Annotated in this window: 102 protein-coding genes, 1 tRNA gene, 1 other RNA gene and 1 pseudogene (2 of these 105 cut by a window edge); 43 read left to right on the top strand and 62 right to left on the bottom strand. The window is 57.8% G+C overall.

The window, feature by feature from the left end; all coding sequences use genetic code 11:
* Positions 1-346, bottom strand: partial view of a PTS sugar transporter subunit IIC gene (locus tag ACL2XG_RS20875; protein ID WP_413721353.1) — the 5' end (the start) only. The gene continues 1,007 nt to the left of window position 1, outside the view; the window shows 346 of its 1,353 coding nt (coding positions 1-346); its start codon is at positions 344-346; its stop codon lies off the left edge, out of view.
* A gap of 195 nt (positions 347-541) precedes the next feature.
* On the opposite strand from ACL2XG_RS20875, the gene ACL2XG_RS20870 reads away from it, so the two are divergent.
* Positions 542-865 (top strand): PTS lactose/cellobiose transporter subunit IIA, encoded by a 324-nt coding sequence (locus ACL2XG_RS20870; RefSeq protein ID WP_413721354.1) that lies wholly within the window; start codon positions 542-544, stop codon positions 863-865.
* Between the two features lie 178 nt (positions 866-1,043).
* Positions 1,044-1,862 carry a formate/nitrite transporter family protein gene (locus ACL2XG_RS20865; protein ID WP_410013662.1) on the top strand — a complete coding sequence of 273 codons (819 nt, stop codon included), beginning with the start codon at positions 1,044-1,046 and terminating at the stop codon, positions 1,860-1,862.
* 47 nt (positions 1,863-1,909) lie between these two features.
* Here ACL2XG_RS20865 and lysA read toward each other — a convergent pair whose 3' ends face one another.
* Positions 1,910-3,172, bottom strand: coding sequence for a diaminopimelate decarboxylase (gene lysA / locus ACL2XG_RS20860; protein ID WP_413721355.1), 1,263 nt, complete (start codon positions 3,170-3,172; stop codon positions 1,910-1,912).
* Between the two features lie 122 nt (positions 3,173-3,294).
* Between lysA and ACL2XG_RS20855 the strand changes: the two genes are divergently transcribed.
* Positions 3,295-4,221 (top strand): LysR family transcriptional regulator, encoded by a 927-nt coding sequence (locus ACL2XG_RS20855; protein ID WP_413721356.1) that lies wholly within the window; start codon positions 3,295-3,297, stop codon positions 4,219-4,221.
* Between the two features lie 42 nt (positions 4,222-4,263).
* Here ACL2XG_RS20855 and ACL2XG_RS20850 read toward each other — a convergent pair whose 3' ends face one another.
* The 6 genes from ACL2XG_RS20850 to ACL2XG_RS20825 form a co-directional block, all read right to left on the bottom strand.
* Entirely contained in the window at positions 4,264-5,421 is a 1,158-nt protein-coding gene (locus ACL2XG_RS20850) for an MFS transporter (protein WP_413721357.1), read from the bottom strand.
* 179 nt (positions 5,422-5,600) lie between these two features.
* Positions 5,601-6,323, bottom strand: a complete 723-nt coding sequence (locus ACL2XG_RS20845) for a tetratricopeptide repeat protein (protein WP_413721358.1) — start codon at positions 6,321-6,323, stop codon at positions 5,601-5,603.
* 115 nt (positions 6,324-6,438) lie between these two features.
* Positions 6,439-7,476 carry an NAD(P)H-quinone oxidoreductase gene (locus tag ACL2XG_RS20840; protein WP_413721359.1) on the bottom strand — a complete coding sequence of 346 codons (1,038 nt, stop codon included), beginning with the start codon at positions 7,474-7,476 and terminating at the stop codon, positions 6,439-6,441.
* A 93-nt stretch (positions 7,477-7,569) separates the two neighbouring features.
* Positions 7,570-8,517: a dihydrodipicolinate synthase family protein gene (locus ACL2XG_RS20835; RefSeq protein WP_413721360.1), complete on the bottom strand. Its 948-nt coding sequence runs from the start codon at positions 8,515-8,517 to the stop codon at positions 7,570-7,572.
* A 66-nt stretch (positions 8,518-8,583) separates the two neighbouring features.
* Entirely contained in the window at positions 8,584-9,591 is a 1,008-nt protein-coding gene (locus ACL2XG_RS20830) for an ABC transporter ATP-binding protein (RefSeq protein ID WP_413721361.1), read from the bottom strand.
* Positions 9,572-11,275: an ABC transporter permease subunit gene (locus ACL2XG_RS20825; RefSeq protein ID WP_413721362.1), complete on the bottom strand. Its 1,704-nt coding sequence runs from the start codon at positions 11,273-11,275 to the stop codon at positions 9,572-9,574. The genes ACL2XG_RS20830 and ACL2XG_RS20825 overlap by 20 nt, the downstream gene beginning before the upstream one ends.
* Before the next feature lie 494 nt (positions 11,276-11,769).
* Here ACL2XG_RS20825 and ACL2XG_RS20820 point away from each other — a divergent pair, with 494 nt between their 5' ends.
* A complete protein-coding gene (locus tag ACL2XG_RS20820) occupies positions 11,770-12,978 on the top strand; it encodes a pyridoxal phosphate-dependent aminotransferase (RefSeq protein ID WP_413721363.1) in 1,209 nt (402 codons plus the stop codon).
* Here ACL2XG_RS20820 and ACL2XG_RS20815 read toward each other — a convergent pair.
* From ACL2XG_RS20815 to ACL2XG_RS20800, 4 genes are all read right to left on the bottom strand, one after another.
* Complete coding sequence (locus tag ACL2XG_RS20815) at positions 12,975-14,108, bottom strand: M24 family metallopeptidase (RefSeq protein WP_413721364.1); 1,134 nt, start codon at positions 14,106-14,108, stop codon at positions 12,975-12,977. The genes ACL2XG_RS20820 and ACL2XG_RS20815 overlap by 4 nt on opposite strands.
* An 18-nt stretch (positions 14,109-14,126) precedes the next feature.
* On the bottom strand, positions 14,127-15,185 hold the full coding sequence (locus ACL2XG_RS20810; RefSeq protein ID WP_413721365.1) for an ABC transporter substrate-binding protein: 1,059 nt from the start codon (positions 15,183-15,185) through the stop codon (positions 14,127-14,129).
* Positions 15,186-15,257: 72 nt separating this feature from the next.
* Entirely contained in the window at positions 15,258-15,959 is a 702-nt protein-coding gene (locus ACL2XG_RS20805) for a type 1 glutamine amidotransferase (protein ID WP_413721366.1), read from the bottom strand.
* Between the two features lie 47 nt (positions 15,960-16,006).
* The gene (locus ACL2XG_RS20800) at positions 16,007-16,672 is read right to left on the bottom strand and encodes a GntR family transcriptional regulator (RefSeq protein WP_413721367.1); all 666 of its coding nucleotides are present in this window, start codon (positions 16,670-16,672) and stop codon (positions 16,007-16,009) included.
* A gap of 576 nt (positions 16,673-17,248) precedes the next feature.
* Here ACL2XG_RS20800 and umuD point away from each other — a divergent pair.
* The 4 genes from umuD (at position 17,249) to ACL2XG_RS20780 (ending at position 22,314) form a co-directional block, all read left to right on the top strand.
* On the top strand, positions 17,249-17,680 hold the full coding sequence (umuD, locus tag ACL2XG_RS20795) for a translesion error-prone DNA polymerase V autoproteolytic subunit (protein WP_413721368.1): 432 nt from the start codon (positions 17,249-17,251) through the stop codon (positions 17,678-17,680).
* 2 nt (positions 17,681-17,682) lie between these two features.
* The gene (gene umuC / locus ACL2XG_RS20790; RefSeq protein ID WP_413721369.1) at positions 17,683-18,951 is read left to right on the top strand and encodes a translesion error-prone DNA polymerase V subunit UmuC; all 1,269 of its coding nucleotides are present in this window, start codon (positions 17,683-17,685) and stop codon (positions 18,949-18,951) included.
* 189 nt (positions 18,952-19,140) lie between these two features.
* Entirely contained in the window at positions 19,141-20,067 is a 927-nt protein-coding gene (gene panS / locus ACL2XG_RS20785; protein WP_413721370.1) for a ketopantoate/pantoate/pantothenate transporter PanS, read from the top strand.
* A gap of 396 nt (positions 20,068-20,463) precedes the next feature.
* Entirely contained in the window at positions 20,464-22,314 is a 1,851-nt protein-coding gene (locus tag ACL2XG_RS20780) for a DUF3413 domain-containing protein (RefSeq protein ID WP_413721371.1), read from the top strand.
* A 210-nt stretch (positions 22,315-22,524) separates the two neighbouring features.
* Here the strand turns inward: ACL2XG_RS20780 and ACL2XG_RS20775 are convergent, their stop codons facing one another.
* The 3 genes from ACL2XG_RS20775 to ACL2XG_RS20765 form a co-directional block, all read right to left on the bottom strand.
* Positions 22,525-23,070, bottom strand: a complete 546-nt coding sequence (locus ACL2XG_RS20775) for a YfaZ family outer membrane protein (RefSeq protein WP_410013644.1) — start codon at positions 23,068-23,070, stop codon at positions 22,525-22,527.
* A gap of 145 nt (positions 23,071-23,215) precedes the next feature.
* Positions 23,216-23,392 (bottom strand): DUF3606 domain-containing protein, encoded by a 177-nt coding sequence (locus ACL2XG_RS20770; RefSeq protein WP_410013643.1) that lies wholly within the window; start codon positions 23,390-23,392, stop codon positions 23,216-23,218.
* A 262-nt stretch (positions 23,393-23,654) separates the two neighbouring features.
* Positions 23,655-24,485 carry an SDR family oxidoreductase gene (locus ACL2XG_RS20765; protein WP_413721372.1) on the bottom strand — a complete coding sequence of 277 codons (831 nt, stop codon included), beginning with the start codon at positions 24,483-24,485 and terminating at the stop codon, positions 23,655-23,657.
* A gap of 117 nt (positions 24,486-24,602) precedes the next feature.
* Between ACL2XG_RS20765 and ACL2XG_RS20760 the strand changes: the two genes are divergently transcribed.
* From ACL2XG_RS20760 to ACL2XG_RS20735, 6 genes are all read left to right on the top strand, one after another.
* Complete coding sequence (locus ACL2XG_RS20760; protein ID WP_413721373.1) at positions 24,603-25,493, top strand: LysR family transcriptional regulator; 891 nt, start codon at positions 24,603-24,605, stop codon at positions 25,491-25,493.
* A 75-nt stretch (positions 25,494-25,568) separates the two neighbouring features.
* The gene (locus ACL2XG_RS20755) at positions 25,569-26,741 is read left to right on the top strand and encodes a hypothetical protein (protein WP_413721374.1); all 1,173 of its coding nucleotides are present in this window, start codon (positions 25,569-25,571) and stop codon (positions 26,739-26,741) included.
* 205 nt (positions 26,742-26,946) lie between these two features.
* Positions 26,947-27,798, top strand: coding sequence for an ABC transporter ATP-binding protein (locus ACL2XG_RS20750; protein WP_413721375.1), 852 nt, complete (start codon positions 26,947-26,949; stop codon positions 27,796-27,798).
* Positions 27,795-28,577 (top strand): ABC transporter permease, encoded by a 783-nt coding sequence (locus ACL2XG_RS20745; RefSeq protein WP_410013638.1) that lies wholly within the window; start codon positions 27,795-27,797, stop codon positions 28,575-28,577. Before ACL2XG_RS20750 ends, ACL2XG_RS20745 begins: the two co-directional genes overlap by 4 nt.
* 37 nt (positions 28,578-28,614) lie before the next feature.
* The gene (locus ACL2XG_RS20740) at positions 28,615-29,700 is read left to right on the top strand and encodes an ABC transporter substrate-binding protein (protein WP_413721376.1); all 1,086 of its coding nucleotides are present in this window, start codon (positions 28,615-28,617) and stop codon (positions 29,698-29,700) included.
* Positions 29,700-31,016 (top strand): acyl-CoA thioester hydrolase/BAAT C-terminal domain-containing protein, encoded by a 1,317-nt coding sequence (locus ACL2XG_RS20735; protein WP_413721377.1) that lies wholly within the window; start codon positions 29,700-29,702, stop codon positions 31,014-31,016. The genes ACL2XG_RS20740 and ACL2XG_RS20735 overlap by 1 nt, the downstream gene beginning before the upstream one ends.
* Before the next feature lie 24 nt (positions 31,017-31,040).
* Here ACL2XG_RS20735 and ACL2XG_RS20730 read toward each other — a convergent pair whose 3' ends face one another.
* Positions 31,041-31,682: an HD domain-containing protein gene (locus ACL2XG_RS20730; protein ID WP_410013635.1), complete on the bottom strand. Its 642-nt coding sequence runs from the start codon at positions 31,680-31,682 to the stop codon at positions 31,041-31,043.
* Positions 31,683-31,817: 135 nt separating this feature from the next.
* On the opposite strand from ACL2XG_RS20730, the gene ACL2XG_RS20725 reads away from it, so the two are divergent.
* Together ACL2XG_RS20725 and ACL2XG_RS20720 are read left to right on the top strand one after the other, a co-directional pair.
* Positions 31,818-32,786, top strand: coding sequence for a GlxA family transcriptional regulator (locus ACL2XG_RS20725; RefSeq protein WP_413721378.1), 969 nt, complete (start codon positions 31,818-31,820; stop codon positions 32,784-32,786).
* 204 nt (positions 32,787-32,990) lie between these two features.
* Positions 32,991-33,839, top strand: a complete 849-nt coding sequence (locus ACL2XG_RS20720; protein ID WP_413721379.1) for a hypothetical protein — start codon at positions 32,991-32,993, stop codon at positions 33,837-33,839.
* Positions 33,840-33,999: 160 nt separating this feature from the next.
* Here the strand turns inward: ACL2XG_RS20720 and psiE are convergent, their stop codons facing one another.
* Both psiE and ACL2XG_RS20710 read right to left on the bottom strand, forming a co-directional pair.
* On the bottom strand, positions 34,000-34,398 hold the full coding sequence (psiE, locus tag ACL2XG_RS20715) for a phosphate-starvation-inducible protein PsiE (RefSeq protein ID WP_410013632.1): 399 nt from the start codon (positions 34,396-34,398) through the stop codon (positions 34,000-34,002).
* A 248-nt stretch (positions 34,399-34,646) separates the two neighbouring features.
* Positions 34,647-35,078: an OsmC family protein gene (locus tag ACL2XG_RS20710; protein ID WP_413721380.1), complete on the bottom strand. Its 432-nt coding sequence runs from the start codon at positions 35,076-35,078 to the stop codon at positions 34,647-34,649.
* Positions 35,079-35,646: 568 nt separating this feature from the next.
* Between ACL2XG_RS20710 and ACL2XG_RS20705 the strand changes: the two genes are divergently transcribed.
* A complete protein-coding gene (locus tag ACL2XG_RS20705; protein WP_413721381.1) occupies positions 35,647-37,473 on the top strand; it encodes a methyl-accepting chemotaxis protein in 1,827 nt (608 codons plus the stop codon).
* A gap of 15 nt (positions 37,474-37,488) precedes the next feature.
* Here the strand turns inward: ACL2XG_RS20705 and ACL2XG_RS20700 are convergent, their stop codons facing one another.
* Complete coding sequence (locus tag ACL2XG_RS20700; protein WP_410016736.1) at positions 37,489-38,226, bottom strand: SDR family oxidoreductase; 738 nt, start codon at positions 38,224-38,226, stop codon at positions 37,489-37,491.
* Positions 38,227-38,367: 141 nt separating this feature from the next.
* Here ACL2XG_RS20700 and ACL2XG_RS20695 point away from each other — a divergent pair, with 141 nt between their 5' ends.
* Complete coding sequence (locus ACL2XG_RS20695) at positions 38,368-39,276, top strand: cupin domain-containing protein (protein ID WP_413721382.1); 909 nt, start codon at positions 38,368-38,370, stop codon at positions 39,274-39,276.
* On the opposite strand, the gene ACL2XG_RS20690 is transcribed toward ACL2XG_RS20695, so the two are convergent.
* Positions 39,277-39,762, bottom strand: coding sequence for an RcnB family protein (locus ACL2XG_RS20690; protein WP_413721383.1), 486 nt, complete (start codon positions 39,760-39,762; stop codon positions 39,277-39,279).
* Positions 39,763-39,996: 234 nt separating this feature from the next.
* Here ACL2XG_RS20690 and ACL2XG_RS20685 point away from each other — a divergent pair, with 234 nt between their 5' ends.
* From ACL2XG_RS20685 to ACL2XG_RS20645, 9 genes and pseudogenes are all read left to right on the top strand, one after another.
* Positions 39,997-40,860: a hypothetical protein gene (locus ACL2XG_RS20685; RefSeq protein WP_413721384.1), complete on the top strand. Its 864-nt coding sequence runs from the start codon at positions 39,997-39,999 to the stop codon at positions 40,858-40,860.
* 113 nt (positions 40,861-40,973) lie between these two features.
* Positions 40,974-41,339, top strand: a complete 366-nt coding sequence (locus tag ACL2XG_RS20680) for a hypothetical protein (protein ID WP_413721385.1) — start codon at positions 40,974-40,976, stop codon at positions 41,337-41,339.
* Entirely contained in the window at positions 41,339-41,899 is a 561-nt protein-coding gene (locus tag ACL2XG_RS20675) for an RNA polymerase sigma factor (RefSeq protein WP_413721386.1), read from the top strand. The genes ACL2XG_RS20680 and ACL2XG_RS20675 overlap by 1 nt, the downstream gene beginning before the upstream one ends.
* Positions 41,900-42,023: 124 nt before the next feature.
* Entirely contained in the window at positions 42,024-42,656 is a 633-nt protein-coding gene (locus ACL2XG_RS20670) for a TetR/AcrR family transcriptional regulator (RefSeq protein ID WP_413721387.1), read from the top strand.
* Positions 42,657-42,887: 231 nt separating this feature from the next.
* Positions 42,888-43,529: a TetR/AcrR family transcriptional regulator gene (locus tag ACL2XG_RS20665; RefSeq protein ID WP_413721388.1), complete on the top strand. Its 642-nt coding sequence runs from the start codon at positions 42,888-42,890 to the stop codon at positions 43,527-43,529.
* A 39-nt stretch (positions 43,530-43,568) separates the two neighbouring features.
* Positions 43,569-44,741: a TCR/Tet family MFS transporter gene (locus ACL2XG_RS20660; RefSeq protein ID WP_413721389.1), complete on the top strand. Its 1,173-nt coding sequence runs from the start codon at positions 43,569-43,571 to the stop codon at positions 44,739-44,741.
* A gap of 234 nt (positions 44,742-44,975) precedes the next feature.
* On the top strand, positions 44,976-45,491 hold the full coding sequence (locus ACL2XG_RS20655) for a ClbS/DfsB family four-helix bundle protein (RefSeq protein ID WP_413721390.1): 516 nt from the start codon (positions 44,976-44,978) through the stop codon (positions 45,489-45,491).
* A 313-nt stretch (positions 45,492-45,804) separates the two neighbouring features.
* Positions 45,805-45,914, top strand: a pseudogene (locus tag ACL2XG_RS20650) (recombinase XerC); the annotation flags it as partial.
* Positions 45,904-46,155, top strand: a complete 252-nt coding sequence (locus ACL2XG_RS20645) for a type II toxin-antitoxin system ParD family antitoxin (RefSeq protein ID WP_413723564.1) — start codon at positions 45,904-45,906, stop codon at positions 46,153-46,155. The pseudogene ACL2XG_RS20650 and the gene ACL2XG_RS20645, both read left to right, overlap by 11 nt.
* A gap of 3 nt (positions 46,156-46,158) precedes the next feature.
* Here the strand turns inward: ACL2XG_RS20645 and tnpC are convergent, their stop codons facing one another.
* Complete coding sequence (tnpC, locus tag ACL2XG_RS20640; protein WP_413721392.1) at positions 46,159-47,727, bottom strand: IS66 family transposase; 1,569 nt, start codon at positions 47,725-47,727, stop codon at positions 46,159-46,161.
* Positions 47,728-47,818: 91 nt separating this feature from the next.
* On the opposite strand from tnpC, the gene ACL2XG_RS20635 reads away from it, so the two are divergent.
* A complete protein-coding gene (locus tag ACL2XG_RS20635; protein ID WP_413721393.1) occupies positions 47,819-48,046 on the top strand; it encodes a SymE family type I addiction module toxin in 228 nt (75 codons plus the stop codon).
* Between the two features lie 38 nt (positions 48,047-48,084).
* Here the strand turns inward: ACL2XG_RS20635 and ACL2XG_RS20630 are convergent, their stop codons facing one another.
* The 3 genes from ACL2XG_RS20630 to ACL2XG_RS20620 all read right to left on the bottom strand — a co-directional run bounded on the left by ACL2XG_RS20630 (position 48,085) and on the right by ACL2XG_RS20620 (position 50,118).
* Positions 48,085-48,333, bottom strand: coding sequence for a hypothetical protein (locus ACL2XG_RS20630; protein ID WP_413721394.1), 249 nt, complete (start codon positions 48,331-48,333; stop codon positions 48,085-48,087).
* On the bottom strand, positions 48,320-49,225 hold the full coding sequence (locus tag ACL2XG_RS20625) for a hypothetical protein (RefSeq protein WP_413721395.1): 906 nt from the start codon (positions 49,223-49,225) through the stop codon (positions 48,320-48,322). The genes ACL2XG_RS20630 and ACL2XG_RS20625 overlap by 14 nt, the downstream gene beginning before the upstream one ends.
* Before the next feature lie 224 nt (positions 49,226-49,449).
* Entirely contained in the window at positions 49,450-50,118 is a 669-nt protein-coding gene (locus ACL2XG_RS20620) for an adhesin (protein WP_413723563.1), read from the bottom strand.
* 16 nt (positions 50,119-50,134) lie between these two features.
* Between ACL2XG_RS20620 and ACL2XG_RS20615 the strand changes: the two genes are divergently transcribed.
* Positions 50,135-50,443, top strand: a complete 309-nt coding sequence (locus ACL2XG_RS20615; protein ID WP_413721397.1) for a hypothetical protein — start codon at positions 50,135-50,137, stop codon at positions 50,441-50,443.
* A 154-nt stretch (positions 50,444-50,597) separates the two neighbouring features.
* Here ACL2XG_RS20615 and ACL2XG_RS20610 read toward each other — a convergent pair whose 3' ends face one another.
* The gene (locus ACL2XG_RS20610) at positions 50,598-51,566 is read right to left on the bottom strand and encodes a VENN motif pre-toxin domain-containing protein (RefSeq protein ID WP_413721398.1); all 969 of its coding nucleotides are present in this window, start codon (positions 51,564-51,566) and stop codon (positions 50,598-50,600) included.
* On the opposite strand from ACL2XG_RS20610, the gene ACL2XG_RS20605 reads away from it, so the two are divergent.
* Positions 51,506-51,898, top strand: coding sequence for a SymE family type I addiction module toxin (locus tag ACL2XG_RS20605; RefSeq protein ID WP_413723562.1), 393 nt, complete (start codon positions 51,506-51,508; stop codon positions 51,896-51,898). The genes ACL2XG_RS20610 and ACL2XG_RS20605 overlap by 61 nt on opposite strands.
* A 290-nt stretch (positions 51,899-52,188) precedes the next feature.
* Here the strand turns inward: ACL2XG_RS20605 and ACL2XG_RS20600 are convergent, their stop codons facing one another.
* The 11 genes from ACL2XG_RS20600 to xerD all read right to left on the bottom strand — a co-directional run bounded on the left by ACL2XG_RS20600 (position 52,189) and on the right by xerD (position 73,306).
* Positions 52,189-52,713 carry an adhesin gene (locus ACL2XG_RS20600; RefSeq protein WP_413721400.1) on the bottom strand — a complete coding sequence of 175 codons (525 nt, stop codon included), beginning with the start codon at positions 52,711-52,713 and terminating at the stop codon, positions 52,189-52,191.
* Between the two features lie 167 nt (positions 52,714-52,880).
* Complete coding sequence (locus ACL2XG_RS20595) at positions 52,881-53,147, bottom strand: hypothetical protein (RefSeq protein WP_413721401.1); 267 nt, start codon at positions 53,145-53,147, stop codon at positions 52,881-52,883.
* Positions 53,144-64,888, bottom strand: coding sequence for a hemagglutinin repeat-containing protein (locus ACL2XG_RS20590; RefSeq protein WP_413721402.1), 11,745 nt, complete (start codon positions 64,886-64,888; stop codon positions 53,144-53,146). Before ACL2XG_RS20590 ends, ACL2XG_RS20595 begins: the two co-directional genes overlap by 4 nt.
* Before the next feature lie 421 nt (positions 64,889-65,309).
* Positions 65,310-65,420, bottom strand: coding sequence for a POTRA domain-containing protein (locus ACL2XG_RS20585; RefSeq protein ID WP_413721403.1), 111 nt, complete (start codon positions 65,418-65,420; stop codon positions 65,310-65,312).
* Positions 65,421-65,562: 142 nt separating this feature from the next.
* The gene (locus tag ACL2XG_RS20580) at positions 65,563-65,970 is read right to left on the bottom strand and encodes a hypothetical protein (protein WP_413721404.1); all 408 of its coding nucleotides are present in this window, start codon (positions 65,968-65,970) and stop codon (positions 65,563-65,565) included.
* Between the two features lie 884 nt (positions 65,971-66,854).
* A tRNA-Gly gene (locus tag ACL2XG_RS20575) sits at positions 66,855-66,928 on the bottom strand.
* A gap of 223 nt (positions 66,929-67,151) precedes the next feature.
* Positions 67,152-68,672 carry a lysine--tRNA ligase gene (lysS, locus tag ACL2XG_RS20570; RefSeq protein WP_413721405.1) on the bottom strand — a complete coding sequence of 507 codons (1,521 nt, stop codon included), beginning with the start codon at positions 68,670-68,672 and terminating at the stop codon, positions 67,152-67,154.
* A gap of 9 nt (positions 68,673-68,681) precedes the next feature.
* Positions 68,682-69,780 (bottom strand): peptide chain release factor 2 gene (prfB, locus tag ACL2XG_RS20565; RefSeq protein WP_410013617.1). Its coding sequence is split into 2 segments (ribosomal slippage): positions 68,682-69,704 and positions 69,706-69,780, totalling 1,098 coding nucleotides; the frame shifts between segments, so codons are not numbered across the junction.
* Between the two features lie 85 nt (positions 69,781-69,865).
* Positions 69,866-71,602: a single-stranded-DNA-specific exonuclease RecJ gene (gene recJ, locus ACL2XG_RS20560; RefSeq protein ID WP_413721406.1), complete on the bottom strand. Its 1,737-nt coding sequence runs from the start codon at positions 71,600-71,602 to the stop codon at positions 69,866-69,868.
* 5 nt (positions 71,603-71,607) lie between these two features.
* Positions 71,608-72,312: a bifunctional protein-disulfide isomerase/oxidoreductase DsbC gene (gene dsbC, locus ACL2XG_RS20555; RefSeq protein ID WP_410013615.1), complete on the bottom strand. Its 705-nt coding sequence runs from the start codon at positions 72,310-72,312 to the stop codon at positions 71,608-71,610.
* A 79-nt stretch (positions 72,313-72,391) separates the two neighbouring features.
* The gene (gene xerD / locus ACL2XG_RS20550; RefSeq protein WP_410013614.1) at positions 72,392-73,306 is read right to left on the bottom strand and encodes a site-specific tyrosine recombinase XerD; all 915 of its coding nucleotides are present in this window, start codon (positions 73,304-73,306) and stop codon (positions 72,392-72,394) included.
* Positions 73,307-73,405: 99 nt separating this feature from the next.
* On the opposite strand from xerD, the gene fldB reads away from it, so the two are divergent.
* A complete protein-coding gene (gene fldB, locus ACL2XG_RS20545; protein WP_413721407.1) occupies positions 73,406-73,924 on the top strand; it encodes a flavodoxin FldB in 519 nt (172 codons plus the stop codon).
* A 31-nt stretch (positions 73,925-73,955) separates the two neighbouring features.
* Here the strand turns inward: fldB and ACL2XG_RS20540 are convergent, their stop codons facing one another.
* From ACL2XG_RS20540 to ACL2XG_RS20530, 3 genes are all read right to left on the bottom strand, one after another.
* Positions 73,956-74,375, bottom strand: a complete 420-nt coding sequence (locus ACL2XG_RS20540) for a protein YgfX (protein ID WP_410013612.1) — start codon at positions 74,373-74,375, stop codon at positions 73,956-73,958.
* Positions 74,356-74,622, bottom strand: coding sequence for an FAD assembly factor SdhE (gene sdhE, locus ACL2XG_RS20535; RefSeq protein ID WP_410013611.1), 267 nt, complete (start codon positions 74,620-74,622; stop codon positions 74,356-74,358). Before sdhE ends, ACL2XG_RS20540 begins: the two co-directional genes overlap by 20 nt.
* Before the next feature lie 63 nt (positions 74,623-74,685).
* Positions 74,686-74,841: a hypothetical protein gene (locus ACL2XG_RS20530; protein WP_410013610.1), complete on the bottom strand. Its 156-nt coding sequence runs from the start codon at positions 74,839-74,841 to the stop codon at positions 74,686-74,688.
* Between ACL2XG_RS20530 and ygfZ the strand changes: the two genes are divergently transcribed.
* The gene (gene ygfZ, locus ACL2XG_RS20525; protein WP_413721408.1) at positions 74,840-75,823 is read left to right on the top strand and encodes a tRNA-modifying protein YgfZ; all 984 of its coding nucleotides are present in this window, start codon (positions 74,840-74,842) and stop codon (positions 75,821-75,823) included. The genes ACL2XG_RS20530 and ygfZ overlap by 2 nt on opposite strands.
* 123 nt (positions 75,824-75,946) lie before the next feature.
* Here ygfZ and trhA read toward each other — a convergent pair whose 3' ends face one another.
* Entirely contained in the window at positions 75,947-76,594 is a 648-nt protein-coding gene (trhA, locus tag ACL2XG_RS20520; protein ID WP_413721409.1) for a PAQR family membrane homeostasis protein TrhA, read from the bottom strand.
* A 246-nt stretch (positions 76,595-76,840) separates the two neighbouring features.
* On the opposite strand from trhA, the gene ACL2XG_RS20515 reads away from it, so the two are divergent.
* Entirely contained in the window at positions 76,841-77,449 is a 609-nt protein-coding gene (locus ACL2XG_RS20515; RefSeq protein ID WP_413721410.1) for an HD domain-containing protein, read from the top strand.
* Here the strand turns inward: ACL2XG_RS20515 and ACL2XG_RS20510 are convergent.
* The 3 genes from ACL2XG_RS20510 to mntR all read right to left on the bottom strand — a co-directional run bounded on the left by ACL2XG_RS20510 (position 77,367) and on the right by mntR (position 81,565).
* On the bottom strand, positions 77,367-79,583 hold the full coding sequence (locus ACL2XG_RS20510; RefSeq protein ID WP_413721411.1) for a YgiQ family radical SAM protein: 2,217 nt from the start codon (positions 79,581-79,583) through the stop codon (positions 77,367-77,369). The genes ACL2XG_RS20515 and ACL2XG_RS20510 overlap by 83 nt on opposite strands.
* Before the next feature lie 118 nt (positions 79,584-79,701).
* Positions 79,702-80,907, bottom strand: coding sequence for a zinc metallochaperone GTPase ZigA (zigA, locus tag ACL2XG_RS20505; RefSeq protein ID WP_413723491.1), 1,206 nt, complete (start codon positions 80,905-80,907; stop codon positions 79,702-79,704).
* Positions 80,908-81,094: 187 nt separating this feature from the next.
* Positions 81,095-81,565 (bottom strand): manganese-binding transcriptional regulator MntR, encoded by a 471-nt coding sequence (gene mntR / locus ACL2XG_RS20500; protein ID WP_413721412.1) that lies wholly within the window; start codon positions 81,563-81,565, stop codon positions 81,095-81,097.
* 379 nt (positions 81,566-81,944) lie between these two features.
* Between mntR and ACL2XG_RS20495 the strand changes: the two genes are divergently transcribed.
* Genes ACL2XG_RS20495 through ACL2XG_RS20480 form a run of 4 tightly spaced genes read left to right on the top strand, consistent with a single transcriptional unit; the run spans position 81,945 to position 85,331 of the window.
* Positions 81,945-82,802 (top strand): metal ABC transporter substrate-binding protein, encoded by an 858-nt coding sequence (locus tag ACL2XG_RS20495; RefSeq protein ID WP_413723492.1) that lies wholly within the window; start codon positions 81,945-81,947, stop codon positions 82,800-82,802.
* Positions 82,799-83,611 carry an ATP-binding cassette domain-containing protein gene (locus tag ACL2XG_RS20490; protein ID WP_410013604.1) on the top strand — a complete coding sequence of 271 codons (813 nt, stop codon included), beginning with the start codon at positions 82,799-82,801 and terminating at the stop codon, positions 83,609-83,611. Before ACL2XG_RS20495 ends, ACL2XG_RS20490 begins: the two co-directional genes overlap by 4 nt.
* Positions 83,611-84,480, top strand: coding sequence for a metal ABC transporter permease (locus tag ACL2XG_RS20485; RefSeq protein ID WP_413721413.1), 870 nt, complete (start codon positions 83,611-83,613; stop codon positions 84,478-84,480). Before ACL2XG_RS20490 ends, ACL2XG_RS20485 begins: the two co-directional genes overlap by 1 nt.
* On the top strand, positions 84,477-85,331 hold the full coding sequence (locus ACL2XG_RS20480) for a metal ABC transporter permease (RefSeq protein ID WP_413721414.1): 855 nt from the start codon (positions 84,477-84,479) through the stop codon (positions 85,329-85,331). The genes ACL2XG_RS20485 and ACL2XG_RS20480 overlap by 4 nt, the downstream gene beginning before the upstream one ends.
* A gap of 122 nt (positions 85,332-85,453) precedes the next feature.
* Here ACL2XG_RS20480 and ACL2XG_RS20475 read toward each other — a convergent pair whose 3' ends face one another.
* The 9 genes from ACL2XG_RS20475 to ACL2XG_RS20435 form a co-directional block, all read right to left on the bottom strand.
* On the bottom strand, positions 85,454-85,702 hold the full coding sequence (locus tag ACL2XG_RS20475) for a transcriptional regulator (RefSeq protein WP_413721415.1): 249 nt from the start codon (positions 85,700-85,702) through the stop codon (positions 85,454-85,456).
* A gap of 187 nt (positions 85,703-85,889) precedes the next feature.
* Entirely contained in the window at positions 85,890-87,542 is a 1,653-nt protein-coding gene (eptB, locus tag ACL2XG_RS20470; protein WP_410013600.1) for a kdo(2)-lipid A phosphoethanolamine 7''-transferase, read from the bottom strand.
* 368 nt (positions 87,543-87,910) lie between these two features.
* A complete protein-coding gene (gene gcvP, locus ACL2XG_RS20465; protein WP_413721416.1) occupies positions 87,911-90,775 on the bottom strand; it encodes an aminomethyl-transferring glycine dehydrogenase in 2,865 nt (954 codons plus the stop codon).
* A gap of 141 nt (positions 90,776-90,916) precedes the next feature.
* On the bottom strand, positions 90,917-91,309 hold the full coding sequence (gcvH, locus tag ACL2XG_RS20460; protein WP_410013598.1) for a glycine cleavage system protein GcvH: 393 nt from the start codon (positions 91,307-91,309) through the stop codon (positions 90,917-90,919).
* Between the two features lie 26 nt (positions 91,310-91,335).
* The gene (gcvT, locus tag ACL2XG_RS20455; protein WP_413721417.1) at positions 91,336-92,433 is read right to left on the bottom strand and encodes a glycine cleavage system aminomethyltransferase GcvT; all 1,098 of its coding nucleotides are present in this window, start codon (positions 92,431-92,433) and stop codon (positions 91,336-91,338) included.
* Between the two features lie 355 nt (positions 92,434-92,788).
* Positions 92,789-94,003: an FAD-dependent 2-octaprenylphenol hydroxylase gene (gene ubiI, locus ACL2XG_RS20450; RefSeq protein ID WP_413721418.1), complete on the bottom strand. Its 1,215-nt coding sequence runs from the start codon at positions 94,001-94,003 to the stop codon at positions 92,789-92,791.
* Positions 94,004-94,046: 43 nt separating this feature from the next.
* Entirely contained in the window at positions 94,047-95,225 is a 1,179-nt protein-coding gene (gene ubiH, locus ACL2XG_RS20445) for a 2-octaprenyl-6-methoxyphenyl hydroxylase (RefSeq protein ID WP_413721419.1), read from the bottom strand.
* 3 nt (positions 95,226-95,228) lie between these two features.
* Entirely contained in the window at positions 95,229-96,542 is a 1,314-nt protein-coding gene (gene pepP / locus ACL2XG_RS20440; protein ID WP_410013594.1) for a Xaa-Pro aminopeptidase, read from the bottom strand.
* A 62-nt stretch (positions 96,543-96,604) separates the two neighbouring features.
* Positions 96,605-97,186, bottom strand: coding sequence for a YecA family protein (locus ACL2XG_RS20435; RefSeq protein ID WP_410013593.1), 582 nt, complete (start codon positions 97,184-97,186; stop codon positions 96,605-96,607).
* A gap of 213 nt (positions 97,187-97,399) precedes the next feature.
* Here ACL2XG_RS20435 and zapA point away from each other — a divergent pair, with 213 nt between their 5' ends.
* The 3 genes from zapA (at position 97,400) to ACL2XG_RS20420 (ending at position 98,782) form a co-directional block, all read left to right on the top strand.
* The gene (gene zapA, locus ACL2XG_RS20430; protein WP_410013592.1) at positions 97,400-97,729 is read left to right on the top strand and encodes a cell division protein ZapA; all 330 of its coding nucleotides are present in this window, start codon (positions 97,400-97,402) and stop codon (positions 97,727-97,729) included.
* Positions 97,730-97,769: 40 nt separating this feature from the next.
* A non-coding RNA gene (ssrS, locus tag ACL2XG_RS20425) (6S RNA) lies at positions 97,770-97,953 on the top strand.
* A 229-nt stretch (positions 97,954-98,182) separates the two neighbouring features.
* A complete protein-coding gene (locus ACL2XG_RS20420) occupies positions 98,183-98,782 on the top strand; it encodes a 5-formyltetrahydrofolate cyclo-ligase (RefSeq protein WP_413721420.1) in 600 nt (199 codons plus the stop codon).
* 130 nt (positions 98,783-98,912) lie between these two features.
* Here ACL2XG_RS20420 and serA read toward each other — a convergent pair whose 3' ends face one another.
* Together serA and rpiA are read right to left on the bottom strand one after the other, a co-directional pair.
* Positions 98,913-100,145, bottom strand: coding sequence for a phosphoglycerate dehydrogenase (serA, locus tag ACL2XG_RS20415; RefSeq protein WP_413721421.1), 1,233 nt, complete (start codon positions 100,143-100,145; stop codon positions 98,913-98,915).
* A gap of 315 nt (positions 100,146-100,460) precedes the next feature.
* Complete coding sequence (gene rpiA, locus ACL2XG_RS20410; protein WP_410013589.1) at positions 100,461-101,117, bottom strand: ribose-5-phosphate isomerase RpiA; 657 nt, start codon at positions 101,115-101,117, stop codon at positions 100,461-100,463.
* A gap of 217 nt (positions 101,118-101,334) precedes the next feature.
* Between rpiA and ACL2XG_RS20405 the strand changes: the two genes are divergently transcribed.
* Positions 101,335-102,228 (top strand): LysR family transcriptional regulator ArgP, encoded by an 894-nt coding sequence (locus ACL2XG_RS20405; RefSeq protein ID WP_410013588.1) that lies wholly within the window; start codon positions 101,335-101,337, stop codon positions 102,226-102,228.
* Between the two features lie 55 nt (positions 102,229-102,283).
* Here ACL2XG_RS20405 and ACL2XG_RS20400 read toward each other — a convergent pair whose 3' ends face one another.
* From ACL2XG_RS20400 to pgk, 5 genes are all read right to left on the bottom strand, one after another.
* Entirely contained in the window at positions 102,284-103,009 is a 726-nt protein-coding gene (locus ACL2XG_RS20400; protein ID WP_410013587.1) for an oxidative stress defense protein, read from the bottom strand.
* A gap of 191 nt (positions 103,010-103,200) precedes the next feature.
* The gene (locus tag ACL2XG_RS20395; RefSeq protein WP_413723493.1) at positions 103,201-103,830 is read right to left on the bottom strand and encodes a LysE family transporter; all 630 of its coding nucleotides are present in this window, start codon (positions 103,828-103,830) and stop codon (positions 103,201-103,203) included.
* 204 nt (positions 103,831-104,034) lie between these two features.
* On the bottom strand, positions 104,035-104,952 hold the full coding sequence (mscS, locus tag ACL2XG_RS20390) for a small-conductance mechanosensitive channel MscS (protein ID WP_410013586.1): 918 nt from the start codon (positions 104,950-104,952) through the stop codon (positions 104,035-104,037).
* Between the two features lie 203 nt (positions 104,953-105,155).
* Positions 105,156-106,232 carry a class II fructose-bisphosphate aldolase gene (fbaA, locus tag ACL2XG_RS20385; protein WP_410013585.1) on the bottom strand — a complete coding sequence of 359 codons (1,077 nt, stop codon included), beginning with the start codon at positions 106,230-106,232 and terminating at the stop codon, positions 105,156-105,158.
* 116 nt (positions 106,233-106,348) lie between these two features.
* Positions 106,349-107,512 (bottom strand): phosphoglycerate kinase, encoded by a 1,164-nt coding sequence (gene pgk / locus ACL2XG_RS20380; RefSeq protein ID WP_410013584.1) that lies wholly within the window; start codon positions 107,510-107,512, stop codon positions 106,349-106,351.
* A 1,055-nt stretch (positions 107,513-108,567) separates the two neighbouring features.
* Here pgk and ACL2XG_RS20375 point away from each other — a divergent pair.
* Positions 108,568-109,326 carry an SDR family oxidoreductase gene (locus ACL2XG_RS20375; RefSeq protein ID WP_413721422.1) on the top strand — a complete coding sequence of 253 codons (759 nt, stop codon included), beginning with the start codon at positions 108,568-108,570 and terminating at the stop codon, positions 109,324-109,326.
* 109 nt (positions 109,327-109,435) lie between these two features.
* Here ACL2XG_RS20375 and tkt read toward each other — a convergent pair whose 3' ends face one another.
* Complete coding sequence (gene tkt, locus ACL2XG_RS20370) at positions 109,436-111,430, bottom strand: transketolase (protein WP_413721423.1); 1,995 nt, start codon at positions 111,428-111,430, stop codon at positions 109,436-109,438.
* 261 nt (positions 111,431-111,691) lie between these two features.
* Between tkt and ACL2XG_RS20365 the strand changes: the two genes are divergently transcribed.
* Positions 111,692-112,453, top strand: a complete 762-nt coding sequence (locus ACL2XG_RS20365) for a M48 family metallopeptidase (protein WP_413721424.1) — start codon at positions 111,692-111,694, stop codon at positions 112,451-112,453.
* Between the two features lie 60 nt (positions 112,454-112,513).
* On the opposite strand, the gene speB is transcribed toward ACL2XG_RS20365, so the two are convergent.
* A complete protein-coding gene (speB, locus tag ACL2XG_RS20360) occupies positions 112,514-113,434 on the bottom strand; it encodes an agmatinase (protein ID WP_410013580.1) in 921 nt (306 codons plus the stop codon).
* A gap of 13 nt (positions 113,435-113,447) precedes the next feature.
* Positions 113,448-114,602, bottom strand: the 3' portion of a protein-coding gene (gene speA, locus ACL2XG_RS20355; RefSeq protein ID WP_410013579.1) for a biosynthetic arginine decarboxylase. Its footprint extends 822 nt past the window's final position; 1,155 of the gene's 1,977 nt are visible here — the last part of the coding sequence; the start codon falls outside the window, past its right edge — the gene reads right to left on this strand; it ends in the stop codon at positions 113,448-113,450.

The following is a 114,602-nucleotide window of genomic DNA, read 5'->3' as shown; positions in this document are numbered from 1 at the left end:
AACAAATTACCGCCAGCAGCCCGGGAAATAAGGTGCGTGACCCATTAAGCCGGCCCAGCTCAATACCGATTAGGAATACCGCGCCGATGGTTAAAAAATTCAGGGTGGCGTAGTTAATACTGCTCATAATAGGCTTGAGCGTCGCCAGCGGCGCGAAGAAACTAAAACTGGCGAGGCCGTTAACCGGATCGAGCACCATATTGGAGATCAACACCGAAAACGCGCCGACAATGATGACCGGCATTAAGGTAATAAATGCCGCCTTGATCGCCATAATATAGCGAAAGCTATTAAATTTAGTGGCAAACGATCCCAGAGAATCGATCATACGATCCTTAAATGACATGACACCACCTCATCATCAGTGAGTTAAGCCTATTGATATGCACGTTTGCCGGTAGCCGGCAGGTTTTATTGTGGGTTTGGCATACCAAAAACTAGCGTAACTGAATTTATTTTCTGTGATCATGCTCTCACAAGCCAACATTGGAATTCCAATATGATGAAATTACCAAATTTGGTATACCAATAGAGGTGGCGAATGGAAGATTTTGAACAAACCGTGATGGAATTGCTGATTAACGCCGGCGAAGCCCGTTCCGAGAGCATGAGCGCCATCCAGTCGGCGCGGGAACGCAACTGGGACGAGGCGCGGGAGAGGATGGAAGCGGCGCGCCAGGCCTCGCGCCGCGCCCACGCCATCCAGACGCGGCTTATCGGGCTGGATGAAGGGACGGGCAAGGTGCCGGTCAATTTAATCATGGTCCACGCGCAGGATCATTTGATGACCGCCATGCTGTGCCAGGATCTGGCGCAGGAATTTATCCTGCTGCGCCGCGAGCTGGCGGACCTCGCCGCGCGCTGATCCGCACGGGCCTTAAGCCGCGCCGGCGGCGAATGGCCGGCGCGGCCTGAAGCCCGCGGCCATGTCGGTGCAGAACGGTGTTTTAATTTTTAACACTCTTTTAGCGGCCAACCGTTGGCTTCGCTGCGGGGGGAGGATATGATGCGAATCACCACTTTCTTTTAACATATAAACTACCATGTCGTTTCATTCTCCTAAAGAAGTCGCAGCAATCGCTGTGCAAACGGGCGCCACCAAAAGCCGCGCGCCGCTCCCCTATTTACTGGTGCTCGGCTGTCTGGCCGGTGCGTATATCGCGATAGGTTTTATGCTGGATATCCATGTGACCGCCAGCCTGCCCGCCGACTGGGGGTCGTTCGGCGTCTTTTTAGGGGCGGCGGTGTTCCCGGTGGGGCTGGTGCTGACGCTTATCGCCGGAGGAGAACTCCTGACCGGCAATATGATGACGCTGCCTATTGCCTGGCTGGCGCGGCAAATCTCTTTTATGTCGCTGATACGCAACTGGTTCTGGATTACCGTCGCCAACTTTGCCGGCAGCATTTTGATTGCGTGGTTTTTCGGCCACGTGCTCGGCCTGACCGAAGGCGCGTTCCTGGCCAAAACCGCGGCCACCGCCCAGGCAAAGATTTCCGCCGATTTCCTGCACGCCTTTATTTCCGGCATCGGCTGCAACTGGCTGGTGAGCCTGGCGGTATGGCTGGCATACAGCGGCAAGGATGTGGCTAGTAAGATCCTGGGTATCTGGTTTCCGATCATGGCGTTTGTCGATCTCGGCTTCCAGCACGTGGTGGCCAATATGTTCGTGATTCCGGCGGCGATTTTTGCCGGGCAGGCGACCTGGGCGCAGTACTGGGGCAACTTCCCCGGCGTGTTCCTGGGCAACGCCGCCGGCGGCGCCATCTTTGTCGCGCTGGTCTATTATATTGCCTATCGCCCCATGGCGTCCGACACCGCGGCCGCGGCGCCGTTGCCGGCGGCCGGGCGCAGCAAAGCCTGAGTTCCCGGGTACCGCCGCGCCGCCGGCGAAGACCCCGCCGTTTTGGGTTACAAGCGTTCCAGCGCCAGCAGCTCATCCAGCGTCTGGCGGCGGCGGATCAGGCGCGGGCGGCCCTGCGTGAACAAGACTTCGGGCAGCAGCGGGCGGGTATTGTAATTGGATGACATTGAGGCGCCGTAGGCGCCGGTATCATGGAACACCAGGTAATCGCCCACCCGGGCGGCGGGCAATGGCCGCGGCTCGATGCCGCCGCCGGCCAACTGGGTAAACACATCCCCCGATTCGCACAGCGGGCCGCCCACCACCGTCGCTATTTCCGCCCGGCCGTCCGGCTCGCCGCCGTCGGCCGGGATCAGCGAAATATGGTGATAGCTGCCGTACATCGCCGGGCGCATCAGATCGTTGAAACCGGCGTCCACCAGCACGAAATGGCGACTGCCCATCTCCTTGACCGCCTGCACCTGCGCCACCAGCGCGCCGGATTCCGCCACCAGGAAACGCCCCGGCTCGATTTCCAGCGTCACCGGATGGCCCAGATGGTCGCTGATTTCACGGCGCGCGGCATCCCACAGGCCAAAGTAATGCCCGGTGTTGATCGCCTCCTCGCCAAACCGGTACGGCACCGACAGCCCGCCGCCGGCGGAAATGGCGTGGACATCCTGGCCGGAGGCGATAACTTCCCGCACCATCGCCGCGCAGACCTGGCGCAAATGGTCATAATCTACGCCAGATCCGATATGCATATGCAGGCCGACGAGCTTTAAGCCGTAGCGCCGGATTTGCGCGATGGCCAGCGGCAGGTCGGCATACCAGATCCCGTGCTTGCTGTTTTCGCCGCCGGTATTGGTTTTCTGGCTATGGCCGTGGCCGAAGCCGGGGTTAATGCGCAGCCATACCGCATGCCCGGGCGAATGCCGCCCCAGTTGTTCCAGCATATCCACCGAACCGGCGTTGACCGGGATGGCGAGCTCCACCACCCGCTGCAGGGTCGGGCGGTCAAAGACATCGGCGGTGAACACCATATCAGCCGGCTGTTGTCCCGGGCGGTAGCCCGCCGCCAGCGCCCGCTCGATTTCACCCAGGGACACGGCATCGACCTTTACCCCCTGCTCGCGCATCAGGCTCAGGATATGGATGTTGGAGCAGGCCTTCTGGGCAAAACGAATCACGTCGAACTGCCGCAGCTGGCGGATGCGCTCGTTAATCACTTCGGCTTCATAGGCCCACACCGGGCCGCCGTATTGCCGGGCCAGTTGCCGCAAATTGACCGCGTTAAGCGCGCTTTGGGTGTGAAAAAGGTTATGTGGCATGGGGTTCCCGTCGGTGTTACCGCTTTGAGCCTATTTTTATCTATTACTGGCTATCGATAAAATATCTATTTTAGCGTCAGCTATTCACCTATGATATGGGTTTAGGGGCCGGGAGCGGTATTATGGCGGCAATTTCGTTGCGACATATCGATATCTTTCACGCGGTGATGACCACCGGCAATCTTACCGAGGCGGCGGCGCTGCTCCATACCTCGCAACCCACGGTCAGCCGGGAGCTGGCGCGCTTCGAGCATTTGCTGCGCATGACGCTGTTCGAGCGGATTAAAGGCCGGCTGAAACCCACCGGCGAAGGGTTGCGCCTATTTGAAGAGGTGCAGCGCTCCTATTACGGGCTGGATCGTATTGTCAGCGCCGCGCAGGCCATTCGCGAGTTCCGCCAGGCGCAGCTGTCGGTGGCCTGCCTGCCGGTGTTTTCCCAATCGCTGCTGCCGCTGGTATGCCGGGATTTTTTCGACCGTCATCCGGCGGTCAGCCTGAGCGTGGTGCCGCAGGAGTCGCCGCTGCTGGAGGAATGGCTCTCCGCCCAGCGCCACGATATCGGCCTGACGGAAAATACCTTTACCCCCGCGGGCACCGGGCGCGAGACCCTGATGACCCTTAACGAGGTGTGCGTGCTGCCCGCCGGCCACCCGTTGACCCGGCGGGAGCGCCTGACCCCGCGGGATTTTCACCGTCTGTCGTATATCAGCCTGTCGGCCACCGACAGCTACCGCCAGCTGCTGGATCGGCTGTTCAGCCAGGAAGGCGTGGAGCGCGGCATGGTGGTGGAGACCCATAGCGCCGCGTCGGTGTGCGCGATGGTACGCGCCGGGGTCGGCATTTCCATTGTCAATCCGCTGACCGCGCTGGATTACGCCGCCGGCGGCGTGGTATTACGCCCCTTCAGTCATCAGGTGCCGTTCACGGTCAGCCTGATCCGGCCGCTGCACCGTCCGGCATCGGCCCTGGTCAGCCATTTTATCGATTACCTGCATACGTTTGCCGCCGCCGTTCCCGCCCGGCTGGACGCCGCGCTGGCACAGTCGTAACCCGGTCCCCGTTCATTCGCCGGGGGGCCGCCGCCGGCCACGTTATGCGGCCACCGGCCGGCCGGGAGAACGAGCGAAGGTCAGCAGGCACACCAGCAGCCCGCACAGCGCCATCGCCGCCGCGGCCAGCGGCACCGCGGTCAGTCCCAGGCCGGTGGCGATCACCTTGCCGCCGGCCCAGGCGCCAAACGCATTGCCGATATTGAACGCGGAGATATTCAGCGTCGATACCAGGTTGGGCGCGTCGTCGCCGTGCGCCACCACGTTAATCTGCAGCGCCGGGATGGTGCTGAAGGTGGCCAGCGCCCAAAAGAACAGGGTGATTTCCGCCGGCAGCAGCGCGCGGCTGGTCCAGTAAAACATCACCGAGAACACCGCGATCAGGGCAAAACTCAGTATCAGGCTGAAGGAGACCCGCCAGTCGGCCAGACGGCCGCCAATCAGGTTGCCCAGCGTTAAACCCGCGCCGATTAAAAACAGCGTCCAGCTGACCCCTCGATCGCTGACCCCGGTCACCTGCAGCAACAGCGGCGCAATATAGCTGAACAAAGTAAACATGGCGGCGGCGAAACACACCGTCATCAGCAGCGACAGCAGCAGGCGGCCATTGCGCAGCGCGGCGAATTCCCGGGCCAGGTCGGCGGGCGCCGCGTCGCGCTGCGGCGGCAGGCTGGCCAGCAGGGCGACAAATCCCACGATGCCCAGGAGCGAGACGCCCCAGAACGTCGCGCGCCAGCCGTACAGCTGCCCAAGCCAGGTGCCGGCGGGCACCCCCAGCACATTGGCAAGGGTCAAACCGGTAAACATCAGCGCCACCGCCGACGCCCGCCGGTGCGGCGGCACCAGCCCGGCGGCCACCACCGCGCCGATGCCAAAAAAGGCGCCGTGGCTCAGCGCCGTGATCACCCTGGCCAGCATCAGCAGACCGTAATCGTAGGACCAGGCGCACAGGGCATTGCCGATAATAAATATCACCATCAGCAGCGCCAGGCAGGTTTTGCGTGGCAGCCGGGCGGTCAGGATCGCCATGATGGGCGCCCCCGCCGCCACGCCGATGGCGTAACCGCTGATAAGCCAGCCGGCGTCCGGCAGCGATACCGCCAGGCTTTCCGCCACTTGCGGCAACAGGCCCATAATGACGAATTCAGTCGTCCCGATGGCGAACGCGCTCAGCGCCAGGGCCAGAAGAGCAACAGGCATAACAGACTCCTATACATCATCCCGCCCGCGGGCCGGAAAGGTTATGTAGCGATAATGAGGACGGTACGGTAGGGAAAAGAGGGGCGCGGCCAAGGGAGCCGCAATGCGATTGCCGGACTAATCGTTATAATATTGTTAAAATAACACGCGCCGCGGCCGGCGCCAATACCGCTGTGTGCTCAGTAGAGCGAGACCCGCTGAAAATCGCCGTCCGCCCGCACGTTCATGCCGAACCCGCAGTCGCCCGAGACGGTCTCCAGGTGCGCCGCATTAGCCGTAAAGGTCATGTTGACCTGACAGGACGACCCGTCCGCCTGCGCGTCCTGGCGATAAACGCCATGGCCGCCGTCAAGTGATTGCACCACCGAAAACTCGCCCATATTCGGGCCGTAGTACATCCCCATCACCGGCATATAAAAGCCGTTAAAGCTGATTTTCCACGCCTCGCCCTCGGGCTGTACCGAAACGGTGCTCCATACCCCTTTACCGGCGTAGCGCCAGTAGGTGCCCATGGGGGTGGCGGCCAGTGCCGGGCGCAGGCGGTCAAGCACCGGCTGGATCAGCGCCAGGTTGGTGCGGGTTTTGTCGTCATCCGGCGCCAGGGAAAGCCACGCCGCGGCCTTTAACGGCTCGCCGGCGTGGATCAGCGCCAGCGCCACGTTGTTATAGGCGGTCGCGATGGCCGCGGCGGGCAAACGGCAAAATTCACTCCAGGCGGCCTGGGCGGTAAACTCATCCGCCGCGCGCGCCATATGACCCTGCTGATAAGCCGTATTGCCCGCCTGGGCATAGTCGTCAAGGCGCGCGCAATCGGTTTTGATCTGCTCGTCTTTTGGCGTCGCATAGCTCAACGCGCTATACAATCCCAGGGCGAACGCCCCGGTTTTCAGTATCCTGTCCATCCCCTGCCCATATCGCTGCCGCCCCGTATCTCCCGCGATAATGAAGCGCCGGCGGCGATAAGTAAAGATGAAGCCGGCAAGGTGAATCCCGCCGGGCGAAAAAAACGGCCGCCGGTCAGCCGTTGCCGTCCAGTAAATCCGCATAGGCGTCGGTTACCAGCATGATTTTACCGATATGGGTGCTCCCTTCCATCAGCGCATGGGCCTCGGCGGCCTGGCGCAACGGAAAAGCCCGTTCGATCAGCGGCCGGATCTTACCCGCCGCCAGCAGCGGCCAAACCTGCTGCTGCAAGTCGGCGGCGATGGCGGCCTTGTCCGCCACCGGACGCGGACGCAGCGTCGAGCCGGTATGGATCAGGCGCTTGGCCAGCATCTTCATCAGATTGAGCTCTTTTGCCGGGCCATCCTGTACGCCGATTTGCACAATGCGCCCGTCCATCGCCGCCGCCGCATAGTTACGCGCCACATAGTCGCCGGCAATCAGATCGACAATCACATCCGCGCCATGCCCGCCGGTTAGTCGTTCCGTCTGTGCGACAAAATCCTCGGTACGGTAGTTAATGGCATGATCGGCGCCCAGCTTGCGCGCCGCCGCGCATTTCTCTTCGGAGCCGACGGTGGTCAGCACCGTGGCGCCAAAGGCCTTCGCCAGCATAATGGCGACGGTGCCGATACCGGAGGTGCCGCCGTGCACCAACAGGATCTCCCCCGCTTTGAGCTTACCGCGCTGGAAAACGTTAACCCAGACGGTGAAAAAGGTCTCCGGCAGCGCCGCGGCCTCCAGGAGCGACAGGCCCTGCGGCACCGGCAGCGCGTTGCTTTCATGCACCACGCAATATTCGGCGTAACCGCCGCCGGCCACCAGGCCGCACACCTCGTCGCCGACGGCAAAACGCCCGGCGCCGTCGCCCAGCGCCGCCACGACCCCCGCGAACTCAAGCCCCGGCAGCTCGGAGGCGCCCGCGGGCGGCGGATAACTGCCTTTACGCTGCAACACGTCGGGACGGTTAACGCCCGCCGCGGCAACCTTGACCAGCAGGTAGCCGGGACCGGGACGGGGTACCGGCAGCTCGGCCGCAATCAGTTGTTCGGGGCCGCCGGGTTGTTTAATCCTGACGGCTTGCATGGTGGCGGGAACGGTGGATAAAGTCATAGCTAGCGTCCTGTAACAAAGTCTTCAATCCCGGGTCGGGATAAAGAATTAACGATCCGATGCAAGATAGCCTAGCCTATTTTGCGCCGCGGCTCAGCTATCCGCCGTGCTATGTTCGCGTAATCGCGTTTCAAGTCGTGCGATTAACTGCCCCAGTTCGCGCATATCGTCGCCGTCCAGCACCGGGCCGGGTTGCCGCACCGCCGCACTGCGGATCACCCCCCGGCGGCGCAGTGTTTCCTTGCGCAGCGCCAGGCCGATGCCGTACTGGAATTCGTGGCGCAGCAGCGGCAGATAGACATCAAATACATCCTCGGCCTGCTCGGCCTTGCCTGCCTGGAACAGCGCGCAGACCCGCACCAGCATTTCCGGATAGGCGAATCCGGTCATCGCCCCGTCCGCGCCGCGCCGCATTTCCTGCGGTAAAAACAGACCGCCGTTGCCGGCCAGGATACTGATGCGCCGCAGGCCGCGCGCCGCGCTTTGTCCCCGTACCTGGCTCAGCTTGCGCAGTCCCGGCAAATCTTCATGTTTCAGCATCACCAACTGCGGCAGCGCCTCAATCAAGCGCAGGATCACCGCCACCGACGTATGCACGCCGGTGGACTGGGGAAAATCCTGCAGGCAGATGGGCACATCGCCCCCCAGCAATCCCGCCACCGTCAAATAATATTGGCTTATTTGATCGTCGGTTTTAAGATTGGCCACCGGCGCCAGCATCACGCCGGCGGCGCCCAGCTCCATGGCGGTATGGCTTAGCCGCTGTACGTGACGGTGGGACGCGTGGCTGACGCCGACCACCACCGGCACCCGCCCATTGACACGCGTCAGCACCCGGCGCATAAACAGCAGCGATTCGTCGTCCGTCAGCTTGGGCGCCTCCCCCATCATGCCGAGAATGGTGATACCGCTGACGCCCTGCTGCAAATAAAAATCGGTCAGGCGATCGGCGCTGTCCAAATCCAGCCCGCCGTCATCGGTAAAGGGGGTGGCTGAAATGATATAGACGCCGCGCGCCTGTTCATTGAGTTTATCGGTCATATCTACCCTACCTTGCTGAATAAAATGTGTCTCGTCCGCCAGGACGCGGCGGCGGAGGGCGGTCCCTCAGGCACGCGGGTCCTGGTGAAATACCATGGCGTCCCCCGGCTGGAACCCCCAGTCGACGATGTGACCGGGCGTACGCTCAAGGGTTGGGATATCCGGCGGCGCATAGGCGATAATGGTTTGTCCCAGCGAGGCGATAAACAGCTTCCAGTGCATGCCGCAAAAGGTCGCCGCCTGAATTTCGCCCCGGTGGCGCACCGCCGCCCGGCGGCCCGGGTCGCCCACCAGCAGATGTTCCGGGCGGATGCCAAGTCGGGCGCCGCCGTCCTGTTGGATAAAATTACATTCCCCCAGAAATCCGGCGACAAAAGGACTGCCCGGCCGGCGGTACAAGGTTTCCGGCGCGCCGGACTCCACAATGCCGCCGTTTTCCATGATCACGATGGTATCGGAGAGATTCATCGCCTCCTCCTGATCGTGGGTGACAAACACCACGGTCAGGCCCAGTTCCCGGTGCAGTTGTTTAATCTGCAGCTGTATGGTCTGGCGCAGGTTTTTATCCAGCGCCCCCAGCGGCTCATCCATCAGCAGGATATCCGGATTGAATACCAGCGCCCGCGCCAGCGCGGTGCGCTGCTGCTGGCCGCCGGACAGTTCCCCCGGCATGCGCGCGCGGTACTCGTCAAGGCTGACCAGCGCCAGGGCCTCCGCCACCTTGCGTTCTATATCCGCTTTGGCCATGCGCCGCATGCGCAGCGGAAAGGCGACATTTTCAAACACCGACATATGCGGAAACAGCGCGTAGTTCTGGAATACCATGCCGATATTGCGATCGGCAATCGGCGTGCTGCTGACATTTTTTCCGGCGATGTGCACGCTGCCGCGATCCGGCATTTCAAACCCGGCGATAATTTTCAGTAAGGTGGTCTTGCCGGAGCCTGAGGCGCCCAGTAAGGTGCAAAACTCGCCGCGCCGCACCGCAAGGTCCACGTTCGGCAGGGCAATGACGCCACCGTAGGTTTTGCGGATCCCCTTGAGTGCGACGTCTTTACCTTGTAGCTGTTGCATGCTTTTCTCCATGGCGACCGAACAGGCTGTGGGCGATTAAAATCAGCGCGGTGGCGGCGATCAGCACGCAGGACGCGGAAATGACCGTCGGGTCGAAGTCAAATGACAAGCCCTCATACATCAGTTTTGGCAGCGTGCGGTTGCGCAGGGTTGTCAGGAACAGCGCCATCACCACATCGTCGAACGAGGTAATAAACGCAAACACCGCCCCGCCGATGATGCCCGGCAGCAGGGCCGGCAGCATCACCCGCCGGAACATCCGCGGCCAACTCGCGCCCAGGCTGAGCGCCGCCAGCTCCAGGTTGGGATCAAAGCTTTGCAGCGCCGCGCGCAGGGTAATATAGACATAGGGGGTGGCCAGCACCGTATGGCCGATAACCAGCGCCACCGAGTTACTGATCAAGCCGCGCGGACCACACAGATAATACAGCGCCACGGCGGTGATAATCGCCGGCACCGACATCGGGATAATAAACAACGTTTCCAGCAAGCCTTTACGGCCCGGGCGCATCTTATAGACGCCCAGCGCGGCGGCGGCCCCCAGCGCCATCGAGGCGGCGGTGACCATCGCGCCGACCTTGACGCTTTGCCATAGCGCGGCCATCCATTTGGGATCCTGGAAGAAATTGCGATACCAGCGGACGCCGTATTCCGGCGGCGGAAAGGTCGGAAAGCTGCCGGTGCCGAAGCTCATCGGGATCACCACCAGGATCGGCAACAGCAGGAACGCCGCGCACAATACGCCCGCCAGCGCGCCGATACGTCCGCCGCCCGTCCGCCGGGCGCTGCTCATCTGGCTGCCCTTGCCCGCCTGGCCGCTCATGAGTTTATCCAGTCCGAACAGGCGATTGAACAGCCACAGCGCGAACAGCGTGGTCACCAGCAATACTCCCGCCAGCGCGGCGGCGATGCCCCAGTTCAGCTCATCGCTGATATTGTGCGAGATAAGCTCGGCAATCATGCGCTGCGCCGGGCCGCCCATCAGCGAAGGCGTGATGTAGTACCCCACCGCGTTCATAAACACGATAATGGCTCCCGCCACCATGCCGGGGCGCGTCAGCGGCAAAATCACCCGGGTGAATATGCCGATAGAATCGGCGCCCATGCCTTGGGCCGCCAGGATAAGCGAGTTATCCAGCGCCCGGAACGAAGCGTACAGCGGTAATACCACGAACGGCATCAGTACATGGGTCATGCCGATCAGCACACCGGTAAAGTTATAGAGAAAGGCGATCGGATGATCGATAAGGCTGGTGGTGATAAGCAGCGTATTCAGCGGCCCGTTTTGCTGCAACAGCGCGATCCAGGCCGATGTGCGCACCAGCGCGCTGGACCAGAATGGCAGCAGCACGGCAAAAAACAGCAGTTTCGACAGCGCCGGCCTGACCGATGCCATCAGGTAAGCCAGCGGATAACTCATGATCACGCAGCTGCCGGTCACCACGGTGGCGATGACAAAGGTGTTTTGCAGCACGATGCGGTAGATCGGCACCTGCAGCAGGCGCAGATAATTATCCGCCGACAGCGCGCCCTGGCTGTACAAGCCCTGTTTAAGCAGGCCCAGAATCGGCCAGATAAAAAACAGCGCCAGGAAAACCAGCAGCGGCAGGGCCAGCAGGCACAGGCGGGAAAAACGCCGCGTCTCCTTGTCCCGGCCTGCCGCGCTCAGTGTTATGGTCGACATAGATTCTCCATGGGGCCGAACTTACGCAGACCGCCGCCAGCCTGGGGCTGACTGCGGTTTTGACGATAAGCGTCGGCCGCGTTGATCCATGATAGGAATGATGTTTTCACTTTGCCTCCGCGGCTTGCACGCAACCTTGACCGCGCCGGCGCATGCTTGCCGGGGAAGGCCTCGTCCGGCATTCTTTTTGCATACTTCTGGTATACCAAGAGTAACGCTGAAATCTTATGCAAGAAGCAGACCCGAAATGCAGCGTCGGGAAAATTTCATTCTTCCCCGGCCCCGTCGGCGCGCGCAGAGCGAACATCGCCCCGCATATCATGGCGGTACGGGTATTTCTAAGCTGCATAGATATCGGTACAGACGGGGCCTGCGCCAGCCGGCGGCGTTCGTTTATGGGGCATCAGGCCCCAGGCGGGTGCAACGGGGCAAAGGATAAGGCCTTTATCGCCGCCCAGAAACCTTAATGGCACCACATTATTCAAGGGGATGACATGTCAGAAAAATTTATTGCCCGGCGTATGAAACGCGTACGCCCCTCGCCGACCGGGGCCATAGCCGATACCGTGCGCGCCATGGAGGCGGCGGGCCTCGATGTGATAAACCTGGGCCTGGGTGAACTGGATTTCGCCACGCCGCCGGCCATCGGCCAAGCCGGGATCGACGCCATAGTGCGCGGCGACACCAAATATACCGCCGTGGCCGGCACACTGGCACTCAGGCAGGCGATCGCCGATAAGTTCCAACGAGATAACGGGCTATCCTACCAGCCGGCTGAGATCATCGCCGGCACCGGCGCCAAGCAGCTTATTTTCAACGCCTTTATGGCCACCCTGTCGCCGGGAGATGAAGTGATTATCCCGGCGCCCTATTGGGTCTCCTATCCGGATATGGTGGCGCTGGCCGAGGGCGAGACGCGAATAGTGGCCTGTAGCGAAGCGTCGGGCTGGAAGCTACAGCCCGAGGATCTGAGGGCGGCCATTACCCCGCGCACCCGCTGGCTGGTGCTCAACTCCCCCAACAACCCCACCGGGGCGGTCTATTGCCATCGGGAACTGGCGGCGCTGGCCGCCGTGCTGGTCGATGCGCCGCAGGTACTGGTGCTATCTGATGATATCTACGAACGCCTGCGCCACCAGGACGAGCCGTTTGCCACGCTGGCGGCGGTTGAGCCGCGCCTGCGGGATCGGACGCTGACGGTTAACGGGTTATCAAAAGGGTTCTCCATGACCGGCTGGCGGCTGGGCTATGCAGGCGGGCCGGGCTGGCTGATTGCCGCCATGCAGGTGTTGCAATCGCAGAGCACCTCCAATCCCAGTTCGGTATCCCAGGCGGCGGCGCTGACCGCGCTGACCACGCCGGACGATTTTACCGCCGGCTGGCTGGCCCGGCTAGCGGCGCGGCGGGCGATAGTCATGGCGATGATTGACCAGGTGGAGGGACTCAGCGCCCAAACTCCCCCCGGCGCCTTCTATGTCTTTGCCTGCTGCGGCGGACTGCTGGGTAAACGCGCGCCCGACGGCGCTTTGCTGGCAACCGATGGCGACGTGGCCGACTATCTGGCGCGCAGCGCCCGGGTGGCGACGCTGCAAGGCGCCGCGTTCGGCATGTCGCCCTATATCCGCATCGCCTATGCCCTCGACGACCAACGCCTGTCTGAAGCCTGCGAACGCATTAAACAGGCCTGCGCCCGGCTGCGCTAACTGATAAACAACTGGCGTGGGAACTGGGTTAACCGCTCATAGCCGCTGTCGGTAATCGCGATGGTTTCGGACATGCCGAAACCTCGCGCCAGTACATAGGTATGAAACGTCATGCCCGGGACAAAATGCCAGGCGCAGCCCGGCGCCGCTTCCAGCGGCTCGCCGCCGCTCGGCGCCAGCAGCAGGCCGACCGAATAGAAGGTTTTATTGGTATAGTCCGCGCGCAATCCCGCCGCCAGCACGCCCTCGCGATAGACCGCGTCCGGCACGGCGGCCGCCACGCCGGGCCGCACTTCCGCCAGCGCCGCATCCTGTATGGCAATCAACTGTTCCACCGTGCGGCGGTCCTCATCGCTGGCCTGGCCGACGCGGATTGGGCGCATAAAGCGCGCATGGTAATGCCGCACGTTGGGCGTGGTTTCAATCTGCACGATATCGCCGTGCGCCAGCACCCGATCGCTGTAACCGCCGTGCAAATGGTAAGCACGCTCCCCCGACGACATGACCCCCGGCCCCGGCAAATCACTGCCGGCGCGGATCATGGCGCTACAGATTTCCGCCGCCATGTCCCGTTCACTGACGCCGGGCCTGGCCGCCCCGATCGCCGCCGCCATGCCGGCCTCGGCCGCCCGCGCCGCCCGGCGCTGATAGCTGATTTCCGCCGGAGACTTAATAAAGCGCATCTCCGTAACCAATTGGCTTTCATCGAGCATCAGCGCATCCGGCAGGCCGGCCCGGAGGCCGTTAAACCGCGCCACCGACAGCGGCCAGGCCCCCATTTCCACCGCCAGCCGGGGCGAACTGCCGAGCCGCGAGCGGATCGCCTGCACCGCGACGGCGGTTTTATCGTCGCTGTCGCTCCACATCTCCCGATCGGGGAACAGGCAGGTGCTGTCGAGATAATATGCTTCCACGTCACGGCAAATCACCGTCGGATCGCCGTTCGCCGGAATAATGGCAAACTGAAACGACGAGTAGGCGCGGGTAAAGAATCCCGTCAGCCAAGTTACGCTTTCCGGCATAAACGCCAGCAGGGCATCATAGCCTTTTGCCACCAGTTGTTGCCGCACCCGCGCCAGACGTTGGTCATATTCCGCTTTTTCAAACCAGTAATTGGTTTCCACCATCATTGATACCCTATTTGTGAATTACTGTTGCATGGCGGTGTTGTAGGCTTCACCCGCCGCCAGGGAATGGGCCGCCCACCAGTCGATATTCATAAACAACGCGTTGGCCAGGCGTTCAGGCGTCGAGGGCAGCCGCCCCAAGCGCGATTTATCAATCAGCGGGATTGACTTAGGCGTTACCGGACCGTAGGCCACATATTGACTGAAACGCGCCTGCACCTCCGGGCGAATGATGTAGTTGAGGAATTTAACCGCCTGCGCCTTGTTGGGCGCGTCTTTGACAATCATAAAATAGCCTACCTGGGCCACCGATTGATCCCAGGCCATGGCAATCGGCAGACCGTCGTCAATGCCGGCCTGGAAACGGCCGTTCCAGCCCAGCGCCATGACCACTTCGCCGCTGCCCAGCGCCTGTACCGGCTGCGCGCCCGATGACCACCACATGGCGACATAGGGCTTGATCTGGCGGATCTTATTCAACGCGCGCTCCATGCCGGCGGGCGTATCAAGGGTTTTATACACATCGGCGGGCGCGACGCCGTCGGCCAGCAGCGCCGCTTCCAGCACGGTGTCCGGCTTATCCGGCAGCGTGCGCTTACCGGGGAATTTCTTCACGTCCCAGAAGTCGGAGAACGTTTTCGGTCCGCCGTTGGGAAAAGCCTTGGTCGAATAGCCGATTACCGTGGAAAAGATTTCCGACGGTACGCCGTAGTCGTTGCGGGCCTGGGGCAGCACATTGCTTTCATCGACCATATCCGGCGTGATTTTTTCAAACAGGCCGCTTTTCGCCCCCTGCATCAGGCTGGCGCCGCCGGCGGTCACCACGTCCCACTCGACTTTATGGGTATCCACCATCGCCTTGATACGCGCGATAACCGGATTGGTATCCTCGATAACCTCAATGCCGGTTTCCTGGGTAAAAGGTTTCATCCAGGCCGCGCGAATGCCATCCTGGTATGCGCCGCCCCAACTGGCAAACGTCATTTCATCGGCTGCGGCGGCGTTTAACGGCAGCGCCGACGCGGCAACGACAGTAACGGCGGCAAACGCGCCGAGCAGTTTTATGCGCAATCTTGTCATCACTTCTCTCCCTTCATCACTGGAAACATCGTTCCCGGCACGAAACCCTGCCCCGCGCCGGGCGATAAGCCGTTAGCTTGCGATAAACGCCGCAAAGCGGGTCAGCATGGATTTGGCCGCCGCGGCTTCGTCGGCGGTAGCGATAAGATGCCCGATATCCGCCCCGTCGCGCTCCATGGTGGCGCGGTTTTGCTCAAACCACAGCGGCGCCTGCCGCAGCGTAATTTCCGGATGGCCCTGGATACCCCAGATTGGCTGATCTTTATAACGCCAAATTTGGTTGGGGCATTGATCGCTGGCCGCGAGGATGGTCATGTCGGGATGGGTGGCGCGCACTTCATCGTTGTGCCAGACAAACATATACACCTGCGGCACGATGCCGGAGGCGATGGCATCGCCGGCGGCCGCGGGTGTCGCCTGCAGCCATTTATTGCCGATTTCGCACGTGGGGCGCCGGAACACCTGATCCCGCCCGCACAACGCCGAGGCGAGGATCTGGCTACCGAAACAGATCCCCAGCATGGGGATGCCCAGGCCGGCGGCTTGCGTGATCAGCTGGTGTTCACGGTGGATAAAGGGAATATCTTCATAAGCGCCGTGCGGACTGCCTGAAAGAAAAATGCCGTCATAACCGGTCAGGTCGGCCGGAAACTGGTTCTGATAAGCCCAGTGGCGGTCAACCTCCAGCCCCCATGACTCAAAACGATCGTCCAGGCGGGCGATCGTCTGTTGCGATTGACCGTTGTGAAGATACAGCAGACGCTTGCGACCCATTGGGCCCTCCTGATATTCGTTAACGGACCGCTGTCGGCGGCCGGTAGTTAGCGCGAACCGCCGCCGGTGACCGACTGGAATATGGCGTTGCGCGCGCCCTCGATATGCCGCACCATCGCCTGCGCCGCCCGCTCGCCGTCGCCCGCCTCAATGGCGTCGACGATCGCCAGGTGCTCGTTGCGCCCCGGTTCAAAACGCGAGGGCACGGTCTCTTTGCCAAACATCCGGGTGCGGGTGCGCAGCTCGCCTATCAGGCGCAGCAAGAGCTTATTGCCGCTGGTCTCGGCGATACTGAGATGCAGGAAGTCGTCGACTTCCCAATGATGGCCGGCCGTAACCTGATCGGGACCGGCCATCGCCATCAGCCGCTGGCGGATGGCGCCCAGCTTCGCCGCCGACATCTTGCCGGCGGCGCTGCGGGCGGCGTCGGCTTCCAGCAGCATGCGCACCGACATGATTTCTAAAATTTCGCTTAATTCCACGCCGTTAACCAGCAGCGTCCGCCCCGATCGGCGCAGATAATGGCTGCCTTCCAACCGGCCGAGCGCCTCGCGCACGGGCGTACGCGACAGGCCCAGCTGTTCCGCCAGCCGGCGTTCGTTTACCACGTCGCCATTGGCCAGGGCGCCGGCCTGGATCATGCGCAGCACGGCGTCAAAGGCATTTTGCGTTAACGATTGATCGTGCGGTGGGGTTAATTCCGTTGCTTTCATTATTGCCTCCGTACTGCATGATTTTTACCCTGCCCTCTTTTTGTATTCTATTTGTATACCATTTGTCTACCGCAACATCCGCCGCTTAAATGCCCTGAACGTCTGATAACAGGCGGCGAATTGCAGTAAAATAAGCAAATCTTATTTCTTGACCGACTGCGGACGCGTCCGGCGCCGGGCGAACGTATACCGCCAAGGCCCGTAGCAGGCATTGCGCGGGCTGAGCAGGGGCAGAAGAAAGAGCGGCGGGGCGGCAAGCGAAATAGTAATGCAGTCATTTTTGATCTGGCTGGCGCGCAGAGATAGGTTATCCGTATGGCGGTGTTTTTCCCGCGCCCGCGCCCTGGGGCAACATAAGGTTGCCGCATGAAACCAATAACATATCCTAACTAATAATTAGCTATATAAATTATATACATGAGCGAGATAACGCCCATGCACTGCCGGTTAAATTTTTTGATCCTTATTTATCAGCCAGCTAATCGCTTTTTAGGCCGCTGTCCCGCTTCGGCGTCTTTTCAAACCGCCTGATTTATTTATACTGGACACATAAACAGTATTAATGGATTTATCAGCATGAAGATTATCACGACATTTTTTGCGCCCGCCGACCTGTTGCCGGTGCTGTCCCTGCCGCTGTTCGCCGACCGGTGCCGGGCGGGTTTTCCCTCGCCGGCCCAGGATTATGTCGAAAAGACCCTCGACCTGAACGAATACTGTATCCGCCATCCCAGCGCCACCTATTTTGTCCGCGCCAGCGGCGATTCCATGACCGACGCGGGTATCGGCGACGGCGATCTGCTGGTGGTGGACCGGGCGGAAAAAGCCGGCCACGGCGATATCGTCATTGCCGCCGTCGACGGCGAATTTACCGTCAAACGGCTCTGCCTGCGGCCGCGCCTGGCGCTGCAGCCGATGAATCCGGCGTTCCCCGAACTGTTTCCCGACCCCGACACGCTGGAAATCTTCGGCGTGGTGCTGTTCGCCGTTCACGACACCCGCAATTGATCATGTTTGCCCTGGCCGACGTCAACAGCTTCTACGCCTCATGCGAAGGCCTGTTCCGTCCGGATCTGCGCGGCGTGCCGATCGTGGTGCTGAGCAATAACGACGGCTGCGTGATTGCCCGATCGGCGGAGGCGAAAAAACTCGGGGTGAAAATGGGCCTGCCCTATTTTCAACTGGAAGCGTTATTGCGCCGGCAGCGCATCGCCGTGTTTTCCTCGAACTACGCCCTGTACGCCGATATGTCGGCGCGGGTGATGGCGACGCTTGAAGCCCTGGCGCCCCGTACCGAGGTGTACTCCATCGACGAAGCCTGGATGGATGTCGCCGGCATAAATGCCAGCGTGCCCTACGATCGGTTCGGCCGGCAGGTGCGCGCGGCGGTACGGGAGGTGACCGGATTGACGGTGGGGGTAGGCATTGCCCGCACCAAAACCCTGGCCAAACTGTGCAATCATGCGGCCAAGCGGTGGCCGGCCACCGGCGGCGTGGTGGCGCTTGACGATCCGATCCGGCTGCGCAGGCTGATGGCGTTGACGCCGGTTGAGGATGTGTGGGGCGTTGGGCGGCGTATCGGCAAAAAACTCACCGCCATGGGCATGCAGACCACGCTGCAGCTGGCCGACGCCAATATCCATTTTATCCGCAAAACCTTCGGCGTGGTGCTTGAGCGCACGGTACGGGAGCTGCGCGGCGAATCCTGCCTCAGTCTGGAACAGCAGCCGCCGGCCAAGCAGCAGATCGTCTGCAGCCGCTCGTTTGGCGGCCGGGTCACCGATCTTGCCGCCATGCGCCAGGCGGTCTGCCGCTACGCCGGGCGCGCGGCGGAAAAACTGCGCCAGGAAAAACAGTATTGCCGCCAGATAGCGGTATTTATCCGCTCATCCCCCTACGCCATCAATGAGCCTTATTATGCCAACGGCGCCAGCGAAACGCTGCTCACCGCCACCCAGGATACCCGGGATATTATGGCGGCCGCCGTGCGCGGCCTGGAGCGCATCTGGCGCGACGGCCCCCGTTACGCCAAGGCGGGGGTAATGCTGAATGATTTTTCTCCCACCCGCCAGGCCCAGTTCCAGCTGTTTGACGACCATCCTCCCCGTCCGTCCAGCCGTGAGCTGATGGCGGTGCTCGACCGCATCAACCAGACCGGTATCGGCCATATCGGGTTTGCGGGCCAGGGCATCGCCCCCGCCTGGGCGATGAAGCGCGAGATGCTATCGCCGGCTTATACCACGCGCTGGGGGCAATTGCCCGTCGCCAGGATAATCTGAAGACGCGGGGTTAAAAAAGCCGCGCGGGCAAGGCCGGCACAGCCGGCAACGCGCTTTATTGACGGTAATATATTGCCACCCATCCGGATTGACGGTACAAATAAAGCCGCTATGGCAAGCGCGGGGGCCGTATCAGCTCCCGGCAACACAATTTACCTATTAAAATAAGATAATAAGGACACACCTCACATGTTAGCCAAGATTACCCGCCTGTTCCCGCTGTGGGCTGTTTTGCTGTCCATCGCCGCCTACTATTCCCCGACCACCTTTACCCGCATCGGGCCCTATGTGAGCATCCTGCTGATGCTGATTATGTTCGCCATGGGCGTCACGCTCCGGGTGGCTGATTTTAAACGCGTCCTCTCCCGCCCGGCGCCGGTTATCGCCGCCACCTTCCTGCACTACCTGGTGATGCCGCTGGCCGCCTGGATACTGGCCAAGCTGTTCCAGATGCCGCCCGATCTGTCGGCGGGCATGATCCTGGTGGGCAGCGTCGCCAGCGGCACGGCCTCCAATGTGATGATTTACCTGGCGAAAGGCGATGTGGCGCTGTCGGTGACCATTTCCGCCGTGTCCACCCTGGTGGGGGTTTTCGCCACGCCGCTGCTGACCCGGCTGTATGTGGATGCGCAGATCAAGGTCGATGTGGCGGGCATGCTGCTGAGCATTTTGCAGATTGTGGTTATCCCGATCTTTGCCGGCCTGGTTATCCATCATTTGTTTACCCGCGCCGTTAAGCGCGTGGAGCCTTGGCTGCCGGCGTTCTCAATGATCTGCATCCTGGCGATTATCAGCGCGGTGGTGGGCGGCAGCCAGGGATTTATCGGCTCGGTGGGGCTGGTGGTGATCGCGGCGGTGATCCTGCATAACGGCATCGGCCTGCTGAGCGGCTACTGGGGCGGAAAACTGTTCGGCTTTGACGAAACCACCTGCCGCACGCTGGCCATGGAGGTCGGCATGCAAAACTCCGGTCTGGCGGCCACCCTGGGCAAGATTTATTTCTCCCCCCTGGCCGCGCTGCCCGGCGCGCTGTTCTCGGTATGGCACAACCTGTCCGGTTCGGTGCTGGCCGGCTACTGGTCCGGCCGTCCGATCAAGAACGGGAAGCCAAAATAACGGCGCTACGCTATCAATGACGCCATGCCGTCCGGCGCAGAGGTTGCGCCGGCGGTTAACGTATCAGAAAGCTTAACGGAATACGTCCGCGCGGCTCGCCCATTTGATAAATAAAACCGCGGTGATTCCACCGTCGCCTATCGCCGGATTTACGCGTTGATGTGGTCATGGCCGCCTCTGGCGCCGTTGACGGCGGCGCCTGTCGTTTTCCCCATTTTCTCATCCGCCCGCTATGCTTAAGCCAAGTTAATCGATAAAGCCATCCGGTGACCGGCTGATAATGAGCGGCGCGTTACAGTTGTTTACTAAAATAGATAGCCGGTTAAACACAATTTGGGTGTTAAATCTCACCGCCTCTCAGCTCGCCGCTCTATTTGCCATACAGGATTACTGAAGATGACGCTTAGATTGAATGCCTTTAGTTCAATTAAACCCAATGTAAAATGGGCAACGGTGTTCTGGTTATTAAACGCTGTGTTACTGACGGCGGTAAGTTTCCGCTATTGGCAATGGATTACCATTCCGGCGGGGGATTACCGTTCGGTTATCTATTTGCTTACCGCCCAATACGCCCTGTTCGGCACCATTTGCCTGCTGGGCCTGGCGCTGAATTGCCTGTTGTGCCTGTTGCCCGGCCGGTTGTTCCGGGGCATCGGCATCCTGCTGGGGTTCTGCGCCGTTGCGGTGCTGGTTGTCGATACCCTGGTGTTCGCCCAATACCGCTTTCACCTTAACGGCGTCGTGCTCGAAATGCTGTTCGAGGGGCGCGACGTGGTCGACCTCTCCTGGTACACCTGGCTGGTGGGCGCGGGCATGGGGCTGGCGCTGCTGGCGCTGCAACTGCTGTTTAACCGCCTGGCGCGCGCCGTACGCCGTCTAAGCACGCTCAGGACGCCCGGCTACAGCCTGATGGCGCTCAGTATCCTGGTCAGCCAGGGTATGCACGCCTGGGATGACGCCAACTATAGAACCCAGATTCCAAGCTATACCCACGATTTCCCGCTTTATTATCCGCTGACGGCCAAGTCCAGGCTGGTCGCCTGGGGACTGGTGGATCCCTCCCTGGCATTGAATAAAGAGAACAATCTACAGGCCGCGCCGGAAGGGACATTGCATTACCCCCTGCACCCTATCGCCTATGCCAAGCCGGCCCAGCAGCCCAATGTGCTGTTTATCCTGATCGACGCCTGGCGCTACGACGACGCCAATGACCGGGTGACCCCCAACGTCAGCCGGTTCGCGCAGCAGGCGCTGCGTTTCCATCAGCATCGCAGCGGCGGCAACTCTACCGAGCCGGGCATATTCAGTTTGTTCTACAGCCTGCCGGATACCTACTGGCTGGCGGTGCGTAACAGCGGCCAGCGCCCGGTGCTGATGCAAACCCTGGCCGACGAGGGATATCAATTTTCCATTCACGGGTCGGCGGATCTCAACCATCCGCCGTTTGACCGCACGGTATTTTCCCATATTCCCGATTTGACCATCAGCAACAGCGAACCGTCTCCCGCCCGGCGCGACCGGCAGATCACCGATGCCTTTAAGCAGTTTATCGATAAGCGGGACGCTAAAAAGCCGTTTTTCGGTTTTCTGTTTTATGACGCGGCCCACGGCTACGACCTGCCGCCCGACGCGGCGACGCCGTTCAAGCCCTATTGGGAACGCGTGGATCACATTAAGCTCAACAACGATTTTGACCCGACCGAATACCATAACCGCTACCGGGACGCGCTGTATTATGACGATAGCCTGATAGGCGAGGTGTTGGCCAAACTGGCGCAGGCGGGGCTGGACAACAATACCCTGGTGGTGATTACCTCCGATCACGGCGAAGAGTTTAACGATCATAAAAAGAACTACTGGGGTCACGGCAGCAACTTTAGCGACGTGCAAATCCATGTGCCGATGTTTATGAAGCTGCCGGGCGGCGAAAGCGGCGATATCAACCGGCGCACCAGCCATTTCGATGTGGTGCCGACGCTGATGCAAACCATTGCGGGCGTCACGACCCCGGTGGGCGACTACAGCGTGGGACGCAATTTATTGCAGCCCGACGCGCCGCGTTCCGACGATATCATTGTCGGCAGTTATTACAATTACGCGGTGGTGTCCCCCGATCAGATTGACGTCGTCTACCCGGGCGGGATCTTCGAGACCTTTACGCCGGACCTGCAGCCCAGCAAGCAGCATCTGCTGCAGGGCGAGCGCCTGCGTAATATTATCGGGCTGATGTCGCGGTTTAATAAATAAAACGCCACCGCCCGGCGGCGGTCTTGTTCAGACTGCTGACAAGCGTGCACATGAGCTAGCGGTGGGTATGATGGGTAGGCTCAGTAAAGCGTAGCGCACCAGGGATGGCGCGCACGACGTTGCCATCAAACTCAACAAGACCGCCGCCGGGCGGTCTTGTTTCGATCAAATGAAATCGCAGGCATGATGACGGGAGGACGAGGACGCCCCTCAGAAGTTAAACGCGCCGCCGATATACGGGCCGTCGGCCAGGATATTGTCGCGGTCGCCGTCCTTGCCGTCCATCGCCATATAGCGGTAACCGACGCTGACGGTTACCAGCGGGATGGCGGTCAACCTGACGCCGGCATTGGCTTCGGTATAGTTTTCCACGCCGCTGGAAAGGGAATCCGGCGAGTAGTAATAATCGCCATACAGGCTGAACAGGCTGCCCACCGGCAACTGCAGGCCTCCGCCCACGGCAATGGCATAACCTTCATCGCCGTCTTTTGGCCCCACATACAGTCCCTTGCCGCCCACGGTGCCCATAAACGGGCCGAGGGGAATATTGTAACCGAGGCCGAGACCGGCGACATCGCCGTTGTCATCGTTATGCGCCCAATTGCCGCTGACGGCAATGCCCGGCGTAGTGGTCCCGAAACCAACGCCTACGTTGGTATAATGTTCGCCGACTTCACCGGTTACGCTTACGGCATTGGCGGATGCGGCGGCCAGTAACAGGCTGGCGGCGGCGCCAGCAATAAAAAACGTCTTCATTGTTTTCTTCCTGAATCATCAAAATGGTCGGGAAACATTCCACCGCAGGAAGTTTAACGCAAAGAGTTGAAAGTGTAATGAGGTTAATTATATAAATTTCAGATACAAGCATTCACCCTGATTGGCGCGCCCCGCCGCCGGCGCATTATTTACCACAATGCTCCTTCACGTCTTTCGTGCCATTGCCGACCGCCCTGATGGCGGCGGAGAGTTTTTGTTTGGTGATTCCTAAGGTTTGCGTCCAGTACTCCACTTCCCACGGTTCCCGCAGGCTGATAAAATTTTTATCTTTCGGCTCTTGAAGATGAATTTGTTCACTCATTTCGTCGTGTCCCTGCTGATGGGAATAGCCCCATACCAGTTATAAGTTTATATAACTGAATAGCAACAGGGATTATTTAACTTTTGGGGCTGGATCATGACCCTGACCGAATAAAGCCGTTTATCTGCAAAACGTGAAAAGGATCGCAGTAACTTTTATTGTCTGCGGGAAATGTCGCCGCCCGGTAAATTACTAAATTAATCATCGCGCAGAGGATCGGCACCCGGAATCATTCCCGCCGCCCTGCGCGATATCTTGTCTTTCACTGGTCAATATCGGTCGATAAAGCAATGTCTTTTTGCGCTTCCAGCGCGGCCAGCCGCTGCGTCAGCGTCGCGTGGAGATGATCATAAGCCTGGCTGCCCAGCGTCAGCCGCCGGGGAGCGGGGCTGCGCTCCACGCTGGCCATGATTTCCCAGACCATCTTTACCGGGTCCCCCAGGATCGGGAAAGCCTCAGCGGCCAGCGCGCGACGCATATCCCCCGCCGGGGTGGCGTCATACTCCGCCATCGGCGGCGGGGTGATCAGCGCGCCGCCGAAGCCTGTTTTCGCCGGTCCCGGTTCCACCAGGGTAAACTCGATATTGAACGGCGCCACTTCCTGGGCCACCGCCTCGACGAATCCCTCGATACCCCATTTAGTGGCATGATACAGGCTGAAATTGGGATAGGCGGTTTGGCCGCCCTCCGAGGATATCTGCAGGATCCGCCCGCCGCCCTGGCGGCGCAGGTGCGGCAAGGCGACGCGGATAAGCTGGATCGAGCCGATGAGATTGGTATCGATCTGATGACGGATCTGCTCATCGCTCGCCTCCTCGCCCGCGCCGAACACCGCATAACCGGCATTGCTCACCACGATGTCGATACGGCCCCAATGCGCGACGGCCTGATCGAAAACACGATGCACCTGCTGCGTATCGGTAACGTCCAACGACGCCACCCACAGACGGTCGCCATACCGCGCCAGCAGATCGTCAAGCGCGCCGGTCTTGCGCAAGGTTGCCGCGACGCGATCGCCGCGCGCCAGGAGTTTTTCCGTCAGTTCCCGGCCAAGTCCCGAGGACGTGCCGGTAATAAACCACGTTCTAGACATACGCTGTCTCCTTATTGTTAAGGCGCCGCTATGATGGCGCGTTAACTGAGTATAAGGCCCGCAGATCCATGCTACTATCCGTACAATATCGCATGAAGAAGTGAAATAAACCCAGCAATGAAAAAACCCGATTTAGCGGATTTAACCGCTTTCGCCGCGATAGTCGCCCATCGCAGCTTTCGCAAGGCGGCGGACGAGCTAGGCCTGTCCCCCTCCACCCTCAGCCATATGATGCGGGTGCTGGAGCAGAATATGGGGGTGCGGCTGCTGCACCGGACCACCCGCAGCGTGGCGCCCACCGAGGCCGGCGAGCGGCTGGTGTCCCGTCTGCGCCCGTTGCTCAGGGATCTGGATTCGGCGCTGGAGGATGTCAACGAATTCCGCGACCGGCCCAGCGGCATATTACGCATTAACGCCAGCGAGCCGGCGGCCCGGCAACTGCTGGCGCGGGTGGTGCCGGCGTTTCTGGCGCGCTACCCGGAAATGTCCCTCGATCTGGTGACGGAGAACCGGCTGGTGGATATCGTCGCCGGCGGTTTTGACGCCGGCGTTCGCCTGGGCGAGGCGCTGCCGCAGGATATGATTGCCGTGCGTTTCGGCGGCGAGGTACGTTTTGTGACGGTGGCCGCTCCCGCCTATCTGGCGGGCCGCAGGCCGCCGCAGACGCCGGACGACTTGAAAGGACATGAATGCATCCGCCTGCGCCTGCCCAGCGGCAAGATTTTCCGCTGGGAATTTGCCCGCAACGGCCAGGAAATCGCCCTCGACGTGCCCGGCGCCCTGACCCTGGACCACCTGGGCCTGATGGCGGAATCCGCCGCCGCCGGACTGGGCATCGCTTACTTACCCGCGCCGGTGGCCCAGCCCTATATCGACCAGGGTAAACTTATCCGGGTGCTTGAGGAGTGGTGCCCGCCGATACCCGGGTTATTTTTATATTATCCCGGCAATCGCCATGTGCCGTTGGGGCTGAGGGCATTTATTGCCGTATTGAAAGAAGTTGATTAGTTTATTCGTAGATATTATTTTTTCAAATAAATTAATATCTGGCATTAATTAAATTCAATAGCACCGCGCATTGCAATGCTATTACCTGTTCGCGTAAACTGCGCAGCGCATTACTTATTGCGCACTATGCTTCGGCACTTATGCCATCAATATAATGCTCACTCCCATCGACATCATTATCCATTAGGTTTCTACTATATGCCTTTAAATGTTACACTCGCCTCGGCACCGCAAAATCAGCCATCCCTAACCGCCGGCCCTGGCAGCACCGCGCACGACCACCATCTTGCCGGTGACCTTTTAATTGCATTGTTAAAAAAAACCGGCTACGCCGCAACGCCGCTTCCCGCAGAAATAGGGGATGTGACTATAGATAGCAATAATATCGATTTTTTTAATGAGATTTTCGTTAAAACGTATACCGCTACCCGTGATAAAAAAAACGTTCAGGACATCCGATTCGACAACGCATTCACCCTTTCGCTGCTCGACTGCGATGGCGGATTGGTAATAGCCTATGGCGAGAAAGTCTTTGAGCTGTCTAATATTACTATCGAATTATTAACGAATTTAATCATAAGCGATTACCATGATCATCCCGCCGCGTACGATAATACGCTGCTGGCGGATTTTATCCTGATGCAGACAGCGCTGGACGATAATACCGATAAACCCGATGTCCATAAAAAAATCGATATCCTGCATAATATATACCACGACATTCCCCAGCCCTGTTTTATTGCCGCCGCGTATATGATGGCGCACAGATCCATCAGTCCTTTCGACTTTTCCGTACCGGCGTCGATCCTGGCGCAGCTCAGGCAAGGCGGGCAGTTCGACATCGGCTTATGCATGCTGGACGGTAACGATATCAGCCAGGAGCGCCATGGCGTCGATTTTACCCTCACGCGCCATGATAATCAGAAAACCAGCCTGCAGGCGAATGTCCGCCCCCGGGATTTATTTAACCACGCGGCGGAGATACGGCATTTTCTTGCCGCCAATTTAGGCGACCACTGTATTTTTCTGACCAGCAGCTACAGCGTCGGCCACTTTTGCTATTATGATATTAAAAATGATATTGTTTATTCCGGTGGGACAAAGGCGCTTTCCGCGGTAGCCTCCGGAATACATTTTCTCGAGTATATGGCAACAAAATATAATAAAGATAATGAAAAGCAGCAAATCACTTTGTTTTGCACGAATAATAGCGCGGTTGAAGTAGCGAAAATCATCGACAGCTTCTGATCAACCCCGCGTCATCAGCACCGCCAATACGCCGTCAGCATCTGGCCGGCGCTGATCCTTAAGCAGCTCAGCCGATGCATTTAACTCATATTTAATCCCGGTTTATTTATTAGAGCTTCCATTATTTTCCTCACATACTGAGCCATGTCAAATCACCCCAGACACCCGCGGTGAGCTGCTCACAATATGCATTAAGGATCATTTTATGGTTGCCGTTTCACCCCGCTTTACGGGGGCTATTGTCCGGGGCGCGCCGGGCGATACGCTTTCTTCGCCGCCGGGCATTGCCCCGGCTGACGCGATGCTTAACGCCGAAGGTATTTCGGTCACCTACCGTACCCGTCGTGGGATAATAGAAGCGCTGAAACAGGTCAGCCTGCGCATCGGCACGGGCGAGTTCGTCACGCTGCTGGGGCCGTCCGGCTGCGGAAAATCGACGCTGCTGAAAATTGCCGCCGGCCTGCTGCGTCCCTCCGCGGGGCAAATTGCCATTGCCGGCAAGCCGTCCCACGGCCCTAACCGCAATATCGGCGTGGCGTTCCAGAAACCCACCCTGATGCCCTGGAAAACCGTGCTGGAAAATATCCTCATGCCGGCGCATACGCTTAAGCTGGATTTAACCCGGGCGCATGCCCGCGCCCTGGAGCTGCTCGCGCTGGTGGGACTGAGCGAATTCAGCCACAACTACCCTAATGAACTGTCCGGGGGCATGCAGCAGAGAGTCGGGCTGGCGCGCATGCTGCTGGGGGATCCCAAACTGTTATTGATGGATGAGCCCTTCGCGGCGCTGGATGCCATGACCCGGGAAACCCTGACCCTGGAACTGCAGCGCGTCTGGCTGCAAGACCGGAAATCCGTGCTGTTTATTACCCATAGCATCCCGGAGGCGGTGTTCCTGTCGGACCGGGTCCTGGTCATGTCCGCCCGCCCGGGAACCCTTATCGAAGACTACCGGATAACCCTGCCGCGGCCCCGATCGCCTGAGACCCTCTCCTCGCCCCCGTTCAGCGAGGCATGCCGGCACCTGCGCCGGCATTTTATGGAGCACGCGCAATGAACCGGATCCTATCGGTGATTTATCCGCTGATAACGCTTACGGTATTGTTGCTGGCATGGCAACTGGCCGTCAGCCTGCTGAATATTCCGGAATATATTTTACCCGCCCCCACCGCGGTGTGGACCACCTTGCTGGATCTGTTCCGCCAGGGCGTTATCTGGAAGCATATCGGCTATACCCTGTCGGCCACGCTTATCGGGTATGCGCTGGGCAGCGGCTTTGCCCTGATCGCCGGCGCCGCGCTGGCGGAATCCGCCACCTTCGAAAAATTCGTTTACCCGCTGCTGGTGGCTATCCAATCCACGCCTAAAGTGGCCCTGGCGCCGCTGATCCTGGTCTGGTTTGGTTTCGGCATCGCCTCCAAGGTGGTGCTGGTGGTGCTGTTATGCTTTTTCCCGCTGTTTATCAATACTCTGGTGGGATTTAAGCGGGTAGATGCCGACCTGATTGACGCCTGCCGGGCCTTTTCCGCCTCCCGCTGGTATATCTTCCGCCACGTTAAGCTGCCGTCGGTGGCCGGGGATATTTTTGCCGGTCTGCAGATAGGCATTGCGCTGGCGCTGATTGGCGCCGTGGTGGGCGAACTGGTGTCGTCGGAAGCCGGGCTCGGTTACATGATTGGCGCCGCCGCGGCGAATTTAAACGTCAGCACGATGTTTGCCGGCGTATTCCTGCTGGCGGTGATAGGGCTTATCGGGGCGCAAAGCGTGCGCTGGCTGCACCGGCGCCTGGTTTTTTGGGAAACACCCCGGGCCGATGATACCCGCACGGTGCGCTAACCCCAGGTTTGATGACATTAACGAGGCTCGCTATTTCATGACACAACGTGGTTATTTATTCAGCACTTTTTTTTGCCTGGCGCTAAGTGCGGCGGCCAAGGCTGAAGAACAGATTATCGTGGGATTGAATATTCCCCAAACCGTGGTCGACGGCAGTATTTATAGCGCCGCCGATAAGCTGGGTTACTTCCGCGCGGAAAACCTGGCGGTGAAAACCATCGTTTTCCAGGGCGCCGGCGCCCTGCTGCCGCAGGTTAACAGCAAAAAAATCGATATCGGCTTTCCGATGCCGGAGCCGGTGCTGGCGTCCTATGCCCCCGGCAAACAACCCTTGCCGGTACAGTTTTTCTATAACGCCCGGCCTTCCGGCGGCATGGAGCTGGCGGTATTGGACAGTTCGCCCATCAAGACCCTGGCCGACCTGAAAGGGAAAAAAATCGGCGTCGGCGCGCTGACCTGGGCTTCGATTCCGCAAACCCGCGCCGTGCTGGCCAACCAGGGACTGAATCCGGATAAAGACGTGCAGATCGTGGCCACCGGCGCGCTCGGCGCCGGCTTCCTGGCGTTAAAGGAAGGCCGCGTCGACGCGCTGAACTTTAACCAGAGCTGGCACGACATGCTGGAGCAAAGCGGCACTAAAATCCGCCGGTTGTCCTATCCGGCCGAATTTTCCGCGATGGTGGGCAATGGCTTTATCGCCCATAACGATACCCTGCGCGATCGCCGCGCCATGCTGGTGGGTTTTGGCCGCGCCATCACCAAGGCCACACTGGCGTGTGAGGCCAATCCCGGCTTCTGCGTCCAGACATTCTGGCAGGCGCAGCCGGAATTAAAACCGGGCGCCGAGGTCTACCAGGCCAGGCTGAAAGACGCGGTATTCCTGTTGGAACGCCGGTTAAAACGCACCCTTTACACACCTGAGGGTCAGCCGGTGGTGCCGGGACGATACGATATCGACGCCATTGCCCGCTATGTCGCCTTGATGCATGACGCCGGTGAACTGGACGTGGCCAGCGTACCGCTGGATAAGATTTTCACCAACGCGCTGGTCGGCGATATTAATCATTTCGATAAACAGGCCGTACAGCAACAGGCCCGCGTGGCCAAAATGGAGGAGAATTGATGATGCCGCTGACACTGACCGTTACCCCGGCCATCGCCTTGGTGGATGAACCGCGCCGCATCCGTCTCCATAGCCTGCGCCCCGGCGCCACGGTTGAGATTGAAGCCACATCCCGCACCGGCGATGGCGCGGCCTGGCGCAGTTACGCGCAATTTATCGCGGCGGATGACGGCACGGTGGATTTGCAGCGTGATGCGCCGGTTGCCGGTGATTACCGGGGCGTCGACGGCCAGGGATTACTGTGGTCGCAGCGGCAGGTTTCCCCGCCGACCGGCGCCGCCGGTCATCCGGCGGTTATCGCGCCGGTCACCGTGCATCTGCGCGCAACGGGACGCTGCGCCGGGGTGGATGCCGCGCCTGTCCATGCCGACGCGCAAATGGTGCAACAGTTTAGCGCCGATAACGTCGCCTATCGGCCGATTGAAGAGCAGGGCCTGGTGGGCGCGCTCTATACGCCTGGCACGCCGGGGCCGCATCCGGTGGTTATCTACCTCAATGGATCCGGCGGCGGCATCAATCATCAGCGCGCCGCGTTATGGGCTTCCCGCGGCTATGCGGCGCTGGCATTGGGGTACTTTGGCGCGCCGGGCCTGCCGTCGCATATCTCCGCCACGCCGCTGGAATATTTCGCCGACGCCCTGGCCTGGGTACACGAGCGGCTGCGGCCGCGCAAGGGTTTTGTCGCGGTCAGCGGGCAGTCGCGCGGCGGGGAATTATCCCTGCTGCTGGCCGCCACCTTTCCCGAACGGGTGTCCGCCGTGATCGCCTATGTTCCCAGTTCGGTAACGCACGGCGTACTGGCGGCGGGACGCCCGGGTGAAAGCCGCTTCGCGCCCTGCTGGGTTTACCAGGGCAAGCCGCTGCCGATTGTCTGGCATGGAAACGACGCGCAGGCATGCTGGCGCGAAATTGACAACGCCCCGCAGCCGCGGCGCCAGGCGGCGGCGTTTGTCCACGCCCAGCGGAATACCGCCGCGGTGGAAGCCGCGCGCATCCGGGTGGAAAATATGCGCTGCCCGGTGCTGTTGATTTCCGGCGGCGACGATGGATTCTGGCCGTCCACCGACTACTGCCGCCATGTGACCAGGACGCTTAACGATCACGCCTATCCTTACCCCGTTCAGCACCTGGATTATCCCGACGCCGGCCACGCCATCGCCACGCCGTATGTGCCGGCCACGGTTATCGATAAGCCCCATGCGGTATCGGGCATTATCATGGCCGCCGGCGGCACGCCCGCCGCCAATGCCCACGCCTCGGCGGATTCGTGGCGCCAGAGCCTGGCGTTTATGGCAAAACTGACGCAAAGCCGCTGATCAACTCGCCGCCTTGCGCGGCGGTTACCCTTTCCAGCGCGACGCGCGGATAAGCGCGCAAAAGTCGCCGGGCATAAAACCCGGTTCCTTATCGGCAATCACATCGGCTTTAACATTGCCGAAGGTGGTGTCCGGCTTATGCTTAATGCCGTCATAAAACGCCTGGATAATGTCTTCTTTAAACGCCGGCGTGCGCGGATGCTCGGCCACCACCTGTTCCCGCACGTCTTCCGGGTAGGACGCATAGTTAATGCCCAGTACATCCATCTCCACGCCGGCGGTGACCAGGGCGATTTCCGGCGCCATAAACTCCGGCACCCCCGGCGTGGTATGCAGGGCGATGGCGGTCCAGACCTTATCGATATCCGCCTGGCCGACACCGTACCGGCGCAGGAAATCGCGCGCCGCATCGGCGCCATCCACCTCAAAACGCTTATCGCAGCTGCAGTGTTCCCGGGTCAGCCCCATGTCGTGGAACAGGCAGCCGATATACAACAATTCTTGATCGACGCGAAGGCCGCGCTGCCGCCCGGCCAGCGCCCCCCAATAATAGGTGCGGCTGGAATGATGAAACAGCAGATCGGATTCGGTGTCGCGCACCAGCTCCGTTGCTTCGCGCGCCATTTTGCTGTCGGGCACGCTGATACCGTTGATGCTGAAAGCCATGGTGATTACCTCCGGTTAATTGACCTGACCAGGGTAATGGCTCATGCTCGGTGTCTTCAATCACCGTATTACGACGATTTGAGACAAAACGCTGACCGGTGCCATGCAATAACCCATTGAGGTACGGAATAGGATATGCGTAAAGAAATAGTCTGCCTCGCGCTGCCCGGCGCGCAACTGCTGGATATTTCCGGGCCGCTGGACGTGTTTGCCGAGGCGAACGCCATCCTGGGGCGCGTGGTTTACCGTATGCGGGTCATGGGGCTGGATCAGCAGATCATTACCTCATCCTCGGGGGTAAAAATCGTCCCCGACCTGTCGTTGCGGGAGACGCTTACCGGGCCGCTGGATAGCTTCCTGGTGGCGGGCGCGCCGGCGGTGGCGGCGGGCGTTAATCTGGATGCGCACAGCCTGGCGGCGCTGGCGGCCTGCTGCCGGCAAAGCCAGCGTTATGGCTCGGTATGCACCGGCGCGCTGGTGCTGGCGGCTACCGGATTAATGGATGGCTTCCGGGTCACCACCCATTGGGCGGTATGCGGGGAACTGGCGCGCCGCTACCCCGGCGTGCGGGTCAATGGCGATGAAATCTATATCTGCGACGGCCCGCTGCGCACGGCGGCGGGCGTAACGTCCGGTCTGGATCTGGCGTTGCGGATGGTGGAAGAGGATCTGGGCCGCGAGGTGGCGATGGCGATCGCCGCCAACCTGGTGATGTTTTTCACCCGCCCGGTCGGCCAAGGGCATTTCAGCCGCAGCGGCCGCGCCTCGCTGGCCGGCAGATCGTCCTTGCAGGATATGCAGCGCTGGGCCGTCGCCCATCTCGATGAGGTGAAAAGTGTGAAAACCCTGGCCAATCATATGCAGCTCAGTACCCGGCATTTTACGCGTCTCTTCCAGGAGGCGCTGGGAGTGGCGCCGGCGCGCTGGCTGGAGCAGGAGCGGGTGGCCAAAGCGCGCGACCTGCTTGAATCCAGCCGTTTGGCGCCGAAGGAAATCGCCGCCGCCTGCGGTTTTTCCAGCGTGGATATTCTGCGGCGCGCCTTTTTACGGCGGCTGAAAACCACGCCCACGCAATATCGCCGCTATTATATCGGCCTTGATTGAGCGCAAGGGCAAACCCGCCTGCGCGCGGCCACACCAACGTCGCTACCGCCTAATCAACACGCCTGGCAAGTCCTCCGGGGCAATCTCCTACAAAATTTCAAAGAATAGCGTTCAATCTCTGTACTGATTAAGCGCTTTATCAAAGACACCGGTGATTTATTATACCCACACTCTTTTTATCAGGTGAAACTCAACGGCGGGCGCATGAACAATATCAATTCAACATCCTCTTCCTCCGATACCGCCATAAATGATGTCGCCGCCGCTCGGCAAGCCGGGCCGTTCAATCCGGCATTCGGCTTAAGCGTAACCAATGTCCCGCGGCCCTTTACCGCAATGCGCAGCCCCATACTCCGCCACCAGGAAGGCCCCCCGGCAAAAATCCATAAACCAAACTTTGCCGATGGCGATAATACCCCCGGCAAGGGAAACCCAAGTTTCGCCTGTCGTTCATATGAATGTTTAAAACAAGAACTGCATAAAAAATATTATGATATAAGCGTTTTGCTGCCGCATGAAAAACACCTTTATCTGCCGATTTTGCTCGACGGCGATAGCGGGACGATAGAACTGCTCAAAAATACCAACCTTATCGATGATAGTGATAACCCTGCTTTAAACTTTCACGCGGCATCCGGCAGGCTGTCCATCACCACTGTCACAGATAAAGATGATAATGAATTTAACGATATCCCGTTAAAACTGATGGACCAAATAAATATGCATTATCCTATATTAGGTAATAATTTCTATGCATCTTATTATTGTGAGCCAAATAAAAAGCAAAAAATGTATAAACTGATATTCCCTAAGAAAAATTTTACGGGGGAAAATTTTTATCTGACGTTGGAATGCGCAAATACGGTATTTAATGCCGCATCGATCAATAAAAAATTTTATATTTCATTGGTTATAATGCATTTAAGTAACTATCTAAAGCACGCCGGCTTGCCTGAGCTTAATCATGATGTTATTGACAAATTATTGCAGGGATATCCGTCATTGGCCAATAGCGGCAAGGGGATTTTGCAATGCTTAGCGGCCTATTACTGAAGGCTCCTTGCCCTACCCTCGCCCACCAATGCGCCATGGCGCGTTTTTATCATGTAAAAGCAGGCCGGATGATGTCCGGCGCCGGCACGTTTTCATCCAGGCGACGATCGCCAGGCTTGGGGGAAGCGCTAATCATGGGCAGTCCGCATCACTGACGGGGCTATTCGCGCTTAAGCCGGTTACTGTTGACCAGCCACAGCGTTACCACCAGGATTAATATGGCGGCCGAATAATACAGCGTGTCCTGCGGATCTTTATGATCGACGATAATCAGGCGGATAATCGCCGTGATGCCGATATAGACAAAGTAGCGCAGCGGAAAGTGATACCCGGACTGGAAATACTTCACAATCAGGGCGATAAACTCAAAATACAGAAAATAAATGACGATGCCTTCAATCATCTGGTAGTAAGACGCCAGTTCGCCGTTTACCAGCAACACCCTGGCCAGAAGAACGGTTTCCTTACCCATAAAAACGATCAGGATCGCCGCCAGGAACAGCAGGCCGATATTCAGGATCATTTGCAGCACGGTCGCTATACGCATACCGGTAATCATACCCATACCTCGTCGTGATAGTTTCCTTACGGAAAGACCGGTAAGCATAGCATGATTTTTGTGATGAATATCACATTAAACCAGCGCATCCGGGTACTTGCCTTCAGGCGGGTAAAGGAAGAGCAAGGGCTTTGGCGGCGCGGCGAAACGCGGTATGCGGCGTAGGGCGGGGAAACCCGCAGCGTGGTAAAGGGGTGGCGCAAGCCCCGCCCTGATAGACGGGGTGCGGATCAGGTCGTGCTGCCAATTCAGTTTTTTAACTGGTAGGTCAGTGTAATCTCAGCCTTAAGCACCTTGGACACCGGGCAGTTTTCTTTTGCCTGCTGGATAATGGCGTCAAATTCCTGTTTATCGATCCCGGGCACTACCACGCTGCTGTCCAGGGCGATTTTAGTGATGCCGTAGCCGCCGCCCACCTTATCAAGGGAAACATCGGCTTTAGTATCAATACTCTGCGGGGTATATCCCTTCTCACCCAGCATCAAGGATAGCGCCATGGAAAAACAGGCCGAGTGGGCGGCGCCGATAAGCTCTTCGGGATTGGTGCCGGGTTTGCCTTCAAAGCGGGTATTGAAGCCATAGGGCTGCTGGCTTAAGGCGCCGCTTTCCGTGGAGATGGTGCCCTTACCCTGCTTGATATCGCCTTCCCAATGTGCCTGTCCGTGTTTATGAATAGTCATCTGCATCCTCCTGTTTGTTACCCATAGGCTTTTAGTATAGCTACTCTTGCCGGAGGTGGGGAAATCCCAGGCCAATGCGGCCGGGTAAGCGACGTGACAGTCATCCGGTTTATTTTTTCGCTCTTTTGTGAAAGCGGCTATTCTATTTCCGCCATGCGGCAGGCGAAAATATATGTTCTGCTTCTTTATTAACAAAATAGCGGTAATTATTTCCCAACGTTCATTTGCAATCGGTAAGCCGAGGCATTACCCGTCACGATTGAGTCATCATCATCTCTTGGACAGTTGCACTATTTTTTTCAGGCATCCGCATATCAGCGCGGGCAAAAGACAAAAATTGGGCTTAACGCCATCACGCAAAGCACAGGGTGGCATGAGCGAATCCCCATAATTCCCACAACAACCGCCCTACCGCCGCCGCACCACTCTGCATCGATATTTTTACTGTCCATTCTCTCATTCCGCGGAAAATAACCTAAAGAAGCGGAAAAATTTGCCGATAGCTAGGCAGGACATTTATCTCAGGTATTACACAGTTTGATTTGTGACATTTATATGGGAAACAGAAATGACAAGTTTAATAAGTAAAATAAATAGCATTAAAGTGTCACATAAACTTTTTCTAGGCTTCGGCATTGTCTTATTACTGGTCGTTATTGCATCAGGCCTTAGTGTTCAACGCTTCAAGGAAATTCGCGATATTTATGAAAAGACCAATCTGGTTTATAATATAAATATTGATGTTTTCCAGGTTAAAGTCAACCGCGTTAAATACCTTTACTCGTCCGACGACGCGGTGCGTAAAGTCATGGCCGGCTTTATCGATGACGCCGCCGCGCTCACCCACCAAGCCCAGGCACTGTCATGGGATAAAGAATCGATGGCAAGCCTGGATAGCATTGCCCGCTATCTGGGAGATTTTAATAAATCTCTGGAAAACATGGGTGTTTTTTCCAAAAAAATGGTCGCTATCCGCGCCCAACTGGACGAACTCCATAACCAGGACGCCATAGGCCCCTTTAAAACCGCCTTGCTAAACCAGACGTTTGGCACCGATAGGGATAATCAACTCAATGATTTTGTATTGGCCTATATTTTAATTAAAGACAATTCCTTTAATTTGCAATTAAAAGGCACCGATGAGGCATTAGCCTTGCTGCAAAAGAATTATGCGGATGCAGAGAAAAAATATAACGATTTGGCGGTCAGCCTCGCACCAGAAAACAAGCCAGCCCTTGATGCTTTTTGGAGCTACTTTGGCAAATATAAGGATATAAGCCAGAACTACTATGCCGATTATAAGGATTTAAATGCGGCGGAAAACGGCGTAAAACTTGCCGGCGATAAGAGCAGCGCCGCGGTCAAAGTCATTATTAATATCGTGAAAGAAAAAAATGACGCGCTGGCGTATGGTTCTTCAAGCATTACCATTATCATCGGCCTGATTGCGGTGGTCTTCGGTATTCTCGTCTCCTGGTATATCACCCGGCAGATTACCCGGCCGGTGCTGAAAAATCTCGCGGTTGCCGAGCGCATTGCCGACGGCGATCTCACCGCGTCGATAACGCCTGAAAGTCATGATGAACTGGGCCAGCTTACCGCCGCCATGGCGCGCATGAACGCCAAACTGCGCACCATCATTTCCGATGTGCGCGACAGCGTCGGCACCGTGGCCTCGTCGGCGGCCAAAATCGCCACGGGCAATACCGACCTGTCTTCCCGCACCGAGCAACAGGCCGCCGCCGTGGTCGAGACCGCCGCCAGCATGGAAGAGCTTACCTCAACGGTGAAAAACAACGCCGACAACGCCAGACATGCCAGCCAGATCGCCGGCGAAGCCACCCACAATGCCCATCAAGGCGGCGAAGTGATGAAAAATGTCGTCAGGACCATGGACGACATCTCCCTGAGTTCGAAAAAAATCACCGATATTACCGCCGTCATCAACAGCATCGCTTTCCAGACCAATATCCTGGCGCTTAACGCGGCGGTGGAAGCGGCGCGCGCCGGCGAGCAGGGCCGTGGGTTCGCGGTGGTGGCCAGCGAAGTACGCAATTTGTCGCAACGCAGTTCGCAGGCGGCGAAAGAGATCGCCACCTTAATAGGCGAGTCCGTCTCGCGCATTGACGTGGGCACCAAACTGGTGGCCCAGGCCGGCGATACCATGGAGCAAATCGTCGCCTCGGTTTCGCGCGTCAACGACATCATGGGCGAGATTTCCTCGGCCTCGGAAGAGCAAAGCCACGGCATCGAACAAATCGCCCGGGCGATCAGCGAGCTGGATACCACGACCCAGCAGAACGCCGCGCTGGTCACCGAGTCCTCCCTTGCCGCCAACACGCTCGAAGATCAGTCGGCGGTGCTGGAGGAACTGGTTGCCAGCTTCCGTTTATAGCGGCCGCCTTGCGGGTTAACCCTGCGCGGTGGGACGCACGATAATCTCGCCCACATCCACATCGGCGGGCTGTTCAATGGCAAAGGCGATGGCGCGCGCTATCGCCTCAGGCGCAATGCCGAACGTGTTCATGGACTCTTCGATCCGGGCCTTGACGGCCGGATCGGTGATGGTCTGCGCAAAGTCGGTACGCGTCATACCAGGAGAGATGACCGTGACCCGCAGCGTTTCCCCCGCCTCTTGCCGCAGCCCTTCGGAGATGGCGCGCACCGCCATTTTCGTGCCGGCATAGACCGCCATGGTCGGTACGATACGATGCGCGGCGGTGGACGCGGTGTGGACAAAATGGCCGAAACCCTGGGCGCGGAACACCGGCAGCGCGGCGGCAATACCATACAACACGCCCTTGATATTAATATCGATCATCGCCTCCCAGTCGTCTACCTTCAGTTCGTCGAGAGGTGAAATCGGGCCCACGCCGGCGTTGCCGATCAAAACATCCAGCTTGCCATACCGTTCGCACGCCAGGTCGACAATACGCGCCACATCGTCGCGCCGGGTGACATCGGTTTGCAAACAGGCCGCGTCGCCCCCCTCGGTTCGTATACGGGTTGCCAGCGCCGCCAGCCGCTCCGGCCTGCGCGCGCCCAGCACCACTTTAGCGCCGCGCGACGCCAGCAGCAGCGCGGTCGCCGCGCCGATACCGCTGCCCGCGCCGGTAATAATCACCACTTTACCGTTGATTTGCGACATGAATACGCCTCCACCTAATTCGCCATCAAAATCGGCGCGGCCTTGCCGGGCCACGCCGGGGACAGATGGCATCATGGCGCCCGCCGGCCGATTAATCTATAATCAATTCCCCGCTATTTATCATCGATCGTACGGAATGTTATGGACCCGTTGTCGGATGTGTTTTCCCTGTTGAAAGCTAAAAGCTTGTTGTCGGCGCGCATTGAGGTGCACGGTCCCTGGGCGATGCGTTTCTCCGGCCTGAGCCATATCAAATTCGCCGGCGTGTTGGAAGGATCATTCTGGCTGTGGAGTGAAGACGGCATGCCGCCCGTGCATATCATGACCGGTGATTTTTATTTGCTGACGCGCGGCCAGGACTATTGCACCGGCAGCGATCCCACGCTGGCGCCGGTTGATGGCCGGGAGGCCCTGGCGAAAAACCTTGGCGCAGACGGTATTGCGCGTTATGGCGACAGCGGCGAGAAGGTGAGCGCGGCGGGCGGACGTTTTATTTTTGCGCACGACTCCGGCACCCTGTTATTGAAGCTACTGCCGCCGGTGGTTCATGTGCCGGCGGCGTCAGCCAGCGCCGCGCCGCTGCGCGCGGTGCTGGAACTGCTGCGCATCGAGACCGAAGCCTCACGCCCGGGGGCCGCGGTGGTGGCTACCAATCTCGCCAATATGGTGCTCATCCAGATCCTGCGGGCGCACCTGGGGTCGGGTATGCAAGCGCCCGGCTGGCTGGGCGCCCTGGCCGATCCGCAGATCGGCGCGGCGCTGGGCCTGATGCACGCCGATATCGCCCGCCGCTGGACCGTGGGGGAACTGGCGGCCAGGGTCGCCATGTCGCGCACCACGTTCTCGCAGCATTTCAGGCGGCTGGTCGGGGTGCCGCCGCTGCAATATCTTATCGAGTGGCGCATGGCGGTGGCGGGCGACGCCCTGCGGGCCGGCAAAAGTCTGGCGGCGGTGGCGGACAGCGTCGGTTACGGTTCCGATACGGCATTTAGTGCGGCGTTTACGCGCACCACCGGCCAAAGGCCGGGGCGTTACCGGGCACAAAGGTAGTCAGTTATTACTGAAAAAGATATCGCCCGATTCGGCTTTGAGAATTTTGCCGGTGTCATTGGTGATCAGAAGGTAATTGCCGCTGGCATAGGTCCAATGGCTATTCTCTACCGGGGCGGGCAAATGGCGCTTTTGCCATTCGACAATTTCATACTGCTTGGTGAGGTATTTAGCCGGTACCGTATCGCCGATTTGATGCTCTTTATCATCGATAATGATTTTATTGAGCTCGTAGGACGGGGGCGCGGCGGGCTGGGGCTGCGTAAGCTCCGGTTGGGGTTGCGTAAGCTGCGGCTGCGCCGAATCCGGTTGCGCGGGTGCCGGCGCCTGTTCAGGCTGCGCCGGCTCCTGCTGCGGTTGTACCTGTTCCTGCTGCGGCGCAACGGCATCCTGCTCGCCTTCCGCCCGTACGGGGGAAACCAGGCTGAGGCTGCCGGCCAGTAATCCCGCCGTAAAGAGTAAAACTTGAGTCCTGCTGCGCATCATGTCTCCCGCTGTAAATGCTGTTTTATCAAAATACTTACACTACAGACAATACGGAAGGTAGTGTTGTTCCGTACATGGGTGGCACGCAGCAAAATTTAATCGCCCCATGGCAATACCCAAATCCGGGGTAAAGCGGCGGGGAGTAGAGTAAAATGGAATGCGCCACGGTAGATTATTATTCACAATAGTCTTGGTAACCAGATCGCCCCGGGCCCAAAGAGGGATAGGCCGCGCATGACCATGAGCCACGCCCATATTATAACCAAACTTATGCGCCTGGAGGTCAGTATTGCAACCCATTTGCTCAGCAGCAAACATGTCAAAAGAATGGGGAACGGTGTTTATCCAGGCGTTAATATAGAATTGCAGGATGTTATGAATAAAATCAAAGGACTTTTGAAATTAGTCGCCATTTTTATCATCATTAAGGTCATCTTTTTTTTTAGCGCTGAATTTAGTAAAAACCAGGCCATGTCGGCGAATACAGCGCCCCGGCCAATCCCTGCGACAGCACCGATTGTTTCTTCTGCTCACGCGGTGGTGCCAAAAGATGGATTCCGTCGCTATGTGGCCGGCTATGGCGTAAGCGTTGAGTTGCCTGAAAAATGGTTTATTCTTGCACACAGCCAGGTAAAAGACATCGCGGACATTGGCAGTAAGGCGATGAATAGCCAGGATAAAAGTAAACAAACGCCCCTGGCCGCCAATTCCAGCGCCGATCAAAAACAGAATCAGGCGGTATTCAGAGTTTCCTTCAGCGATAATCTGTTAACCGAAAGCGAGATACAAACAGCGACGGCGGCGGAAATAAAGGAGGCTTGCGACGCGCTTAATAACGGCCTGAATCCTGGCTTAGAAAAGATGGGCACTCACCTAGTGAGAATACCCTACTGTTCAGTGGGCAAAATAGCCGGTAAGACGGCGTTTATTGCGGACTATCAGCGCAGCGGCGCCTATGGCCCCGATCCGTGGAGAGTGCTGATTTATCAAATTCCGCTGAGTGCAAAAACGGCGATGATAACCGTATCCTACCAACTTGTTTCCGACGCGGCAAAAAACCAGATTGAGGAGATATTGAGCTCTCTGTTGTTTGAGTAACAGCTAACCTGGGTGAAAATATTTGCGCGTGGGTTTTTTTAACCCGTGCCGGCGCAAATATTTTCGCCGCTGATTCGTCTACCTCTGTATCTGAACAATGTGGAGTAGACAACATGAGAGATCGTAAGTTAAAGATATTGGTTATGGCCGTTGTGGCTATCCTCGCGGTTACCACGCTGGTCATGCTGCTGTGGAACGCGCTGCTGCCGGTAATATTCGGCGTAAAGAGCATTGGCTTTTTCCAGGCGCTGGGGCTGCTTATCCTCTGCAAAATCCTGTTTGGTGGTTTTGGCGGCCGGGGCATGTTCGGCCGCCGGGGCCAGGAAATGCGTGCGCGCTGGATGGCGATGAGCCCCGAGGAACGCGAGGCGTTTATTAAACAGCGCGGCATGGGCCACCGGCAGGGTCCCTGGCATGGCCACTGCCATCCTAGGGATCGAGGCAATGAACCGCGCGCCGACGAAAACGGCCAGGCATAATGACTAACGCCGCGGACCGGCGCCACGATCTGCTGGCCGCGCTGCGCGGCTGCCAGCAGCGGCTGCGGGCGTTTATTGCCGGGCGCACCGTTAATGTCGCCGATGCGGAAGATGTGTTCCAGGAGATAAGCTATCAGCTGATCAAGGCCGATAGCTATCTTCATCCCATCGAGCAGGTCGCCGCCTGGCTGTATCGCGCCGCGCGCAATGAGCTTATCGACCGGTCGCGTAAAAAGCGCGAATTATTGCTATCCGACGATGTGGACCAGGAATGGCCCGCCGGCGAGGAACTGGGCGAGCTGCTGTTTAATGCGCAAAGCGGCGCCGAGGACACCTATCTGCGCGAGCTGGTATGGCAGGAGTTGGCGCTGGCGCTGGCGGATATGCCGCCCCAGCAGCGCGAGGCGTTTGAAAAGACCGAACTTCAGGGCTACTCCTTTAAGCAGCTGGCCGATGAGACCGGGATCGCCGTCGAAACCCTGCTGTCGCGCAAACACCAGGCGGTGCTGTTCCTGCGCCTGCGCCTGCAGGTGCTTTATGAAGCGGTAACCGGTGCCTGAGCAGGCTGAAAATAGCCTGCCGTTATGGTCTCTCCGGCGCCCGGACCTCAAGGCGTTGTCCCTCTATGCCGCGGCTCGAGGTATACTCAGTACATATACATACGCTGATAAGGTCCATTCGCCAATGCCATCCGACCGTCGTTCCCGTAAGCGCCTTGCCATGCGGCAAGCCATCTCCAATGCCGCCACGCGCCTCTTCATGGAACGGGGCTTCGATCGGGTGACGGTGGATGAGATCGCCGCGGCCGCCGACGTCGGGAGGATGACCGTGTTCAATCACTTTCCCCGCAAGGAGGACATGTTCTTCGATCGCGACGAGGAGGGCCGTGAACTCTTGCGCGACGCTTTGCGGCGCCGCGATCCCCAAGTCTCTCCCATCGAGGCGCTGCGCCTGCTCGCGCACCGGCTGGTGGCGGAACAAAGCCCCTATGTCGAATTTTCCGCCGGGAGCGAACGCTTCATGGCGACCATCGAGGGCAGCGAAACCCTTAAGGCCCGGGCCCGCGGGATACGCGACGAGATAGCGCAGGTGGTGACGCAAGCGCTATGCGCATGCGTGGGGCGGGAGCCCACCGATCCCGCCGCCCATCTGGCGGCCGGCCTGCTCCTGGCCACCTGGACCGTGGCCTTCATCCAGGCTCACCGGATCTTTCGCCACCATCGGGACGCAGAGGAAGCGCAGGCCGCCTTTCTCGCTCTTATCGATCGGGGAACCCTCGGCCTGAACGCCGCCATGGCGGGCACGCCTTACGCCTGAGCGAACGGCGGCTCCCCTGCCCGCTACATTCACCGGTTGCCCATCATATAACAACCTCCCGTCGGTCCGCCGCCTGCGGGGGTCGCCGCCCCAATAACCCTTCCGCGCTGTTGGCCGCCCAAAATGGACGTGATTTAAAATTTTACTGGACTTAATTTTATGATGATCATAAAATTTTACCAGACATAAAAACATGCCCTAATAGAGACACGAACACCCGGGAGCGGACAAGTGAACATCAACGGTAAAGCGGAAGGGTTGCGTGAGCAAAAAAAACGCATCACGCGCCAGCAGCTATCAAACACCGCGACGGAACTCTTTATTAAACATGGATTTGATAATGTCACGATCGCGGATATTGCCATCGCTGCAAACGTTTCTAAGATGACGGTATTTAACTACTTCCCGCGCAAGGAGGCGCTTTATTTCGATCGCATTGACGAGATCCATCAATTATTACAAGGCGCTATCGATCGCCATCACGCGCTTTCGCCGGTGGCGGCATTACGGACCCTGGCCACTGAACTGGTCGAACAGGAACATCCGTTAGTCAGGATGGATAAGGGTGTTGCCGACTTTTGGAGGGTGGTCGCGGAAAGCCCATCACTGCGCGTTTATGCGCTTGAGCAGTTTGAAATACTGGTACTGACGCTGAGCAATATCCTGTCCTCGCGCATCAACGCGCAAAATAATGATCCCGCGGCCAGCCTTATCGCCGTCATCGTGCTGAATACATGGCGTATCGCATTCCAGGAAGCGCTGAGCCACCAAACCACTTTATCAATCAAAGATAGGCGGCAGGTATTCCTTGATCTTCTTGAGCGCGGCTTTCATGCCGCCGAAGCGACCGCACAGGGAACGCCCTATGTGTAAACCGTGGGGAACGGCGCTTGCCAACCTGATGTTGCAGCCATGGTGAAGAAAACGCTGAGCGTTATTTTTATTACCATTTGGCTTGACGCTATTGGCATCGGCATCATATTTCCTATTCTTCCGCGCCTTCTCGAAGATGTCATGCATACGGCGGACATCTCGCCTTACATCGGTATTATGGCGGCGCTTTATGCGCTTATGCAGTTTATTTTCGCCCCCTTTCTCGGCGCATTAAGCGATAATTTCGGCAGGCGCCGGATATTGCTGATTTCTCTTTCCGGCGCGGTGATCAACTACTTGATAATGGCTTTTTCCACCCAGCTTTGGATGCTGCTGGCCGGGCGGGCGATAGCCGGCCTCACTAGCGCGAATATAGCGGTCGCTATGGCCTGGCTGACTGATATAACCCCGCAACACAAACGCGCCCGGCGTTTTGGGTTATTTAATGCCATGTTTGGCGCTGGCTTCATCATCGGGCCGATTCTAGGCGGGTGGCTCGGCGACTACGGATTACGGCTCCCCTTCCTCGTTGCCGCCGGACTGAACACCGGTAACTTTCTGCTGGCGTTAACCGTCCTGAAAGAGTCCCGCACCCCGGCAAACCGGAAAATGAATTTGTCTGAATTTAACCCGCTCAAGCCGTTGCGCTGGTTATCCGCCTCGAAAGGGCTTTTGATTGTCACGCTGGTTTTCTTTTTCTTAAGCGCTACCGGCGAGGTTTATGGAACCTGTTGGGCGCTGTGGGGGCAGGATATGTTTCACTGGAATGGGTTGTGGATTGGCCTGTCCCTGGGCACGTTCGGAGTATGCCAGACACTGGCGCAGGCATTTTTGCCCGGCCCTGCCAGCCGGCTGCTTGGCGAACGCGGCACTATCCTGGCCGGCATTGCCTGCTCATGCCTGGCATTGATTATCCTGTCCATAAGCAACCAGAGTTGGATGGTGTTCGCGATTATGCCGCTTGTGGCCCTTGGCGGCATCGGCACGCCAGCCCTCCAGGCATTGGCTACCCATCAGGTTAACGCTGACCAACAAGGACAGCTTCAGGGCATATTGGCCTCGGCTGTCAGCCTGGCGTCTATTGTGGCTCCATTGATTTTCTCGACCTTATACTTTCTGGTCCGGACATGGTGGCCCGGCGCCATCTGGATTTCAGTCATTATCATTTATGCGTTCGCGGTACCTTTGATATATCGCTGCGCCCGCACATAACGTAAGCGTGTGGCCAGCGACCGACACTGCAAAATATCGCCTTATTCCTTTAGGCGAGCTTGCTCCCAATAGAAGATATCTATAAATAAAAACAATATATTAGTAACTTTTCAAAATAAGAACCGATCAGCTTAACGATGAGATTTACTCACACTTTCCTCGAAAGTGTTCGCATAAGTACCCCCGCCTTTGCCAAACTACCTCGATACCCCAACAACCGGAGAGGGAATTCTGATGGGTGTGCCGCAAACTAAATCGGAACTTCTGTTAGCCATCGACAAAAACTACAATAAATTATCAGGTTACCTCGCATCCATTCCGCCAGAATTAGCATCGGATCCATCCATGGAAGGGCATGCAAAAGGCTCTGTTATGAGTGTTTGCAATCTTGTCGCTTACTTAGTTGGCTGGAATAGATTAGTTATCAAATGGATAACGCGTGACGAAGCAGGACAGCCCGTCGATTTCCCGGAAAAAGGTTACCAGTGGAACCAGCTTGGTCTTCTCGCCCAAAAGTTTTATCACGACTATGGCGATGTGGATTTAGACTCGCTAAAAAACCAACTGCAGGAAGCTAAAAACGAAATCGTTGAATCTATCAATAAGCGATCCGACGATGATCTGTATGGAAAAGCGTGGTATGGCAAATGGACAATGGGAAGAATGATTTCTCTTAATACGTCTTCACCCTACGCCAACGCCTGCGGCAGGTTAAGAAAATGGGCAAAGGAAAATAACCTTAAGCTGTGAGGGAAGCTGGCGGAAAAATTGACTGCGAAAAAGCAACAGTCCCAGGTTTGGCAGCCCCCCTCAGCCATAGCGTTTAAAAACATCGGCGACGGCAAATCAGTTCTTATAGGGGCGTTATTGCGTAAGCGTACGTCCAGTCGCCGTCTGATTTAACAGAAGTCGTTAGATAACCTGGGTGCTCCTCTGTTAAATTGATCTGCGCCCCAGATCCTGGACTTCAAAATCAATCTGGTGGAACAGGCGCTCCAGCCCAGCGTATCTATTGCCAAACTGGCGTAGGAGCATGGGATCAACGACAATTTGCTATTCAACTGGCGCAGACCTGCGCTGGATACAGGCGATGCTGGGCCATGCCGCGTCAAATCGACTCAAATCTACACGCAGGTAAGCATCAAGGCGCTGTCGGCGGTGCATGCGTCAACGCGATAGGCCAGACGTTGACGACGATATCGGGTTGTTGCTCGACTTGATGGCAGAAGATGCCCCCACGGGGGTTGACGTTAATAAACCATCAAAGATACTAACAGATAGTAATAGATATTATTCTGTATCGGAGGCAACCATGACAACCAGTATCGCGCTAAGTCCTCACTTCGAAGAGTTTATCCGCGCACAAATCGACAGTGGCCGTTATAACGTAAGCGTCAACTCAGTGACGTATTGACGCTTATTCGGCAGGTATGACAAGGTTCCACGGCAGCAGATCTTTAATCTTATTGATGGGATGATCCGCGATTGTCGCCAGTACATGGCGCAGATAGGCTTCCGGTTCGACACCGTTCAGTTTGCAACTGCCGATCAGCGTGTACATCAACGCCGCCCGGTCGCCGCCGCTGTCCGACCCCGTGAAGAGATAATTTTCCCGGCCCAGGCTCACCACCCGCAGCGCGTTTTCCGCGATATTGTTATCGATCTCCGCCCAGCCATCGCCGGCGTAGTAACACAACGCCGGCCAGTGGTTCATCAGATAGTTGAACGCCTTTGCCGTATCGGCCTGTCGCGGCAATGTGGTGAGTTTTTCCCTGATCCAGCTCTCCAGGCCCATCAGTAACGGCTGGGTTCGCGCTTCGCGCACCTGTTGTCGTTCTTCGGCCGGGCGCCCCCGGATGTCGGCTTCGATAGCATACAGTTCACCGATCCTCTGCAGGGCTTCGGTGGTGGTCGGCGACGGATGGCGAACATGGATATCATGGATTTTACGCCGGGCGTGGGCCATGCAGCCGACCTCGCGGATAGGGCCTTCTTCGTATGGCGGGTTGAAGCCCGCGTACGCATCCGCCTGCAACAGTCCGCTGAACCCGGCCAGATGCGTTGGCGGATGAATCCCCTTGCGGTCCGGGCTGTAGGTGAACCACACCGCGGGTGGAAGTCGCGAACCGGCATTGCGGTCGTCACGCACATAGACCCACAGCCGGCCGGTTTTCGGCTTGCCTTTGCCCGATTGCAGCACGTCCACCGGCGTGTCGTCGACGTGCACTTTACCCGTGTTCATCACATAGTCGCATACCGCGTCGGCCAGCGGCGCCAGCAGGTTGCTGCACAGGCCCACCCAGCCGGCCATGGTGGCCCGGCTCAGTGTGACGCCCTGACGGGCGAAGATTTCCGACAGGCGATACAGCGGCGAGTGCTCGGCGTATTTCGCCGTCATCACGCGCGCCAGCAGGCCCGGACCGGCGATGCCACGTTCGATGGGGTGCGACGGCGCCGGCGCCTGGACGATGACATCGCAGCGGGCGCAGGCTTTCTTTTTACGCCGGGTTTTTATCACCTTGAACGCGCTTTTAATCAGCTCAAGCTGTTCGCTGACATCCTCGCCCAGCGGCTTAAGATCGCCGCCGCAGGCGGGACAGGCCGGCTCGTGCGGCTCCAGGCAGCACTCTTCACGCGGCAGGTGTGACGGTAAAGGCCGACGTACCGGTGAGGGGCGTGAGGCCGGCAGCATAGCCGGGCAATCGACGGGCGCATGCTGGACCTTATCTTCCGTCAGCAGCTCTTCCAGGCGATGCTCCAGTTGGACTATCTGTCGCCCGGCCTTTTCCGAGCTGCGGCCGAAGTACAGGCGCCGCAGTTTCGCCAGTTGCGCCAGCAGGCGGTCGATTTCTGCTTTGCGTGCGTTAAGGTCATTGTGCAGGGATGCGATAGTCGCCTGTTGTTGCGCGACCAGCGTTTGTTGTTGCAGTACCAGCGCTTGCAGCGCGGGCATATCAGTGGGCAAGGCATGATTTTTTCGTTTCATGCCAGGATGTTAAGGGAAGCTATCGGGTTATTACAATATCGCCAGGTTAAACGAAGTACGCTCCGGTTGTTTCCAATTAGGAGTAGTTACTATGGCTAAGCGCGATTGTAAGTCAGAACTTGGCACAACTGAAGTAAAACCATCACAACCTCGTTATTATACAGTAGGTTATGCACCTAATGGCGGAACGCGCCAGACCAGCCCGCAGTTGAAGATAAGCGGGCGGTGGCTTGATGAACTGGGCTTTAACACTGGGCAAACGGTAGTGGTAACGTCTGAGCAGGGATGCTTGACCATCAAAACTGAGCTTAACGTCTAGAACTAATGTTATCATCCCGGCATAAGGCCGGGATTTGACTATCTGATTTTTTGTATGTCTTTATAATAACAACAAAACAATATAATTCCGATTGGAAAACCTGTTAGGCCAATTTTGCAAATGATTTTTATCTCTTCTTTTCCAAAAGGAAATGGCTTATCAAATTCCCACATTAACCATCCTTTCAGTAAGTAAGCAAAGACACCACTTACAATAAAAATAAAAACCATTGAAAAACACATATATATCAATAAAAATAAACAGAATTTTAATTTATTTCGTTTCATCTTTAATTCCAGATACACTTTGGTTCAAGCGTTCTCCCACAACTTCAGATACAAACGAATCAGTAATATTTGCACTAATTGAAGGTAAAGGATTCATTGGCGCAGGCTTCGTTATTGTCCAGATCCCAATCGGCACCCATTCGTATTGTTTCGAGACTGGATTAAGTACCTTATCCATGGGGACTTTGAATACGTTTCCTGCAGCATAGCCCACTGAAGCCCCTGATTTACTAAGTAATGCTCCCATAAAAGGATCGTCCCCTTTTATTTCCGCCGAATAAAAGCCGCCTGCCGCATTCCAGGTGACGGTAGGGTTATATCCTTTACCCGCCGTGATTGCACCAATGACTCCAGCGTTGATCACATCGGTAAGTTTGACATCGCCTGTCGCCCCTGCTTGTATCGCCGCATTAGCCGCGCCCGATATTCCAGCAGCGATTAATTGCTCTTTTCCACTTGGCCCTTGAATAATGGATTTTGCACCCATCATAATGACTGGCCAAGACGTAGGGTCACTGACCACAGACAGCACTCTATCACCGGTAGTGATATTATCTTTAAGGAATTTAAGATCATTTTTATTTAGATAATTAACTAATGCGGCAGCTTCGGGCTGCTTTAATTTCTCATCTAGCCGAAATTGCGAAGGATGAGCATCATTGGCAACATTTGTTTCAGCCTGAATAAGCTCTTCCAATGTCACACAGGCCACGCCGCCACCGCTGCATGCATCAGCAAGTTCTTTCGCATTCTTGTTGCTGATATCAATGTATTTCTCAAGTAAGGGAGTGACGTCTTCACCCGTCTCTTTCAGGTCGGCTAGCTCTTTATCCAGTTGCCGTGCTTCTTTTGCACTCAGGAAGTTATTCTCCACCTTAGTCGGATGACCCATGCGTTTTCTTAGCGCTAAGCTTGGACTTAATCCAGATTCCCACGCCAAGCGTCGTACCGGCTACAGTAGCTTGCTTTAGAGAGGTCAAAAAGCCATCCCCAAGATAGAACATGAAATGGCCAATCTTGAAATAAACAATAATAGATGCCAAAAGCCTAGCTACGAATACTAATATAATGAATAAAAATATATTACAAATAACTAACACGCTGAGTTTTTTGAGGTCAGTTATTCCCATCATTCTCGTCCGCATTATCTAAATACTCTTTTACAGCTCCGCCAAGCATCTCGCTAGAGAAAGACCCGCCTATAGCCCCAGTTAGATGTGCTGTATTTTCTTTAATCAAGCCAGAAAATTTATCAGTCATACCTTTTGAGACTTTATTTCCTATAACAGTACCGGCCCCAGCCCCAATCATAGCATTGGTCGGATCTTCACCTTTAGCTGCACTACCAATAGCTGCACCGCCTATATTTATTCCCACGCTGGGTAAAATAGCTTTTCCTGTGGTCGCCGCTGCGGTAACCCCGGCCATTACCACATCAACATAGCTAAAAGGATCGCCTCCGCTGAGTTGGACGCCTGTATTAACACCAACACCGATCGCAGCATTGGTTACCATCCCCGTTTTGATCGATTGGCCCAGCGGCCCCAATCCAAACATTAGCGCGGGGTCACCCATACTCGCATTCGAAGTATGGTAACCCCAGGTGTTCATAATGGTGTGGGCTTTCTGCTGCGCTTCGCTGTTGGGCGCTGACTTAAGATAATCTTGCCCCGTCAATAAGCCGGTCACCAGCTCTCTGGTTACCGCATCTCCATGTTGAGTCTGCATATCGGCCGCGTAAAGCCTGATATAGCTTTTCAGTTCATTACGTTCATCGGCCGTCATCGCTGCCGGATCTTTCTTGAACTGGCTGACCAACGCATCACTGCGTTTATCGGCATTTTCCAGCGCTAAATACTCCTTCGCCGTTTGCAGCGTCTTATCACCGTTGATGATTTTTTCCGCTAAGTCGTCCCGTTTTGTCGCGGAACGGGTGCTCAGGAAATTATTCTCCTCGACTATTTTTCCAAAATTTCAATTATTGGATCCTGAAGAACCGCTATCTTCAAGTCTAACTTTTATCCAGATGCCGATACCGAGAATTGAACCCGCTGTGATGCCTCTTTTTAGTGAAAGTAATGCTGCTTCTTTCCAACTGAAGGAAAAATAACCATGCTTGAAATAAACTAAAATTGAGGCAACAAAGCTCCCAATCATACAAAGACCGACAAAGACTAAAACACACCGACAAATAAGAGAGATAAGTAAATGTAATTTATTTGTTGTCATTTTTAAGCCCAACTTTGTCTAAATCATCCTTTACGCTACTGCTGATGATCTCGTTTGTTGTAGCCCCCCCCGACATTACCTATTAATCCTGCGGTTCCCTCTTTTACTGCTGTCGATAATCCTGTAGTAATGAATTTATCAGCTTTATTACCTAAAACAGTGCCTAGCCCAGCACCAATCATAGCATTGGTCGGATCTTCACCTTTGGCTGCACTACCAATAGCTGCACCGCCTATATTTATTCCCACGCTGGGTAAAATAGCTTTTCCTGTGGTCGCCGCTGCGGTAACCCCAGCAATTACCACATCAACATAGCTGAAAGGATCGCCTCCGCTGAGTTGGACGCCTGTATTAACACCAACACCGATCGCAGCATTGGTTACCATCCCCGTTTTGATCGATTGGCCCAGCGGCCCCAATCCGAACATTAGCGCGGGGTCACCCATACTCGCATTCGAAGTATGGTAACCCCAGGTGTTCATAATGGTGTGGGCTTTCTGCTGCGCTTCGCTGTTGGGCGCTGACTTAAGATAATCTTGCCCCGTCAATAAGCCGGTCACCAGCTCTCTGGTTACCGCATCTCCATGTTGAGTCTGCATATCGGCCGCGTAAAGCCTGATATAGCTTTTCAGTTCATTACGTTCATCGGCCGTCATCGCTGCCGGATCTTTCTTGAACTGGCTGACCAACGCATCACTGCGTTTATCGGCATTTTCCAGCGCTAAATACTCCTTCGCCGTTTGCAGCGTTTTATCACCCTCAATGATTTTTTCCGCTAATTCTTCTCGTTTTGTTGCTGAAGGCGTGCTTAAGAAGTTATTCTCCACCGCGTTTTTGCCAGCCTGCGCCCCCGCAGTCGCACCTGATATGCTGCCGCTACTGACTCCCGCCGCGATCCCCGACGCCAGCGTCGACAGCGCGCCCAGGTTCTCCTTTTGTTGCGATGTCAATTTATCGCTGTCCGCCGTGCCGTATAATGCCAGTGCTATCGCCGGCGCGGCCATTTCGCCGCTTGCCGCACCGGTCGCTCCCGCTACGGCGTTGGCGCCGCTTAGCTAGGTTATTACCCCGCCCAGGATGGCATGCGCCACCACGTTATTCCGCTTCTCCTCATCGCTCAGATTGTAAGTCAGAACTCGGCACAACTGAAGTAAAACCGTCACAACCTCGTTATTATACAGCAGGTTATGCACCTAATGGCGGCTCACGACAGACCAGCCCGCAGTTGAAGATAAGTGGGCGGTGGCTTGATGAACTGGGCTTTAACACTGGGCAAACGGTGGTGGTGACGTCTGAGCAGAGATGCTTGATCACCAAAACAGAACTTAACGTGTAGGACTAACGTTATAATCCCGGCACAAGGCCGGGATTTAATAGCAAGAAAGAGATCGGCTAAAAACCTTTTACTTTAAAGAGGCGAAAAAGAACTAGGCCTATTCCAGTTATCCCTCCACCTGCACCACCCACTTTCACCCCTCTTATAACTTCAGAATGAATTATTTCAAAATAACCATTAACAAAATAATTAATCATCACCAACGAAAAATAAGATATCTCGGCAATCAATATACCCGCTAGAAGCGATGTCATGAGAATGTAAGCATTAGGAACAAATGACCTCAATATTTAATCTCCGCCTTCCTGCTTAGCTATAATTTTTTGTATTCCATCTCCAGTCATTTCTGAAGTGATAGAGGCGCCTGCGTTACCAAAAGCACTAGGAATTTTACTCGGTAACATTTCTTTCGATATGCCAAGCTGCCCCTTAACTTCATTATATTTTAATAGCTCAGGGCGAAATTTTGGATCCCAGCCGCCAGTGACTGCTTTACCCACAGCATTCGTTCCTTTAGCGATAACCTTACCAAATCCATAACCTACAGCCCCACCGGCACCACCCGTTATTGCCCCAGTCAACGGATCATCACCCTTAATGGTATTAGTTAAAGCACCGCCTGCTGCATTCCAACCAAAGGTTCCAGCCAGCCCGCTTCCCATACTGGCTACATTCACCCACCCAGCCACTGCGGCGTTCACTGGATTTATGTCTTTATCGTCATCGTCCAGATATTGAACTCCGGCATTAGCCGCCGCGCCAAGCCCCCCCCATAGCCTGGGCCGCACCCGGTAACATTGCAACGCCAGCAGCATTAGCGATACCGGCGGATACTTTGGCATTGCCTTTCGCGATATCTCCGGCCAGTTGGGCTTTCTCCTCTCTATCCGTGTCTGGTATCTCACCCAGCCAGAACCCCAGTCCGGAACCCGCTGCCGCACCGCCCAGAGAGTTATTCTCCACAACATCTCTTTTTCAATCGTCATTCATCAGATTTTGTACATTTTGAATTTCTTAGCTTAGCCTCAATCCAAATTCCTATACTAAGGACTAATCCTACTGAAATTCCTTTTTTTGCTGCTGAAATAAACTGACTCAACCAATCAAAGTAAAAGGGGATGTCACTTATTATAAAAAAATAAGCAGCAACAGCCAGACTCACAAAAAAAATAGCTGTGAAAATGATTAAAGACCAATAAACAATCAAAAATATCAACAAAGTTAAACTTACTTGTTCAAATCTCATCATTTCATATCTACTTCATCTATTTGTTCTTTAACCCCATCACTCACTACTTCAGATATCACAGACCCTACTACCGCTCCACCTTTATCAGAAGTTGCTTTGCCAACAGCCTGACCTATAGAAGTCGAAGTAACTTGACCTGCTTTACCCCCAATCACTGAACCCAACCCAGCCCCGACTATTGACCCAACCGGATTTTCTCCTTTAGCAGCACTACCTATAGCAGCTCCGCCCATGTTGATTACAGCAGAGGCCCCCATTCCCTTTCCTGTTGTTGCTGCTGCGGTTACACCCGCCATCACCGCATCAACATAACTAAAGGGGTCGCTCCCACTAAATTGAACGGCAGTATTAGCACCAACACCGATCGCTGCATTGGTTAACATCCCCATTTTGATCGATTGGCCCAGCGGCCCCAATCCAAACATCAGCGCGGGATCGCCCATGCTCGCATTCGAAGTATGGTAGCCCCACGTCTTCATAAGGGTGTGCGCTTTCTGCTGCGCTTCGCTGTTGGGGGCTGACTTGAGATAATCTTGCCCCGTCAACAAGCCGGTCACCAACTCTCGAGTCACCGCATCGCCGTGTTGAGTCTGCATATCGGCCGCGTAAAGCCTGATATAGCTATTCAATTCATTACGTTCATCGGCCGTCATTGCAGCCGGATCTTTCTTGAACTGGCTGACCAACGCATCACTGCGTTTATCGGCATTCTCCAACTGCAAAAACTCCTTCGCCGTTTGCAGCGTCTTATCACCGTTGATGATTTTTTCTGCCAACTCGTCTCGTTTTGTTGCTGAAGGCGTGCTTAAGAAATTATTCTCCACCGCGTTCTTCCCCGCCTGTGCACCCGCTACCGCATTGGCCGAACTGTCGCCCGCCAGGCCGCCAGCTAAACCCGCAGCCAGTGTACTTAATACGCTGATGGTCTGCTTTTCTTCTTCGCTCAAGTCTTCGCGTTCGATATCTGGATAGAGATGCTGGGCAATATATTCGCCTATCACGCCCCCAGATGCCCCCGCTAAAGCACTGTTGCCATTCACCTGCGCCACCAGCGCGCCTAAGGCCGCATGCGCCATCAAGTTGGCTGTCGTATTCACTTCAGCCGTGCCCGCGTCAGTAGTCATATGGTGAATCCCTTGCGCCACATAGGGTGCGCCTGCGCCGACCAGCGCCTCCGCCATAGCTCCACCCGCCAAACCCTGCACTGCAGCAGTCGCCGCCTGGATCGCACGCTGGCAATAGCCACCGGTACCGAAGCCCGACTCCGTTAATGCCTCGTTATAGGCCGTCTGATATATACGTTGTCTGATATACTCATCCGACGGCGCTTCGCCTTGGTAATCCTTCCGCCACTGCGCTTCTGCCGCAATACGATCTTCGGGGTTCATGTTCTGTAGCTTTTCGTTCGCCGCCTGGGTAGCCATAATTTGCCCCTGAGTGCGCGCCACATCCGCCGCCTGGCTGCCTATTTCGCCAATCAGCCGCGCTTCCCTTAACCGCCGTTGCTCCTTCTCTTTATCGAAGATAGGACTAAGCGTTTGATGGGCGTTTGCAACATCGCGACTTAGGTCCGCCACATCCTGCCGGCCTTCCGGATTACGAAGAGTAATAGCACCTTCAGACACCGCCGATTGCGTGATAGAGCGACTGTTATCGTTGCTGTTGTTCCCCATCGGCATGGCGTTCGCCATATTGCCGGCAAACTGCCCGCCGATATTTCCGCCGTTGCCAAAATTCGCGCTCTGGTGCGTCACCTGAAAATCGGCCTGGTTCTCGATATTGCTAAAGCCCAGGGTGCCGGTAGTCAATGAATTATTGCCCGCCTCGGCGGTCGAACCAATCACCGCGCCGGTGAGCTGAGTATGTTCCCCCACCGTGATATCAAAACCACCCTTACCGGCGAAAATCCCCGTTTGCTCCTGCACCGAGCGGTAGCTGCTGTGTATCTTATCCCGGCTCAGATTAATATTTGCCGAACCACTCATCGAACCAAAACTGAAGCTGCCGCCCGCGCTAGAACTCTGCTGTTTGCAATCATAACTTTCTTGGTCCTGCACGCTGTTCAATGCCAGATTGCGGCCGACGTTCATCGTCACCGTCTCACCGCTTAGCTGCGCTCCGGCAAGGGTGGTATCACGCAGGCTGCTGATATTCAGCAAATTACCGCTAGTCGCCGTCATTACGCTATGCGTTATCTTATAGCCTTCCTCATTGCCGCTCCCCTTATTGATACTGGCCGACACATTTATGCCCCAGCCGCCCTGGCCAACACCAATACCTATACCGACGCTGCCTCCCTTGCTCTCATTTTTACCCTCCACGCGCAGCGTATTTTTAGCCGACTGAAGATTGATATCTCGCGCCGCATCGATGAAGATATCTTTCCCGGCCTGAAACCGGCCACCCCGCACGGTGATATCGCTGCCTGTGGAGCGGATGGATAAGTCTCTGGCCGCTATCAGTTGGCTTCCCTGGCTCTGTGTCCAACTAACGGTCTTCTCCGATTTAGAGGACTGGCTACCATAGGACAGACTAACGCCGATAGCATTTTTGTCATTGGCGTTTGTCGCCGCCAGAGCACCGCTTTGCGCGGCCTGCACACTGCTCAGCGCCGCCTTGATGCCCTGCAATGCCGCCAGGCGGTTATCGTTTTCCTTGCTGGCTTCAGCGGTATTGGTAGCCGCTGAATTTACCGCGCTGCCCACCGCGCCGGATAACGCCAATGTCAATCCACTCCATTTCTGCTGGAATTTTTGGGTCTGTGTGCTCTGGTTTTCAGCCGACATGATAGCAATGCTATTACCGGTCAGGTTGATATTTTTGCCCGCTAGCAACTCGGAGCCCCGCACCAGGATAGCATCGCCTGCATCCATTGTGACGCTGCCATGTGTAGCTCCCAGTATGCTGCCTGTATGGCTGATATTTAGCGCGCTATTAGCGTTATTAGTGATGCGGTTGCCAAAACGATAGCCGATGACACCGTTGTCGGAAAGTCCGGATGTCTTGCTCTGACTCTCCGCGCCGGCCTGAAAGTGGTTTTGCGCAGCCTCAACCATTATATTTTTTTTTGCCATCAATATCATATTCTGGTCGGCTACCGCGTTACTGCCTGCTATTTTGATATCGCCGCCACTCAATAAGATGATTTTCTGACCACTTAGCAGGCTACCACGGGACACGCTACTTCTCTCATCCCCTTGATACGCGGATTGGCTACCACTAATAAGCCGTTTACAATTGCTGTTGCCATCTTGTTTTGCATAAAGTTTATCTTGGCTGCCATACACGACGATGTCCCCCGCCGCTTTAATCGCTAATATGCCAGTCTCGCTTTGTACCTCATATCCTGTTAAAGCGCTATGCCCATACCCGGAAGTAACATGCGCCCCGGCCTGCAACTGGCTAGCCCGCACAGTGATATCGCCGCCGGTGGCGTGTATATTAAGATTCGCGCCCGCGGTCAACTGACTGCCGCGGTTTTTTGATTGGCTGATGAATTGCTCAGATTTGCGGGACTGTTTACCGTATGAGAGACTTACGCCGCCAACATCAATTTCATTGACATCACTGGGCTGTAACATTCCGCGCTGCGCAGTCATCTGTTTACTCAACGAGGCCTTTATATCCCGACGCGTGGTCGGCCCGCGATGGCTTTCTTTGACGGCTATAACACTACCGGAGACGGCCGACTTCACCATACTACCTATCATGCCGAAGGGGCTAGCACTCAGTCCGCTCCGCTTTAGCTCAAACTTATGAGTTTGAGTACTCTGATTTGCCACCGGGAGAATATCAACATCCTTACCGGCCAGATTGATTGCGTTACCCGCCAGTACATCCGAGCCTTGCACCCTAAGGGTATTGCCCGCGTAAAGGGTTACGTCGCCCTGTCTAGCGCCCACCGTGCTGCCAGTATGGCTGACAGCATCCAGGGTATCGGCGGTTTTCGTACGGAGATTATCGTTGCTAAAGCCGATACCGCCGGTACTGCAAAAACCTGATTTCTGGCTCTGGCTCGCCGCGCTGGCCTGATATCGATTTTCCGTAGCGTCCACCATAATGTCGTTGCCCGCCAGCAGTGAGATAGCCTCGCAGGCAACAGTATTACTGCCTAACACATTAATATTCTGAGCACTGTGCAGAACAACCTTTTGGCCGCTCAGCAAACTGCCCTTGGATGTGCTGCTGCGCTTTTCAATTTGGTAAACACTTCTTTTGCTGCTGACATAACCTTTACTGCTGCTGCTGCCCTGTTGCTTGAAATGCCGTTTGTCCCGGCTGGCTATGACTGAGATGTTACCTGCCGCTTGCATCTCTATCGCTCCTGTTTCACTTTGCATTTCACTACCCTGCAGCGTGATATCGCCCTGCCCGGCAACGACAAGTGTACCTTGCCGATCGTTAAAGACGCTGCCCAAAGAAATATCACTCTCCATATCAATTTGGCGCTGGCTTCGCCCGCTGCCCTCTTGCCGACGTTCGCTATCGCTTTCGCTCAACTGTTGGCGCGCTTCCTTAATGATTGCCTGTTGCGCACTCAAGGCGATACCGCCTGAAATACTGTCAACCGTGGCTCCTTGCGCGACAAAATTCTTTCCGGACAAAATCATAACGCCGTGATTACCTTTCAGTGTGCTGATGTGCAAAGCGTCTGCCCGGCGGCTGTTTCTTACCGCCGAAGTGCGGCCCCCCGCTTGCAGGTGAGTATTATTAGTGGTGGTATCGGCCAATAATGCGATATTCCCTCCAGCCCGCGCATAAAGCTTGCCACCGGCGGAGGCTTGGCTGCCTTGCAAAGTTGTATCATGAAGCGACTGCAAAATAAGGTCATTCCCCGCCGACAGGTGGCTGCCCAGCGCTTGCTGCCATTCCCCGTGGACCCGGGCCATCCGCGGCCCGCTTACCGTCATTGCTGCGCTTATGCTCTTATTCAATGGGTTAGCTATTATGCTCCGGCCTTCACCACCGCCTCGGTTGCCCAAGGAGCCGGAGATCATACTCAAATCCGTATCGGTGCGACTACGGGCCATGGTTATGCTTAGGCTATTGTCGGCACTGAGGCTGATATTTTCCTCAGCGCTGAGCCTGGCGCCCTGCAAACTGATATCGCCGCCGCTTATGCTGATATTACGGGCGTTCATACTGGCCTGACGCAGTGCGTCCCGCAGATTGGTGTTTAATGCGACACTGTCAGCATGTAAACGTATGCTGTCGGCATGGATGCCGCCGCCAGTATTGTTAAAGAGACGGCTGTCAATATTCAGCGCTCTATCTGCATAAAGGTTACCGATATTGTTGATGGTTTTCATGGACAATCGCAGATTACCACCAGCAATCAAGGCGCCATGCCCCGTTAATCCGGCTTGGTTCCGGGGGCTTATCAATGCGCATACCGCCTGTGTACAGCCGGCGACGTCGCCCGTAGTGCTCTTCAGCGAAAGGATCTGATTATGCAAAGCAGCGTGAAGTGTCGGCGTTAACGCCATAGGGGGCGTGAGATATGAATCTGTCGTGACTCCGGAAACATGTTCTTTGGTAATCAAGGCTAACTCGTTGGAATCGAAGGCGCTGTCGATAGCCGGCAGTAGTACAATAGCGGACTGCCATGCTCTGGGTGCACCATCGACCGCCGACGGATGAGTTACCCACTGCGCGCTGTCAAATCCCTCCGTATTCGGCCCAGTTACCAGCGCGTTGATTTGCGCTGGGTTGACCATGATATTCTCAAGGCGTGCGCCTTTAAGGGTGACATTGCCCCCGCCGTTAATTATCCCGTCGACGGTAGACAATGCGGTAGTCTCATCACGATTGAACGTGGGATACCAGTGTTTAGCGTCTCTGTCGTAGTGATCGACGATGTATTCCCTGCGCCGTTCATTTATTGAATAGGCCCGGTTAGTAATATTGGCGCCACCACTTGTGAGGTGGCCCCTGGCGCTAATGATACTGGCATCATTCATTAGCTGCCCGGCAACGCGCAGATCCATATTGCCACCTGACAATATGCTGGCGCCATTGCCAGCGGATACCAGTTTATCCCTGGTCACGGTTCCGTTCACCGTGCGCTCCCGCAAGTTACTGTAATCGGTCACAAACGGTATATCGGCAATCGCTATATGGCGTTCGGGACTCCATAGCTCAACCTGGCCCCGGTCATGTTCACGCCAAAACATATTGTGATAACGTGTAGGAGTAGATGTTTCCGGCAGTTTTAATATTCGTGACCCAGAGAAGCCAATCTGACGCGGCCCCCGCATTTCATAAAACGTCATGTTGTGGCTACCATCGGCATTCGGATCCAATGTCAGATAATGAGTCCACAGGTTCACCAGTTCTCCCCGATGGTTCTGCACACGCACTTCCACTCTTTGGGCAGCGGTGTCTATATTCAGCAATGTGCCATAGGGGTGAATGCCCGCAGCGTGCTCATCACGAAACGTCAGCCTTTGGGTCGTTGGCGCTACGGTATTAACGTCAGTATTCTCCTTAGAACCATACGAACGCCAATATAAATTATAACGATGCCAATTATAGTCGTTTTGCTCAGCATTCCGTGCAATATCCAACCCTTCGCGCAGGTTATCCAGGCGTTTGGCCTCTATCGTGATGTCTCCTCCGGCTTCGATATGACTGGCGCGATTTTCAATGACATTACCGCTCGTCAGATACATTGCCCCCCCACTGTGAATCAGGGCGCCGCCCATATTGCTTAGCCGCTCCCTCGTTTGCAGGTTGAGATGCTCAGTGGCGGCGATACAGCCGCCACTGCCTTTATTCTCAATAAGTTTGCTGCGGACGGTAAGCGATTTACTTGTTAAAGATGCGTTATTATTCAGAGTATCGAGATTGAGATTGAGCGTGATTGCTTCGATGCGCCCTTGATTGGACATTACGCCAGTGCTTACCTGCAACTTATTGGCCACCAGCCGGGCTAAATTATTAAAATGCGCGCTGTTGAGAGTCAGGTCGCCAGGCAATAGCCAATCCGCCACATTGTTTAATAACCCAGACACCGTTAGGTTAACAGCGCTGTTGCTGCTTAGCGTATCCCCATTCCGTTGGATAAAATCCTGTCGCATATTTAGCGTTAACGGCCGCTGGCTTAGCAACGTGCCGCCCTGGTTATCCAATAAACCGGTGTCGATCGCAAGGGTCCCACCGCTTTGGATATTGCCGCTTTGGTTAAACAGCGCCAGGTTTGACGCATCATCGCTCTGTACAGTAAGTGGGCCATGGCTTAAAATATGCCCGTGCCGATTGTCTAGCTTGTCTTGTAATATCAAGGTTAAGGCACCCGCGCTTTCTAACCGGCCCGCGGTATTGTCCAGCTCGCGCGCGTGGGTACATGTACGCGACTTGCCAAACACTATGCCGCCGTCGCGATTGGTCAATTGCCTGGTATGCACGTCCAATTTATCTTGGCTCGTTATAACGCCCTGATTGTTTTGCAACAGGTCAGTCAATATTCGCAGTGCCTGATTGGTACATAGTTTGCCTTGCGTATTTATGAACTCTCGGGACTTCAGTTTCACCGCGCCTTGGCTGGCAATATTGCCGTTGCGGTTATCCAAGGTGTCGCCAAACCGCATGGATAGATTATCAAACGCCCTAATTCTGCCATGTGAGTTAGCGAGATTACTCGTGTATATTGTGCTGTTCCCACCGCCGGAAAGGTTTCCGCCCTGGTTATCCAGTAAACCGGCGTCGATCGCAAGGGTCCCACCGCTTTGGATATTGCCGCTTTGGTTAAACAGCGCCAGGTTTGACGCATCATCGCTCTGTACAGTAAGTGGGCCATGGCTTAAAATATGCCCGTGCCGATTGTCTAGCTTGTCTTGTAATATCAAGGTTAAGGCACCCGCGCTTTCTAACCGGCCCGCGGTATTGTCCAGCTCGCGCGCGTGGGTACATGTACGCGACTTGCCAAACACTATGCCGCCGTCGCGATTGGTCAATTGCCTGGTATGCACGTCCAATATATCTTGGCTCGTTATAACGCCCTGATTGTTTTGCAACAGGTCAGTCAATATTCGCAGTGCCTGATTGGTACATAGTTTGCCTTGCGTATTTATGAACTCTCGGGACTTCAGTTTCATCGCGCCTTGGCTGGCAATATTGCCGTTGCGGTTATCCAAGGTGTCGCCAAACCGCATAGTTAGATTATTAAACGCCCAAATTTTGCCATGTGAGTTAGCGAGATTACTCGTGTATATTGTACTGTTCCCACCGCCGGAAAGGTTTCCGCCCTGGTTATCCAATTTTCCGGTGAGTCCTATTTCAAGCGTCCGCGCTCCTTGCATGAGTCCGTGGTCACGATTGAGCAACTGGTCCGTAAATAGAGATAATGTACCCTCACACAATACTTTGCCGGCGTCATTATTCATCAGACTGCGCTCGCCGGGAAGCAATATCAAATCTTGCTGAGCCGTCAGGACGCCGCCTTGATTATAGATATTGCGTTTACTCTCCAAACCTAACCTAGCGCCAGATTTCATCTCCCCCTGGCGGTTATTTATCTCATACTGCGAACTGATTTCCAGATTTAACTGGCTTTGCACCGTCCCTTCTTGATTGTTTAACGATTGTGTGGTGACTGCCAGGGCCTTGCCGCTTTGAATGTTTCCGTTCTGGTTAAATAGGGACAGACCAGACGCATCAACACGCTCTATTGTAAGAGAGCCATGAGTCACGAGATGCCCGTGCCTATTGTCTAACTTTTCCAGTAATGTCAGGATAGAGGAACCCGCGCTTTCTATCCGACCCGCGGTATTGTCGAGCTCGCGCGCGTTCACCACGGTAAATAACTTGCTAAACACTATGCCGCCGTCACGATTGATCAAATGCTTGGTATGCACGCCCACTGTATCCTGGCTATTGATAACACCCTGATCGTTCTGTAACAGGCCAGCCGAAATTCGAAGAGGCCGATTGGCACAAAGTTTGCCTTGTGTATTTATGATATCTCTGGACTTTATATTTATAGATCCTTTACTGACAATGTCACCGCGGCGGTTATTTATCCCAGACCTTGACTTGATAGCCAGATCTGACTGGCTTTGCACCCTCCCCCCCGTATTATTTAAATAATGAGCGGTGACGGCGAGTGCCCCGCCGCTTGAGATATTGCCGCCCGAGTTAAATAGCGATTGAAGAGAAATATTGCCGCCATTGATATCAAGCGCGCCCGTGGATGAGATGTACCCCTGCCGGTTGTTTAATAGATCAACCAATAGCAGGGTTAACGAACTGTCACTTTTTACCTGTCCCGCGGTATTGTCCAGCTCACGTGCATGCACATCCATGCTCGTCGCGCCCTTCAGCATACCGCCGTTGCGGTTGTACAATCGCACGGCTTGTAGCGTCAATGCATCTTGGCTACTGATGACACTTCGAGAGTGTTGCCCTTGTTTACTCTCTATCCGCGGTGGCTGATTGGCTTCTGGCGCGCTTGGAATATTGAGGATAGTTTCGGCATGTAGACGCTGAGCCCGCCGGCTGAGAATTTCACCATCGCGATTATCCAAAACGCGGGTAAACTGCATGACCAACATGCCTGATGACTGAATGCTTCCTAAAGAATTGATTAAACCAAGCGCGCGCACATTACCGTTGCCATCGCTCACGACATTACCGTCCTGATTTTCCCATGTCCCTGCGAGGTCTATTTCAAGCTCCCGATGGCTATGCACCATGCCGCGCTCGCGGTTGGTTAAATGTCCCCCTTGCAGTGATAATGCGCCTTCACTTGATATCTTGCCTGCGTCATTATCAAACAAGCTCTTCATACCGCCTTGCCAGATCAAATCTTGTTTTGCCTCTAACACGCCGGCTTGATTAGAGACATTCCCTTTACTTTTCAACGTCAGGTTTGCGCCTGATAACATCTTGCCGTGGCGGTTATTTATCCTCTCTCCAGCGGTAATGGCCAGATTGGATAAGCTTTGCAGCGTGCCCGCTTGGTTATTCAACGTAACAGTATTCAGTTCCAAGCTGCCCGTACTGCTCAAAACCCCCATTTGGTTTGAATGCAGATGATTCACATGCCAGCGTTGCGCTGTATCGCTCAGTACTAAAAAACGTCCGCGCAGGTTATTCAGGTCGGCGGCATGCAATCCGATCTGCCGTGCTTCAATAACCCCATCAGTGTTATCCAGTCCACCCGAAAGGGTCATATAGCTTTTACCCTGGCCTTCCTGCAACCAAACGCCCTCCTGGTTTAACAGACCATCGGCGAAAATCTGCCAACGTCCAGCCCGGATGCGGGCGTGTCGGGTATCAATGTCGCCGGCGCTCTCCACTATTAACTCCCCACTTTCCACATGCGCCTGTTTCAGGACAACGCCTTCCGTTGCTGTTAATTTGGCCCAGTCGGCCTTCAAACGGCTTTGTTTTAAATTCACTCGAGGGCTTGTGATATCGACTCTATTCAGGCTCATTAAACTACCGCTGGCGTTTACCACCGACTGACTTCTAAGTGTTAAATCCGCCATGCGATGCAGTGTGCCGCTCGCATCACTGCCCGCTAACAGTCGCCCGCTGCTCTGAATGGCTTTTTCAGCGCATAATGAGACATCGCCCGCCGCCGCCAGCGTGCCGGATTGCTTAATCTTCCCCTGCCGGCTTACCAGGATAAGCTCTCCGCCACTGTAGAGTTTGCCGGAATGTTCAACACTACCCCTGGCTGTCAGGGTAATATCCCCTGTGGCTACTGTGGTAGGTTCCGTTAATCCAGACTGCAAGAACAATTTGCCCTCGCTGCTCACCGTTAGCGTCTTCTCAGCCACCAAGTGCCCGCCCTGGTTACGTACGCCTACCCCGGATTCTGTGCCGATCATCCTGATATGGCCACTATACATCCCTCCCATTCGCCCCATATCGATAGCAAACTCAGCAGGCTTATCCTTTCCACCAGGCAATGTGCCTATTATTCTGCCCTTTGCATTGATTTGGTTGCGCCCGGCGGCGATTGAAATGCTTTTTTTGGCCCAGATTCCTGCGTTTACCTGCACCGCTTGCGCCATGATATCGACATATTGGGTATCGTGGCGCGCGTTCCTGTTGAGACCACTGCCTTCAATCCGGATTAGCCCACGTTCCACATGATAGCCAGCAACAGTACCATCCGCATTAAGCTGTGGTTTACCGGTGGTGAGCGTCATACGCCCGGCATTTATGGTTCCGCAGCCGTCGCATAGTATGCCGGATGGGTTGGCGACGATGACTTGCGCCTGACCGCCTGCCACTTCGAGATAACCCCGCAATTGGCTGGGATCGCTGCTGTTCACTTGATTAATAATGACACTTGCGGGTGCGACATTGGGATCGAATCTGCTATTTCCCGGAATATCACCTGCTAATTGGGTCGATGTCATCACTGCAGAGTTATTGAGGATGGCTCCTTCTTGGCCGACATCGAACTGCTGAAAATGATTGTGTGAAACTCCCGCCTGGTTGGGAGCATTGATATTGACTTGTGGTAACCCATTATGCGTTATTACCACCTCTGGGCGCTGTTCGGGTGCAAAGTGGCCATCGGCGATAATTCCGCCGGCAGACACGTAGCAGGGAAACAATGCCAGACCGATACGCCACACGACACAACGCAGCGTTATCCATATGCGCTGCATGCCAGTACCGCGGCGTTGCCCTGGCCTAGCGCCGCAGCTGCGGGCCAGCTCCGAGACTACCCTTAACTCACCCCGTGATCGGCTGAAAATAATGCAATAGCACTGTTTATTCATAACTGACTTCCCTGTTTAAAAAATATCCATTTTAAAAACACCAACAGAGTGGTACTAACATTGACCTTTATAGTTCTACATTGATGCTAAAACCGCTGGTGAGGCCGGAGGTATGGAACTTATCCGGCTTAACCAGCGGGACGCCGGCAAAAAAATCAAAACTAAGACACTTCCACAATGCGCCCCGCAGACCTAAGGCGCCGCCAGCCAGTTGATGTTCTGCCAAATAGCGGGTGCCGAGACCATCCGCACGACCATAATCCAACGCCCAATGGAGTTTTTGACCACGCGACCATGGATTTCAAGTCAACTTATTGCGCCAGGTAATGCCTTTGTCGCCGGATATTTTTTTTCCCCTGCAAATCCACGGATGGTGTAGCGCCAGACAATCCTGTTTCGTCAATCGCTGGTAACGTCCCGATCACCAGGTATAATCTTTGATATCGGCATTAGCGTTGTACACATCGGTAAAATTCTCCAACGCTTGTTCGATATCGCGCAGGTTAAGGATATCTCCTGTAACTGACGGCATGGCATTCCATAATCTGGCGCGGTAAGACACGGCCCGACAAACTGGATTTTAGCAATGCGTCCGGGCTGAAGCGTTAGCGCCAACATCCCTTGAGTAATATCTTGATTCTGCGCCATAACGCGCGTGGTCACATGCCCATGATCTATTTTGTATTTTGTATTTTGTCGATAGCCAGCCGGCTGCCCTTTGCTTCCAAGCAAGGTCCTTTCGCTTTTTTGGCAGCGTCAAGCGCCCATTGAAAATGTCTGGCGGTATCCCCTTCTAATTTGATGGTGTTGATAGTGAAACAAGGAGATTCATTAGCTGGGTAATCAGGCAATAAAACATTTGCGCGGGTGAGCCGAATGTCTCTTTTCGGAAACAAATGCTGCTGAAAAACCCGTTCCCACTCCAAGTGCCGAGTTTGCTCCTGAGCGTCAAACGAAGCAGAAATGTCCTTTGTCGGGAATGCGTGTATACTGGCTAACGCAAGCGCTGAATGTTGAACAACCAAGAAGAAAACGCCAGATCTAAAGGCGTGGATCAGAAAGTTATATTGGATACAATTCATCCCTGTATACCTCAATCAATTCCAATAAGCATAAGACACGCCTTCCGGTGCGGGTTATTAGGTAGAAAATTTACGATTCCCTTTTAATGGCTTTTTTAAGGGTGTGTTTTCCTACGCCGCGTGATTACGGTTTAATCCCCAGTTTATCAACTCACTATTGCAGTTTACGGGAGCAGACACCCTTGCTCGTTCCCGGCAGTTAACCTGCGAATATTGTCTGCAAGCACATCAAGGCCATCGTTGCAGGACAATGCTTAGATTATAACGGTGAGAATAAATAGCGTTATAAATTACAATCATTTGTACTATCATGCTTATAAAAAATATACACATATCTTAAGTAAATACAGTGTGATTACAATAACGCCAGTTTAAACAGAATGCGTTTTAGTTTAGAAAAGGGATAATAATACATTATTATGCTGCTGCATTTAAAAATAGCGATTATGATAATGTTAGTATTGTTTAACCATGCGACTGGAGAATAGGCAGCATGTGTTCGCAAACTACGCCTTTAGGTTATTCATCAATGCTTTTCATGGGCGCGTGCAAGCGAACATTTCATCAATTCGGACGTTTCAGTCTATGCGACCAAGACGATTTATCATATTCCTCTATAGACTTCGACCGTGTCGTGCCGGAATTTAAGACCCATCCTTCACGCTGGAACAACCATATCCATTTGAACAGGTGCTTGTCATTCCCGTTATGGCGGTGAGCGACGCTGATGCGTCGTGCTGTCGGGCAAGCTAAACCAGCGTTAGCTATAGCCCTGATCGTTTCATCATTCGCGTGTGGCCCGGTTCGCCGTTTTTGACAATCTATACAAGGGTGCAAACAAAGCCTGGAGAGTAAGAGGAGAAGCGAGATGCAGATATATTTTTTGGAGCGGGTGAAGGGAATCGAACCCTCGTATGCAGCTTGGGAAGCTGCCGTTCTACCATTGAACTACACCCGCACGGCCGCGCTCGGGGAAAGCGCGAGAGGCATTATAACCTTATGCCGGTGCCTGGCAAGCGGTGCGGCGATTAACTGCGTGAGTTTTAAGCGGTTATCCCCTAATAAAAAACGGCGCCCCGGAATATTGGCGCGCAACCAACATTCAAGGCGCCGTTTAGCTGCTGCCTGCGGGGCGTTAAGCCCGCCGGCCCAGGTCATTGACCGGCTGGGGTACCGGCCCGTTATTTCTGCGGGCGCAGCGCCGGGAACAGGATCACGTCGCGGATGGTGTGGCTGTTGGTAAACAGCATCATCATGCGGTCGATACCCACGCCCAGTCCCGCCGTCGGCGGCATGCCGTGTTCGAGGGCGATAACGTAGTCCTCGTCGTAGAACATGGCTTCGTCGTCGCCGGCATCCTTGGCGCTGGCCTGTTCGGCAAAACGCGCCGCCTGGTCTTCGGCGTCGTTCAGCTCCGAGAAGCCGTTGCCGATTTCGCGGCCGCCGATAAAGAACTCAAACCGGTCGGTGAAGAACGGGTTTTCATCGTTACGGCGCGCCAGCGGCGAGACCTCGGCCGGGTATTCGGTGATAAAGGTCGGCTGGATCAGGTGGCTTTCGGCGGTTTCTTCAAAAATCTCGGTCTGGATACGGCCCAGGCCCCAGCTTTTTTCGATCTTGATGCCGAGCGACGCGGCGATGGCGCTGGCCTGTTCCAAATTGTCCAGATGGGCGGCAACGGTTTCCGGGCGGTAATGGCAGATGGCTTCGCGCATGGTCATCTGGGTAAAGGGTTTGCCGAAATCAAAGGTCTGGTCGCCATACTGTATGACGCTTGTGCCCAATACCCGCTCGGTCAGGGTGCGGAACAGCTCTTCCACCAGCACGATGAGATCGCGATAATCCGCATAGGCCATATAGAGTTCCATCATGGTGAACTCGGGATTATGGCGCGGCGAAATGCCCTCGTTGCGGAAGTTGCGGTTGATCTCGAACACCCGTTCAAACCCGCCGACCACCAGGCGCTTGAGGTACAGTTCAGGCGCGATGCGCAGGAACATATCTATATCCAGCGCATTATGGTGGGTAACAAACGGCCGGGCGGCGGCGCCGCCGGGGATGCTTTGCATCATCGGCGTTTCCACTTCCATAAAGCCTTTATCCACCATAAAGCGGCGGATTTCCGCCATGATCTGCGAGCGCACTTTAAAGGTATGGCGGGATTCGTCGTTGGCGATCAGGTCCAGGTAGCGCTGGCGATAGCGGCTTTCCTGATCCACCAGGCCGTGGAATTTATCCGGCAGCGGGCGCAGGGCCTTGGTCAGCAGGCGCAGTTCGGTGCAGTGGATCGACAGTTCGCCGGTCTTGGTCTTGAAGACTTTGCCGCGCGCGCCGAGAATATCGCCCAGGTCCCATTTTTTGAACTGGTCGTTATACAGGCCCTCGGGGAGTTCGTCGCGGGCGACGTACAGCTGGATGGTGCCGCCGACGTCCTGCAGGGTCACAAAAGACGCCTTGCCCATGATACGGCGGGTCATCATGCGCCCGGCGATGCTGACCTCGAGCCCCAGTTCCTGTAGTTGTTCGTTGCTGTGTTCGTCATAGGCGGCATGCAGCGTATCGGACGTGGCGTCGCGGCGAAAATCGTTGGGAAAAGCATTGCCCTGCGCCCGCAGCAGCGCCAGTTTTTCACGGCGCGCCGCGAGTTCGTTATTGACATCCGTCGCCTGCGGGGCACCGCCCTGTGATTGTGATTCAGACATCTTGGTTCCTCATAGCCCGGCTTTAAGGCTTGCTTCGATAAATTTATCCAGATCGCCATCCAGTACCGCCTGCGTATTGCGTGTTTCCACGCCGGTGCGCAAATCCTTGATACGGGAATCGTCCAGGACGTAAGAGCGGATCTGGCTACCCCAGCCGATATCGGACTTGGTGTCTTCCAGCGCCTGCTTTTCGGCATTTTTCTTCTGCAGTTCAAACTCGTACAGCTTGGCCTTTAACTGCTTCATCGCCTGTTCTTTATTTTTATGCTGCGAGCGGTCGTTCTGGCACTGGGTGACGATATTGGTCGGCAAATGGGTAATACGCACCGCGGACTCGGTGCGGTTTACATGCTGGCCGCCGGCGCCGGAGGCGCGGTAGACGTCGATGCGCAGATCCGCCGGATTGATTTCGATATCGATATCGTCATCCACTTCCGGGTAGGCAAAGGCGGAGCTGAACGAGGTATGGCGGCGGCCGCCGGAGTCGAACGGGCTTTTGCGCACCAGGCGGTGCACGCCGGTTTCGGTGCGCAGCCAGCCGAAGGCGTATTCGCCGATGACCTTGATGGTGACCGATTTAATGCCGGCCACTTCGCCATCGGATTGTTCGATAATTTCGGTTTTAAAGCCGCGGGCCTCGGCCCAGCGCAGGTACATGCGCAGCAGCATGCTGGCCCAGTCCTGGGCTTCGGTGCCGCCGGATCCGGCCTGGATATCCAGGTAGCAGTTGGCGCTGTCGTATTCGCCCGAGAACATGCGGCGGAACTCCAGCTGGGCCAGTTTGGCCTCCAGCTGATCGAGCTCGGCGATAGTGTCGTTAAGGGTTTCCTCGTCGTCTTCCTCCACCGCCAGTTCCAGCAGGCCGGACACGTCGTCCAGTCCGCGGGTCATCTGATCGATGGTGTCGACGATGGCTTCAAGGGAGGCGCGTTCCTTGCCTAAGGCCTGGGCGCGCTCGGGGTCGTTCCAGACATCGGGCTGTTCCAGGTCGGCGTTGACTTCTTCCAGGCGTTCGCGCTTGAGATCGTAGTCAAAGATACCCCCTGAGAACTTCCGTCCGTTCAGACAGGTCCTGGATGCGGTTTTTTACCGGATTAATTTCAAACATGAGTTCAGTTAGCTCGTAAAGAAAAGATAGGCATATAAGCCCGGTATTCTAACGGATCCGCACCCCGGTGTGTAGCATATTGCGCTTACAGCGGCCAGAGATGCTGGATTAATAATTGCACCGTGCGGTTGCCGCGATATTCGTTCACGTCCAGCTTGTAGGCGAGCTCCACCAGCCGCACGCTGTTGTCGGGCCAGAGGGTGTTATCGACATTAAAGGCAATGCCGTCCAGCAGCGGACCGCCGGCCACCGGTTCGACCATCAGCTTCAGGTGCTTGTCTCCCACCAGCTTTTGCTGCAGCACGCGGAATTTGCCGTCGAACAGCGGTTCCGGAAAAGCCTGGCCCCAGGGGCCGCCGTCGCGCAGGATTTCGGCGGTGGCCAGGGACAGTTCGCCGCCGCCCAGTTCGCCGTCGGACCAGATAATGCCGTCAAGCAGCGCCGGATCCAGCCATTCGTTGACCAGTTCGGCAAAACGCAGGCGAAAAGGCTCAAACTGCGAGGCGTCCAGGGACAGGCCGGCCGCCATGGCATGGCCGCCGAATTTCATGATCATGCCGGGATGCAGCGTATCGAGCCTTTCGAGCAGGTCGCGCATATGCAGGCCCGCCACCGAGCGGCCCGAGCCTTTCAGGATGCCGTCGCCCGCCGGGGCGAAGGCGATGACCGGGCGGTGGAAACGCTCCTTGATACGCGAGGCCAGGATGCCCACCACGCCCTGGTGCCATTCGGCGTGGTAGATAGCCAGGCCATAGGGCATTTCGTTTTGGTTTAGCTCCATCTGGCCGCACAGCGCCAGCGCCTCCACTTCCATGCCCTGCTCGATTTCGCGCCGGGTCTGGTTAAGGGCGTCCAGTTCACCGGCAAGCCCGCGCGCCTGCGCCAGGTCGTCGGTCAGCAGCAGCGCCACGCCCACCGACATATCGTCCAGCCGGCCGGCGGCGTTAAGCCGCGGCCCGAGGGCAAAACCCAGATCGCCGGCGCTGAGCCTGGCGGTATCGCGGTTGGCAACCTCCGCCAGCGCCCGGATACCGGGACGGCAGCGGCCGGCGCGGATGCGGCTGATGCCCTGGTGCACGAGAATGCGATTATTGGCGTCCAGCGGCACTACGTCGGCAACGGTGCCCAGCGCCACCAGATCCAGCAGTTCGGCAAGCTTGGGCACCGGGATATTTTTTTGCGCAAACCAGCCGCTGTCGTTAAGCCGGGCGCGCAGCGCCAGCATCAGGTAAAACGCCACGCCGACCCCGGCCAGGGATTTAGAGGGGAAAGCGCAGCCGGCCAGGTTGGGATTAACGATGGCGTCGGCGTCCGGCAGGGTGTCGCCGGGCAAGTGGTGGTCGGTCACCAGCACCGGGATGCCGTGTTGATGGGCCAGATCGACCCCCGCATGCGACGAGATGCCGTTATCCACCGTAATGATAACCTCGGCGCGGCGCGCCAGCGCCTGCACCACCACCTCGGGGCTAAGGCCGTAGCCGTCCTCGAACCGGTTCGGCACCAGGAAATCCACATGGCCGGCGCCCATCTGCCGCAGCGCCATCACCATCAGCGCGGTGCTGGTGGCGCCGTCGGCGTCAAAATCGCCCACCACCATCAGGCGGCGTTCGTCAGCCAGGGCGCGTACCAGCAGATCCACCGCGCTTTCGATACCGTCCAGTTGCCCATATGCCAGCAGCCCCTTGACGCCGCGCTCCAGCTCGCCGGCGCCTTTGACGCCGCGCTGCGCATAAAGACGGCGCAGCAAAGGATGGATATCCATCTCGCGCAGTCCTTCGGCGCTTGCCTGCGGGCGGCGGCGCAGTTCGGTTTTGATTTTCACCGCCGTCAGCCGCCCGCCTGCTGCTGATCGAGCATCGCCGCCATTTCCTTCGGGCTTTGATAGCCCGGCACCATGGCGCCGTTGTCCAGCAGCACCGCCGGCGTGCCCTGAATGCCGTATTGCACGCCCAGCTGGTAATGTTTGCTGATATCGGTATTGCAGGCGGCGGCGGGCACCGGGTCGCCGTTCATGGCTTTATCAAAGGCGGCATTGGGGTTGGCGCTGCACCACACCGAGACCATGTCTTTTTCCGCCTGGGAATTGAGCCCCTGGCGCGGGAACGCCAGGTAGCGCACGGTAATGCCCAGCCCGTTGTAGTCTTTCATCTGCTCGTGCATCTTGTGGCAATAGCCGCAGGTGATATCGGTAAAGACGGTAATGACATGTTTTTGCTGCGGCGCTTTATAGACGATCATCTGGTTTTGCAGCGCGTCCAGCCGTTTGCCCAGCAGCTGGTTGGTCACATTGACCGGCTGGCTGCCGCCGACGTCGTACATCGGACCCTGGATGACGTGTTTACCGTCGTCGGAGACATACAGCACGCCGCTTTCGGTCAGCACGGTTTTCAGCCCCGCCACCGGCGCGGGCTGGATTTCCGCTTGATGCACCCCCAGGCGCGCCAGTGAGTGCGTAATGGCGGCGTCATCGGCGCAGGCCAGGCGGGAAAGCGACAGCGCCGCAAAAGAAAGCAATACCAGGCTCGGTTTCATTGTCAGTCCTTATCTCTTGATCCTAAATGGGTCTTGTTGGTTTATGCCACGCAGGTGGTGATCAATACGTTGATCCCCGTCAGGCCCGGGGATGATGCTGCTGATGAATCAGTTTAAGACGTTCGGTTGCGACATGCGTGTAAATCTGGGTGGTGGACAGGTCGCTGTGGCCCAGCAGCAGTTGCACCACGCGCAGGTCCGCGCCGTGGTTAAGCAGATGCGTGGCGAACGCATGGCGCAAAACATGGGGGGAGAGCCGCTCGCTGTCGATACCCGCCAGGATCGCATAATGCTTGATGCGATGCCAGAAGGTCTGCCGGGTCATTTGCCGGCTGCGGTTGCTGGGGAACAAGACGTCGGCGCTCTGGCCGTTCATCAGCCAGGGACGGCCGTGCTCCAGGTAATATTCCACCCAGTATACCGCCTCCTCGCCCAGGGGCACCAGCCGCTCCTTGTCCCCTTTGCCGGTAACCCGCACCACGCCCTGGCGCAGACTGACATCGCTCATGGTCAGGCCCACCAGCTCCGAAACGCGCAGGCCGGTGGCGTAAAGCACCTCCAGCATCGCCTTGTCGCGCACTTCGATGGGCTGGTCCAGCACCGGCGCGTTGAGCAGCGCGCCGACCTGGTCCTCGCTGAGCCCCTTGGGCAGGCGCTGCGGCAGCTTCGGCGCCGCCAGCGCGGCGCTGGGGTCGTCGTCGCGCGCTTTTTCACGGTACAGGTACTGGAAAAAGCGCCGCATGGCGCTCAGCAGGCGGGCGGAGCTGGTGGCCTTATAGCCGTGCTCCAGGCGGTCGGCCAGGAACGCTTGCAAATCCGCCGCGCCGGCGGTTTGCAGGTCCGTCTGGCGGGCGGCCAGCCAATCGGCCAGGGCCTGCAAATCGAGACGGTAGGCCGACAGGGTGTTTTCGGCCAGGTTGCGCTCCAGCCACAGGGCATCGAGAAACTGCTCGATCCAGGGGTTGTTCGATCCTGGGTTATTCTGCTGCTGCATCTGGGCCCCCGGTGTTTTTCATGCCTGCATTATGCCTGATTACGCGGTGAATCTGGTACACTTGATGACATAGATTGAAGGTCAAGAGTATGAGTAAAGATGAAAGTCGGTTTATTTTATGGCTCCAGTACCTGCTATACCGAAATGGCGGCGGAGAAAATCCGCGATATCCTGGGTCCGGATCTGGTCGACCTGCATAATATCAAAGAGGTGCCGCCAAGCCGCATGGCAGAGTATAACGTGCTGATCCTCGGCATCCCCACCTGGGATTTCGGCGAAATCCAGGAAGACTGGGACGCATCCTGGTCGCAGCTGTCCGATCTGGACCTGTCGGGCAAGATTATCGCCCTGTACGGCATGGGCGATCAGCTCGGCTACGGCGAGTGGTTCCTGGACGCGCTGGGTTATCTGCATGATGTGCTGGCGCCGCGGGGCGCCACCTTTATCGGTTTCTGGCCCACCGCCGGTTATGAATTCACCAGTCCAAAGGCATTGGCCGCCGACGGCGAGCATTTTGTCGGCCTGGCGCTGGATGAGGTGAATCAGTACGATTTAAGCGAGGAACGCCTGCAGCTGTGGTGCGAGCAGATCCTGAACGAAATGGCGGCGCTGCTTTAGCCTTCAGCATTGCGCCAAGGCCGGTCCGGCGTTAATCCAGCGTTTCCTGTGAGCCATGGTGCAGCAGCGCCTGGCGCAGGCTACGCCACTCGCGCTGGCCCATGCAGTCCGCGGCCAGCCACAGGCGGCGCTTTTTTTTGCCCCCCACCTGGCGCAGGCGCAGCAACACCCCGCCTTTAAGCAGCCAGGGTTTCCCCACGACCGACCATTCCTGCTGATGCCAGCGGATATGCCGGTCGCTTTGCAGCACCAGCTCTCCCCGGCAGGCCATGATATTCCTCTGGCTGCGGATGCATTCAAACACCACAAGCGTTATCAGCGTAACCCAGACCAGGCCGTAATTTTCCGGCCACGGCGACAGCAGGATCACTAGGGTCAGGATCCCATGAACCGCCAGCGAAAAAATCTGCGTGCGCCAGGAGACCCGTATGTCACATCGCCAGAGGGCCACGGGCTTTATTTCGCTGTTGTATCATGGTTATCATTTTTTTTAATCCGCTGTCCTGGGGTTCGCCATGATTCATCAGCCAATTGAAAAGATCGGGATCGTCGCATTCCAGCAGGCGGACGAACAAGGCTTTGTCATCGTCGCTAAGGGTGTCATAGTCGTATTCAAAAAACGGCATTATGGAGATATCCAGCTCGCGCATGCCGCGGCGGCAGGCCCAGTGGATGCGCGCTTTATTAACGATATCCATTTGTATCTTTTACCTCATTTCCATCCGGCCAGGGCATAGTTTAACCCGTTTCACGGGTTGGCATTACATAAAACGACACATTTCGACATGTTCCGGCAATTTTTTACCGGCACGCATCGCACATTTCGGCACAGCGCCGATGAAATAACCACTTGCAAAGCCTCTTGACTCTTTTACCATTAGGCTATTGTTTTGTCTTACAGGATAGGAGTGTTGCATGACACCTAAAGTTCCTTTTCCGCCGCGTTTACCTTCTCCCTCCAGCCATTTGCCCCTGACGCTGATGTCGCTTGAGGACTGGGCGCTGGTCGGGCTGACCGGGCCGGATACCCTTAAGTACCTGCAGGGCCAGGTCACCACCGATGTGGAGGCTATGGCGCGCGATCGGCATATCCTGGGCGCGCATTGCGATGCAAAAGGTAAAATGTACAGCAATATGCGTATATTCCATCGCGGCGCGGGCATGGCCTATATCGAGCGGCGCAGCGTGCGCGACGCCCAGCTTGCGGAACTGAAAAAATACGCGGTATTTTCCAAGGTCGTCATGACGGCGGACGAGGACGCGCTGCTGCTGGGCGTCGCCGGGTTTCAGGCGCGCGCGGCCCTGGCCGGCCTGTTTGCCGCCCTGCCCGACGCCGAACATCAGGTGGTGGAGGACGGTGAAACGTCGATCCTGCATTTCAGCCTGCCCGCGGAGCGTTTTTTACTGGTCACCACCCCCGGCGTCCTGGAGCAACTGCTGCACAAGCTTGAGGGACAGGCACAGTTGACCGACAGCCGTCAGTGGCTGGCGTTGAATATCGAAGCCGGGTTGCCGGTCATCGACAGCGTCAACAGCGCGCAATTTATTCCCCAGGCGGTCAACCTGCAGTCGCTCGGCGGCATCAGCTTTACCAAGGGCTGCTATGCCGGGCAGGAGATGGTGGCGCGCGCCAAATACCGGGGCGCCAATAAACGGGCGCTGTACTGGCTGGCCGGTAAAGCCGGCCGCGTGCCGGCGGCGGGAGAAGACCTTGAGCTGCAAATGGGCGATAACTGGCGCCGCACCGGCACGGTACTGGCCGCCCTGCAACTGGAGGACGGCAGCGTCTGGGTACAGGCGGTGCTGAATAACGATCTGGCGGCGGATAGCCGGCTGCGGGTCAAGGACGACGCCGCCGGCGCGCTGGCTATCCAGCCCCTGCCTTATGAAATCGAGTAAAGCAAACCGGCGCCGCCGCCTTTAAGCGGGAAGTGACCGACGCGCCCGGCGGCATAGCCATTGCCCCGGGCGTAGTATGACTTTGACGGCGTTATCCCTGTTATCCGCGGCCGCCGGGCGGCATTAAATATACAAATAAATCGCCAGGAAATGGCATACGCTGCCGCCCAGCACAAACCCATGCCAGATGGCGTGATTGAACGGAATACGGTTGCAGGCGTAAAAAATGACCCCCACAGTGTAGACCAGACCGCCCACCGCCAGCAGCGTCAGGCCGCCCACCGGCAGGCGCTGCGCCAGCTGATAAATCACCACCAGCGATAGCCAGCCCATGGTCAGGTAGGTGGTAAGCGATATCACCTCAAAACGATGGGCAAACGCCAGTTTGAACACGACGCCCAGCAGCGCCATGCTCCAGATCACCACCATCAGGCCCTTGGCCAGCGGCGACGCCAGGCCCACCAGCAGGAACGGAGTGTAGGTACCCGCGATCAGCAGGTAGATGGCGCAGTGGTCCATCTTTTTCAGCCAGCGCTTGGCCGGCGGATGGGGAATGGCGTGGTAGAGCGTAGAGGCCAGGAACAGCAGAATCATGCTGCCGCCGTACAAACTGTAGCTGGTGATGGCCGTCACGTCGGCGCCGACATGACCGGCCTGCACCAGCAATAGCACCAGGCCGACGATACCGAAGATCAGGCCGATGCCGTGACTGATGCTGTTGGCGATCTCTTCCGCCAGTGAATATCCCTGAGCTAATAGCTTATTAGCCATACGTAATACATCCTCAATCTTAACTCATTATCATTTTCGCCAACCGCATCAAGCTTAGCTGAGAACCATTCCAGTGTACACGCGTAAGCTGAAAAAATGTTAACGCGCCCTGACGGCGGCGGCGGCGGCGCGCTTCGCACCCTATCGTCCCGGCGGCGATGGGAAACGGCGTGCAGAGAGCGTTCGAAATTGCCGCCGGTTTGGCCTACAATGTGGCGCTTTACGCTAGCGTGGTTAAAAATTGATATGTCTGAACTAACGCCTGAACTCGCCTTCGGCGAACTGACCGAAGTGATCGCTTTTTTAATGGAAATCGACAAGCTTAAAAGCATTCAGCGCCGCACCAAGGTCCTTGGCACCCAGCGTCAGGAAAATACCGCCGAGCACAGCTGGCATTTTGCCGTCGCGGCGATGGCGCTCGCGCCCTATGCGGACGATAACGTCGATATCAACCGGGTGATCCAGATGGCGCTGGTGCACGATATCGTGGAAATCGACGCCGGCGACGTACTGGTTTACGATTTGGTCGGGCGGGCGGCGGTGCATGCCCAGGAAGAAGCGGCCGCCGAACGGCTGTTCGGCCTGCTGCCGACGCCGCAACGCGGGCATTTCCATCAGCTGTGGCTGGAGTACGAGGCGGGCGAAACGCCCAACGCGCAGTTTGCCCTGATGCTGGACCGGCTGATGCCGGTGCTGATGAACCTGCATAACCGCGGCCAAAGCTGGGTGGAAAACGGCATCCGGCTTGAGCAGGTGCTGACGCGCAACGCCTTTATCGGCGACGTTTACCCTGCCCTTTGGGAACATCTGAAACGCCATCTTGACGCCGCCCATCAGAACGGCTGGCTGAAGTAGCCCGGCCGGACGCCGCCGGCGCGCGCTGGCGCGCCATATCGGTATGCCGGGTCAGGGCGGGACGCGCGTTGCCGCGCGCGGCGCGCGGTTCCCCGCCGTCCGCCGCCGGGGAAGGCACCAGGCATTCGCCCCCGCCGCCGATCAGGTGCTTTAGTCCCATCTCTTCCAGCGCGGCGCGGATCAGCGCGGCATTGGCCGGATCGTGGTAACGCAGCAGCGCCTTATGCAAGCGGCGCTGGCGATCGCCGCGCGGCACCACCACCTCTTCGCTCTTATAGTCCACCTTGGCCAGCGGATTCTTGCCGGTGTAATACATGGTGGTGGCGCTGGCCAGCGGCGACGGATAAAAATTCTGCACCTGGTCGAGCCGAAAACGGTTTTTCTTCAGCCATAACGCCAGGTTGACCATATCCACATCGCGCGTGCCCGGATGCGCCGAGATAAAATAGGGAATAAGGTACTGTTTTTTCCCCGCCTCGGCGGAGTAGCGATCGAACAATTCCTTAAAGCGGTGGTAGCTGCCCATGCCCGGCTTCATCATCTTCGCTAAGGGCCCGGCCTCGGTATGCTCGGGCGCAATCTTCAGGTAGCCGCCCACATGGTGCAGCGCCAGTTCCTTGATATAGCGCGGATCCTCCACCGCCAGGTCGTAACGCACGCCGGAGGCAATCAGCACCTTTTTGATGCCTTTGACCGCCCGCGCCCGCCGGTAGAGCGAGATGGTCGGCTCATGATCGGTATCCATATGCGGGCAGATTTCCGGATAGACGCAGGAGGCGCGGCGGCAGGTCTGTTCCGCCCGGGGCGATTTACAGCGCAGCATATACATATTGGCGGTCGGCCCGCCCAGATCGGAAATCACGCCGGTAAACGCCGGCACCGTATCGCGGATGGCCTCGATCTCGCGCACGATGGACGCTTGCGAGCGGCTTTGGATAATACGGCCTTCATGTTCGGTAATCGAACAAAACGAGCAGCCGCCGAAGCAGCCACGCATGATATTGATGGACGAGTGAATCATCTCATACGCCGGGATGGCCGCCTTGCCGTAGGACGGATGCGGCACGCGCTGGAACGGCAGGGCGAAAACCTGGTCCATCTCCGGGGTGGTCAGGGGAATGGCCGGCGGATTGATCCAGACATAACGATCGCCGTGTTTTTGCATCAGCGCCCGCGCGCAGCCGGGGTTGGTTTCGTGATGCAGGATGCGCGAGGCATGGGCATACATCACCTTATCGCCTTTGACTTTTTCGAACGAAGGCAGCAGCACGTAGGTTTTTTCCCACGGCTTGGGTTTGGCGGCGCGCACCGTTACCGATCCGGCCTGCGGAGCCGGCGCCGCGCCGTCGGCACAGGGCAGGTCGTCGCCATAGGGATTAAGGATCGGTTCGATGCGCCCAGGCTGGTCCAGGCGGGTGGAATCCACCCCGCTCCAGCCGGGCAGCGGCTCCCGGCGCATAATGGCGGTATTGCGCACATCGTTGATGGCGCCGATCGCCTCCCCCGCCGCCAGCCGATGGGCCAGCTCCACCAGCGGCCGCTCGCCGTTGCCGTAGATCAGCATATCGGCTTTCGAATCCACCAGCACCGAGCGGCGCACGGTATCGGACCAATAATCGTAATGGGCGATGCGCCGCAGGCTGGCCTCAATGCCGCCGAGGATCACCGGCACCTCTTTGTAAGCTTCCTTGCAGCGCTGGCTATAGGCCATGGTGGCGCGGTCCGGACGCTTGCCGCCGACGTTGCCGGGGGTGTAGGCGTCGTCATGGCGCAGCTTGCGGTCGGCGGTATAGCGGTTGATCATCGAATCCATATTGCCGGCGGTGACGCCAAAAAACAGGTTCGGCCGCCCCAGGCGCATAAAGTCGTCCTTGCTGGTCCAGTCCGGCTGGGCAATGATGCCGACGCGAAACCCCTGGGATTCCAGCATGCGGCCGATAATCGCCATGCCGAAGCTGGGATGATCGACATAGGCGTCGCCGCTGATTATCACCACATCGCAGCTGTCCCACCCCAATTGATCCATTTCGGCGCGCGACATCGGCAAAAACGGCGCGATGCCGTAACATTCCGCCCAATAAGGAGGATAGGAAAACAGGCCGCGTTCGGGTTGGATCAGGCTGGTGGACGCCATACAAGCACTCTTTATCTGGTTAATTCGCCGGGCGGCGATTATACGCGTACCCGGCGAAATAAGCAGGGATCTTTATCAGTAGTGCGGGCTTTTCCCGATAAAAGCAGCCAAAGCCAGGTTATGACCATTGCGGAAACGGATCGCCATACCAGAACCACATCTCAGGTCCCTGCGCCATTTCCCGATCGGTCAGCAGACAGGCGTCAAAACCTGCCCTTAAACCCGCCTCATCCAAGCCGATTCCGATCAGCACCAGTTCCTGACGGGCATCGCCGACCCCGTCAACCCAGTTGTCGTGAATAAATGCCAGCGTATCGGGATCGCCGGGCCATCGATCGCGGGGTATGGCGGCCCACCAGCAGCCAGCCGGAGCATGCCTGCTGACGCCGCCGGCCTGGGACCATGAACCGGCATGCGCCGGACGGGTGGCCAGCCAGAAAAAACCCTTGGAACGCATCACCCCGGGCCAATCCTTCGCAATCCAGGCGTAGAAGCGCTCTGGATGAAACGGCCGGCGGGCGCGATAGACAAAATGGGTAATGCCGTACTCTTCGGTCTCCGGCGTATGCTCGCCGCGCAGCTCCTTCAGCCAGCCCGGCGCCTGCGCCGCCTGGTCAAAATCAAACAATCCGGTGTTCAGGACGCTATCCAGCGCCACCCGGCCGAATTCAGCCGCTTCGATTTTTGCCCTTGGGTTCAGGCCGCGCAGGATAGCCAACAGGCGCAGGCGTTCGTCTTCGCCGATCAGATCGATTTTGTTCAGCACCAGCACATCGCAGAATTCGATCTGTTCGATCAGGAGATCCACCACCGTGCGCGGGTCCTCCACGCCCAGGGATTCGCCCCGGGATGACAGGCTGTCGCGCGAACCGTAATCGCGCAGGAAGTTGAACGCATCCACCACGGTGACCATGGTATCCAGGCGGGCGACGTGCGACAGGCTCAGGCCGTCGTCATCGGTAAAGGTAAAGGTCTCGGCCACCGGCAGGGGTTCGGAAATACCGGTGGATTCGATGACCAATTGGTCGAATTTGCCCTCTTTCGCCAGCCGGCCGACTTCCAGCAGCAAATCTTCCCGCAGGGTGCAGCAAATGCAGCCGTTGCTCATCTCCACCAGCCTTTCATCCGTTCTGGACAATTCGGCGCCGCCGTCGCGCACCAGTGCCGCATCAATATTCACATCCGACATATCATTGACGATCACCGCCACGCGGCGGCCTTGCCGATTGTTAAGGATGTGGTTAAGCAAGGTGGTTTTACCCGCGCCAAGGAACCCCGAAAGCACGGTTACCGGCAGGGGAATGGATGCACGCCCTTCCCCCATCCGGGTTATGCCGGGCATTTTATCTGTCGCACGCATGTTTCACTCCATCAGTGTTGTGGTTGGTAAAAGGGCGGAGAAGTCCGTGCTTTAATGTTACGTTATAACATAACGTATTCAATAAAGACCAGAGCTTTCCCGCGTCTTTCGCCTGCGGGACACACAGAAGGAATGGATAAGGTAAAGGCCGTTATTTTTGCCGGGCGGCCTGTTCGGTAAACGCGCGGAAAATGGCCAGCGTTTCTTCGCTGACATGATGCTCCAGCCCTTCGGCATCCAGGCGCGCCGTCTCAGGACTGACGCCCAGCGCCAGCAGGAACGACTCGACCACCTGGTGCCTTTCCCGGCTGCGCGCCGCCAGCGCCTCGCCCTCGGGGGTAAGAAAAACGCCGCGGTAGGGTAATTGCCGGATTAGCCCCGCCGCGGCCAGCCTTTTCAGCATTTTCGCCACCGTGGGCTGCGATACGCCCAGCCGCGCGGCCAATTCCACCTGGCGGACTTCGCCGAAATCACGGATAAGATCGTCGATAAGCTCCACATAATCGTCCATCAGCTCGGCACGGTGGGCGGCCCTGACCTGAAGGAAACCCTGCGCATGTTCCTGTACATCCACAAGTTGCGTGCTACGGACGGGCATATCCGCTTTTTCAGGGGTGGTCATAGTCCTTCCTCTTGATGTACGGCTGCATAAGGCCATCACCGGCGATGGCGAGGTAAAGCATAGCATTGTTACCAAAGGCGTTGATAAACAAAATAGGCATGCACGGCGCGGCGGTGACGACAAACAGATTAAGTTTGCCTTTGCTATACAGTATAGCTCATGCTATATATGAACATTAAAGCATCACTTGTTAATTATATACATACAAATGTAATGACGCCCCGGCCGTGCGGACATCGGTAAAAGATGACGACACTGTACTCCGACCCTGCCAGGGCCAGCCTGATGACCGGAAGCGTTTATGGAGATCGCCGACATGCCGTTATTGCCGTTAAAGAGACGTTTTTCCGCCCTGGCGCCATGGGGCCTGCTGTTTGGCATGGCGTTATCGCTTGCCGGCACCCCCGCCATGGCGGAGAAAAAATTCAAGGTGATAACCACCTTTACCATTATTCAGGATATGGCGCGCAACGTGGCCGGCGACGCGGCGGTAGTGGAATCCATCACCAAGCCCGGCGCGGAAATCCATGATTACCAGCCTACCCCGCGCGATATCGTCAAGACCCAGTCGGCGGACCTGATTTTGTGGAACGGCCTGAACCTGGAACGCTGGTTTGCCCGTTTTTTCGATAATATCCATGACGTGCCCTCGGCCGTAGTCACCGAGGGCATCGAGCCGCTGCCTATCCGTGAAGGCCCCTATAACGGCAATCCCAACCCCCATGCCTGGATGTCGTCCGCCAATGCGCTGATCTATGTGGAAAACATCCGCAAGGCGCTGGTGCAATACGACCCGGCCAACGCCGACGCCTACAACCGCAACGCCAAAGCCTATGCGGAGAAAATCGCCGCCACCGACGCCCCGCTGCGCGCCCGGCTGGCCAATATTCCCGAATCCCGGCGCGTGCTGGTGACCAGCGAAGGCGCCTTCAGCTACCTGGCGCGGGATTACGCCCTGCGCGAAGCCTATCTTTGGCCGATCAACGCCGAGGAGCAGGGCACGCCCCAGCAGGTGCGCCGGGTGATTGATCTGGTGCGGAAGCAGCAGGTCCCGGTGGTGTTCAGCGAAAGCACCATCTCGGATAAACCCGCCCGGCAGGTCGCCAAGGAAACCGGCGCCCGTTACGGCGGCGTGCTATATGTCGATTCGCTGTCGGCAGCCGGCGGGCCGGTGCCCGACTACCTCAGCCTGCTTAACGTGACGGTGGATACCATCGCCAGGGGGTTCGGCCAATGAACAACACCGGCTATCAGCCCGATCTCCGGGTGGACGACGTGACGGTCACCTACAATAACGGCCATACCGCCATCAGCAACGCCAGTTTCCGGCTTACCGGCGGCACCATCTGCGCGCTGGTCGGCATCAACGGCAGCGGCAAATCGACATTGTTCAAAAGCATTATGGGCATGGTGCGCCCTTCCTCCGGCAAGGTTACCCTGGATAACCTGCCGGTGGCGAAGGCGCTGCGTAAAAACCTGATTGCCTATGTGCCGCAAACCGAGGAAGTGGACTGGAATTTCCCGGTGCTGGTGGCGGATGTCGTGATGATGGGGCGTTATGGCAAAATGTCTTTCCTGCGCATCCCTTCCGCCGAGGATAAGGCCCAGGTGGACCGGGCGCTGGCGCGGGTCGGCATGAGCGCATTCCGCCAGCGCCAGATTGGCGAACTGTCCGGCGGCCAGCGCAAACGGGTGTTCCTGGCGCGGGCGCTGGCGCAGCAGGGACGGGTCATGCTCCTTGACGAGCCGTTTACCGGTATTGATGTGCAGACCGAAGATGCCATTATCGCGCTGCTGCAATCGCTGCGCGCCGAAGGCCATCTGATCCTGGTCTCTACCCATAACCTGGCCAGCGTGCCGGAATTTTGCGACCGGGTGGTGATGATCAACCGCACAGTACTGGCCGCCGGCCCTACCGCCGCCGCCTTTACCCAGGAAAACCTGGAGCGGGTATTCGGCGGCAGGCTGCGCCAGTTTGATATCGCGGCGGCCGGGGCGCCGCGGGCCGGACTGCGCGCGGTCGACGCCGATAAGCGGGTGTCGTGATGATGGCGCTCTTGCTACAGCCGTTTCAGTACGATTATATGCTCAAGGCCATTTGGGTAAGCGGCATTGTCGGCGGGGTCTGCGCCTTTCTTTCGGCCTACCTGATGCTCAAGGGCTGGTCGCTGATGGGGGATGCGCTGTCCCACTCGGTGGTGCCGGGCGTGGCGGGCGCGTATGCGCTGGGTTTGCCCATCGCCGCCGGCGCGTTCCTGACCGGTATGCTGGCGGCGCTGGTGATGACGCTGGTGCGCCATTATACCCGGCTGCGCGAGGACGCCATTATCGGTTTTGTCTTCACCACTTTTTTCGCCGTCGGGCTGCTGATCGTTTCGCTAAATCCCACGTCGGTCAACGTGCAATCGATCATCTTCGGCAATATCCTCGGGATAGCCGACGCGGATGTCCTGCAGGTGCAGGTGATAAGCGGCGTGTCTTTTATCGTGCTGTGCGTGATCTGGAAGGATCTGCTGGCGGCGTTTTTTGACGAGGGCCATGCCGTCTCCATCGGCCTGTCGCCGCTGCGCCTGAAAATTATTTTTTTCACGCTGTTGAGCGCCTGTACCGTGGCCGCGCTGCAAACGGTCGGCGCCATCCTGGTCATAGCCATGGTGATAACGCCCGGCGCCACGGCGTACCTGCTGACCGACCGCTTCCCGCGCCTTATCACGATCGCCGTGATCATCGGCACCCTGACCAGCGCCTGCGGCGCCTGGCTGAGCTATTTCCTGAACGGCGCCACCGGCGGGGTTATCGTTACCCTGCAAACCCTGGTTTTCCTGCTGGCGTTTTTGCTGGCGCCGAAACACGGGCTGCTGGCCGCCAAGATGCGTGGCCGGGCGCGGGCTAAAGACAGACGGAGCGCCGGATGATGGCATGGTTGGATTACCTGCTCGCCTATGTCGCCGAACCACTGGGCTTTCCGTTTATGCAACGGGCGATTATCGCCGCCATCGCCACCGGCGTGGTGTGCGCCATCTTGTCGTGCTTCCTGGTGCTCAAAGGCTGGTCGCTGATGGGGGACGCCATCTCCCACGCGGTGCTGCCGGGCATTATCCTGGCCTATATCGCCGGACTGCCGATCGTGGCCGGCGCCTTTGGATCGGGTATCGTATGCGCCCTGGGCACCGGTTATATCAAAGACCACTGCCGGGTCAAGGAGGACACGGTCATGGGCATTGTCTTCTCGGGCATGTTCGCCCTCGGCCTGGTGCTATTTTCACGTATCGATACCGACCAGCACCTCAGCCATATCCTGTTCGGCAATGTGCTGGGCATTACGCCCGCGGAGCTGTGGCAGGTCGTGTTGATAGCCGGCGCGGTATCCCTGGTCATCCTGGTCAAGCGCCGGGATCTGATGCTGTATTGTTTTGATCCGGCCCAGGCGCGGGTGCTGGGCCTGTCGGTAAAGACGCTGCATTATGGCCTGTTATGCCTGCTGGCGCTGACCATTGTCGCCGCCCTGCAGGCGGTGGGCGTGATACTGGTGATCGCCATGCTGATTTCACCCGGCATTACCGCCTCCCTGCTCGCCCGCCGGTTCGACGGGATGCTGCTGGCGGCGGTGCTGGTCTCGGTGTTCTCCTGCGTTACCGGCACACTGATAAGCTTTTATATCGACGGCGCCACCGGGCCCTGCATCGTTATCGTCCAGGCCGTGCTGTTTGTGGCGGCGCAAATCTATCGCCTCGCCCGGCGCAAAAATCACGCGGCCGCCGCCTGAGCGCATCCGCCGGGCGCGGCGACGCTATCATGGTGCTGGCGCCGGGCGATACTTGCCAATCGCCTTCCCTTTTGTTGGTGCAAAATCCAGCCAGCAAATATCGCCGCGTCCAGGAATAAACATCAGTAATCCAGCTCCCCAGCGATGGGCGCCGCCAGATCGTCGGCATGGGCGGTATACGCGGTAAGTCCCATTAACAGGTCGGATTCCCGGAACCGTTTTTTATGGGCTTTTTGAGTGACTAATCCTTGCTCGCTCATCTCGATATCCACCGTATCCCCCGCTTCGAAACGCGGGATGGCCTTAAGGTTACCGGATAAACGCAGCGCAATGCTATTGCCCCATTTTTGTAAAACCGCCTGGGTATGCATAACAACCTTATAGGTAAAAGTATCGACAATGAGTAGACATGCAGCAGGCGCGATGTCAACACCGTGGGTGTCCGCCATACCCGGCACAGGGTGCCTTGTGCCGGTATGGGGCGTGATGACTGAAAAATCAGATCCCCGGGCATCACCGGCGTCTCGCCAAGGCCATCTCTGACCGGGACGCCGCGGCCTAGGGCGTCTGGCACCAGTTACGCTGCTTGACGATGCCGCCGTCGGGGGAGGTAAAGCCGATGCAGCCTAAGATACTGTCATAGAGTTTTTCATGGAATACCGGCGTCTTGGCCGCCGCGAGGGCGCGCAGCCGGCTAAACGCCGCCTGGTGATCGCTCCCGCGCAGGAAGCCGTCCGAGGCCCAGACCATAATGGGGATGGTGCGTTGTTCAATCGGCGCATGATCGCGCGGCGTGCCGTGGAAATGCATATTTTCCGCGATGGATTCCCCATGATCGGAGGCGTAGAACACGATGGCGTTACGATCGCGCAGCTGATCGAAGACCTGTTTCAGGAAATAGTCGGTGTACAGCAGGCTGTTGTCATAGGAATTGACCAGTTCCTCGGTGGAGCAGGCATCGTCGATGCCCTGGCATTCCGGCTGGTAACGGGCGAACTGGCGCGGATAACGCTCCGTATACATATAATGGGAACCCTTGGTATGCAGTACGATCAGGTGCTTGCCGTCGGGATGGCGCGCCAGGGAATCGTGCAGTTCGTCCACCAGCGCCATATCGTCCACCGGCTCGCCCGCGTTGCGTTTTTCCGCCTGGATGGTTTCGCGCAGGGCATAGTCGTCGGCCATCACCTTATTATAGAACCAGGCCTCGCTCTGCATGGAAAACAGCTCGGAGCTAAAGCCCTGTTTTTTTAATACGGAAAAGACGTTCATCTCTTTCAGGGTGCGCTGCGGCGCTTCCGACGCGCCGCCCTCGCGCACAAACATGCAGCGCAGGGAGAGCTTGGTGGACGTATCGCAGGAGTAGCCCTGCAGCAGCGCCAGGTTCTTTTCCTTGTCCAGGTTGGGCGTATTATCGCGCTGGTAGCCGTAGGCGCCCATATGGTCGCGGCGCGCGCTCTCGCCGATGATAAACACCACATACAGATCCTTGACATCCTTCGGCGCCACATACGTAAAATGCTGCGCCGGGTCGTACAGCTTGCGGCTGTCCTCCGCCTGGCTATAAGAGCTGTAGATCAGCATGCCGAGCGCCGACAGCCAGTTTGACGGCGAGTAGGAGCCGGCGACCACGCCGCCGTAGCTGGCCATGGTGCGGTTATTCTCGCGATCGTGCTGGTCCTGTACCTGGCCCATCAGCTTCAGCGGCAGCCAGCAGCACAGGGCGGCGGTAACGATCAGCAGCCCTTTTTTGGAAATATGCCTGACGTTGCTGCGCCTGAGCGCCGCTTCGGGCATCGGCGCCAGCCAAATCAGCGCCAGGGGGATCAGGCTGACCAGGATAACCCAGATAAAGAAGTGGTAACCCACCGATTCCTTTGACAGGTCGACATCGGTGGTCATCACGGCGGCCAGGATGCCGTAGCCGATATCCACGTTGTACAGCACCATGTAATAACTGGCGGCCACCGAACTGACCACCACCAGGGTGACCAGTACGCGATAGAGTGTCTTGCCCAGCAGCGAGAGCAGCATGGTCAACAAAAACACCAGTGAAAACAATGCCAGCACTTCGATAGCCACCGACAAGGCATTATTATATTGCAGTTGCTGGTAGCGGCGGATCAGAATGGGTATGTTAAGAATAATCCCGATATAAAAAGCGATAAACAGGGAAATTTTCAGTTGGGATAGTTGCAGAAGCTTTCTCATTAATTCTATTTTTCTCAGTATAAATGACTGCGGATAAGCACATCCCGTACTTAATCACACTCCGCCGGGCCATCTTTAATGTCTTCGTAATATCAGACGAGGGATAATCCTTATCGGACCTCCGTATAGCTCAGGTGGTTCATTTAGTCAGGCGAATATCAGACGATATGATGTAACAACACGTGTTGTCGGCCGCAGCAGGCGGGGTAAAACAGCGGTAATGGGCGTCAGCGCAGGGGCGATCGCCGTCCGCCCGGCGCCGGGTGGGCTGGGCTTTCCAGGAAAGGCGTAGGATGCGGCCAAGCCCGCTCCCCCGCCCGTCCCGGTGCGATACCGGCGCGTCGAGCGGGGACAGCGCCGGTCAGCGCCTATTCATAATCCTCGATCGGCACGCAGGAGCAGAATAAATTGCGGTCGCCGTAAACATCATCCAGGCGTTTTACGCTCGGCCAGTATTTATTGCCGAAGCCCGCGGGAAATGCCGCGGTTTCCCGGCTGTAGGGATGGGACCACGCGCCCGCCAGCTCGCGCTCGATATGGGGCGCGTTGACCAGCGGATTGTCCGCCAGCGGCCATTCGCCGCTGCCCACCCGGTCGATTTCACCGCGGATGGCCAGCATCGCGTCGATAAAGCGATCCAGTTCCACCTGGCTTTCGGATTCGGTGGGCTCGACCATCAGCGTTCCCGCCACCGGGAAAGACATGGTGGGGGCGTGGAAACCGTAATCGATCAGGCGCTTGGCGATATCCATCTCGCTGATGCCGGTCGCTTCCTTCAGCGGCCGGATGTCCAGGATGCATTCATGGGCGACGCGGCCGTCGCGCCCGGTATACAGCACCGGAAACGCGGACTGCAACCGGCTGGCGATATAGTTGGCGTTCAGGATCGCCACCTGGCTGGCCTGCTTGAGTCCCTGGGCCCCCATCATGCGGATATACATCCAGCTGATCGGCAGGATCGAGGCGCTGCCGAACGGGGCGGCGGATACCGCGCCCTGGCGCGTCAGCACGCCGTCGATATGTACTACGGCATGCCCCGGCACAAACGGCGCCAGATGCGCTTTCACGCCGATGGGGCCCATGCCCGGGCCGCCGCCGCCGTGGGGAATGCAGAAGGTTTTATGCAGGTTCAGGTGCGAAACGTCGGCGCCGATAAAGCCCGGCGAGGTGATGCCGACCTGCGCGTTCATATTGGCGCCGTCCAGATACACCTGGCCGCCGAACTGGTGCACGATTTGGCAGACTTCGCGGATGGTCTCTTCGTATACGCCGTGGGTCGACGGGTAGGTCACCATGATGCATGACAACTGATCGCCGGCCTGTTCGGCTTTCCGGCGCAAATCGTGTAAATCGATATTGCCGTTTTTATCGCAGGCCACCACGGTGACCGACATGCCGGCCATCTGGGCGGACGCCGGGTTGGTGCCGTGGGCGGAGCTGGGGATCAGGCAGATCCGGCGGTTGCCCTCGTTGCGGCTCTCATGATAGCGGCGTATGGCCAGCATGCCGGCGTATTCTCCCTGCGCGCCCGAATTGGGCTGCATGCACAGCGCGTCATAGCCGGTAAGCTGCACCAGCCAGCGGGAGAGCTGGGCGATCATCTGCTGGTAGCCGGCCGCCTGCCCGACGGGACAAAACGGATGCAGCTCGGCGAACTCCGGCCAGGTGATGGGGATCATCTCGGCGGCGGCGTTCAGCTTCATGGTGCAGGAGCCGAGCGGGATCATCGACTGGTTAAGCGCCAGATCCTTGCGTTCCAGCTGATGCATATAACGCATCATGTCCGTTTCGCTGTGGTAACGGTTAAACACCGGATGCGTCAGGATGGGCGTGGCGCGCAGCAGATCCGCCGGGATGACCTCCCCGACCGCGCGATCAAGGGCGTCGATATCCAGCACGGCGTCGCCGCCGGTCACCACGCCGTACAGCGCGGCAAGGTCGTCGCGGCCGGTGGTTTCATCAAGCGTTATCCCCACCGCCCCGTCCAGGTCGGCGCGCAGGTTAATGCCGCGGGCCAGCGCGCGGCTTATCACCGCGTCTTTATCCGCCACATTGACGGTGAGGGTATCGAACCACCGGGCATGGCGCAGCGTCAGTCCCGCCGCCGTCAGGCCGGAAGCCAGGATGGCGGTCAGGCGATGGATGCGCGCGGCGATGCGTTTCAATCCTTCCGGACCGTGGTAGACCGCGTACAGGCCGGCGATATTGGCCAGCAGTACCTGCGAGGTGCAGATATTGGAGTTGGCCTTTTCGCGGCGGATATGCTGCTCGCGGGTTTGCATCGCCATGCGCAGGGCGGTACTGCCGGCCGCGTCGCGGGACACGCCGATAATACGTCCCGGCATGGAGCGCTTGACGTCGTCACGGGCGGCGAAAAACGCCGCGTGCGGGCCGCCGTAGCCCATGGGCACGCCGAAACGCTGGGAAGAGCCGAACACCACGTCGGCCCCCTGCGCGCCCGGCGCCGCCAGCAGTACCAGCGCCATCATATCGGCCGCCACGCAGCTGATGATGTGACGGGTTTTCAGTTCGGCCAGCAGCGCGCGGTAATCATGCAGTTCGCCGGTGGTGCCCGTCTGTTGCAGCAGCACGCCGAAGACGCCCTGCTGTTCCAGCGCGCGCGGGGCCGGGCCGGTGATCACCTCGAAACCGAAGGTCTCGGCGCGGGTGCGCACCACGTCCAGCGTTTGCGGGTGGACATCGTCGGCGACAAAAAAAACGTTGGCCTGTTTGAGCTTGCTGGCGCGCTTGGCCAGCGCCATGGCTTCCGCCGCCGCCGTGGCTTCATCCAGCAGCGAGGCGGAGGCGATATCCAGCCCGGTCAGGTCGAGGGTCAGTTGCTGGAAATTCAGTAAGGCTTCCAGGCGCCCCTGGGCGACCTCCGGCTGGTAAGGCGTATAGGCGGTGTACCAGCCCGGGTTTTCCAGCATATTGCGCAGGATCACCGGCGGGGTGACCACCGCGCTGTAGCCCATGCCGATATAGGTTTTAAACCGCTGGTTAAGACCCGCCATGGCCCTGAGCTCCGCCAGCGCCTGGGATTCCGTGGCCGCATCGCCGACCGCCGGAGGCGCCGGCAGCTGGATGTCGGCCGGGACGATGTGGCCAATCAACGCGTCGAGCGTCGCGGCGCCGATAGCCGACAGCATATGCGCCTGCTGCTGCGCGCTGGGGCCGATATGACGCTTGATAAAAGCGTCATGGTGTTCAAGCTGGCTGAGAGTCTGGGTCATAAACAACAATTCCTGCATCGGGCATGGGACGGGGAAAGGCAACGTGCTCGGCAGGGACAGGGGCCGGTATTCCAACGCCCTGTCCCGCCTGTTGGCCTCCGGACGGCTAATTAACCGTGCGGGACCGGGTCTCGGTGGCGGTTATTCGTCTTCGTCGAGCGTGGCCTCATAAGCCTCGGCGTCAAGCAATCCGGCGACCTCGCTTTCGTCGTCGGCCTTGATCTGGAACAACCAGCCCTCGGTGTAGGGCGCGCTGTTCACCAGTTCCGGCGACGCTTCCAGCTCTTCGTTCACCGCCACGATCTCGCCGCCGATGGGCGCATAGATATCCGAGGCGGCTTTCACTGATTCGGCTACCGCGCAATCGTCGCTGGCGGCGAAAGACGTGCCGACGTCCGGCAGGTCGAGAAACACCATATCGCCCAGCAGTTCCTGGGCATGTTCGGTAATGCCGACGGTATACACGCCGTTACCTTCGTTGCGCACCCATTCGTGGGAGGGGGTATATTTTAGTTCTTGCGGCACATTGCTCATTGCCTTCCTCACTCTTGCAAAGTTAATTATTGAACGACCGGTTTACCGGCGCGCACAAAACCAGGTTTGGTCACCTTAACCGGCATTTCGCGGTTACGGATTAATACAATGGCGTGCTCGCCGATACCGGCGGGCACGCGGGCCAGGGCAATGCTGAAACCCAGGGTGGGCGAGAACGAACCGCTGGTTATCACGCCCGTTTTCATATTACCGTCGGCGTCGGTAAAGTGTACCGTCAGGTCGTTGCGCAGCACACCTTTTTCGGTCATCACCAGGCCGACCAGTTGGTCGGTGCCGGCGCGGCGCTGGGCTTCAAGCGCCTCGCGGCCGATAAAATCCCGATCCTCGGGCTGCCAGGCGATGGTCCAGCCCATGTTGGCCGCCAGGGGAGAAATACGCTCATCCATTTCCTGGCCGTACAGGTTCATGCCGGCTTCCAGGCGCAGCGTATCGCGCGCGCCCAGGCCGCAGGGTTTGACACCCGCCGCCAGCAGTTTGCGCCAGAAGGACTCCGCCTCGGTTTTCGGCAGCGCAATTTCAAATCCCGCCTCGCCGGTATACCCGGTGGTGGCGATAAATAAATCCTCCGACTGCACGCCGAAGAACGGTTTCATCCCGGCCACCGCCGCCTGCTGCGCGGGGGTAAACAGCGTGCGCGCTTTCTCCTGCGCCCGCGGGCCTTGTACGGCAATCAGCGCCAGGTCGTCGCGTACCCGTACCGACACACCGTAGGGGGCCGCGTGGTCGGTCACCCAGGTGACGTCTTTGTCGCGGGTGGCGGAATTCACCACCAGGCGAAAATAAGTCTCTTCGAGGAAATAGACGATCAGATCGTCGATAACGCCGCCTGAGGCGTTCAGCATGCCGCTGTAGAGCGCCTTGCCGGGCACGGTGAGCTTGGCCACGTCGTTCGCCAGCAGGTAGCGCAGGTATTCGCGGGTGCGCGGGCCCGTTAAATCGATGATGGTCATATGGGACACATCAAACATGCCCGCGTCGCGGCGCACCTGGTGATGCTCCTCCAGCTGGGAGCCATAGTGCAGCGGCATCATCCAGCCATGGAAGTCCACCATTTTCGCGCCGCACGCTATGTGCTGTTCATACAACGATGTCAGCTGGGCCATCTCGTCCTCTTTGTCGTCAAATCAGGGGCTGTAAAATTGAATTTTACGCCGCGACGCCCACAGCGAATCCGGCGGCGCAAACGATACCTTTTGCCAGAAGTTACCACTGAATCCCAGGGGAAACCATAAATTAAATTATCCTGCGGCCAGGGCGGTGCAGGCGGAGGGGATAGGCATGAATCAGCATGTTATGTTGGCAAAGTGGCGAATACGGCGCACAAACAATAAATGCCGGCCGTCAAAAGCAAAATATGATAACAAAAAACCCTGACTTTGGTCAGGGGCAAAGACTTTATTCCCGATATCGGATTAGAAAATATAATGCAAAATAGCGGGTTAAATTAGTTTATTTCAGTCAAACCGCGCCCGGTTCCAGCCATGCAGGCAGATCGTTTAACCCCATGGCCTGGCGGATGAGCCGGGGTTTGACCCCGGGTACCGTATCGGCCAGGCGCAGTCCCGCGTCGCGCACCCATTTTTTCAGCGGGTTATTGCCGTCGAACAACTGGCGGAACCCCTGCATGCCGGCCAGCATCACGGCAGCGCTATGCTTGCGACGGCGCTCATAGCGCCGCAGGTAGGGATGATGGCCGATATCCTTGCCGGCCTGCTGCAGCCGGCGCAGCTCCGACAGCAGTTCCGCCACGTCCATAAAACCGAGATTTACCCCCTGCCCGGCCAGCGGATGGACCGTATGCGCCGCGTCGCCCACCAGCACCAGGCGGTGGGCGGCGAAATCCCGCGCATAGCGGGCGGTCAGGGGAAAGGTTAACCGTTCGCTTTGCAATTCGCATAACCCCAGCGCCAGGTTGAAGTGCGCAGCCAGCTGCGCGTTAAATCCGGCCGGCGCCTGTTCCTGGAGCGACTGCGCCATCTCGGGCGGCAGGGACCAGACGATGGAGCAAAGATGCGGATCGCTCAGCGGCAGGAACGCCAGGATGCCGTCGCCGTGAAACGCCTGGCGCGCAATGCCGCCGTGCGGATGTTCGGTACGCACGGTGGCCACCAGTGCGTGATGCTGGTAATCCCAGAAAGTCAGCGGAATATCGGCGTAGCGGCGCAGCCAGGAGTTGGCGCCGTCCGCGCCCACCACCAGCCGGGCGGTCAGCATGCCGCCGTCGTCGAGGGTGATAAACGCTTCGTTCTCGCCCCAGGCAATCTGGCGCGGCGCGCGCGGGCACAGCAGCGTCACGTCGGACAGCTGCCCGGCCCGGCGCCACAGCGCCTGGTGGATAACCGGGTTCTCGACGATATGGCCCAGATGGGCGTAGCCCAGCTGTTTACCGTCAAAGGCGATATTGCCGAAGCCATCGTTGTCCCAGACCTGCATGCCCTGATAGGGATTGGCGCGCAGCGCGACGATATCGTCCCAGACCTGCAGGTGTTCCAGCAGGCGCTGGCTGGCGGCGTTGATGGCCGATACCCGCAGCGCGGGGCTATCGGCCGGCGGCACCGGCTCCGGCGCCTGTTGTTCCAGCACGGCCACGCGCATGCCGCTGCCCTGGAGTCCGCAGGCCAGCGCCAGGCCGACCATGCCGCCGCCGTTGATGACCACGTCAAATGCTTGCATAACTGTAATATCCTTTTAAAGACCGGGAACCAGCGTAAGGGTGCTAACGCGCCACCCAGCCCAGGGTTTGCCGCGCCAGCGCGTCGCGCAGCCCCGGCGAAGCGGCCATGGCGGCAAGACCCAGGTTACGCGCCACCACCAGCGGCGGATGCCGGTTGGCAAACAAATGTATCAGGCCATCGGTAATGCCGACCGTGCGGTCCTTATCGGGCAGACGGCGCTGCTGATAGCGCTGCAGGGTGGCGTAGGCGCCCGGGTCCTCGCCCCGCGCCAGGGCCTCGGCCAGGGTTTCCGCCAGGGTCATCACGTCACGCAAGCCCAGGTTGAACCCCTGGCCGGCAATAGGATGCAGGGTTTGCGCCGCGTTGCCCACCAGCGCCAGCCGATGGCTTACCTGGCGCGTGGCGGTGCGCAGCTGCAGCGGGTAACACTGCCGCTGCCCGCAGGCGGTAATACGCCCGAGCCGCCAGCCGAAGGCGGCTTGCAGCGCGTCGATAAACCGGCTTTCGCTCCAGCCGGTGATTTCCTGGCGCATGGACTGCGGCAGGCACCACACCAGCGCGCTGCGCCCCTGCGACATGGGCAGCATGGCCAGCGGCCCATGTTCGGTAAAGCGCTCATAAGCCCGGCCCTGATGCGCCTCAGCGGTGGTGACATTGGCGATAATCGCCAGTTGCCCATAGTCCTCCTGGCGCCACTGCATATGGCAATGGCGCGCCGCCTGCGAGTGCGAACCGTCCGCCGCCACCAGCAGCGAGCCGATCAGCTCCGTCCCGTTGTCAAGCCGCGCCAGGATATCGTCCTGGCGGCGGGTAATATCCGTAAGCGTCGCGGGGCAGTGCAGCCTTACCCCCGGCGCCTGGCGCAGCAGGGCAAATAAACGCTGCCCGGCGTCGTGCAGCTCCACCACATAACCCAGCGCGGGCACGCGGTAGTCGCGCGCGGACAGCGAGACTTTACCCGGATAGCCGCTATCGCTGACCTCGACACGGGTGATGGGCGTGGCGCAGGACATCAGCGAAGGCCAGACACCGATGGCGGTTAATTGCTGGCTGGTGCCCTGGGCCAGGGCGATGGCGCGGGCGTCATAACCGGGATGGCGCCGGCTTTCCGGCGCGGCCGCTTCCACTAAATCGATCTCCAGCCGCCCGCCGGTCAGGCGGGACAAGGCCAGCGCCAGGGTGGCGCCGGCCATGCCGCCGCCGATAATGATCACCGACATAGGCTAGCGCGCCGCCGCCATCAGCGCTTCGATGGCATCCGGGTCCTTGACCACCGATGCGGTGAGGTTGTCGTTGCCCTGTTCGGTGATAACGATATTGTCCTCGATGCGGATGCCGATGCCGCGATATTGCGGCGGCACATCCGCGTCCGCGGCTATATAAATGCCCGGCTCGATGGTCAGCACCATGCCCGGCTCCAGGGTCCTGCCCCGCTCCGGGGTGCCGTAGTCGCCGACGTCGTGCACATCCAGCCCCAGCCAATGGCTTAAGCCGTGCATAAAGAACTGCCGATGGGCCTGGGCGGCGATAAGCCCGTCCACGTCGCCCTTCATTACGCCCAGCGCCACCAGCCCGGAGACCATAACCCGCACCGCCTGTTCATTGACTTCGCGGATACTGGTGCCCGGCCGGTACAACGCCAGGGATTTCTCCAGCATCGCCAGCACTATGTCGTACACCGCCCGCTGCTCGGGGCTGAACTTGCCGTTCACCGGGAAGGTGCGGGTGATATCGCCGGCATACCCCTGGTATTCACAGCCGGCGTCGATAAGCACCAGATCGCCGTCGCGCATCTGCGCCTCGTTTTCGGTGTAGTGCAGAATACAGCCGTTTTCGCCGCTGCCGACGATGGTATTGTAGGAAGGATAGCGGGCGCCGTGCCGGTTGAATTCATGCAGGATTTCGCCTTCCAGCTGGTATTCATACTGCCCCGGACGACAGGCCCGCATGGCGCGGGTATGCCCGAGCGCGGTGATTTCGCCGGCGCGGCGCATGACCGCCAGCTCCTCCGCCGATTTAACCAGCCTGAAATCGTGCACCCAGGGGCGCCAGTCGGTAAGCGTGGCGGGCGCGCGCAAATGCTGACGGTAGCCGCGGCGCAGGGTATCGAGGGCGTTAAACACCAGGGTATCGGCAAAGGCGTATTGTCCCTGGGCGTGATAGACCACATCCAGTCCGTTCAGCAGCAGGTGCAACTGATGATTGATTTCGTCCCACGGCAAGGCCCGGTCCACGGCAAGTCTGGCCGGGGCGGCCTCCTGGCCCAGGCGGCGGCCGAACCAGGTCTCGGCGCCGGGATCGCGCACCCGGTTGAACAGCACGCTGTGCGAATGGGTCGCGTCGCTTTTGATAAGCACCAGCGCCGCCTCCGGTTCGTTGAACCCGGTGAAATACCAGAAGTCGCTATTCTGGCGATAGGGATATTCACTGTCGGCGCTGCGCGTCGCCTCCGGCGCCGCAAAAATGACGGCGGCGCTGGCCGGAGCCATGTTGGCCAACAATGCCTGCCGGCGGCGTAAAAATTCTTGTGATGTCATCACTCTCTCCTGCCTTGCCATACTCTCAACAATTCAACGGGCGGTGCTGCCGGTTGCGGCGATCAGTGCAGCGTCGGCTTTGGCTTTTCCAGCGGGCCGGCGTGCTCCGAGCGGGTAAATCCATTATGGCAAAGAATGGCGGCCATACGCACGTATTCAACGACTTCCTCCAGCGACTGCGCCAGCTCTTCCTGATCTTCATCTTCGTCATAGCCGAGCTGGCCGATATTGCGCAGATCGTCGATGGCTTCCTTTAGCTCGCCCTTGATTTTATCCAGCTGCGGCTGCATCACGCCCAGCCCCAGCAGGAAATGATTTACCCAGCCGGCCAGCGCGTCCACGCGCTCGAATACCGTGGCGCGGTCGTCGTCGGGCAGCAGCAGCTGAAACATAAACTCCTCGTCGTCCAGGGTTTGCGCGGTGGCTTCGTGCAGCTGGCGCAGCGGGTCGGCCAGGGTCTGGGAAAAGGCCATGCCCTCGTTGGTCAGCTCGTGCACCAGCGTCTGCCAACTGTGATCCTTGTTGCCGCCGCACAGCATGCCGCTTATCAAACCATGCATTTCCGCCGGCGTCAGCGCCACGGCCTGTTGGTTAAGCAGTTGGGTCAGGTTATCGTAGTCGGGAAAGGTATTTTGTATAGACATGCGCTTTCATCGTCGTTGGCAGGATAAGTTCGTGTTATGCTACCACCAAGGTCCGTAGCTATACCAGAAAGGGCGTGTATCTTCTGTTTTATATGGATTCTTCTGTTTGATATAGCGCATGGATATAGAGTATAGTTGCGCCCGCCCTGTGCTCCCGCAATGGTGAAACGGGAGTGGCCTGGCGTCGGCGCGGTAACAAAGCAGGAAGGTGGTATGTCCGCACAACCGGTAGATATTCAAATTTTTGGCCGCACGTTAAGGGTAAATTGCCCGCCGGAACAACAAGAAGCGTTGAACCAGGCGGCGGAAGATCTTAATCAGCGGTTGCAAGATCTCAAAGTTCGCACTAGAGTCACCAATACAGAACAGCTTGTTTTTATCGCGGCACTGAACGTATGCCACGAACTGGCGCAGGAAAGAGTTAAAACCCGTGATTACGCCGCCAACATGGAACAGCGGATCCGGTTACTGCAGCAGACGATTGAGCAGGCACTGGTAGAACAGGGCCGTATCTCCGAGCGACCAGGCACGCAGTTCGAGTAACGATAGCCGCCGGGAAAATCCCGCGGAACAGGAATACAAAATTTCTCTGAGGTGTTCGCCAGCGGGCCCGTCCCCTGAGCCGATAATTTTTACCACAAGAATGTGGCGATCTGTAACTGGTGCGCAAGCTCGGTTCGTCCGAGAAGCCTTAAGGTTATAACGCTGCGTTCACCTTGAACCATGGGTTCAAGGGTTACAGCCTGCGGCGGCATCTCGGAGATCCCTTTATAGCGTAGCGTCGGCTTGCATCAGCAGCGGACGCGCGCGTCAGCGGCGCGGCTTGGTACGGCTCTCGGCACGGCGTATCAGGCTTCCCCCCCCTGCCACACTCTATTCCCCGACAGCGTTTTTTCAGACCCGATTTCTTTATCCGCGTACGTTATGACATCCCCCCGGACCGTCTTTATGACATACTTTATTACCTTCTTATTCCGGTATAGCGCGTAATCAGCCATGACCCAGTCGCCCGAAACGTCCCTGCAGCGGCAAAGCCTCCGCAACCATATCCGCCGGCAACGCCGCCGGCTCACCCCGGCCGAACAGGCCGCTGCGGCCGCGGCGCTGGTCAAAACCCTGCTGGCCGACCCGCGGGTTACCGCGGCCCGCAGCCTGGCGCTGTTTTTATCGTTTGACGGCGAGCTGGATACCCGGCCGCTTATTGAGGCGCTCTGGCAACGCGACCAGCGCGTCTATTTGCCGGTGCTGCACCCTTTCAGCCCGGGCCACCTGTTGTTCCTGCGCTACAGGCCCGATACGCCGCTGGTGCTGAACCGCCTGCATATCAGCGAGCCGCGGCTGGACGTGACCCAGCTCTTGCCGGCGCGGCATCTCGATATACTGTTTACCCCGCTGGTGGCCTTTGATGCCCGGGGCCAGCGCCTGGGCATGGGCGGCGGCTTTTACGATCGCACCCTGCGGCACTGGCGGCGCGGCGCCGGCTTCTACCCCATCGGGCTGGCCCACGATTGCCAGCAGGTGGACGCCATACCGGCGGAGCCCTGGGATATCCCGTTGCCGGAAATTGTTACCCCGTCGCGGCACTGGCGCTGGTAAACCGCCGGGGACGGATGGCAGCCCTTGGCCCGGTGGTGTACCCGGCATGCACGGTAAGCTGGCGGTACCCATAAAAAAACCCCGGCTCGCTAAGCCGGGGCTGGGGTCGACCACGTCAGGCGCGCAGCTATCAGTACAGCAGGCGGGCGCGGATAGTGCCGGGTATCGCCTTCAGCAGCTGTAGGGCGGTATTTTCGGTATCGGTTTCCACATCAATGACCACATAACCGATTTCGGGCGTGGTTTGCAGATACTGGGCGGCGATATTGATGCTTTGCTCGGCAAAAATCTGGTTGATGCGGGTCAGGATCCCGGGACGGTTTTCATGGATATGCAGTAAACGGCTGACGTTATCACCATGTTCCGGCAGCGAGACTTCCGGGAAATTGACCGCCGACAGGGTCGAGCCGTTATCGGAGTATTTGGCCAGTTTGCCCGCCACTTCCACGCCGATATTTTCCTGCGCTTCCTCGGTGGATCCGCCGATATGCGGCGTCAGGATCACATTATCGAATTCACACAGCGGCGAGTTGAACGGATCGCTGTTGGTGGCGGGCTCTTCGGGGAACACGTCCACGGCGGCGCCGGCGATATGTTTACTGGCCAGGGCGTCGCACAGGGCCGGGATATCCACCACCGTACCGCGCGAGGCGTTGATAAACAGCGACCCCGGCTTCATATGGCCGAATTCTTCCTTGCCCATCATATTGCGGGTGGACTGGGTATCCGGCACATGCAGGGAGACCACGTCGCACATACCCAGCAGCTCAGGCAGCGAATCCACCTGGCGCGCGTTGCCCAGGGACAGTTTGCTCTCGATATCGTAATAGAACACCTGCATCCCCAGGCCTTCCGCCAGGATACTCAGCTGGGTGCCGATATGGCCGTAACCGATGATGCCCAGTTTCTTGCCGCGCGCTTCATAGCTGCCGCTCGCCTGCTTGTTCCACTGGCCGCGGTGCGCTTTGGCGTTGGCCTCCGGGACGCCGCGTATCATCAGCAGCATTTCGCCGAGCACCAATTCCGCCACGGAGCGGGTATTGGAAAAAGGCGCATTGAATACCGGCACGCCTTTTTTCAGCGCGGCTTTCAGATCGACCTGATTGGTGCCGATACAAAAGCAGCCGACGGCAACGAGTTTTTCCGCCGCGGCAAAGATGTCTTCCGTCAGGTGGGTACGGGATCGGATGCCGATAAAGTGCGCGTCGCGCACGGAGGCTTTCAGTGCCGCGGAATCCAGCGCGCCCTTATGGTATTCAATATTGGTATAACCGGCGCGTTTCAGGTTATCCACCGCGCTGGGGTGAACACCTTCGACCAACAGAAACTTAATCTTATCTTTTTCCAGCGATACTTTTGCCATTTCCCGACCCTTTTTGAGACTTCAGATGCGACTGCAACACACAGCACCCGGACAAAATAACAAAAATTACCGTGGCGGCAACAGGGCCGTTTATCCTTAAGACAGCATAAGACGCAGCCATAAGCGATTGCTATGGATAAATCCTCTGGTCTGGTGGAGAAGCGTCATATATATAGCAGGCCGATGGCATAAATGTGACATTTATCACTGAATTTCGCCTGCGGCGATAAAAGATGCTATGTAAACAAAATTAACATCCACCGCCGCCGGCGTGGAAAGCCGGCGGCGGCGGCGGGCGGCGGTAAAACCGGCCTGTTACTCGATAACCTGAACGCCCCCGGCGGTGCCGATCAGCGCCACATCCGCGCCGCGCCGGGCAAACAGGCCCACGGTCACCACGCCGGGCAGGCTGTTGATTTTGTCTTCCAGGGCCACCGCGTCCAGGATGCGCAGGTTGCGCACGTCCAGGATAATATTGCCGTTATCGGTTACCACGCCCTGGCGGTACTCCGGCAATCCGCCCAGTTTCACCAGCTCGCGCGCCACATAGGCGCGCGCCATCGGGATCACTTCCACCGGCAGGGGAAAATTGCCAAGGACGTCCACCCGTTTGGATCCATCGACGATACAGATAAATTTACGCGCGACCGCCGCGATGATTTTTTCGCGCGTCAGGGCCGCCCCGCCGCCTTTGATCATCTGCATCTGGCCGTTGATTTCATCGGCGCCGTCGACATAGATGTCCAGCACGTCGACGCTGTTGAGATCCAGCAGCGGGATACCGAGGCTCTTCAGCTTGGCCGAGGAGGCGTCCGAACTGGAGACCGCCCCTTCGATTTGATTCCTGATGCTGCCCAGGGCATCGATAAAATGCGCGGCGGTGGACCCGGTGCCGACGCCGACGATCGTGCCCGGTTTCACATACTTCAATGCCGACCAGCCCACCGCCTTTTTCAGTTCATCCTGCGTCATAAATAATTAAGCCCTTGGCTACGGAAAGTGGGCGGTATTATAAAACAATATCATCGCCGATGGCGTGAATTCCGCCACAACCCGCCGCATCCCGGATGCCCGCGCCTGACATGGCTAAAATTTTGCGTCCGCAACCGGGTCAATCTATGGCATAGTGAAAACCGGTGACCAAAAAGTACCTATTGATGCACAGAGATATCGACGCAGGGGATAAAGAATGAAACGCCCGGACTATCGGACGCTGCAGGCGCTTGACGCCGTGATACGGGAACGGGGTTTTGAACGCGCCGCGCAAAAATTATGTATCACCCAATCCGCGGTATCGCAGCGCATAAAACAACTGGAAAACCTGTTCGGCCAGCCGCTGCTGGTGCGTACCATTCCCCCACGGCCCACCGAACAAGGGCAAAAGCTGCTGGCCTTGCTGCATCAGGTGGAATTGCTGGAGGACGAATGGCTGGGCACCGATAACGGCAGCGACACGCCGCTGCTGCTGTCGCTGGCGGTGAATGCCGACAGCCTGGCGACCTGGCTGCTGCCGGCGCTGAAACCGGTGCTGACCGATTCGCCTATCCGCCTTAATTTACAGGTGGAAGATGAAACGCGTACCCAGGAAAGGCTAAGGCGCGGCGAAGTGGTGGGCGCGGTCAGTATCCAGCCCCAGCCGCTGCCGAGCTGCCTGGTGGATCAACTGGGCGCCCTGGATTATCTGTTCGTGGCATCCCAGCCTTTTGCCGATCGTTATTTCCCCCACGGCGTGACGCGCAGCGCGCTGCTGAAAGCGCCGGCGGTGGCGTTTGACCATCTGGACGATATGCACCAGGCGTTTTTGCAGCAGAACTTTGACCTGCCGCCGGGCAGCGTGCCCTGCCATATCGTCAACTCATCGGAAGCCTTCGTGCAGCTGGCGCGCCAGGGCACGACCTGCTGCATGATCCCGCATCTGCAAATCGAACGGGAGCTGGCGACGGGCGAACTGATAGACCTGACGCCGGGCCTGTACCAGCGCCGCATGCTGTTCTGGCATCGGTTTGCGCCGGAAAGCCGCATGATGCGCAAAGTGACCGACGCCCTGCTCTCCCATGGCCGGCAGGTCTTGCGCCAGGCCTGAGGGCCGCACAGCGCCGGCGCGCCCCGCAGTGGGACGCATCGGCCACACCCGCCGCCTAGGGCTGGCGTTGCAGCTCGAACACGACATCCACCTGATCGTCAAAATGGATCGCCTGCTGGACATAGGTCTGGGCCGCATCGGTCTGCGACATGGCCTCGTTGGTCTTAAACATCCGCGCCACCGGCACCGGCTGGTAGTTCGCCACATGGTAACGAATGCTGAAAATCGGCCCCAGGGTGGCTTTAAAGCCTTCCGCCAGCGAACGGGCCTGGGAAGTGGCGTTTTCAATCGCCTTGTTGCGCGCCCGATCGCGGTAGGCGTCCGGATTAGCCACGCCCAGCTCGACGGAGCGGATTTCATTCAGGCCGGATTTCAGCGCGCCGTCCAGCAGTTCATTGAGCTTATCAAGCTGGCGGAGCGTGACCTGCACCTGGCGCACGGCGCGATAGCCTTTCAGCACCGATTCCCCGGTCTTTAAAAAATCATATTCCGGCTGGGTGCGCAGGTTCGCGGCGTCGATATCTTTATTTTCGATGCCGTTTTTATTAAGAAAATCAAAATATTGCGCCACGCGCGCGTCCACCTGTTTTTTAGCGTCGGCGGCGTCTTTCGAGGAAATCGACACTTCGATGGTCAGGGTGGCGATATCCGGCGTCGCCTCGACGCTTGACGTGCCGGAGGTGATCACATGCGGCCCGGCGGGAAGCTCGGCGGCCAGCGCCTGGGTCGTAAACGATCCTAATCCCAACAGGGTGGTTAACAGCAATGCTTTGACCTTCATGACGTCTCCTGTGCGGCAAAATGCGCTGAATATAAATGAAAATACCGCCTATGATTGCGCATTTTCATCTAAAAACAACGCCCTTTGCGCTTATTTACCGTTATGTGATTATCGGCACCCAGCATAATCGTTGCCGTTGCGTTAAAATATAGGATAAGTTCGCAATCTCATGCAGCGCCACGCCCCGGGCACTACACCGGCTGCGCGGTAAACATCTGCCAGGCCTGGCGCGCCAACTGCAGCGCCACCAGCCACATCACCACGCCGACGAATAACTGGATCCCGCGCTGCACCCGGCCGCGGTTAAGCCAGGGGGCCAGACGCGCCGACAGCATGGCCAGGCCGTAGAACCATACCAGGGACGCGCCGATGGTGCCGCCGGCGAACCAGCGCCGCGCCGCCGGCTCCAGTTGCCCGCCGATACTGCCCAGCACCACCAGCGTATCCAGGTAAACGTGGGGATTGAGCCAGGTCACCGCCAGCATGGTAAGGATAATGCGCCGCCGCGACGGGCGGAAGGCCTCGCCCGGGACACCGGCGCGGTCGGCCCCTTCCCCGCGCCAGGCGTTTTTCAGCGCGCAAAAGCCATACACCGCCAAAAACGCCACCCCCGCCAGGGTCACGCCCTGCAACAATATGGGCGACTGCGACAGCAGCGCGCTGCTGCCAAAAACGCCGGCGATAATCAGCGCCATATCGCTTAACAGGCACAAAGTGGCGATCAGCAAATGATATTGCCGCCGTATGCCCTGGTTCATCACCAGGATATTCTGCGGCCCAAGGGGCACAATGGTCGCCATGCCCAACGCAAAACCCTGCATAAAAATAACCCACACGTCGCTCACCGCCTGCTGCCAATAAAAAGTAGCGCTAGTGTAATCAGAAGCGGATATCAGTTGAAATGGAATAAATTAATCTTGCATTAGCATTGCTTATAATCTGATCACCTGTGCGTCAGCGTGCAAGGCTGACCGCCGGCATGGCGTGACAACCCGCCGCGCCGGCGGGTTTAGCGGCAAGGCCTCTCAGGAGGGTTGCCGCGGCGCAGCCGGGGCCGCGGGCGAATGGCCGCCCTCGGCCGCCGCCTCGGATTTGGGCTTGGGCGCGCGATACATATGCACATCCATTTGCGGATAGGGAATGCCGATCTGGTGCTCGTCAAGGGCGCGTTTAAAGCTTTCCAGCAGGTCGAAGGTGGCGTTTTGCAGCGCATCCCGCGGTACCCAGGCGCGGACCATAAAATCGAGCGACGAGGCCCCCAGGGCGTTGAGGCGCACGGTAATACCCTTATCTTTCAGCACGCGGCTGTCGGCGGCGATAATATCGGTCAGCAGGCTTTTCACCTGTTCGATATCGGCGTCGTAGCTCACGCTGATAATCAAATCGATCAGCCGGTTGGGTTCCCGCGAGAAGTTGGTGATATTGCCGGACAGGATCTTGCTGTTGGGCACCACGATCATTTTGCCGTCGAAGGTGCGCAGCGTGGTGGAAAAGATCTGCACCACCAGCACGGTGCCGGCGGTGCCGGCGAAATCGACATACTCCCCGGCGCGAAAATGGCGGAAGGTCACCAGCAGCACGCCGGCGGCGAAATTGGACAGCGAGCCTTGCAGCGCCAGGCCTACCGCCAGGCCGGCGGCGCCGATAACCGCAATCACCGACGCGGTCTGCACGCCGATGCGCCCCAGGGCCGCGATAATGGTGAAAATGATGATGCCGTAACGGACAATGGCGGAGAGAAAGTCCGCCACGGTAATATCGATGTGGCGCGTTCTCATCAGTTTGTTGAGGGTGCGCGAAATGACGCCCGCAACCAGCATCCCGACGATCAGAATGATAATGGCGGCGACGATGTTCACCGCGTAATGGATTAATAATTGCTGGTTATTGACCAGCCAGCTGCCGGCGTCATTGATTTTATCGACTACGTTTAGATCTTCCATTTAGGTCATCCCACTCTGGTGTATTGCAAAAAAAAACCTGCCGGCGCTGACGTGCCGGCAACAACGGAGCCTTTTAAGCGTAACCAATAATCGGATGACTGCCAACGTCAGGTGGAAAAACGGCCGAAAATAATGCGCCTTATCATAACGTTAAAGGCCTCCACGCGGGAGGCCTTTAGAGAAGGGCAATGACGGCGGAAAAATTACAGCACGTCTATCGCATTCAATTCCTGAAACGCCAGTTCCAGGCGGGTAGCCATGGAGACCTGTCCGGCACGCAGCCAGGCACGCGGATCGTAGAATTTCTTGTTCGGTTTGTCGTCGCCTTCCGGGTTGCCCAGCTGGGTTTCCAGGTAGCCGGCATTCTTGTGGTAATACTTCAGGATACCTTCCCAGGTTGCCCATTGGGTATCGGTATCGATGTTCATTTTCACGACGCCGTAGCTCACCGCTTCTTTAATTTCTTCCGGAGTCGAGCCCGAGCCGCCGTGGAACACCAGGTTCAGGGAGTTAGCCGGCAGGCCGAATTTTTCCGAAACGAATTTCTGCGAGTTATCCAGAATTTTCGGAGTCAGCTTAACGTTGCCCGGTTTGTAAACACCATGCACATTGCCGAAGGCGGCGGCGATGGTGAAACGCGGGCTGATGGCGTTGAGCTTTTCATACGCGTAGGCCACGTCTTCCGGCTGGGTATACAGCGCGGAGTTATCCAGATGGCTGTTGTCCACGCCGTCTTCTTCACCACCGGTGCAGCCCAGTTCGATTTCCAGCGTCATGTCCAGCTTGGCCATGCGGGCCAGGTACTTGCCGCTGATTTCAATGTTTTCTTCCAGCGGCTCTTCGGACAGATCGATCATATGCGAGGAGAACAGCGGTTTGCCGGTGGCGGCGTAATGTTTTTCACCCGCGTCCAACAGGCCGTCAAGCCAGGGCAGCAGTTTTTTGGCGCAATGGTCGGTATGCAGGATAACCGGCACGCCGTAATGCTCCGCCATATGATGGACATGCAGCGCGCCGGCGATAGCGCCGAGAACCGCGGCAGTCTGGCCTTCGACCTTCAGGCCTTTACCGGCGATAAAAGCCGCGCCGCCGTTGGAGAACTGAACGATAATCGGCGCGCGTACCTTCGCGGCGGCTTCCAGCGCGGCGTTAATGGAATCCGTGCCTACGCAGTTAACGGCGGGCAGGGCAAAGTGGTTTTCCTTCGCCACGGCAAATACTTTTTGTACGTCGTCACCGGTGATGACGCCTGGTTTTACAAAATCAAAAATCTTAGACATATTGCTTTGTCCTGTTCTGTAGGCCATTGATGGAGGGAATCAAATACCGTTGCCCTAGCCTGCATTCGCAACGATGTTTGCGGGCGCCGTGATGCCGCGCCCGGCTCGCTAATGCGTTATTGTTTTGCGCGCTCTTCAAGCATAACCACGGCCGGCAGTTTTTTGCCTTCCACGAACTCAAGGAACGCGCCGCCGCCGGTGGAAATATAAGAAATTTTGTCCGCGATGCCAAACAGGTCGATGGCGGCCAGGGTGTCGCCGCCGCCGGCGATGGAAAACGCGTCGCTGTCGGCAATGGCGTTGGCCACGATTTCGGTGCCTTTGCGGAAGTTAGGGAACTCGAACACGCCCACCGGGCCGTTCCACAAAATGGTCTTGGCTTTTTTCAGGATATCGGCCAGCTGCTGCGCGGACACATCGCCCAAATCCAGCACCTGCTCGTTGTCTTTGATCTCGCTGGCGGATTTCAGGGTGGCCGGCGCGGTTTCCGAGAATTCGGTGGCGACGCGGACATCGGTCGGGACCGGGATCTGGCAGGTCTGCAGCAGGCGCTTCGCTTCAGGAATCAAATCGGCTTCGTACAGGGATTTGCCCACGTTGTGGCCCTGGGCGGCGATAAAGGTATTGGCGATGCCGCCGCCGACAATCAGCTGATCGGCAATTTTGGACAGGGAGTCCAGCACGGTCAGTTTCGTCGACACCTTGGATCCGCCGACAATGGCCACCATCGGGCGCGCCGGGTTGCCAAGAGCCTTGCCCAGCGCTTCAAGTTCATTGGACAGCAGCGGGCCGGCGCAGGCGATAGGCGCGAATTTTCCCACGCCATGGGTGGAGGCCTGGGCGCGGTGCGCGGTGCCGAAGGCGTCCATGACATAAATATCGCACAGCGCGGCGTATTTTTTCGCCAGGGTTTCGTCGTCTTTCTTTTCGCCTTTGTTAAAGCGGACGTTTTCCAGCACCACCAGCTCGCCCGGCTTGATTTCCAGGCCGTCCAGATAATCCTTGGCCAGGCGTACCGGCGCGGACATATGTTCCTTCAGGTAATTCACTACCGGCAGCAAAGAAAACTCTTCGTTGTATTCGCCTTCGGTCGGACGACCAAGATGGGACGTCACCATGACGCTCGCGCCTTGTTTCAGGGCGGCTTCAATGGTGGGCAGGGACGCGCGGATGCGCGCGTCGGACGTGACTTTCCCGTCTTTAACCGGAACGTTCAGATCAGAACGGATAAGCACGCGTTTACCAGCCAGATCCAGATCGGTCATCTTAATTACAGCCATGGTGAACCCTCTTGTTGATTCTTGGAAAATTGCCTGAACGGCGGGAGGCGCATCGTCGCCCGCCGGCCGAGAAGCCGCTTACGGTCTGCGCCTGGCGGGAGAACCTCTCCATTGGCGCAGCCGTGTGTCTGTTTATTGTCTGCCCTTGTTTCATCACCGTTATTTTTTAACATACCGGCCTGGGGGAAACGTTGCGTCTCGTGCTCACGCGCCCCGTGGCATGCCGCCGTCCGTCAGGACGGGCGAGGATAACGTTGAAATGCGGTCATGATTGTAGAGCATGTTATACAGTCAACTATACCACGAAATGCGTCCCATGCCGCTTTTTGCGATAATTCCGCGCCGGCCGGCGGCGGTCAAAATGAGCGCGCGGCCAGGAGCCACGCGGGTGATCACTGCCTGGGGCCCCGTGGTTGGCGGAGGCGGCGCTGATGAATAAAACCGCCGGCGCCACCGCCAACTGAAACGCTTCAGCTAGAATAATCAAAATTAGATAGCAGCGGAATAATTTTGCCAAATATGTGACGCAGATCCGTTTCCGCCGGTTAAAATGGTGTTTTTTTGTGCATTTGTCGGGGAAAAATTCAGATATTGACGATAAGGAATAACCACGTAATAATTGTTCGCGCAGTAGCCCGCACGGCGCTGTCGTAGGCGTTACCGTCATCCAACGCGTCCTTTGCCGAGAGGATCCCAGCAGGGAGTGTCTCGGGGTCACTAAAGGCGCTTTATCATGACATCATCCCCTTTTTTCGCATTCGTCCGCCTGTCTCGTACCGCTGTCTTGCCGGGGCATTCCCCCGCGATTACCCTGGCTCTGGCCTTTCCGGCGTTACTTGCCGTCACCGCCCCTTATTTCGCCCGATCGCCCGCGGTGCGTCATGATTCTATATTTGTTCCGGACAGTCGTGTTCAGTCCCTGGCCGCGCGGGCAACCCGCCATCACGCGGGGACGCGTTTGCGCCCCGGCCGTTCTCCGCCTCGCCATTTGCAGGGTGAGTCGGGAGGCGGTCAGACCATAAGCATACGATCACAATACAATACAGGAGCGACGAATGATGAAAATGACCGGCAACACTATCCTTATCACCGGCGGCACCAGCGGCATCGGCCGCGGGCTGGCCGATGCCTTCCACGACCTGGGCAATAAGGTCGTCGTCACGGGGCGCCGGCAGGCCCTGCTAGATGAAATCACGGCGGGCAGGCCCGGCATGGTCGGGATGTCCCTCGATCTTAACGATCCGGCCTCCTTGTCCCGCCTCGCCGGCGACGTGCGCGCGCGCTTTCCTGAGCTCAACGTGCTTATCGCCAACGCCGGTATCTCGCGGGCGGAGGACATGACCGCGGCCGGCTGGGATGTTTCCGACGCCCGGGACATCGTGGAAACCAATATCATGGGCGTGCTGCGCGTTACCGCCGCGTTTCTGCCGGTGCTGCAAGGGCGGCCGGACGCGGTCATCATGGCCACCAGTTCCAACCTAGCCTTCGTACCCCGCGCCGATTTCCCGACGTATTGCGCCAGCAAGGCCTTCCTGCACTCCTGGTTACAATCGCTGCGCCATCAGTTGCGCCATATTCCCATCGATGTGCTGGAACTGGCGCCGCCCTACGTACAGACCGGGCTCACGGGCGATCGGCAGGCTCGCGACCCGCGCGCGGTTCCGCTCGCGGCTTATGTAGCGGAGGTCATGCAATTGCTGGCCTCGGGGGATCACCCCGCAGGCGAAGTGCTGGTCGAGCGCGACAGGGCCCGGCGCTGGGCCGAGCGGGAGGGTCGCTACGACGCCACCTTTGCCGCCATGAACCCAGGCTGAAGACAGCGGGATAGCGGCGCGCCGGCGGGGGCTTAGCGCGCCCGCCGGCGCGCCAATAAAAAAGGCACCCGCAGGTGCCTTTAAGCGTCGTGGCGAGGAGGCCAGCAGGCTACGCCAACAGCGTGCGCGCCTTGTCCAGCACGTTTTCGGCGGTGAAGCCGAACAGGGTAAACAGCTCCTCCGCCGGCGCGGATTCGCCAAAGCTGGTCATGCCGACGACGGCGCCGTTCAGGCCCACATACTTGTACCAGTAATCGGCAATGCCGGCCTCGATGGCCAGCCGCGCGCCCACCGCCTTCGGCAGCACCGCCTCACGGTACGCCGCGTCCTGCAGATCGAATACCTCCGGCGACGGCAGCGACACCACCCTCACCCGGCGGCCTTCGGCGCTTAGCGTTTCCCACGCCGACACGGCCAGCGACACTTCCGAACCGGTGGCGATAATCAGCAGCTCAGGCGTGCCGTCGCAGTGTTTCAGCACATAACCGCCGCGGGCGATATCGGCCAACTGCTGCGCGCTGCGCGGCTGCTGCGTCAGGTTCTGGCGCGAGAACACCAGGGTGCTCGGACCGGTGGCATGCTCCACCGCCTGCTGCCAGGCCACGGCGGATTCCACCTGATCGCACGGGCGCCAGGTGCGCATGTTCGGCGTCAGCCGCAGGCTCGCCAGCTGTTCCACCGGCTGGTGCGTCGGGCCATCCTCCCCCAGGCCGATGGAATCATGGGTATACACGTAGATGGAGCGGATTTTCATCAGCGCCGCCATGCGCACCGCGTTGCGGGCATACTCCACGAACATCAGGAAGGTGGCGGTGTAGGGCACGAAGCCGCCGTGCACCGCGAGACCGTTGGCGATCGCCGTCATGCCGAACTCGCGTACGCCGTAGTGAATATAATTACCCGCCTTATCGTCGCCCAGGGAGACGGATTTCGCCCAGAGCGTCAGGTTGCTCGGCGCCAGGTCGGCGGAACCGCCCAGCAGTTCCGGCAGATCCGGGCCAAAGGCGTCCAGGGCGTTCTGCGAAGCTTTACGGCTGGCGATATTGGCCGGGTTGGCCTGCAGTTTTTCGATATACGCCCGGCTCTTCGCCTGCCAGTCGGCGGGCAGGCGGCCTTCGGTGCGGCGGATGAACTCCGCCGCCAGCGCCGGGAACGCGCTGCGGTAGGCGGCGAACTTATCGTTCCAGGCGGCTTCTTTGGCCGCGCCGGCTTCTTTGGCATCCCATTGGGCGTAGATATCCTGCGGGATCTCGAACGCCGGAGAGTTCCAGCCCAGCTGCACGCGCGTGGCGGCCACTTCCGCCTCGCCCAGCGGCGCGCCGTGCGCTTCATGGGAGCCGGCCTTGTTCGGCGAGCCAAAACCAATCACCGTCTTGCACATCAGCAGCGACGGCCGGTCGGTTACCGCGCGCGCCTCATCAATCGCCGCTTTCAACGCCGCGCTGTCGTGGCCGTCGACGCCGCGCACCACATGCCAGCCATAGGCTTCGAAACGCGAGGCGGTGTCGTCGCTGAACCAGCCTTCCACATGCCCGTCGATGGAAATGCCGTTGTCGTCGTAGAACGCCGTCAGCTTGCCGAGCTTCATGGTACCGGCCAGCGAGCAGACCTCATGGGAGATGCCTTCCATCATGCAGCCGTCGCCCATAAACACATAGGTATGGTGGTCGACGATGTCATGGCCCGGACGGTTAAACTGCGCCGCCAGGGTGCGCTCGGCTATCGCCATGCCCACCGCGTTGGCGATGCCTTGTCCCAGCGGCCCGGTGGTGGTCTCCACGCCGGCGGTATAACCGTATTCCGGGTGGCCCGGGGTCTTGGAATGCAGCTGGCGGAAGTTCTTCAGCTCCTCGATGGGCAGGTTATAGCCGGTCAGGTGCAACAGGCTGTAGAGCAGCATGGAGCCATGGCCGTTGGAGAGGATAAAGCGGTCGCGGTCGGCCCATTTGGGATTGGCGGGATTATGGTTGAGGTAGTCGCGCCACAGCACTTCGGCGATATCCGCCATGCCCATCGGGGCGCCGGGGTGGCCGGATTTGGCTTTTTGCACCGCGTCCATGCTTAACGCGCGGATGGCGTTAGCCAGCTCTTTTCGGGATGTCATGAATTACTCCGTTTCGGATTGAATAGTGTCTCGTTGCCCAAGCCATCATAAAATCAATCACTTAACTTCAGAGACTGTGAAAATATCGATAAATGTACCCTAAAAAGGTCATAATTGTATATGCAGGAATGCGCGATAAATAGGGGATAATCCCCTGATCGTACGGCACGACGATGCGATGGAAAAAACACCATCATTCATGCCATAAAATCTGTTAACAGACTCACAATTTTTCTTAATATCTTATGGGAAAACAAAATAATGACCCTATCTGTACTGCCCTGGGCCGGCTTAAGCATTATCGCCATCACGCTGCTGAGCGGTTGTGAAAATCTCGACCAGAACACCCTGATGCAATCGGGCGGCCAGGCGTTTGTGGCGGCCACCCTGAGCGATAGCCAGGTCAAGGCGCTGAGCGCCGAATCCTGCGCGCAAATGGACCAGAAGGCGCAAATCGCCCCCGCCGGCAGCCCCTACGCCCAGCGCCTGGCGACCGTTGCCGCCGCGCTGGGGGATAATATCGCCGGCACCCCGGCCGATTATAAGGTTTACCTGACCAAGGACGTCAACGCCTGGGCCATGGCCAATGGCTGCATCCGCGTCTACAGCGGCCTGATGGATCTGATGACGGATAATGAAGTCGAGGCGGTGGTCGGCCATGAAATGGGCCACGTCGCGCTGGGGCACAGCCGCAAGGCCATGCAGCTGGCCTATGCCACCACCGCGGCGCGCACCGCCGCGGCCTCGGTGGGCGGCGTCACGGCGGCGTTATCGCAATCGCAGCTGGGCGAGCTTGGGCAGGCGTTGATCGGCGCGCAGTTTTCCCAGCGCCAGGAAAGCGAAGCGGACGACTATTCCTTTGATTTGCTGAAAAAACGCCATATCGACCCGCAGGGGCTGGTGACCAGCTTTGAAAAGCTGGCCGGCATGGAAAAGGGACAAGGCGGCAGTATGTTTGATTCCCATCCGACGTCGCAGGCGCGGGCGCAGCATATCCGCGATCGCATCGCGGCGGGCAAATAAAGGGCGGGATGGCCGCCCGGTCCGGCGCACCCCGGGAAGGGCGCGCCCGTCAGCGCGGAGTTACCGCGGTTTTTTGGCCGCCTGGATATAGAGCATTTCCAGCGCCAGCGTGGCCGCCGCCAGGGCGGTGATTTGCGAATGATCGTAGGCCGGCGCCACTTCCACCAGATCCATGCCGACGATATTCAGGGGCTGCAGGCCGCGCAGCAGCTTCAGCGCCCGATCGGTGCTCAGGCCGCCGATCACCGGCGTGCCGGTGCCGGGCGCGAACGCCGGATCCAGGCAGTCGATATCAAAGGTCAGGTAAACCGGCAAATCGCCGACAATCTGTATGACCTGGGCCAGGATATCGTCGACGCTGCGATCGTTGACCTGCCCCGCGTCCAGCACCGTAAAGCCGTTATCGCGATCGTATTCGGTACGGATGCCGATCTGCACCGACCGGGTGGGATCGATCAGGCCTTCGTTGGGCGCATGGTAGAACATGGTGCCGTGATCGAACTTGCTGCCGTTGCTGTAGGTATCGGTATGGGCGTCGAAATGCACCAGCGCCATTTTGCCGAAATGCTTATGATGCGCGCGCAGCAAAGGCAGCGTGACGTAATGATCGCCGCCAAACGAGAGCAGGCGTTTGCCCGCCGCCAGTAAACGCTCCGCGTGCTGCTGGAGCTTATCGCTCAGATCCTGCGCATCGCCGAAATCAAACACCACGTCGCCGCAGTCGACCACCTTTAAACGCTGGCGCACGTCGAAGTCCCACGGCCAGCGGCAGCCTTCCCAGGCCAGGTTGGTGGAAACCTGGCGGATCGCCGCCGGGCCGTGACGGCCGCCGGAGCGGCCCGAGGTGGCCATATCGAAGGGAATGCCGGTAATCACCCAATCGGCATCGGCGTCATAGGGGTTGAATTCCAACGGCAAACGCAAAAAGCCAAAGGCATTGGAAACCAGGGAATTATCGTATTGATGGCCCAGGGTGCTCATAGTCCGTCCTTTCTTATTCATCTTCCAGGTAAGTGTAGCCATACAGGCCGGCCTCGAACTCTTCGAGGAACTCCGCCTGCAGCGCGCCGTCCAGATCGGTCTCTTTCACCTGATCGCGGAAACGGGTCAACAGTACCGCCGGATCCAACTGCACATACTGCAGCATATCGGCTACTGAATCGCCTTCATCGGACTCATTAAGCTCCACGCTGCCGTCTTTAAACACAAAGACATCCACCGCGGCGGTGTCGCCGAACAGGTTATGCATATTGCCAAGGATTTCCTGATAGGCGCCGACCATGAAAAAGCCCAGCAGCGGCGGGTTATCCACATCGTACGGCGGCATCGGCATGGTGGTGGCGATGCCGTCGCCATCGATATAGTGATCGATGGTGCCGTCGGAGTCGCAGGTAATATCCAGCAGCACGGCGCGACCTTCAGGCGGTTTATCCAGCCCCTCCAGCGGCAACACCGGGAACAGCTGATCGATGCCCCAGGCGTCCGGCATCGACTGGAACAGCGAGAAGTTAACGTACAGCTTGTCGGCCATGCGCTCCTGCAGTTCATCGATAATCGGCCGGTGCGCGCGGTTGCTCGGATCGAGCTGCGTCTGGATCATGCGGCAAATATTCAGATAGAGCTGCTCGGCCCAGGCGCGCTGGCTCAAATCCAGCATGCCGTGGGTATATTGGGTATGGACGTCGTGCAGGTCCATCTGGCTGTCGTGCAGCCATTCGCGCAGCGAGCGGCGGTTTTGCGGTTCCTGCATTTCCTGCCAGGTCTGCCACATGCTTTCCAGCGGGCGCGGCGCGTCCTCGGCGGGCGGCAGCGGTTCGCTGAACTCGTTGCGCTCCACGCCGATAACGTTCGACACCAGCACCGTATGGTGGGCGGTGACGGCGCGGCCGGACTCGGTAATCACCGTCGGATGCGGCAGGTCATATTCGTTGCAGGCATCGCCGATACCCCAAATCACATTGTTGGCGTATTCGTTCAGGCCGTAGTTGGCCGAACAATCGGACTGAGAACGGGTGCCTTCGTAATCGACCCCCAGGCCGCCGCCGACATCAAAGCATTCGATATTCACGCCCAGGCGGTGCAGTTCCACATAAAAGCGCGCCGATTCCCGTACGCCGGAGGCGATATCGCGGATATTGGACAATTGGGA

It is taken from the genome of Sodalis sp. RH24, assembly GCF_047324145.1.
GTDB lineage: Bacteria > Pseudomonadota > Gammaproteobacteria > Enterobacterales > Enterobacteriaceae > Acerihabitans.
The sequence above is the reverse complement of the archived record's forward strand: the minus strand, read 5'-3'. Positions and strand labels throughout refer to the sequence as shown.

Excerpts from the sequence above, each read along its gene's own strand:
- ACL2XG_RS20870 (WP_413721354.1), top strand. The coding sequence starts at position 542 with ATGGAAGATTTTGAACAAACCGTGATGGAATTGCTGATTAACGCCGGC.
- ACL2XG_RS20865 (WP_410013662.1), top strand. The coding sequence starts at position 1,044 with ATGTCGTTTCATTCTCCTAAAGAAGTCGCAGCAATCGCTGTGCAAACG.
- lysA (WP_413721355.1), bottom strand. The coding sequence starts at position 3,172 with ATGCCACATAACCTTTTTCACACCCAAAGCGCGCTTAACGCGGTCAAT.
- ACL2XG_RS20855 (WP_413721356.1), top strand. The coding sequence starts at position 3,295 with ATGGCGGCAATTTCGTTGCGACATATCGATATCTTTCACGCGGTGATG.
- ACL2XG_RS20850 (WP_413721357.1), bottom strand. The coding sequence starts at position 5,421 with ATGCCTGTTGCTCTTCTGGCCCTGGCGCTGAGCGCGTTCGCCATCGGG.
- ACL2XG_RS20845 (WP_413721358.1), bottom strand. The coding sequence starts at position 6,323 with ATGGACAGGATACTGAAAACCGGGGCGTTCGCCCTGGGATTGTATAGC.
- ACL2XG_RS20840 (WP_413721359.1), bottom strand. The coding sequence starts at position 7,476 with ATGACTTTATCCACCGTTCCCGCCACCATGCAAGCCGTCAGGATTAAA.
- ACL2XG_RS20835 (WP_413721360.1), bottom strand. The coding sequence starts at position 8,517 with ATGACCGATAAACTCAATGAACAGGCGCGCGGCGTCTATATCATTTCA.
- ACL2XG_RS20830 (WP_413721361.1), bottom strand. The coding sequence starts at position 9,591 with ATGCAACAGCTACAAGGTAAAGACGTCGCACTCAAGGGGATCCGCAAA.
- ACL2XG_RS20825 (WP_413721362.1), bottom strand. The coding sequence starts at position 11,275 with ATGTCGACCATAACACTGAGCGCGGCAGGCCGGGACAAGGAGACGCGG.
- ACL2XG_RS20820 (WP_413721363.1), top strand. The coding sequence starts at position 11,770 with ATGTCAGAAAAATTTATTGCCCGGCGTATGAAACGCGTACGCCCCTCG.
- ACL2XG_RS20815 (WP_413721364.1), bottom strand. The coding sequence starts at position 14,108 with ATGATGGTGGAAACCAATTACTGGTTTGAAAAAGCGGAATATGACCAA.
- ACL2XG_RS20810 (WP_413721365.1), bottom strand. The coding sequence starts at position 15,185 with ATGACAAGATTGCGCATAAAACTGCTCGGCGCGTTTGCCGCCGTTACT.
- ACL2XG_RS20805 (WP_413721366.1), bottom strand. The coding sequence starts at position 15,959 with ATGGGTCGCAAGCGTCTGCTGTATCTTCACAACGGTCAATCGCAACAG.
- ACL2XG_RS20800 (WP_413721367.1), bottom strand. The coding sequence starts at position 16,672 with ATGAAAGCAACGGAATTAACCCCACCGCACGATCAATCGTTAACGCAA.
- umuD (WP_413721368.1), top strand. The coding sequence starts at position 17,249 with ATGAAGATTATCACGACATTTTTTGCGCCCGCCGACCTGTTGCCGGTG.
- umuC (WP_413721369.1), top strand. The coding sequence starts at position 17,683 with ATGTTTGCCCTGGCCGACGTCAACAGCTTCTACGCCTCATGCGAAGGC.
- panS (WP_413721370.1), top strand. The coding sequence starts at position 19,141 with ATGTTAGCCAAGATTACCCGCCTGTTCCCGCTGTGGGCTGTTTTGCTG.
- ACL2XG_RS20780 (WP_413721371.1), top strand. The coding sequence starts at position 20,464 with ATGACGCTTAGATTGAATGCCTTTAGTTCAATTAAACCCAATGTAAAA.
- ACL2XG_RS20775 (WP_410013644.1), bottom strand. The coding sequence starts at position 23,070 with ATGAAGACGTTTTTTATTGCTGGCGCCGCCGCCAGCCTGTTACTGGCC.
- ACL2XG_RS20770 (WP_410013643.1), bottom strand. The coding sequence starts at position 23,392 with ATGAGTGAACAAATTCATCTTCAAGAGCCGAAAGATAAAAATTTTATC.
- ACL2XG_RS20765 (WP_413721372.1), bottom strand. The coding sequence starts at position 24,485 with ATGTCTAGAACGTGGTTTATTACCGGCACGTCCTCGGGACTTGGCCGG.
- ACL2XG_RS20760 (WP_413721373.1), top strand. The coding sequence starts at position 24,603 with ATGAAAAAACCCGATTTAGCGGATTTAACCGCTTTCGCCGCGATAGTC.
- ACL2XG_RS20755 (WP_413721374.1), top strand. The coding sequence starts at position 25,569 with ATGCTATTACCTGTTCGCGTAAACTGCGCAGCGCATTACTTATTGCGC.
- ACL2XG_RS20750 (WP_413721375.1), top strand. The coding sequence starts at position 26,947 with ATGGTTGCCGTTTCACCCCGCTTTACGGGGGCTATTGTCCGGGGCGCG.
- ACL2XG_RS20745 (WP_410013638.1), top strand. The coding sequence starts at position 27,795 with ATGAACCGGATCCTATCGGTGATTTATCCGCTGATAACGCTTACGGTA.
- ACL2XG_RS20740 (WP_413721376.1), top strand. The coding sequence starts at position 28,615 with ATGACACAACGTGGTTATTTATTCAGCACTTTTTTTTGCCTGGCGCTA.
- ACL2XG_RS20735 (WP_413721377.1), top strand. The coding sequence starts at position 29,700 with ATGATGCCGCTGACACTGACCGTTACCCCGGCCATCGCCTTGGTGGAT.
- ACL2XG_RS20730 (WP_410013635.1), bottom strand. The coding sequence starts at position 31,682 with ATGGCTTTCAGCATCAACGGTATCAGCGTGCCCGACAGCAAAATGGCG.
- ACL2XG_RS20725 (WP_413721378.1), top strand. The coding sequence starts at position 31,818 with ATGCGTAAAGAAATAGTCTGCCTCGCGCTGCCCGGCGCGCAACTGCTG.
- ACL2XG_RS20720 (WP_413721379.1), top strand. The coding sequence starts at position 32,991 with ATGAACAATATCAATTCAACATCCTCTTCCTCCGATACCGCCATAAAT.
- psiE (WP_410013632.1), bottom strand. The coding sequence starts at position 34,398 with ATGATTACCGGTATGCGTATAGCGACCGTGCTGCAAATGATCCTGAAT.
- ACL2XG_RS20710 (WP_413721380.1), bottom strand. The coding sequence starts at position 35,078 with ATGACTATTCATAAACACGGACAGGCACATTGGGAAGGCGATATCAAG.
- ACL2XG_RS20705 (WP_413721381.1), top strand. The coding sequence starts at position 35,647 with ATGACAAGTTTAATAAGTAAAATAAATAGCATTAAAGTGTCACATAAA.
- ACL2XG_RS20700 (WP_410016736.1), bottom strand. The coding sequence starts at position 38,226 with ATGTCGCAAATCAACGGTAAAGTGGTGATTATTACCGGCGCGGGCAGC.
- ACL2XG_RS20695 (WP_413721382.1), top strand. The coding sequence starts at position 38,368 with ATGGACCCGTTGTCGGATGTGTTTTCCCTGTTGAAAGCTAAAAGCTTG.
- ACL2XG_RS20690 (WP_413721383.1), bottom strand. The coding sequence starts at position 39,762 with ATGATGCGCAGCAGGACTCAAGTTTTACTCTTTACGGCGGGATTACTG.
- ACL2XG_RS20685 (WP_413721384.1), top strand. The coding sequence starts at position 39,997 with ATGACCATGAGCCACGCCCATATTATAACCAAACTTATGCGCCTGGAG.
- ACL2XG_RS20680 (WP_413721385.1), top strand. The coding sequence starts at position 40,974 with ATGAGAGATCGTAAGTTAAAGATATTGGTTATGGCCGTTGTGGCTATC.
- ACL2XG_RS20675 (WP_413721386.1), top strand. The coding sequence starts at position 41,339 with ATGACTAACGCCGCGGACCGGCGCCACGATCTGCTGGCCGCGCTGCGC.
- ACL2XG_RS20670 (WP_413721387.1), top strand. The coding sequence starts at position 42,024 with ATGCCATCCGACCGTCGTTCCCGTAAGCGCCTTGCCATGCGGCAAGCC.
- ACL2XG_RS20660 (WP_413721389.1), top strand. The coding sequence starts at position 43,569 with ATGGTGAAGAAAACGCTGAGCGTTATTTTTATTACCATTTGGCTTGAC.
- ACL2XG_RS20655 (WP_413721390.1), top strand. The coding sequence starts at position 44,976 with ATGGGTGTGCCGCAAACTAAATCGGAACTTCTGTTAGCCATCGACAAA.
- ACL2XG_RS20645 (WP_413723564.1), top strand. The coding sequence starts at position 45,904 with ATGCGTCAACGCGATAGGCCAGACGTTGACGACGATATCGGGTTGTTG.
- tnpC (WP_413721392.1), bottom strand. The coding sequence starts at position 47,727 with ATGAAACGAAAAAATCATGCCTTGCCCACTGATATGCCCGCGCTGCAA.
- ACL2XG_RS20635 (WP_413721393.1), top strand. The coding sequence starts at position 47,819 with ATGGCTAAGCGCGATTGTAAGTCAGAACTTGGCACAACTGAAGTAAAA.
- ACL2XG_RS20630 (WP_413721394.1), bottom strand. The coding sequence starts at position 48,333 with ATGAAACGAAATAAATTAAAATTCTGTTTATTTTTATTGATATATATG.
- ACL2XG_RS20625 (WP_413721395.1), bottom strand. The coding sequence starts at position 49,225 with ATGGGTCATCCGACTAAGGTGGAGAATAACTTCCTGAGTGCAAAAGAA.
- ACL2XG_RS20620 (WP_413723563.1), bottom strand. The coding sequence starts at position 50,118 with ATGACGGCCGATGAACGTAATGAACTGAAAAGCTATATCAGGCTTTAC.
- ACL2XG_RS20605 (WP_413723562.1), top strand. The coding sequence starts at position 51,506 with ATGTCAATTTATCGCTGTCCGCCGTGCCGTATAATGCCAGTGCTATCG.
- ACL2XG_RS20610 (WP_413721398.1), bottom strand. The coding sequence starts at position 51,566 with ATGGCCGCGCCGGCGATAGCACTGGCATTATACGGCACGGCGGACAGC.
- ACL2XG_RS20600 (WP_413721400.1), bottom strand. The coding sequence starts at position 52,713 with ATGCTGCTGGCGTTGCAATGTTACCGGGTGCGGCCCAGGCTATGGGGG.
- ACL2XG_RS20595 (WP_413721401.1), bottom strand. The coding sequence starts at position 53,147 with ATGATGAGATTTGAACAAGTAAGTTTAACTTTGTTGATATTTTTGATT.
- ACL2XG_RS20590 (WP_413721402.1), bottom strand. The coding sequence starts at position 64,888 with ATGAATAAACAGTGCTATTGCATTATTTTCAGCCGATCACGGGGTGAG.
- ACL2XG_RS20585 (WP_413721403.1), bottom strand. The coding sequence starts at position 65,420 with ATGCCGTCAGTTACAGGAGATATCCTTAACCTGCGCGATATCGAACAA.
- ACL2XG_RS20580 (WP_413721404.1), bottom strand. The coding sequence starts at position 65,970 with ATGAATTGTATCCAATATAACTTTCTGATCCACGCCTTTAGATCTGGC.
- lysS (WP_413721405.1), bottom strand. The coding sequence starts at position 68,672 with ATGTCTGAATCACAATCACAGGGCGGTGCCCCGCAGGCGACGGATGTC.
- dsbC (WP_410013615.1), bottom strand. The coding sequence starts at position 72,312 with ATGAAACCGAGCCTGGTATTGCTTTCTTTTGCGGCGCTGTCGCTTTCC.
- xerD (WP_410013614.1), bottom strand. The coding sequence starts at position 73,306 with ATGCAGCAGCAGAATAACCCAGGATCGAACAACCCCTGGATCGAGCAG.
- fldB (WP_413721407.1), top strand. The coding sequence starts at position 73,406 with ATGAAAGTCGGTTTATTTTATGGCTCCAGTACCTGCTATACCGAAATG.
- sdhE (WP_410013611.1), bottom strand. The coding sequence starts at position 74,622 with ATGGATATCGTTAATAAAGCGCGCATCCACTGGGCCTGCCGCCGCGGC.
- ygfZ (WP_413721408.1), top strand. The coding sequence starts at position 74,840 with ATGACACCTAAAGTTCCTTTTCCGCCGCGTTTACCTTCTCCCTCCAGC.
- ACL2XG_RS20530 (WP_410013610.1), bottom strand. The coding sequence starts at position 74,841 with ATGCAACACTCCTATCCTGTAAGACAAAACAATAGCCTAATGGTAAAA.
- trhA (WP_413721409.1), bottom strand. The coding sequence starts at position 76,594 with ATGGCTAATAAGCTATTAGCTCAGGGATATTCACTGGCGGAAGAGATC.
- ACL2XG_RS20515 (WP_413721410.1), top strand. The coding sequence starts at position 76,841 with ATGTCTGAACTAACGCCTGAACTCGCCTTCGGCGAACTGACCGAAGTG.
- ACL2XG_RS20510 (WP_413721411.1), bottom strand. The coding sequence starts at position 79,583 with ATGGCGTCCACCAGCCTGATCCAACCCGAACGCGGCCTGTTTTCCTAT.
- zigA (WP_413723491.1), bottom strand. The coding sequence starts at position 80,907 with ATGGGGGAAGGGCGTGCATCCATTCCCCTGCCGGTAACCGTGCTTTCG.
- mntR (WP_413721412.1), bottom strand. The coding sequence starts at position 81,565 with ATGACCACCCCTGAAAAAGCGGATATGCCCGTCCGTAGCACGCAACTT.
- ACL2XG_RS20495 (WP_413723492.1), top strand. The coding sequence starts at position 81,945 with ATGGCGTTATCGCTTGCCGGCACCCCCGCCATGGCGGAGAAAAAATTC.
- ACL2XG_RS20490 (WP_410013604.1), top strand. The coding sequence starts at position 82,799 with ATGAACAACACCGGCTATCAGCCCGATCTCCGGGTGGACGACGTGACG.
- ACL2XG_RS20485 (WP_413721413.1), top strand. The coding sequence starts at position 83,611 with ATGATGGCGCTCTTGCTACAGCCGTTTCAGTACGATTATATGCTCAAG.
- ACL2XG_RS20480 (WP_413721414.1), top strand. The coding sequence starts at position 84,477 with ATGATGGCATGGTTGGATTACCTGCTCGCCTATGTCGCCGAACCACTG.
- ACL2XG_RS20475 (WP_413721415.1), bottom strand. The coding sequence starts at position 85,702 with ATGCATACCCAGGCGGTTTTACAAAAATGGGGCAATAGCATTGCGCTG.
- eptB (WP_410013600.1), bottom strand. The coding sequence starts at position 87,542 with ATGAGAAAGCTTCTGCAACTATCCCAACTGAAAATTTCCCTGTTTATC.
- gcvP (WP_413721416.1), bottom strand. The coding sequence starts at position 90,775 with ATGACCCAGACTCTCAGCCAGCTTGAACACCATGACGCTTTTATCAAG.
- gcvH (WP_410013598.1), bottom strand. The coding sequence starts at position 91,309 with ATGAGCAATGTGCCGCAAGAACTAAAATATACCCCCTCCCACGAATGG.
- gcvT (WP_413721417.1), bottom strand. The coding sequence starts at position 92,433 with ATGGCCCAGCTGACATCGTTGTATGAACAGCACATAGCGTGCGGCGCG.
- ubiI (WP_413721418.1), bottom strand. The coding sequence starts at position 94,003 with ATGCAAGCATTTGACGTGGTCATCAACGGCGGCGGCATGGTCGGCCTG.
- ubiH (WP_413721419.1), bottom strand. The coding sequence starts at position 95,225 with ATGTCGGTGATCATTATCGGCGGCGGCATGGCCGGCGCCACCCTGGCG.
- pepP (WP_410013594.1), bottom strand. The coding sequence starts at position 96,542 with ATGACATCACAAGAATTTTTACGCCGCCGGCAGGCATTGTTGGCCAAC.
- ACL2XG_RS20435 (WP_410013593.1), bottom strand. The coding sequence starts at position 97,186 with ATGTCTATACAAAATACCTTTCCCGACTACGATAACCTGACCCAACTG.
- zapA (WP_410013592.1), top strand. The coding sequence starts at position 97,400 with ATGTCCGCACAACCGGTAGATATTCAAATTTTTGGCCGCACGTTAAGG.
- ACL2XG_RS20420 (WP_413721420.1), top strand. The coding sequence starts at position 98,183 with ATGACCCAGTCGCCCGAAACGTCCCTGCAGCGGCAAAGCCTCCGCAAC.
- serA (WP_413721421.1), bottom strand. The coding sequence starts at position 100,145 with ATGGCAAAAGTATCGCTGGAAAAAGATAAGATTAAGTTTCTGTTGGTC.
- rpiA (WP_410013589.1), bottom strand. The coding sequence starts at position 101,117 with ATGACGCAGGATGAACTGAAAAAGGCGGTGGGCTGGTCGGCATTGAAG.
- ACL2XG_RS20405 (WP_410013588.1), top strand. The coding sequence starts at position 101,335 with ATGAAACGCCCGGACTATCGGACGCTGCAGGCGCTTGACGCCGTGATA.
- ACL2XG_RS20400 (WP_410013587.1), bottom strand. The coding sequence starts at position 103,009 with ATGAAGGTCAAAGCATTGCTGTTAACCACCCTGTTGGGATTAGGATCG.
- ACL2XG_RS20395 (WP_413723493.1), bottom strand. The coding sequence starts at position 103,830 with ATGCAGGGTTTTGCGTTGGGCATGGCGACCATTGTGCCCCTTGGGCCG.
- mscS (WP_410013586.1), bottom strand. The coding sequence starts at position 104,952 with ATGGAAGATCTAAACGTAGTCGATAAAATCAATGACGCCGGCAGCTGG.
- fbaA (WP_410013585.1), bottom strand. The coding sequence starts at position 106,232 with ATGTCTAAGATTTTTGATTTTGTAAAACCAGGCGTCATCACCGGTGAC.
- pgk (WP_410013584.1), bottom strand. The coding sequence starts at position 107,512 with ATGGCTGTAATTAAGATGACCGATCTGGATCTGGCTGGTAAACGCGTG.
- ACL2XG_RS20375 (WP_413721422.1), top strand. The coding sequence starts at position 108,568 with ATGATGAAAATGACCGGCAACACTATCCTTATCACCGGCGGCACCAGC.
- tkt (WP_413721423.1), bottom strand. The coding sequence starts at position 111,430 with ATGACATCCCGAAAAGAGCTGGCTAACGCCATCCGCGCGTTAAGCATG.
- ACL2XG_RS20365 (WP_413721424.1), top strand. The coding sequence starts at position 111,692 with ATGACCCTATCTGTACTGCCCTGGGCCGGCTTAAGCATTATCGCCATC.
- speB (WP_410013580.1), bottom strand. The coding sequence starts at position 113,434 with ATGAGCACCCTGGGCCATCAATACGATAATTCCCTGGTTTCCAATGCC.